Source organism: Sphingomonas sp. (assembly GCF_036731925.1).
Taxonomy (GTDB): Bacteria; Pseudomonadota; Alphaproteobacteria; order Sphingomonadales; family Sphingomonadaceae; genus Sphingomonas.
Genome location: NZ_DAINDJ010000001.1, coordinates 1,105,728 through 1,219,326 on the forward strand (window position 1 = coordinate 1,105,728; position 113,599 = coordinate 1,219,326).

The following is a 113,599-nucleotide window of genomic DNA, read 5'->3' on the forward strand; positions in this document are numbered from 1 at the left end:
GCTCGTTCTGGACGCGGAGCATCATCACCACGTCGGCGCCTTCCAGCGCGGCATCGAAATCGGTGAAGGGGGTGACGAACATCCGGTCCATCGCCGGCGGCATCAGCGTCGACGGCGCGACCACGCGCACTTCGGCAGCCAGCGCGGTGAGCGCGAGGATATTCGAGCGGGCGACGCGGCTGTGGAGGATGTCGCCGCAGATCACCACCCGTTGACCTGCTACCGATCCGCGACGTCTCCGAATGGTGAGCGCGTCCAGCAGGGCCTGGGTGGGGTGTTCATGCCAGCCGTCGCCGGCGTTGAGCACCGGGCAATCGACCTTGTCGGCGATCAGCCGCACCGCGCCCGAGCTGGCGTGGCGGATCACGATCACGTCCGCGCGCATCGCGTTGAGCGTGACGGCCGTGTCGATCAGCGTCTCGCCCTTCTTCACGCTGCTCTGGGCTGCGTGCATGTTGACGACGTCCGCGCCCAGCCGCTTGCCCGCGATCTCGAACGACAGCAGCGTGCGCGTAGAGTTCTCGAAGAAGGCGTTGATCTGGGTGAGCCCTTCGAGGCGCTTGTCGCTCTTGGCGCGGGTGCGATTGGCCTCGACCCATTGTTCCGCTTCGTCGAGCAGGAACATGATCTCGTGTGGCTGGAGTCCCGAAATGCCGGTGAGGTGCCGGTGCGGGAAAACGGCGCTGCCCTGTATCTGGGCACCGGGTCGATGATCGGAGGTGTGCATTAAAGCCGCCGCCTAGAGCGGGGGCGGGTCCGGCGCAAGGCCGCGACTCCGGATCAGGCGACCTTGTCGAACAGCGACAGGATGATCTTGGGTTGCTCATTCGCTATCGCGAGCGCCTTCACGGCGAGCTGCTGCTTGATCTGCGCGGCCTGGAGCTGGGCGGCTTCCTTCGCCAGATCGGCGTCGACCAGCTCGCCGATTGCACCATCAAGCACGTCGCCGAGCTTGGAATTGAACGACGCTGCGCCGTCCAGCGCGCGGGCCTTGCTGCCGAAATGGCTGAGCGCTTCCCGGATCTGGCCCTGCGCGCGGGTGACTGCATCGACGATCGTGCCCGCGTCGGCACCGTCGAGCCCGGCAAGTCCCAAGCCCCGGGCCGTCACGTCGCGCGAGCGGATCGTGTTCCTGTCGCCAGTCAGGCTGGTCGTGACGTCATAATCGAACGTGTCGTAGCGAATGTCCGAGCCGTTGAGCACGGTTGTGACGGTCGGCTGGACGATCGGGCTGCCGACAGGGCTGAGCGCCATGCCGGTCACCGCCCAGGCGGAGCCCGCCGGAGCACCGCCCGCATTGAACTTGAAGGTCAAATCACCCTTGGCAGGATCATAGTCGAAGCTGACGACCTGCTTGCCACTGACCGCGCTCGCCGCGCCCACCGCACCGCCGCCGGGGGTGTAGGACTGTCCGGTCGCGGCGATACGAACACCGTTCTGCATCACTTCCATCGTGTCGCCGACGCCGAATGCATCGAACGCAACGTCGATCCGGCCAGCCTGCGCTCCCGGGTTGTAGGTATAGGTCGCGCTGGGCTGTTGCACGGAGGCGGGCTGAAGCTGCATCGCCGTCTCGGGATCCAGCGACGCGGGAGCGGGCGTCGCGACGTCGGCGGGGAGCGAGGTGTCCAGCTCGAAGCGCGTGTGCGTGGTGCCGACGGAATTGGAATGTTGCGCCAGCCAGGTGTTGTTCGGCAGGCCATGCATCGGCGGATAGATCGGGAGAACGTAGCTGCCGGCCATGGTGGTCTCGGTCCGGGTGCTGAAATGCGGCGTCTTGCGGCCTGCAAGCATGTTCGTGCCGTTGAAATCTGCCGATCTGGCAATGGTGTCGATCTGCGAGACCAGTCCGTTGATGTCCTCGTAGATCGCCCGGCGGGCGCCCGCGTCGTTGGTCCCGGTCAGCCCATAGGCTTTGGCTTTGATCTGATTGACCAGATCGCTGATCCGCTCCGCACCGCTGGCGGCAACGTCCATCACCGAGCTTGCTCTCGCCATGTTCTGGCTGATCGCGCTCCGCACACCGACATCGCCGCGCAGCGACTGGGCGATGATGTAGGTGGCGCTGTCGTCCTTCGTGCCGTTGACCTTGCGACCAGTGGCGATGCGCTGTTGATGCAGCGCGACCTCGGCGGTCGCATCATTCAGTGCCCGTACCGCCTGTGCGGCAGCCGCATTGGTGTTGACCGAAAGCATTTCCGAGTCCCCCTCTTCGCCCCGTAATGAGTAGCGAATCCGGGTAAACGGAACGTCACGTCCGCTTCATTTTTTAGCTATTCACAAGTGCATCAACGGCGCCTTGCAGAATATAGGCGGCGGCCATCTTGTCGATCAGTTCGGCGCGCTTGGCGCGGCTGGCATCCTGTTCGATCAGCGTGCGCTCCACCGCGACGGTGGACCAGCGTTCGTCCCACATCAGGATCGGAAGCCCCATGTCCTCGCAGTTGCGGGCGAAGGCGCGCGTGGACTGGGTGCGGGGGCTGTCGGTGCCGTCCAGGTTGAGCGGCAGGCCGATCACCATGCCACGCACCTGCTGGGCGGCGATCAGCGCGACCAGTTGCGCCTTGTCCTTGCTGAACTTGGTGCGGCGGATCAGTTCGGCAGGGCTGGCAAAGCTCCAGCCGGCATCGCAAAGCGCGGTGCCGATGGTCTTGGTGCCGACATCGAGACCGATCAGGCGCCCGCCTTCGGGCAGGACGGCGCGAAATTCGCTGGGAACGGTGGTAATCACGCGCGGGCTATACGCGGGTCCTGCGCGGTGCGCGAGGGTCAGATCGGCAATTCGGTGGTCGACTTGATCTCGGACAGCGCCACGATCGAATTGATTTCCTGGACCCCGGGCAATTTGCTGAGCTTGTCGAAGAAGAAGCGCTCATAGGCATCGATGTCCTCGGCGACGATCCGCAGCATGAAATCCATGGTGCCCATCAGCACATAGGCGTCGAGCACCTCGGGAAAGCCGCGGATGGCGGCGCTGAACTCGTCGAGATTGGCGCGGCCATGCGCGTTCAGCTTCACCTGGGCAAAGACATGGGCGTTGAGCCCCACCTTGCGCCGGTCGATCAATGCCACGCGCTTGCGGATCACACCCTCGCGCTCCAGCCGGTCCACCCGGCGCCAGCAGGGCGAAGGCGACAGGCCGATCCGCTCCGCGAGTTCGGCGGTGGTCAGGCTGGCGTCGCGCTGCAGTTCGTGGAGAATCTTGCGCTCATATGGGTCGAGATCGGTCATCTTGACCGCGCATATGTCAAAGCCGGGATGAATTCACCTGCAATCGCATGTGCGGCTCCCGATTCAGGCAAGCATCACCCGTGCGCCCCTGTCAGATTGATCCCCATCAAAATCAGGGAGTGTTCGAGATGGTGCTGCAAGTGGAGGGCAATAGCCTGGTCGACGAAGTCGTCGTGCTGAAGGACGCGGCAGCGGGGCTGGACGGCGTGATCGCGATCCATTCCACGGTGCTCGGGCCCGGCGCCGGCGGTTGCCGCTTCTGGCAATATGCCGATGGCGAGGCCGCCTTCGCCGACGCGGTGCGGCTGGCCGAGGGCATGAGCTACAAGAACGCGATGGCCGGGCTGCCGCTGGGCGGCGCCAAGGCGGTGCTGCGGCGGCCGCAGGGCGATTTCGACCGGACGGCGCTGTTCCGCGCCTTCGGCCGGGCGGTCGCGCGGCTGGACGGGCGCTATGTGACCGCCGAGGATGTCGGCACCAGTGTCGCCGACATGGAAGTCGTGGCGGGCGAGACGCGCCACGTCGCCGGCCTCACCCAGCGCGCCGGGCGGCCGGGCGGGGACCCGTCGCCGCACACCGCGCTCGGCGTGTTCGTGGCGATGGAGCATGCCGCCCGCCGTCGGCTGGGGCGCACGCTCGGCGAATGCACCGTCGCCATCCAGGGTGTCGGCCATGTCGGCGAGGCATTGGCGCATCTGCTGCACGGGGCGGGGGCGCGGCTGATCGTCGCCGATGTCGATTCGAGCCGGGTCGCGCGGGTGGCGGTGGAGACCGGCGCGGAAGTCGCGTCGACGGCGCACATCCTGTCGGCACCGGCAGACATCTTCGCCCCCTGCGCGCTGGGCGGCGTGTTCCATGCCGACACGGTGGAGGTGCTGCGCGCCGCGCTCGTCTGCGGTGCGGCCAACAACCAGCTGGCGACTCCGGCCGATGGCGAGCGGCTGGCGCGGCGCGGCATCCTCTATGCGCCGGACTATGTCGTGAACGCCGGCGGGATCATCAATGTCGCGGGCGAGTATCTCGGCTGGGCGCCGGAAGACGTGGCGCTTCGGGTGGAAGCAACGGGCAAGCGCCTCGCCGCCGTGCTCGACCATGCCGAAGCGCAGGGCGTGCCGCCGCATGTCGCCGCCGACAGCCTGGCGCGGGCGGCGATCGCCGCGGGCCGGGTGCGCGCGCCGGTTCCCGCCTGAGGTTCAGCCCGGGCGCCGCTCGAACGTTGCGAGGCGGCGCCCCGCATCCGCACGGACATTGGCCCAGAACAGGCTGTAGTCGAACACGTGGTAATTGTTCCCCGGCAGCACATATTGGCCGAACTCCGGCGGGGCGGAGCCGATCGTGAGAATGCCGCGTCCGGTGCAGCGTGCCGGCACGCGGCCGGGCGCGAGATGGGCGGACTGCAGATTCGCGTCCGGGATCAGCGCGCCAAGGTTGGCGCTCGCCGGGGCCGAATCGTTCGGCTTGCCGGTGATCGGGTTGGTGCAGAGCATTTTCGTGCCGGCGCGCGGCTGCCCGGTGAAGCCGGTGGTCGCATCGAAGGTGTCGAGGATCAGCGCCGGATCGGCAGGCTCGGCGAAGCTCTGCCAGGACAGGATGCAGCCGGCCTCGTCCGGCCCCGTGCAGCCGGGCAGCCCCATCCTGGGCAGGTCCGCGGTGAGGGATACCGGCCAGCCGACCACATAAGCCGCGACCACGCGGGCGGCCACGGGCGTGCCCGCGACTCGCTCGGCCAGCAGCCGGGAGAGATGCAGCGCGCCCTGGCTGTGCCCGGCGAGGATGATCGGCCGGTCACCTGCCTCCTGCAGGAACGCCTCGAAGGCGGCTGCGACGTCGCGATAGGCGAGATCCAGTGCCTTCTGCGCCTGCGCCTTGCTGGTCAGGAACGCGCCGAAGGTCGCCTGGCGGTAGCGCGGCGCCCAGATCGCGGCGCTGGCGTTGAACGCGCTGGCCTGGCCGCGCAGGAACAGCTCCGCCCGGGCATTGGCGTCGGGGTTGTCCAGCGGCGCGTTCCACTGCTTGGTGTCGAGGAACGAGGTGGGATGGATGAAGAAGAGCGCGGCGCGGGGTGCGGCCGCTGCCGTCTGCCCGGCCGGTGTCCACAGCGCCGGATTGCCCGGCTTGTCCGGTCGCGCGAGCCACATTTCCGCCCTGGCGTAATCGCGCGGTGAGACGGGCGGCAGATCGGTGGCCTCCCCAGCGGGCACCATGAACTGGCGCATCAGCTGGATGCCGTAGAGCCGATAGGCGAACAGGGATGCAACGCCCAGCATGATCAGGATCGCAACCGCATAAAGAAACTTTCGGGCCAATCGGCCTCTCCATTGTGCAATGCAGCATGAACGGGCGGCGACGCAATCGCGTTCCGGCCAGTGTTGCGTGCGAAGGATGCAACCGCAAGTGCCGATGCACGATGCGGGCGCTTGAAGGGGCGGGGCTCCGCTGTTAGGCGCAGAACCATGTCCGTAGACACCGCAACCGTGAAGAAAGTGGCGAACCTGGCGCGCATCGCGATCAGTGACGCCGACGCCGAGCGCCTCGCGCCCGAACTCAACAACATCCTGGGCTGGATCGAACAGCTCGGCGAAGTCGACACGCACGATGTCGCGCCGATGACTGCCGTGATGCCCAACGCGCTGCGCCTGCGGCCAGACGTGATCACGGATGGCAACCAGCGCGACGCGGTGCTGGCGAATGCGCCGCAGGGCGAACATGGCTTCTTTACGGTTCCGAAGGTGGTGGAATGAGCACGCTGACCGATCTGGGCGTCGCCGCCATCCGCAACGGCGTGCGCGACGGCGAATTTTCCGCCCGCGAAGTGGCAGAGGCGTTCAACACCGCCGTGGCCGGTGCCGACGCGCTCAATGCCTTCATCGTCAAGACCCCCGAGCATGCCCTCGCCGCCGCCGACGCTGCCGACAAGGCACGCGCCGCGGGCGAGACGCTCAAGCCGCTGGCCGGCGTGCCGATCGGCATGAAGGACCTGTTCGCCACCAAGGGCGTGCAGACCACGGCTGCCAGCCATATGCTGGAAGGCTTCAAGCCGGAGTATGAGTCCACCGTCTCGCACAAGCTGTGGGAAGCCGGCGCGGGCATGCTCGGCAAGCTCAATCTCGACCAGTTCGCGATGGGCTCGTCGAACGAGACCAGCTATTTCGGCAACGTGATCTCGCCCTGGCGGCGCGGGGAGAGCGACACCACGCCGCTCGCGCCGGGCGGCTCCTCGGGCGGCAGTTCGGCAGCGATCGCCGCGCGGCTCTGCCCGGCGGCGACCGGCACCGACACCGGCGGCTCGATCCGCCAGCCGGCGGCGTTCACCGGCATTTCCGGTATCAAGCCGACCTATGGCCGCTGCTCGCGCTGGGGCGTGGTGGCGTTCGCCTCGTCGCTCGATCAGGCGGGGCCGATGGCGCGCGACGTGCGCGACTGTGCAATCCTGCTCGAGGCGATGACGGGTTTCGACCCGAAGGATTCGACCTCGCTCGACATGCCGGTCCCGCAGTGGGAGGCGGGCCTTTCCGCCGATCTGCGCGGCAAGCGCGTCGGCATTCCTGCCGAGTACCGGATGGACGGCACGCCCGCCGCGATCGAGGCGCTGTGGCAGCAGGGCATCGCGTGGCTGAAGGATGCGGGGGCCGAGATCGTCGAGGTGAGCCTGCCGCACACCAAATATGCGCTGCCGGCCTATTACATCATCGCGCCGGCCGAAGCCTCCTCGAACCTCGCCCGCTATGACGGCGTGCGCTACGGCCTGCGCGAGCTGGCCGAGGGCCAGAACCTGCAGGACATGTACGCCGCCACCCGCGCTGCCGGTTTCGGCGACGAGGTGAAGCGCCGCATCCTGATCGGCACCTATGTGCTCTCGGCAGGCTTTTACGACGCCTATTACACCCAGGCGCAGAAGGTGCGCGCGCTCATCGCCCGCGACTTCGACAATGCCTGGAGCCAGTGCGACCTGCTGCTCACGCCCACCGCGCCGAGCGCGGCGTTCGGGCTGGGCGAGAAGGTCGATCCGCTGGCGATGTACCTGAACGACGTGTTCACCGTGCCGGCGAGCCTTGCCGGCGTGCCGGCGATGAGCGTGCCGGGCGGGCTGGATTCCGCGGGGCTGCCGCTGGGCCTGCAGATCATCGGCAAGCCGTTCGACGAGCAGGGCGTGCTCAACGCCGGCCTTGCGATCGAGCAGCGCGCCGGGTTCACGGCGCGCCCCAAGGCCTGGTGGTAAGCAGAGGATCGAGGGGCGGTGGTTCGGCCACCGCCCCTTGGCTGGCTTTCAGCTCAGCGCAGAACGATCGGGGCGCAGCCTGCGGAGCAGGCGATAGGCGAAATCCGCGCCGAGGAAGAGCAGCGGCAGCAGCACGATATAGCGATAGCGTGGAACTGGCTGGGTGATGATGTACGGAAGTACCGGCACCACCGCCAGGGTGGCCAGATAGAGCATCCGCGTCCGCCATGCGAACAGCGCTGCAAAGGCGCCGATCAACCCGAGGGCGCTTATCGTCCATAGCAAGGGCTGGCGCACCAGGACGCTCTTGCTGATCTGGCCAGTGTAGATGTTCCACTGCCAGCGCGGCGGGAAGTAATATTGCGCGGCATGGCGAACGCACAATTGTGCAAAATCGCCGGGATGCGCGTGGATCCAGGCTTTTGCCTCTTCGCCCATCGCCTGCGCGTACGGGATCTCGCCGCCCATTGCCTGCATCCGATCGAACGCCGCCTGGTTTTCGAGCGGGTGAATGGTTTGCAGGCGCTCGACGAACGCTTCCCGCTGACCAGGGTGCATGGCCGCTGGATGGTTGCCGACTGCCAGCTCCAGCCCGAAATTCCCGCGTAGCGGCATGATGCGACCAAAGACTTCGTAGTTGCGGATCGTCCAAGGTGTGAGCACCGCCGCCAGGACGGCAACCACGATGGCGCCGTGTCCGATCCAGGTGCGCGGATGCGCTCTGCGCAACAGCAACAGGCCAACGACGCCATAGGCTGCCAGGCCCAGCGCCGGATTGATGAAGAAGAGGAAGGCTGCGGTCAGCGACAGGACGAGGATGTGGCTGTAGCGAAGCGCTGCAGCCTTATCCGCGCGCAAGGCCAGCAGGAGAACGGTTGCGCCGAGCAGACTGGCCAAGCCGCCTTCCCAAACCCTGAACGAGATTGTCTCCAGATCGGGCGATATGGGCAGCAGCGCGAAGATGGCCAGCGCTCCCAATCGTGCGGGGCGAGGGATGCCGGCAACGCCGGCCGCGCGGCAAAACACCGCGCCCGCGGCCAGCACGGTCGAAATGGAGAGCAGCGCCAGAATCCATTCGGACAACGCGCTCTGAACGCCGAACACGCGATAAACAGAGCCGGCGAGCGATGGGAGTACCGGGTTCACGTGCGCGGTCAGGCCGCTACCGCGCGCGAAAACATCTGCGATGCTTCCGTCGCGCGCTACGGACAGGGCAACGTTCTCGGCCTCTCCCAGCGCGTGTTGCACGCCCTGCAGCGCCAGGAAAATGACGCGCTCGACAAATCCTATCAGCAGGATCACTGCCGGGAGAACGCGCGGGGATCGAAAATCGACCAGCGATGGCAGTTTCAAGCTGTTCTTCCCCTTTGCCGGCGCTCCTTGTCCGAAGTGCCACTTCACCTATTTGCGAGGACGTCGCTTGTCGTGACCCGGATTTGCGGCGGACGAAGTGCGGCCGTGCCGCGGCGCCCTCTCAGGCGCGCGGTGCAGGCACCCCGAGATAGGCCAGGCGGCGCACCTCGCGCCGGCCCCGGACCACCGTGTCGAGGATCAGCCCCGTGAAGATGTTCAGGAGGCCCACGATCGCCAGGCCGGTGACCAGAACCGCCGTGGGCAGGCGTGGCACCAGCCCGGTCTGGGCGTAGGTGATGGCAAGGGGGATCGCCAGCACCAGCGCCAGCAGCATCGCGATGCCGCCAAGGATGCCGAAAAACAGCACCGGCCGCTCGATGCGGAACAGGTTGACGATCGTCCGCAGGATCCGCCAGCCGTCGCGGTAGGTGGAGAGCTTCGAGGTCGAGCCCTCCGGCCGGGCGGCATAATGGGTCATGATTTCGGATACCGGCATGCGCAGTTCGAGCGCGTGGATGCTGATCTCCGTCTCGATCTCGAAACCGGCCGACAGCACCGGGAAGCTCTTCACGAAGCGTCGCGAGAAGACCCGGTAGCCCGAGAGGATGTCGGTGAAGCTGCGGCCGAACAGCTGCGCCAGCATGCCGGTGAGCATCGCGTTGCCGAACCGGTGTCCGCGGCGATAGGCAAGCTCGACTTCGGACTTGCGCGCGCCGACCACCATGTCCAGCTGCTCTTCGATCAGGCGTTCCACCAGCTGCGGCGCCGCGTCCGCATCATAGGTCAGGTCGCCGTCGGACAGGACATAAACATCCGCCTCGACGTCCGCGAACATGCGGCGGACGACATTGCCCTTGCCTTGCATGCGTTCGGTGCGCACCACGGCCCCGGCTTCGGCCGCGACTTCGCAGGTCCGGTCGCGGCTGTTGTTGTCGTATACGTAAACCGTCGCTTCGGGCAGTGCCGCGCGGAACGCGGCGACAGTCCTGCCAATCGCGACTTCTTCATTGTAACAAGGAAGCAACACGGCGATCTTCAGCCCAGCGAAACGTCCGGCGCCGATGGTGTCTTGCGGCGACATGTTGCTACCCCCGATATTCAGTATGCCAGAATCTGTATATTCTCGGTCGGGGTAGTGGATCGTGCTTCGTTGTGCAATGCCGAACAAACTCCCGCGCGGCACTGTTCGTCCCGCCCTTGCACCGTCGCCGAATGCCACCTTGGCCGCGGCGTAATTGCCCGCTGGACCTGAACGCCGCGACGCGCGATAGGCGGGACCACGCATATTCCCATTACCTTGTGAAGAGCACATGGCGACCAAGACTGCATCGAGCTACCGAATCCAGGGCGACACCGGCGAATGGGAGGTCGTGATCGGCCTCGAAGTCCATGCGCAGATCACGTCGCAGGCCAAGCTGTTCTCCGGCGCGGCCACGGCATTCGGGGCCGAGCCGAACAGCCAGGTCAGCCTTGTCGACGCCGCGATGCCCGGCATGCTGCCGGTGCTCAATGGCGAGTGCATCCGCCAGGCGGTGCGCAGCGGCATGGCGATCGGCGCCGTGATCAACAAATGGTCGCGCTTCGACCGCAAGAACTATTTCTACGCCGACAACCCCCAGGGCTATCAGATCAGCCAGCTCTACCACCCGCTGGTGGGCGAGGGGCAGATCACGATCAGCCTGGACGAGAAGGATCCCGAGGCCGAGGTGAAGGCGATCGGCGTCGAGCGCATCCATGTCGAGCAGGACGCCGGCAAGCTGATGCACGACCAGCACCCGACCCGTTCCTATGTCGACCTCAACCGCGCGGGCGTCGCGCTGATGGAGATCGTGTCGAAGCCCGACATGACCTCGCCGGCCGAGGCCGGGGCCTATCTCGCCAAGCTGCGGTCGATCCTGCGCTATGTCGGCAGCTGCGACGGCAACATGGACCAGGGCTCGATGCGCGCCGACGTGAACGTCAGCGTCCGCAAGCCGGGCGACCCGCTGGGCACGCGGACGGAGACCAAGAACGTCAACTCGGTTCGCTTCGTGATGCAGGCGATCGAATATGAGGCGCGCCGCCAGGTCGAGGTGCTGGAGAGCGGTGGCCGTGTCGTCCAGGAAACGCGCCTGTTCGATCCGGACAAGGGCGAGACCCGGTCGATGCGCTCGAAGGAAGATGCGCAGGATTACCGCTATTTCCCCGATCCCGACCTGCTGCCGCTGGAGCTGGATGACGCCTTTCTCGAGGAATGCCGCGCCAGCCTGCCCGAGCTGCCTGACGCCAAGCGCCGCCGCTACGAGGAATCGCTGGGCCTGACCGCCTATAACGCCGCGGTGCTCACGGCCGAGGCGGAGACGGCGCGCTGGTTCGAGGCGCTGCTCGCCGAGAGCGCGCGGATCCAGAAGAAGGGCGAGCAGGAAGTCGCGCGCGCGGCGGCCAACTGGCTGCTGTCGGACCTGTACGGCGCGCTCAACCGCCTCGGCAAGGGAATCGACGAGAGCCCGGTCAGCCCCGAACAGGGTGCCGAGCTGCTCGCGCTGGTGGCCGACGGGACGATCTCCAACACGCTGGGCAAGCAGGTGTTCGAGATCATGCTCGAGACTGGCGATGCGCCGGGCAAGATCGTCGAAGAGCGCGGCATGAAGCAGACCAGCGACACCGGCGCGATCGAAGCCGTGATCGCCGAGATCCTGGCCAAGAACCCGAATCAGCTGGAACAGTATCGCGCCGGCAAGGAGGCGCTGTTCGGCTTCTTCGTCGGCCAGACGATGAAGGCGATGGCCGGCAAGGCCAACCCCGCCGTCGTCAACGAGCTGCTGAAGAAGGCGCTGGCCTGAGGGGAGGGGGCCCGGCGGCTTCGGCCGCCGGGACCCGCCCGACTTACTTCGCGGCGACCTTGCCGCGAGCGGCTACCGCCTTGCGCTCGTTGTTGGCGAATTCCTCGAAGTTCTTCTTGAATACGACGCCCAGCTCGTCGAGCGCGGCGATCGCATCCTCGCCTTCCTTGGGCGGGAACAGCTTGAGGCCGTTGCCGCCCCACGCCTTGTATTCGAAATCGATCTTGTCGTCGTTGCCGAAGTCGCGGACCATGAACAGCGTCCGGAGCGAGCGGCCGTAGATCGCCGCCTTCTGATAGAACACGTCCGCGACGATCAGCTCCGCATAGCAAGCAGCCTTCGAATCGGAGCGGCGCGTCTTCACCTTGTTCATGCTGTGGCGCTCGAGCGGCTGCTCATGGCGTATGATCTGCGTGTCGGCGGGCAGCGACAGCAGCGTCTTCAGATCCAGCGCCTGCAGCGAATCCAGCTGGGTGGGGCTGTCCAGCGCGCTTGCCAGCTGGGCCTTGTTGCGGGCGTCCTTCGCGCCGTGAAGCGCCGCATCGAGGAGGCCGCCGCCCAGAAGCCCGCTGGTCATCGAAACCATGCGCTCCGCGGGCCACACGTGCAGTTCGCACGGTGCCGTCTGTGCCGCGGCGGTGCCCGTGCCGATCCACAGGCTGGCTGCCACCGCGGCGGCCAGCATTCCCTTCTTCGACATGTTTGTCTTCCCCTGTTGGTACGCGTTCAAATGCGGATTCCGCCGGCGCTCAGAACCTGGTGTTCAGCGTTTGGTGCGCGGCGGCTTGTTCACCGCCTCGGCGAACTGGATGAGGCTGGTTCGAAAGGCCTGGACGACCTCGGCAATGCCCTTGCCGGGGTCTTCCGCCGGCTTGGGGGGGAACGCCGTCAGCTTGACCAATGTCCAGCTGCCGAAGGCGCGGGTCGGCGCCGGATCGGTGCCGAACGTGCGGAAACGGAACGATCCGCGCAGGCCGTTGCCGCCGCTGATCGTGTTCTGGTTCAGGATCAGATCGTCAACGATCAGTTCGGCATAGCAGGGTGCGGTGCTTTCCGCGATGCGGCCGCGCGTCGTGCGGATCGTGCGGCTGTCGAGCGGCTGAGGGTGCAGCGTTACGCGATAGCCCGGCAGTTTCAGCAGCTCGGGCAACCCGGCTTCGGACAGCAGCTCGGCCTGGCGCTCGGCAGACAGCGGATTGTCCGGTGCTGCAGGATACCCGTCGCGCCCCTTGGTGCTGCCGTCGATGATGCCGCCGTGCCCGAAGCCGAGATACAGGTTCATCGGTGCCGTCGCCGGCCACACATGGAGTTCGCATGCCCCGTCGGCCTGCGCGTGCGCCTGTGCCGAAAACACCAGCGCTCCGGCAGCCGCCAGACGCAGGAAACGCGGTCCGATCACGTGAATTTCCCCTCCCGCGCGGTCCCCCGACCGCTGTCCTGACCCTAGGCTGATTTCCGAGGCGAAACAATAGCACCGCAAGCCTGCTGCCAATGGTTGCTTGCCAAGAGGATCGCGGCTTCGCATCTTCCGCCGGAAGAAGCGGAGACAGGCGATGGTGGCGAGAATGTTGGCTTGGGTGATGATGCTGGCGCTGTCACTGCCCGCTGCGGCGCAGACCGCATCCGCGCCCGCTTCACCCGCCGCCAATCCGCGCGTTGCGATCGAGACGAGTGTCGGCCGGATGGTGGTGGAGGTGTATCTCGACAAGGCGCCGGTCTCCGCGCGCAATTTCCTGCGCTATGTCGATGCACGGCGGCTGGACCAGGTGGTGTTCTACCGCACGGTGAAGCCGGCGGACCATTTCGGCTTTGTCCAGTTCGGCGTGCAGAACGCGCCGGCCAGGATGTTCCCGCCGATCAAGCATGAGGCGACGAGCGAGACCGGCATCAAGCATCTGGACGGCACGCTCTCGCTCCCGCGACTTGCGCCGGGGACTGCGCGCGGCGAATTCACCATCATGGTGGGCGATCAGCCGTCCTTCGATGCCGATCCGAGCAAGCCCGGGGACAATCTGGGCTATGCCGCGTTCGGCCGCGTGGTCGAGGGGGAGGAGGTGCTGCTCAAGATCTTCGATGCGCCGACGTCGCCGACCAAGACGCTGATGGGAAGCTTCAAGGGCGAAGTGCCCGAGGTGCCGGTGAAGATTGTCTCCGCCCGCCGGATCGCCGGCTAGGCGGGCTCAGAGCGGGCGCGGCTCGAGGTAGAGATACCCCGGATCGAACTCGGCGAGGCGCTTGAGGCCGCTCAGATCCTGGAAAGACACCCTGCCGTTCCGGAACTCCACCAGCCCACGTTCGCGCAACTCGCGCAGGACGCGGTTCACATGCACCGGCGTCAGCCCCAGGCACTCGGCAAGCTCGGCCTGGCTGATCGCCAGCTTGTAGCCCTGTTCATCCGCCAGCCCCACGGCGCCAAGCCGGACATGCAGTTCGCAGAACACGTGCGCGGCGCGCTGGATCGCAGAGCGCCGGCCGAGCGACACTTCCCATTCGCGGTGGATCGCCGCGTCGACATTGGTGGAGAACCACATCACCCGGGTGAGATGGGCATGCTTCTCGGTGATCTCGCGCAGCCGCACATGCGCGGCGCGCGCAACGGTGCAGGGCGTCAGCGCCAGGAGTGAGTGGTCGAGCCGTTTGAGGGTGAAGCCGTGCAGATCCGCGAAGTCGCCCGCGACATGGACATGAGTGATCTGGCGCTGGCCGTTCTTGAGATCCTTGTAGCGGCCGATCAGCCCGTCGAGCAGCAAGGTGGAATAGTTGAGCTCCTCGCCGGCGCGGACGATCGTCCGGCCGGCCGGGTGGCTTACCGTGTCCACGATCGTCTCCCGCAGCGCAGCCTCTTCCGCTGGGTCGATCGTGTCGCGAAGCCGTAGTTTCAGCAGGTGGCGTTCGATCATTGCGGGTTATGGCTCCAGCCAAAGGCAGCGGCTCTACCACCATCGGGGGAAGCCGCTGCCATCGCAGGTTAGGGGTGGGGACTATTGCTGGTTGAGGTCCTGATTCTTGACGACGCCGTCGGCACCATTCTCGCCGCCGGCGCCCAGCGGCACCGCGCGCTTGAGCGGCGTGCCTTCCTCGGCGGCAGCATCGGCTGCGTCGGAGCGGGCCTCCACTGCCTGCTGGATGTCAGGGCGGGGATCGTCACGGTCGTTGGTCAGATCGGGCATGGTATGTCCTTCAGGTTCAGGCGACCGGCTGGCCGGGGGTGATGCCTGGATCGATGCTCGGCGTCGTCTCAGGCGCGGGTACGTCGATGTCTGGGCCGGGAGGATTGATCTCCGGCGGCGGCCCGCCCGGCTGGCCGGGATCGGGCGCGGGCAGTTCGGACGGCGGCGTGGCAGGCTGGATAGGCGGCTCTACCGGCATGGGGCATCTCCTGTTCGTTTCAGCCCCAACGCGTCGCGATGGCCAATCGTTGCTTCGTACTTGCCCCCAACCCCATGACTGCTATAGAGCCCGCCGACCGGCGGTGTCCCCTGCGGGCGTGGCGGAACTGGTAGACGCGCTGGATTTAGGTTCCAGTATCGAAAGATGTGGGGGTTCGACTCCCTTCGCCCGCACCAGTCCTCGCGGCTGATGTGTGGTACACCGCAATTCCGATTCTTTTAGAAAGCGTGAGAATGCAGACTGTCGAGACGTTGAACGAGGGCCTGAAGCGCGCCTTCACGCTGAAGATCACCGCCCAGGACATCGACTCGAAGGTCGATGCCGAGGTCAAGCGGGTCGCTCCGCAGATTCGCATGCCTGGCTTCCGCCCCGGCAAGGTGCCGATCAACCTGGTCCGCAAGATGCACGGCGAGGCGCTGACCCAGGATGCGCTCAACAGCTCGATCCAGGAAGGCATCCAGCAGCTGATCGCCGATCACAAGCTGCGCCCGGCGATGCAGCCTTCGGTCAGCCTCGAGGGCGAATATGCGCCCGGCGGCGACGCGGAAGTGAAGGTCGAGCTGGAAGTGCTCCCCGACGTTCCGACGCCGTCGATCGAGGGCCTGAAGCTCGAGCGCCTGACCGTGCCGGTGCAGGATTCGGAAGTGCAGGAGCAGCTCCAGCAGCTCGCCAACCAGCAGAAGCGCTTCGACGACGCGGCCGAGGGCCACGCGGCGACCACGGGTGACCAGGTCGTCATGGACTTCGTCGGCAAGGTCGACGGCGTCGCTTTTGACGGCGGCACCGGCGAAGGCATGGCCGTCGAGCTCGGCTCGGGCCGCCTGATCCCGGGCTTCGAGGAGCAGCTCGAAGGCGTGAAGGTCGGCGACGAGAAGCAGCTCAACGTCACCTTCCCGGACGATTACGGCGCCAAGGATCTGGCCGGCAAGGCCGCGACCTTCGACGTCAAGATCACCGCAGTGCAGACCGCCGGCGAGACCAAGATCGACGACGACATGGCGAAGGCGTTCGGCCTCCAAGACCTGGAGCAGCTGACCGGCCTGCTGAAGGGCCAGATCGAGCAGCAGCTCAACGGCCTGACCCGCACCCACATGAAGCGCAAGCTGCTCGACCAGCTCGCCGCCGGCCACGACTTCCCGGTCCCGCCGTCGATGGTGGAAGCCGAGTTCGACCAGATCTGGCACCAGCTCGTCCACGAGACCGAGCATGAGGAAGATCCGGCCGCGGCCCTGGCCGAGCTCGAAGGCGAGCGCGACGAATATCGTGCGATCGCCGAGCGCCGCGTGCGCCTGGGCCTGCTGCTCAGCGAGATCGGCACCGCCAACGGCGTCGAAGTCACCGCGCAGGAAATGAACCGCCTGATCGCGCAGGCTGCGCAGCAGTATGGCCCGCAGGATCGCCAGCGCTTCATCCAGTATGTCCAGCAGGAGCCGATGGCGGCTGCCCAGCTGCGCGCGCCGCTGTTCGAGGACAAGGTTGTCGACTTCCTGTTCGACAAGGCCGAGATCACCGACCGCGAAGTGACCAAGGAAGAGCTGGAAGCCGCGATCGAGAGCGAAGACGGCTTCTCGTCGGGCACCCACGTCCACGATCATGACAACCACAAGCCGAAGAAGAAGGCCGCCAAGAAGGCCGACGCTTCGGACGAGGCCGGTGAGGAAAAGGCTGCCAAGAAGCCGGCTGCGAAGAAGGCCAAGGCCGAGGAGGCTCCGGCCGCCGAGGGCGACGCCGAGCCGGTGAAGAAGGCGGCCAAGAAGGCTGCGAAGGCCGAAGGCGAGGGCGAGGAAGCCGCGCCGAAGCCGAAGAAGGCAGCGGCCAAGAAGAAGGCCGACGCCGAGTGATCCCAAAGGGGCCGGAACGAAAGTTCCGGCCCTTTTTCTTTCTACCCAAATCCTCCCCTGAAAGGGGGGGGCGAAGCGCGGCGGAAGGGGGTAGACGGCGGTGTGTCGGATGCCTGCCCAGGGGGACACCCCTCCACCACCGCCTTCGGCGGCGGTTCCCCTCCTTCTCCGGGGGAGGATCTCTTGGTTCAGCGCAGCGCCACTACCAGCGTGGTGATCGATCTGGGCTCGGCGAGCGGCACGGCCGACACACTGGTTGCCGCATGCGTGGCGTCGGTGACGATCCGCTCGACCAGCCGCGCGCCCGGCACTCCGATGCCCAGCCGCCGCGGCACCACGCCCCCATTGACGTGCACCAGCACCAGCCGCCGGCCGTCCGGCGATATCGCGCCGACCGTATCGGCATCGCCCACCGGCACCAATCGATAGCCCGGCCGGACATAGCGGCTGAACTGCGCCATCGCCCAATATTTGCGGGTGACGTGGATCGGATGTTCGGCGGCGGCGGCAGGCGTGTAGGCCATCTTGATCAGGCCCCAGTTGCTGCCGCCGCCGGTGCTGTCCCCCTTGCCGTCGCCCCGGCGCTCCACTGCCTGCCAGAACACCCACGCGACGGGCTCCAGCCGCTTGAGATCGTAGACGACATGCTCGGCGAAGGCGAGCGGCGTGGCGATGCCGTCGAAATGCTCCGGGTCCTTGTCGAGCGGCGTGTCGTCTTCGCTCATCCACAGGCGGATGCCGTGGGCGCGGGCGATGTCGCGCACCGCCGTCTGGTGGACGGTGCCATAGCTATGGACGTTCAGCTGGCCGATCCGCGCCCGCGTGGCGGCCGGGTAGCCCTGCCAGTCGCGCACGAAGAGGTGCGCAGCGGTTTCGTCCGGCGCGGCGATCACCGTTTGCAGGCCATGCGCCTTGAGCGCGCGATCGGCCGCATCGATCATCATCGCCTGGCGCGCCGGGCTCCAGTGCGCACCTTCCTGCGTATTGGCGGCGAACCAATAGGGGGTGTTCGGTTCGTTGACCGGGGAGAGCGTGCGGAAGGTAATGCCGTGCGCCTTCTGCAGCCGCTCCACCACCGTCGCCAGATATTCGGCGAAGCGTGCTTCCTGGTCGGGGCGGAGATTGTCGTCGGTGCCCTTCTCGGCGCCGGAGACGCGGCCGCTGACGGTCATGAACCAGGGCGGCGAGTTGGAGAAGGCCTCGAAGATCGGCGCCTGCACCCGGCGCTTGATCGCATCCAGCCACCAGCGCTGGTTGGCGTCGGCGGACCAGTCCCACATCGCCGGATCGGCCGGGTTCCACCAATCGGCGCCGGCAGCACCCGTCGGGCGGCGCCAGAAGCCGGGCACGTCGGCGCCGGGGCGGAGATAGGGTTTGGTCTCGGGCGCGTCGCCGCCGCCGATATTGTAGCGCGCGATCGTCCAGCCGAGCCCGTCCGGCCCGTAGAACAGGTCGGCGAGCTTCTCGCGCACCGGATCGGGGTAGCCGCCGGTCACGTGCGCGAACCAGGCGAGCGCCGTGCCCCAGCCCTCGAAGGGCGGGCCGGCATGGTGCAGGTCCGGGCGCAGCGTTAGCGTGACCGCCGGCTCGGCTGCGCGGGGTGCGGCGCTGGTCTGGGCAAGCGCGGCGGGGGAGGCTGCCAGCAGCAGCGACACAGCGAGCGCGCGGATCATGCCGCCGTCACCCGGTAGAGGCCAGCGCCGTGGCGCGGCAGCGTGCGGGCGAGGCGGAGCGGGCTCGTACCTTCGGCCTTGGCCTCCCACAGGTTGCGCACCTGCACCGTTCCCGACAGGCCTAGCAGCCGCAGGTCGAACGCCGCTTCGCCCGGCTTCTCGCCGGTGTTGAACAGCGCGACATAGTGGCCGCCTTGCCCCGCGCGCGCCGTCCAGACCCGGCGATCGTCGGCAACGAACCAGGGCCGGTTGTCGCTGCTCGCCTGGTTGACCGCCAGCACCTCGCGATTGGTGAGCAGTGCCCGGGTGGGGGCATCCAGGTGGCGCAGGTCGCCGCCCATGATCAGCGGCGAGCGGGCGATCGACCACAGGGTCATCAGCGTGCGCTGCTCGTCGGGGGTGAACCTGGTGTCGCGCTGGCCGAGCGCGAGGCGGCCGAGCGGCAGCATGTCGGCATCGGGCCAGGCACCGGGTCGCACGTGCGGGCTCCAATTCTCCAGCCGGGTGAACTGCGCCTCCAGCATCTTCCAGTCGTCCCAGAAGTCGTCGGAGATGCGCCACATCTGGGCATGGCGCGCTACGTGTTCGGCCCGCGGGACCGGGGTCTCGCCCGGCGACAGGCTGAGCAGGATCGGTCGACCGCTCGCCTGGATCGCCTTCGCGGCGGCCTCGATCTCCGGCGCATGCGCGTCATAGGGGCGGCTCATGTCGTCCATCTTGACGAAGTCGACGCCCCACGACGCGAGCAGCGCGAAGACGCTGTCATAATAGGCCTGGGCGCCCGGCTTGCGCATGTCGACGCCGAACATGTCCGGGTTCCACGGGCAGATGCTCGACGTGTCGGCGATATCGGCGGCGCGGATGCCGCTGGTGCCGAGCACCGGCAGGTTGCGCGCCACCGCCAGCCGGGGAATGCCGCGCATCAGATGCACGCCGAACCGCAAGCCGAGCGCATGCACCTTGGCGGCGATCGGCGCGAAACCCTTGCCGTTCGCGGCGGAGGGAAAACGGTTCGGCGCGGGAAGCAGGCGGCCATGGCCGTCCAGCATGGGCACCGGCTTGGCGTTATAGGTGTAGCTGCTGGCTTCCGGCTCATACCATTGGATATCGATGGTGAAGATGTCGTAGCCGAACGGCAGCAGCTCGCGCGCCTGGATGGCCGCGGTCTCCAGCGCCTGCGTTTCGGTGATGGTGGTGGCAAAGCTGTTCCAGCTGTTCCACCCCATTGGCGGCGTGGGAGCGAGGGGCGCCGCTCGCGCCGGCCGCGCCGTGGCGGTCCGGGTGGTTGCTGCAACGCCGCCGAGCGCGGCGGCTCCCTGCAGCACTGCGCGGCGGCCGATTCCCGCGCCGTCGTTCCGGAAATCAGGCATCTCTCTCTCCCCTGGAATATTGTCAGACTAGAAACGGCAAGGAGAGGGGTCAATGATGCGCGTGTCTGCCGTATATCGCTCGGGACTGATCCGAAGATCCTCCTTTTCTGGCGCGACGCGAATACACGTTGTTCGTGCGAACATACCGAGCAGTCACAAAAAATTACGATCGCTCAAGCGCGGAAGCGGCTTGCCTCCACGCCGCCGGCCGGTATGTTTGTCTGACAAAACTACAGCGCCCGGAGGGGGAGGGGAAATGCTGGCGACGCGCGTTCCGCAACCGTTGTGCGATCGTGGCTTTTCAAGCCGCAAGTTGCAAGCCGCTGCCCCGCGGTGCTGCTAGTGAGCAAGATCGGCTTGCTGGCCGCTGTAGCGACCATCGCGCTCGCTTCCGGCATGGCCCTGGCACAGGATGGGCCGAAGATCGGCGATGCGCCGCAGGTCCAGCCGGTGCAGGTCGATCCGCGCCGCCCCGATTGGGAGAACCCGGCGGTGTTCGCGCGCGGCAAGATGCCCGCCAGTGCAACCCATTTCGCCTATGAAAGCCGCGCCGCCGCGCTCGCCGGCGATCCCGCCAGGTCCAATCGCTACCTGTTGCTTGACGGCCAGTGGCTGTTCCACTTCTCCCCCTCTTCGGACTCGGTGCCGGACGGTTTCGAGAAGCCGGACTATGACGTCGCCACATGGAAGCGCATCAAGGTTCCCGCCGACTGGCAGGCGGAAGGCTTCGATCAGGCGCGCTACAACAACATCACCTATCCGTTTCCGGCCAACCGCCCGCTGATCCCCCACGCCACCAACCCGGTAGGATCCTACCGGCGCGACGTGCAGTTGCCGGCGACCTGGTCCGGGCAGGACGTGATCCTGCACATCGGCGCCGCCGGCTCGGCGGTTCGCGTATGGGTGAACGGTGTCGAAGCCGGTTATTCAGAGGATTCCAAGCTGCCCTCCGCGTTCGACGTGACCAGGCTGGTCCATGCCGGGCGCAACACGATCGCCATCCAGATCCATCGCTGGTCGGACGGTTCCTATCTCGAGGACCAGGACTTCTGGCGCGTCTCCGGGATCGAGCGCTCGATCTACCTGGCGGCCGTGCCGAAGGCCCGCGTGGCAGACCTGTTCGTCCATGCAGGGCTTGATGCTGCCTACAGGGACGGCAAGCTCGCGACCGAGCTGACGCTGACCGATCGCAGCGCGCCGCTCACCGCGCGGATGACGCTGCTCGACGGCGACAAGCCGGTGCTGGTGCGCGAGACGGCGGTTGCCGCCGGTCCGGCGCAGAAGGTGACGCTCGCCGCCGACGTACCGGGCGTGCGGCCCTGGACCGCGGAGACGCCCCAACTCTACACGCTGCTGGTCGAGCTGATCGATGCCGAGGGAAAGCTGGTCCAGGCGACGCCGCAGCGGATCGGCTTCCGCACCGTCGAGATCAGGAACGGCCTCGTCAGCGTCAACGGCAAGCCGATCACGATCCGCGGCGTCAATCGCCACGAGCATGATCCCGAGACCTTTCATGTCGTCAGCCGCGCGTCGATGGAGCACGACATCCAGCTGATGAAGCGGGCGAACATCAACGCGATCCGTACCTCGCACTATCCGAACGACCCCTATCTGTACGAACTCGCCGATCGCTACGGCCTCTATGTGATGGACGAGGCGAACATCGAGAGCCATGCGTACATGGACTATGCCAACAAGCATGGCGAACGGCGCGCCGAGCTGCAGATCGGCTTCGATCCGGCGTGGAAGGACGCGCATGTCAGCCGCGTCGTCAACATGGTCCAGCGGGACAAGAATCACCCCTCGGTGATCTTCTGGTCGCTGGGCAACGAGGCGGGGATCGGCCCGAACTTCGAGGCGGCGGCGGCGGCGGCCAAGGCGGTCGATCCGGGCCGGCTCGTCTCCTATCTCGGCTGGGGCACCTGGGACGGGATCCAGGACCACCGGCCGAACTATTATGCCGACATCTACGCGCCGATGTACGATCCGGCGGTGAAGCTGGAGGATTACGCCACCAACTGGAACTTCAAGCAGCCGGTGATCCAGTGCGAATATGCCCATATGATGGGCAATTCGGGCGGCAACCTGAAGGAATATTGGGACACGATCTACGCCCATCCGGACAAGCTGCAGGGCGGCTTCGCCTGGGACTGGGTCGACCAGTCGATGTATCGCTACACCAAGGACGGCAAGCGCTATTGGGGCGACGGCGGCGAATACGGCCCGAACCCGGGCGGCGACATCGAGTTCGGCGACGGTCTGCTCCAGTCGGACCGCACCCCAAATCCGCAGCTCTACGAGCTCCGCAAGGTCTATGCGCCGATCCAGTTCGACGGCTTCGATGCCGCGGGCGGCACGGTGACGGTGCGCAACCGCCACGACTTCCGCGACCTGTCCGGCTTCACCTTCGAGTGGGAAGTGCAGGAGAATGGCGTCGCGGTGGCGAACGGCACGCTGCCGACGCCGGACGTGACGGCGCACGGCGCAGGCACGATCGCGCTGACGCTGGCGGGCATCGCTCGCAAGCCGGGTGCCGAGTATTTCGTGACGATCCGCGCCCGCGCCAAGGCCGATGCGGTGCCGCTGGTGCCCGGCGGAACGGTGATCGGCTGGGAGCAGTTCGCGCTCGATCCGGCTTATCGTGCGGTCGAGGTCGCGGCGCCCAAGGGCCGGGTGGCGACGCAGGATGGGCAGGGGGCAGTCACGCTCTCGGCCGGCGGCGCGACGCTGGTAGTGAACCGCTCGACCGGCCTGGTCGATCGCTATGCCTCCCGGGGGAAGACGCTGCTCAGCGGCGGCGCCCCGCATTTCTGGCGCGCGGTGACCGACAACGACATCGGCATCGGTACCAACAAGCAGCTCGCCGCCTGGAAGCAGATGAGCGAGACTCGTACGGTCGACGCGGTGCAGGTGCAGGATCTGGGTGCGGACGGCGCCGAGGTGCGCGTCGCCTACACCATGGGTGCGGGCGCGGTGCGCTTCACGAGCGTGTACCGCATGGCGGCGGACGGATCGGTCACCGTCGACGGCCGGTTCGAGCCGGTCTCGGGTCCGCTGCCGCCGCCGTTCCGCATCGGCCTGGCCTTCACCACGCCGGGCAGCTTCAAGACGGTCGAGTGGTATGGTCGCGGCCCGCACGAAAGCTATGTCGACCGCAAGACCTCGGCGCCGATCGGCCTGTGGCGCGGCGCCCTTGCCGAGCAGAACCACGATTACATCCGCCCGCAGGAGACCGGCAACAAGGTCGATGTCCGCTGGATGGAACTCGGCGGCGCCGGCGCCGGCTTGCGGGTGCAGGGCGACGCGCCGCTGATGATGAACGCGCTCGCCTTCCCCTATGCCGACCTGGATCGGCACGCGCCCGGCAGCTGGAAGAGCAGCGACGTGGTGCCCAAGGCTCAGGGCACGCTGCTGATCGATGCCGCGCAATGGGGCGTCGGCGGCGACACCCAGTGGAGCGAGTTCGGCAAGCCGCTCAAGAAGTATCGCACCCAGCTGGTGCCTACCGCGATCCATTTCCGCCTCACGCCCTTCACGGGGCAGGGCACTACCCCAGCAAAGGCGCGCCCGGCGCGCGCGACGGAGAAAGAATGATGCGAAGCCTCATCAGTGCAATTGCGCTCATCGCGGCCATGCCGGCGGTGCCGGCCCTGGCGCAGAACGCGGGCGATGCCGTGACGGTGCACGGCGACAAGCCAGGCCCCAAATATGATCGCCGCCTGTTCGGCCAGTTCGCCGAGCATCTCGGCACCGGCATCTATGGCGGCCTGTATGTCGGCGCCGACAGCAAGATCCCGAACGTGAAGGGCTTTCGCCGCGACGTGATCGATGCGCTGAAGGCCATCAAGGTGCCGGTGATCCGCTGGCCGGGCGGCTGCTTCGCCGACGAATATCACTGGCGGGAAGGCATCGGGCCGAAGTCCAAGCGGCTGGTGAAGGTCAATACCAATTGGGGCGGCGTGACCGAGGACAATGCGGTCGGCACCAACGAGTTCATGGACTTCACCGAAGTGGTCGGCGCAGAAGCCTATGTCTCGGGCAATGTCGGCTCCGCCGCGCCGAGCGAGATGGCCGAGTGGGTCGAGTACATGACCTCGCCCACCAACTCGACCATCGCGAACCAGCGCCGCGCGAACGGCCGCGACAAGCCATGGAAGCTGCCGATGTTCGGCATCGGCAACGAGCTGTGGGGCTGCGGCGGCAACATGCATCCGGAATATGCCGCCGACGTGACGCGCCGCTACGCCACCTTCGTCAAGGTGCCGGAGGGGCAGAACCTGATGAAGGTCGCCAGCGGCGCCAACTCGTTCGACTATACCTGGACGGACGTGATGATGCGCAAGGCCGGCAACGTGATCGACGGCATCGGCGTCCACTACTACACGGTGCCCGGGCCCTGGGAAAAGAAGGGGCCGGCCCTCGGTTTCAACGAGGAAAGCTGGGCGCGCACGCTCTCCAAGACGCTCAAGATGGAAGAGCTGCTGACCGAGCACGGGAAGATCATGGACAAATATGATCCCAAGAAGCGCGTCGCGCTGCTCGTCGATGAATGGGGCACCTGGTATGATGTCGAGCCGGGCACCAACCCGGGCTTCCTCTACCAGCAGAACAGCCTGCGCGACGCGATGGTCGCCGCGCTGAACTTCAACATCTTCGCGCGCCACGCCGATCGCGTGCGCGGCGCCAACATCGCCCAGATGGTCAACGTGCTGCAGGCGATGCTGCTGACCGACGGCGCCAAGATGGTGAAGACGCCGACCTATTGGGTGTTCGACCTGTACAAGGACTATATGGACGGCACCGTTCTGCCGGTCGACGTGCAGTCCCGCTGGTACAACAAGGACCAGTGGACCATGCAGGCGGTGAGCGCCAGCGCGGTGCGGGGTACGGACGGCGTGGTCCATGTCGGCCTCGTCAATGTCGATCCGAACCAGCCGGCAAGCGTGAGCGTGAAGCTGGACGGCGTGACCGGCACGCAGGTTACCGGCCGTCTCCTCACCGGCGCGGCGATGGACACGCACAACGACTTCCAGGCACCGGACGCGGTTCGTCCGGCGGCGTTCACCGGCGCCACCCTTTCGGGCGGCACGCTGACCGTGCAGGTGCCGGCGAAGGCGATCGTGATGCTGGACATCAAGGGCTGAGGGGCGCGGGGCGGGGGCGGGCATGCTCGCCGCCGCCCGGCCTGTCGGCCCGCCCTCGCTGCCGCATCGCTGCATTGGCCGAGGTGCGCGACAGAGTGCGTCCGCGCCCGGCTGATCGCCCGTGTCGATCAGGGGTGAAACAAAAAATGTTGCGGCGCGAGCCTGTCCCGTGCGTTAGGCGAGCGCACAAGCTTTCCAATGCCAGAGGAGCATGACATGGCCTTCGAACTTCCCGAACTGCCGTACGCCAAGGACGCGCTCGCGCCGCACATGTCGGCGGAGACCTTCGACTTTCACCATGGCAAGCACCACAAGGCCTATGTCGACAACTGCAACAAGCTGGTCGCCGACATCCCCGAGCTCCAGGGCGCGAAGCTGACCGAGGTCATCGCCTACGCCAAGGAGAAGGGCAACAAGGGCCTGTTCAACAACAGCTCGCAGATCTGGAACCACAGCTTCTTCTGGCAGTGCCTGACGCCGAACTACGCGGCGCCCACGGGCAAGCTGGCCGAGATGATCACCCGCGATTTCGGCAGCCACGAGGCCCTGCTCGAGAAGCTGAAGGCGGAGTCGGTCGGCCACTTCGCCAGCGGCTGGGGCTGGCTGGTGCTCGACGGCGACACGCTGAAGGTCACCTCGTTCCACGACGGCGACTCGCCCGTCGCACACGGCGTGACCCCGCTGTTCACGATCGACGTGTGGGAACACGCCTATTACATCGACTATCGCAATGCGCGCCCGTCGTTCGTCGACACCATCCTGTCCAAGCTGGTGAACTGGGATTTCGTTGCCCAGAACCTCGACGGCCAGGGCGCGTCGCGCGCCGACCAGCAGGGCTGAAGCCCTTCGGGTCCCTCCGCCCGATGGTCGGGCGGGGGGATCCCCTTCAACTTTCCCCGTACAGGTCGCGCTGGGCCTTCTCCAGCTCTTCGGCATAGCGCCGGCGCGCATGGCTCTCGGTGATGAGCCCCAGCACTGCGCCGTCGGGCGCCAGCACCGCCAGATCGTCCGCCACGCTCGCGTCGAAGGCTTCCAGCACTTCCGCGATCGTCATGTCCGGCGAGAGCGCGGTGTCGATGAACTTCGCCAGGCCGTCCACCCGATCCGCCGGATTTGCGGCCGGACCCCACACCGCCGCGGTTTCGGCAATCCCTGCATAATGGCGGTTCCCGTCGAGCAGCACCGCCCGCTTGGTCGAGCCGAGCGGGAAGCGGGCGCGAAACGTCGCGACGTCGGTGTCGGCTGCGATGGTGGCCACGTCGCGCCGCATCATCCGCGCCGCGGTGAGCGCGCGAACCCAGCCGACGTCGCGGCCGCTGCGCAGCGTCTCGCCGCGCAGGTGCAGCCGCCAGGTGGAGAAGCTGTAGCCGAACGCCTCGCGCATGATGGTGCTGGCGATCAGCGTCGCGGCGATGGTCACGCCGGTGATGCTGAAGTCATGGGTCACCTCCAGCACCAGCAGCGACATCGTCATCGGGCCGCCGACCACCGCGACGGCGAGCGCCGCCATGCCGACGACTGCCGCGTCATCGGGGTTCAGGGCATGAAGGCCCGGCACGTCGGCGAGCACCAGCTGGTAGAAGCGGCCGATCAGCGATCCCAGGAACAGCGAGGCGAAGAACAGGCCGCCGCGAAAGCCGAAGCCGAGCGACACGGCCGAACCGAGCAGCTTGAGCAGGATCACCAGTCCCAGCGAGGCGATCGTCGCGGTGGCGGCCAGGTTGATGTCCAGCGCGCCGTGCCCGCTCGACAGCACCTGCGGCGAGAGCAGCGCGAGCGGGATCATCAGCACGCCGCCGACCAGCGGGGCCCAGGCCGGCCGGATCGGGCTGCGGCGCACCCCCGCCTCGACCAGTGCCACCAGTCGCATCAGCGCAATGCCGAAGCCGGCGCAGAGCACGCCAAGCAGCGCATAGAGGAGATAGTCGGCCGTCCCGATCGGATGGGCGGCGCCCGCGCTGATCACATAGGGATGGATGCCGAGCGTCCGCGCGATCAGCGCCGCGGTGAGCGAGGCGAGCACCACCGGTGCGACGATCGCGGGGGTGTAGGCCCCCAGCACGATCTCAAAGGCGTAGAAGGCACCGGTGAGCGGTGCGCCGAACGCCGCGCCAAGCCCCGCGCCGGCACCGGCGGCCATCAGCGTGCGCAGGTCCGCGCGCCGCAGTTTCAGCCGCTGGCCGAGCAGCGAGGCGAGGCCGCCGCCGGCCTGCGCATAGGCGGCCTCCAGCCCCACGGATGCGCCGAAGCCGTTCGAAAGCAGCGTCTGGCCCACCACGGTCGCGGTGTCCCGCGCCGGGATGCGGCCGCCGTGCAGGGCGTTGGCCTCGACCACGTCGACCGTCTTGCGGCGGCGAAGCAGCCATAGCGTGAGGCCGAGCAGCGCGCCGCCGGCCGGGAGCGCCAGCAGCCGCAGCGGGTCGAGGTGGCTGGCCGCACTCAGATGCTCGCCCACGCCCAGGCCGAACAACAGGCGCTGCATGCCGCGCGCGGTCTGGCCGATGGCGATCGCGGCAAGGCTGGCCGCCGCGCCGACGCCGATCGCCAGCAGCAGGAACAGCAGAGAGTTCGACCGGATCTGCCGCCGCAATCCGTTCGCGGCGCGCACCGCGTGGAAGGTCGCGGGATGGCGCGGCAGCCCCATGGCGGAATCAGCCTTCCGGCGGGACGGGCGCGTCCTCGGGCTTTTCCAGCTGCAGGCCATGGCGCAGCAGCATGGGCACGTTGGCGATGGCGAAGACGAGGGTCAGCGGGATCACCACCCAGGTCTTGAACGTCACCCAGCGATCCCAGTCGAGCATGTGGCGCATCACTTCGTTCAGCACCGCCATCGCCACGAAGAACAGCGACCAGTTGATCGTCAGCAGCCGCCACCCCCTGGCGCTGAGCCCGGGATAGGCCGAGCCTAGCATCGTCTCCAGCAGTGGCTTGTCCGCGACCAGCCCATAGCCGAGGATCACCGCGAACATCGCATAGACGATGGTCGGCTTGATCTGGATGAAGGTCTGGTCGTGAAAATAAAGGGTGAGGCCGCCGAACACGAGCACCAGCACGCCGGTGATCCACAGCATCGGCGAGACGTGGCGCGTCTTCCACCAGGATATCGCGATCGCAAGCGCCATCGCGATCATGAAGGCGAGCGTCGCGGTCATGATTCGCTGGAGCTGGATGCCGGGCGCGAAGCTGTTGACCGCGAAGAACACGATCAGCGGCCCGTAGTCGAGCGCCATGCGCAGGCCAGCGGGTGCCTGGGGGCGGGGAGCTGCCTCAGCCATTGGCCACCTCCTCCACGCCGGCGATGATGCGGGCGACTTCATTCGCGTCGAAGCCGCGCAGGTCGTCCACCTTCTCGCCCACCCCGATCGCATGGATCGGCAGGCCGTATTTCTCGGCCGCGGCGACCAGCACGCCGCCGCGCGCGGTGCCGTCGAGCTTGGTCATGACGAGGCCGGTCACGCCCGCCACTTCCTTGAACACCTCGATCTGGTTGAGCGCGTTCTGGCCGGTGGTGGCGTCGAGCACCAGCACCACGTCGTGCGGGGCTGCCGGATTGAGGCGGCCGAGCACGCGGCGGACCTTGGCCAGCTCGTCCATCAGCTCGCGCTTGTTCTGCAGGCGGCCGGCGGTGTCGACGATCAGCACGTCGGTGCCGATCTCGGTCGCGCGCTTGACCGCCTCGAACACGATGCCTGCGGCATCGCCGCCCTCGGCGCCGGAGACGATCGGCACGCCGATCCGTTCGGCCCAGGTGCGCAGCTGACCGATCGCGGCGGCCCGGAAGGTGTCGCCGGCGGCAACCATCACGCTGTAATCCTGATCCACCAGCTGCTTGGCGAGCTTGGCGATCGTCGTCGTCTTGCCCGATCCGTTGACGCCGATGACGAGGATTACCTGCGGGCGCGGAAACGCCTCGATCTCGAGCGGCTTGGCGACCGGCTCGAGCACCTTGGCGACTTCCTCGGCGACGATCACGCGGATGCCGAGTTCTTCCAGGTTGCGCTCGAACTGCCCCTCGGCAAGCCGCGCGCGCACCTTGGCGGCGGTGGCGGGGCCGAGGTCCGAGGCGATCAGCGCCTCTTCGATTTCGTCCAGCGTCGCCTCGTCCAGCCGCGCGAGCGACAGGCCGGCCAGGTTGCCGAGCAGCCGATCCGACGTCTTGCGGAAGCCGCCGAGCAGCTTTTCATGCCAGCTGGGTCCGCTCATGCGACCAGCTTTCCGTCTTCGACGCGTGCAATCGTCACGTTCACCATTTCTCCAGTCTGCCCGGGCGCGGTCAGGCGCACCTCGGCGAAATTCTCTGCGTGGCCGCGGTCGCCCGGGCGCTCGACCAGCACCCGCTGGCGGCTGCCGACCAGGCGCTCCAGCCAGAGCGTCCGCTGCTCCGCCGCCGCGGCCCGCAGCCGGGCGGCGCGGTCGCGGACGGTGGCGGGGGCCACCTGCGGCATGCGCGCGGCGGGCGTGCCGGCGCGCGGGCTATAGGGGAAGATGTGCGCATGCACCACGCCGCAATCGGCGATCAGGGCAAGGGTGTTGGCGGCCATCGTCTCGTCTTCGGTCGGAAAGCCGGCGATCAGGTCCGCCCCGATCGCGATCTCGGGCCGTGCGGCGCGCAGCCGCTCGGCCAGCGCTACCGATTGCGCACGGCTGTGGCGGCGCTTCATGCGCTTGAGGATCAGGTCGTCGCCGGCCTGCAGCGACAGATGGACATGCGGCATCACGCGCGGCTCCTGGGTGAGGAGCGCGAACAGCCGGTCGTCGACTTCGATCCCGTCGAGCGAGGAAAGTCGCAGGCGCTGGAGCGCTGGCACATGGCGAAGGATGCGTTCCACCAGCGATCCCAGCGTGGGACTGCCGGGTAGATCGTGGCCATAGCTGGTGAGATCGACGCCGGTCAGCACCACCTCGCCATGCGCTTCCGCCAGCATCGCGATCCGATCGATCACCGCGCCGGCGGGCACCGATCGGCTGTTCCCCCGGCCATAGGGGATGGCGCAGAAGGTGCAGCGATGGTCGCAGCCATTCTGCACTTCCACGAACGCGCGGGCGTGGGTGGAGAAGCTTGCGGCGAGGTGCGGCGCGGTTTCGCGCACGGCGAGGATGTCCTGCACCTGCACCCTCGCCTCCGACGCCCAGGCCTCGGGCAGCAGCTTCTCGGCATTGCCGATCACCCGGTCCACTTCCGGCATCGCGGCGAAGGCGTCCGGATCGATCTGCGCCGCGCAGCCGGTGACGACCAGCTCCGCCTCGGGCCGTTCGCGGCGGGCGCGGCGGATCGCCTGGCGGGTCTGCTTCACCGCTTCGTTGGTCACGGCGCAGCTGTTCACCACGATCGCGTCCCGGCCGGCCAGCAACGCGCGGATCGACTCGCCTTCGGCTAGGTTCAGCCGGCAACCCATGTTAAGGATAAGGGGCGAGGAGAGGGACATTGGCCAGCGATCTAAGGACGCCGACCGCAGAAGTCCAACACCGGGCGGGCCAGGTGCTGGCCTTCTGGTTCGATGCGCTGCTGCCCGAACAATGGTTCCTTAAGTCCGAAGGGGTCGATCGCGAGATCGCCGACCTGTTCGGGGATCTGCGGGATCGGGTGCTGGCGAGTGGCGCCGAAGGGTGGGACGAAGATCCCGACACGCTGCTCGCCGCGGTGATCCTGCTCGACCAGTTTTCCCGCAACATCCATCGCGGGCGGGCAGACGCCTTTGCCGGCGATCCGCTTGCGCAGCGGCTCGCGCAGCATGCGATCGGGCGCGGCTGGGACCGGCACATGCCCAAGGAGCATCGCCAGTTCCTGTACATGCCCCTTGAGCATGCCGAGGATGCGGCGCTGCAGGCGATGAGCCTCCGCTGCTTCGAAGCGCTGCAGGACGAGACCCTGCTCGCCTATGCGCGCGATCATGCTGAGGTGTTCCGGCGCTTCGGCCGCTTCCCCGCGCGCAATCAGGCGCTGGGACGGATCTCCACGCCGGAGGAGCTCGACTATCTCAGCCAGCCTGGAGCTGGCTGGTAGCGTCGCCGCCGTCCAGCCGCGGGCCGGGCTGCAGGATCAGCCGGCGCTCGGCCAGCAGCCGCCGTGCGCCTGCGATCGACAGCGGCTTGCCATAGAGCCAGCCCTGCGCCTTGGCGCAACCGATCGCGCGCAGCCGTTCCTCGATCGCTGCATCTTCCACCCCTTCCGCGGTGATCGGCAGGTTCAGGCTTTCGCCCAGCCGCAGGATCGTGTTGACGATCGCGGCAGAGTCCGCGCTCTGGTTGAGCGAAAGGACAAAGCTCTTGTCGATCTTGATCCGGTCGAAGGGCAGGGCACGGAGATGGGCGAGGGACGAATAGCCCGTGCCGAAATCGTCGAGCGCCAGCCGCACGCCCTGGTTCTTGAGGCTGCCGACGATCGACTGGGCAAGCGCCAGATTGTCGAACAGGGCGCTCTCGGTGATCTCCACTTCCAGCCGGCTTGCCGGAAATCCGGTCTCGGTGAGCACCTTGATGATCTTCTGCGCCAGCCAGGCATCGCGCAGCTGCACCGGCGAGATGTTGACCGACAGGCTGAGGCCCGGATCCCAGTCGCGCGCGGCGTGGAAGGCCTGGCGCATGATCGACAGCGACAGGTCCGCGATCAGCCCGGTTTCCTCTGCCACGGGGATGAAACGGTCGGGCGGGATCATGCCGTGGCTGGGGTGATCCCACCGGGCCAGCACCTCGAACCCGTGCAGGCGGCCGGTCGCCAGATCCACCTGCTGCTCGAAATAGGGTATGATCTCTTGCCGGGGGACGGCCGCGCGCAGCCCGCTTTCCAGCGCGCTGCGTACCTGCAGTGCGCGCTCCATCGCGGGATCGAACCAGGCAAAGCGGTTCTTCCCCGCCTTTTGTGCCTGATGCATCGCGATGTCGGCCGTGCGCAGCAGTGCATCGATGTTTGGGCAATCGAAGTCCGACCGGGCGACCCCCAGCGAGCAGCTGATGTGCAGCGAAAGCCCCTCGACCTCGAAGGGCTGCGCGAGTCGGCTGACGATGCGCTCCGCGATCCGCTCCACCGGCGCCGCATCCCGCGAGTCGAAGGGAAAGGCGCACGCGAATTCGTCGACGCCGAGTCGTCCCGCGAGCGCCATCTGCGGCAGCGCCTGGGCCACTTCCCGGGCGACCTGCGCGATCAGGGCATCGCCTACCGCATGGCCATGCAGGTCGTTGATGCCCTTGAAGCGATCGAGGTCGAACACCAGCATGGCGACGGCCTGGCCGCGCCGGTGCGCCCGCGTGAACATCGCGGCGCCTTCCTCTGTCAGGCTGTTGCGGTTGAGGAAGCCGGTGAGCGAATCGCGGCTGGCGAGGCTTTGCGCGCGGTCGACCGTGGGCCGCGCGGCGCGGGCCGCGAGGCGGCGCCAGCAGAGCAAGGTGAGGGCGACGTGAACGCCTTGCGCACCCAGCAGCCAGCCGTCGAGAGTGGCGCCTTCCAGATAATCGAACGCCAGTACGCTGCCGATCGCGACGGCAAGCAGCACAGAGGCTAGACCCAGCGCGCTGTAGATCGCAGCGCTGCGATCTGCGCCGCGCCCCTCCCGATCCTGTTGCTGTTGCCGCGTCATCGACGCACTACGCCCCTCTACCGTACAAAGCGGCGTTTTCCCATGCGAGGCGTGTAGATCGGGTTAAATCCCCGGAGGTTGCTTTCCGCCGCCACTGCCGCTAAGGGGACCCACCGTTCCTCCGTGGACGCGAGACATATGCCACCCCGAGGGGTGACGCCGGCCGACGAGGTTTCGTCCGCCGGCGTGTTTTGCGTTTGGCGGGACAACGACTGATTGTGGAGTGATCTGGGCATCATGTTCGAGAGTTTGAGCGATCGGCTGGGCGGCGTCTTCGAGCGCCTGCGCGGACGTGGCGCGCTCGCCGAGGCCGATGTCCGGACCGCGATGCGCGAAGTACGCGTGGCGCTGCTGGAAGCGGATGTCGCGCTGCCCGTCGCCCGCGAGTTCGTCGACAAGGTAACCGAGCAGGCCGTCGGCCAGCAGGTGTTGCGGTCGGTCACGCCGGGCCAGCAGGTCGTCAAGATCGTCCATGACGCGCTGGTCGACATGCTCGGCGCCGATACCGCCGAACTGCACATCGACGTCACGCCGCCGGCCGTCGTCATGCTGGTCGGCCTGCAGGGCTCGGGCAAGACCACGACCACCGCCAAGCTTGCCAAGCTGCTGAAGAAGCAGGGCAAGAAGGTGATGATGGCGTCGCTGGACGTCAATCGTCCGGCCGCGCAGGAACAGCTCGCGGTGCTCGGCACCCAGACCGAAGTAGCGACGCTGCCGATCGTCACCGGCCAGCAGCCGGTCGAGATCGCGCGCCGTGCGCTCCAGTCGGCGAAGCTTCAGGGCTTCGACGTGGTGATGCTCGACACCGCCGGCCGTCTCCACGTCGACCAGGCGCTGATGGACGAGATGAAGGCCGTGGCCGACATCTCCAAGCCGCAGGAAATTCTGCTCGTCGTCGACTCGCTCACCGGCCAGGACGCGGTCAACGTCGCCAGCAACTTCTCCGCGCAGGTGCCGCTGACCGGCGTGATCCTGACGCGTATGGACGGCGATGCACGCGGCGGTGCGGCGCTGTCGATGCGCGCGGTTACCGGCCAGCCGATCAAGTTCGCCGGCATGGGCGAGAAGCTCGACCAGATCGAGCCGTTCCACCCGAAGCGCGTTGCCGGCCGTATTCTCGGCATGGGCGACGTCGTCAGCCTGGTCGAACGCGCCGCGGCGTCGATCGAGCAGGAAGACGCCGAGCGCATGGCGAACCGGCTCGCCAAGGGCCAGTTCGACATGAACGACCTGCGCGCGCAGCTGGCGCAAATGCGCAAGATGGGCGGCCTGGGTGCGCTGGCGGGGATGATCCCCGGCATGAAGAAGGCACAGGCCGCGGTCGACCAGGTCGGCGGCGACAAGGTGCTGATCCGCATGGACGCGATCATCAGCTCGATGACGCCCAAGGAACGCGCCAAGCCCGAGCTGCTCAACGCCAAGCGCAAGATCCGCATTGCCAAGGGCTGCGGCCTGACGGTGCAGGACGTCAACAAGCTCATCAAGATGCATCAGGAGATGCAGACCGCGATGAAGCGCCTGAAGAAGATGGGCGGCCTGAAGGGCATGATGGGCATGCTCGCCAAGGGCGGCCCGGGCGGCGGCATGGGCGGCATCGGTGCGGCCCTGGGCGGCGCCGAGATGGGCGACATGATGGACAAGGTGGGCGCCGGCCTGCCGGGTCTGCCGGGTGGCGCCAAGCTGCCGCCGGGCTTCGAGAATTTGCTGAAGAAGAAGTAATTTAGTTCAACCTGTTTCAATCGTATCTCTAGAAGGAAGTGAAGTAGAATGGCTCTCTCCATGCGTCTGTCGCGCGGCGGCTCCAAGAAGCGCCCGTACTACCGGATCGTCGTTGCTGACGCCCGCGCGCCCCGCGACGGCAAGTTCATCGAGAAGATCGGCACCTACAACCCGCTGCTCGCCAAGGATTCGCCCGAGCGCGTGAAGCTGGACCACGAGCGCGCGACCTACTGGCTGAGCGTCGGCGCGCAGCCGACCGACCGCGTCCTCCGCTTCCTCGACGCCGCTGGCGTCAAGGAGCGTGCGGCCCGCAACAACCCGAACAAGGCGGTTCCGGGCGAGAAGGCCAAGGAGCGCGCCGAGGAGCGTGCCGAGAAGGCCAAGGCAGCCGCCGAAGCCGCTGCCGCCCCGGCCGAAGAGACCGCCGAAGCCTGAGCTTGAACATCCCTCCCGCGCGCTGGTGCGGGAGGGATGGCTCGTGCGTCGCTGCATCCCATCATGGCAGAACCTTCCGCTCCCTCGAACCGCGGCGATCGCCCGGTGACGCTTGCCGCCGTGATCGGCGCGCACGGCATCGCCGGCGAGGTGCGGCTGAAGGTGTTCGCCGAGGATCTGGCGGCGCACAAGAGCTTCAACGGCGGCACGCTGACGCTCAAGTCGGTGCGCGGGGGATCCAATGGCGTGATCGCCCGCTTCGCCGAAGTGGCCGACCGCAACGCCGCCGAGGCGCTGCGCGGCACCGAACTGACGGTGCCGCGTTCCGCCCTCCCGCCGCTGGGCGAGGGCGAATATTACCATATCGACCTGCTCGACCTGCCCGTGGCGGGCGAGGATGGCACGCCGATCGGCCGCGTGGTGGCGATCGACGATTACGGCGCGGGCGACGTGATCGAGATCGAGCGCCCCGACGGCAAGCGCTTCATGGTGCCGATGCGGCCCGAGGCGGTGCCGAGCTGGGATGACGAAAAGCTCGTCGTGGCGAGCGCGTTCCTGGAAGCATAATCCCGCGATTTCTGCTATCACCCGGGCATGACGATCCTTGCCTGGTGCATAGCGCTGTCGTTGATTGCCTTTGCCGCCTGGCTGACAGCCGGCGCCATTCTGAGGCTGTCCCACCTTGGGCGACTGATCGCAACCTTGTCAGTGCCGTCGCTGGCGAGCGCCGCGGTGGCGTGGCTCGCCTATCTCGACATCCGGCACGCCGACGGCGAGTGGGACGTCGTATTTTTCCTGCTGAGCGTGGGGGCCGGCGGCGCAACCATGATCATGGTCCTGCCCGTCTGGTTTCTGGCGGAGGAGCGGCTGGGCGGGCGCATGCGCCGCTAGCGCCAGAGGGGCGTCTCGGCATTCAGCATGTTCCGGATCGTCGTGGCGGCGACGCCGGCTTCTCCCATTGCGTGGCTGATCTGGTCCAGGCCCTTGGCGACGTCCCCCGCGGCGAACAGGCCGGGGAGCGAGGTGCGCTGGTGGTCATCCACTTCCAGGCAGCCGCTCTCGTCGGCGCTGGCACCCGCCTCGACGGCCAGCTCCGAGCGGATGTGCGAACCGAGCGCGGGGTAGAGGCTGTCGAACGCCAGGTGACCGGCAGCCGTAGATAGCGCAATCTGCTCGCCCTCAATTGCCCAGTCGCGCGCCGGGCCGTCGACCAGCGCAATATCGGCTGCGGTGAGCTGGGCGAGCTGGTCCGCCGGCAGGTCGTGGCGATCGGGAGCGATCAGCGTCACGTCCTTGGTGAAGCTGCGGATGAACAGCGCCTCGCGCGCGCCATGCTCGCCGGTACCGTACACGCCGACACGCCTGTCGGTCACCTCATAGCCGTCGCATACCGGGCAGTAGCGGATCTGCCCCCGCGCCAGTGCGACGTCGTGCAGGTCGTCCGGCATCGGCGGGCGGTGATTGACGACGCCGGTGGCGAGGAGGACCGAGCGGGCGCGCACCTCGCGTTCGCCGATCCACGCCGCGAACCCGCCATCGATCGGCCGCAGGCTCGTGACCTTCGCCGCCTCGCGCACCGTGCCGTATTTCTCCGCCTGCGCGCGCATCGCCGCGAGCAGGTCGATGCCGGAGATGCCCTCCGGATATCCCGCATGGTTGTGCGTGCAGGGGATCAGCGCGGCCCTGCTCGATCCGCAATCGAACAGGCGGATCTTCAGATGATAGCGGCTGAGATAGATCGCCGCGGTCAGCCCCGCCGGCCCGCCGCCGATGATGATGCAATCGTCCATCGCGCGCCAGCGCGTCAGGGCGCGACAGGTTCCGCCGCCCATTGTAGGGCAGGGCATGGCCACGCCCGACTATCTGCTCGATACCTGTGTCTGCATCCGTCTGTTGCGGGGCGGCGGGGTGCCGGTCGCGCGGCGGATCGCGGCAGCCGAGCCGGGGGCGATTGCGATTTCCGCGATCAGCCTTGCCGAGCTGATGGACGGGGCAGGGGGCGGGCTCGAGGTGTTGATCGCCCGATTGCCGGTACAGGCCTTCGATGCGGCCGCGGCGCGCGTCTTTCCGGCAGCACATGCGGCGCGTGGGCGGCACGATCGGTTGATCGCCGCGCATGCGCTGGCGCTCGGTGCCACGCTGGTCACCCATAATGTCCGCGATTTCCGGTCGGTGCCGGGGCTGGTTATCGAAAACTGGTTCTGACCTGCGTTGCGCGGTGCGGCGAATGTATATACATGTCGTATATACGGAGGCGGCATATGGGCGAGGAATATCGCGCCAGGATCTTCAAGTCGGGCAATTCGCTGGCGCTGCGCCTGCCCAAGGCGCTGGGCCTGAAGGAAGGCACCGAAGTCGTGCTGCGCGAGGAACGGCGCGGCTTCTCGGTGGAGCCCGTAGACGGCGAGGGCACCATCGACTTGACCGGCATCGCCGGTGCGCTTCCCTGGCTCAAGCCGGTGCCGCCCGAAGATCGCGAGATCGAGGAGCGTGCGCTCGACTGGGAAGGACACAGGCTGCGGCGCGATGGCTGATCCTCGCTTTCTTCTCGACACCAACATCTGCATCTACATCCTTAATGACGCCCATGCGCCGGCCGCTCGTGCCGTGGCTACCCAGGCGAGGGGAAGCGTGGTGAGTTCCACGATCGTGCTGGCGGAGGTGTTGCGCGGCGTGCCCGAAGGCAACGCGCTCGGACGGCTGGTGGTCGAGCGGTTTTTCCGACTGGTGGAACCGCTTCCCTTTGATACCGCGGCCGCCGACGCCTATGCCCGGCTGCCGTTCCGCCGCGCCCGGCTCGACCGGCTCATTGCGGCGCAGGCACTGGCGGCAGGCCTTACGCTGATCACCAACAACGAACGGGATTTCGCCGACATCCCCGACCTCAAGCTCGAGAACTGGACGCTGTGACCTTCGCTGCTACCGTTTTGACGCTCTACCCAGAGATGTTCCCCGGACCGCTCGGCATCTCTCTGGCGGGCCGGGGACTGCGCGAAGGCCTTTGGACGCTCGATACGGTGCAGATCCGCGACTTCGCCACCGACAAGCATCGCTCGGTCGACGATACGCCCGCCGGCGGCGGGGCGGGGATGGTGCTGCGCGCCGATGTCGTCGCGTCCGCGATCGACAGCGTTGCGCAGGAAGGGCGCCCGCTGCTTGCGATGACGCCGCGCGGTCGTCCCCTCACGCAGGACCGCGTGCGCGAGCTCGCGGCAGGCCCGGGCGCCATCGTGCTGTGCGGCCGGTTCGAGGGTTTCGACGAACGCATCTTCGCGGCGCGCGACATCGAGGAAGTATCGATCGGCGATTACATCCTCTCCGGCGGCGAAATGGCGGCGCTGACGCTGCTCGATGCTTGCATTCGGCTCGTTCCCGGCGTAATGGGCGCGGCTTCCAGCGGCATGGACGAGAGCTTCGAAACGGGGCTGCTCGAATATCCGCAATATACCCGACCTGTTGAATGGGAAGGGCGCACGATCCCCGAAGTGCTGCGATCGGGGGATCATGCGAGGATCGAAGCCTGGCGCAGAGCCATGGCGGAGACCGATACACGGCTAAGGAGGCCGGATCTGTGGGAGCGCCATGAGGGCGCTCGGGTCCAGTCTCCCTCTGGCGCGCGGCGAAAACATGGGACTGACTGAGATGAACCTCATCCAGACGCTCGAAGCAGAGCAGATTGCCAAGTTCAACGAAGCCAAGAAGATTCCGGAATTCCGCCCGGGCGACACCGTCCGCATCGGTGTGAAGGTCGTCGAAGGCGAGCGTACCCGCGTGCAGAACTTCGAAGGCGTGTGCATCGCGCGCGCCAACAAGGGCATGGGTTCGAACTTCACTGTCCGCAAGATCTCGTTCGGTGAAGGCGTGGAGCGCGTATTCCCGCTCTATTCGCCGAACATCGATTCGATCGAGGTCGTGCGTCGCGGTGTCGTGCGTCGTGCGAAGCTCTACTATCTGCGTGGTCGTACCGGCAAGTCGGCGCGTATCGCCGAGCGCCGCGATACCCGCACCGAGGCGCAGGCCGCCGAATAAGGCTGGCCTTCCCAGGACGCGAAGGGCGTGCGGACCTTATGGTCCGCGCGCCCTTTTCGTATGGGGTTTGTTCAAGGCGCGCTGTCGCTCACCCGCCGTACGCCTCGCATCGGCTGGTGGCGTTCCTCCTGGGCAACATCCTGGGCTCGCTGCGACTGCGCGGGATTCAGCGCCGGCGAGGCAACGCGGCTGCGGAAAGGCTGCACCCGTTGCGCGGGCAGCATCGCTCGCGGGAAGTCATCGCCCGCAAGGCGTTCCGAACCTCCCGCATGCAAAAATGCGCCGCAGACGGTTCTCGTCCCGGCGCATTGCTGTGTAGCGGGGGGGGGGCCAGGGGTCAGGCGGCTGCGCGGAAGCTCTGGCTTTGCAGGACTGCCCGGCCACGCGCGGTGAGGGCGGCATCCCGAACCTCGGGGCCGCCAATGCCGATCAGCAGCGCCTCATAGGCCAGGAGGCCGCGGTCGCAGAGTCCCTGAACGGCGGCGATGAACGCATGGTGATGATCCAGCGACGCGCCGAGGTTGAGGGCTGTCGGCGTCAGGGTTGCGCTACCCGGCCAGCTGCGCTGCAGCACGCCGGCGATAGCAGCGATGCAGCGCGAATCGAGTGCGCCAAGCGCCTCGCCGCCTTCCCCGCTCATCGACATCAGGTCCTCCTCAACACCATGGTCCGCATGCCGTTCAGCTGCTCGGAAGCGCCGAAATGGCTCTATCCGAAGACTTGCTTGAAACTGCATGTATCAGAACCACGCCATCGACCCTTGGCCGGTTCCGCAACATTCCTACCCGCCCGCGCTGCGAATCGGATTTTCCGTATCCGCGCACTTGCTGTGGCGCATCATTTACGATGCTAGGCAAAATCTGCCTAGATGTGGTTTGGATCCGAAACGAATTTACCGGTTGATAACTTCTTCGTACCGTCTCGTTCTGGAACAGGGCAGGGGCGAGACCCCCGGGCATGTGCCGCTGGTACAATCCCGTACTGCATCGAGGCCCGCGAGTCGCATAGTGTGCAACCGTTTTCACAGGGTGTGTCTATGTCGAGTTGGAGTGTGGCCGGTTCAGCGCCGGTGAGTCGGTTGGCGCAGAATGTCGAGGCGGAGCAGGGAGCAGAAGAGAGCCGTATTGTCCGTGCAGCGGTGGCGCTGCTGCGCGGGGACGTTGCCGTGCTTCAAACCGGGGGGCGCACGGTGCTTGCGGCAGCCGAAGGTATCGAGACCGACGAATCCGCGCGGCGACTGGCGGACCCGCTGGAGGCGCTCGCCCTCGGCTATCGCAGCCAGCTGTCGGTGCCCCTGCGCCGCGATGGTCGCCGTATCGGTGCGCTGGCCGTGCTCGATCGCGACCTGCGCGCTTTCGACGATGCGGACATCGCGCTGCTCCGCGCGCTTGCCGGGTGCCTCGACCGCGCAATGTGCAGCGTTCACTGATCGGCAGGAGGCGGCGCCGTTCAGTTTGCGCGATCTGCCTCGCGCGCGAGCATGGCGCGCCCGCGCGCGGTGAGCGTCGCATCGACCAGCATCGGCCCGTCGCTGTTGAAGACCAGCGCCTCGTAGCTCAAGAATCCGGCGTCGCTAAGCCATTCCACCAGACCCAGAAAGTCGGCGGTGGCCGTTTCCTCGCTGCCCAGGCCGATATCGGCGGGCGTCAGCAGGGTAGAACGGGGCCAATGCTCCTGCAGCAATCGTGTGGCGCATTCGACTGGAGCACCCGTACGCATCCTGGAAAGACGATCCACCGACATGCGGTACTTCTCCTGATCGGTTGAGCGCACCCCACTTCGCGGCTCCACCGTCGGCCGCGGTCTTTCCTTCAACTTACGTGAACCGCATATTAACATGAATTTCTCTGCCGTCGAGGTTGTTCTTTCGATTAGGTGAAGATGTTCCACTCCATTATCCTTTTCCAAGCGGTGCAAAGGATTTGCAGGGCTATTTGCTGATGTTTGCGTTCCCGTCCCTCGAGTGGGGCGCGGGTGCGGTGGCGGTCGGCGGCTATGCCGTTGCAGGGCCTTTACGCGCCCGCCGCCGACGATAAACCATCGCCACCGGCCGACAGGTGCCGGCTTGGCGGAGTATTGGATGCGCAAATGGATGCTGGGCGTTGCCGGGGCGGCGATTGCAATCGGGGCGAGCATGACTGAGGCTGCGGCGCAAGCACAGACCGCGCAGCCGCTGACGCTGCAGCGGATCTTCGGCAGCCCCGCGCTGGACGGGCCCGCCCCGCGGGCCGTGCAGCTGTCGCCCGACGGCAAGTATCTGACGCTGTTGCGCAACCGCGACGACGATCGCGAACGCTATGATCTGTGGGCGCTGGATACCGCGAGCGGCCAGTGGCGCATGCTGGTCGATTCGAAGAAGCTCGGGTCGGGCGCCGAATTGTCGGAAGCGGAGAAGATGCAGCGCGAGCGGGCCCGCATCGGCGGTACCAAGGGCATTGTCCGCTATGACTGGGCGCCGGACGGGCACTCCATCCTGGTGCCGCTGGACGGCGAGCTCTTCCGTGCGCGGCTGACCGGCGAGGTCGACAAGCTGCCGGCCGGAGCAGGCCCGAAGCTCAACGCCGCGCTCAGCCCGGCCGGCAAGTTCGCCAGCTATCTGCAGGACCAGAATCTCGTGATCATGGACCTGACCAGCGGCAAGGCGGCGCGGGTCACGCCCGATGGGGCGGGCACCGTGCACTGGGGCGAGGCGGAGTTCGTCGCCCAGGAGGAAATGGCGCGCAGCGACGGCTATTGGTGGGCGCCGAACGACGCCTATGTCGCGGTCGAGCGGTTCGACGAAGCCCCGGTCGGCATCGTCACGCGGGCCGCGATCGGCGCCGAGGGCACCAGCATCGTCCAGCAGCGCTATCCCAAGGCCGGTACGCCCAACGCACTGGTCGAGCTCTACGTGCTCGACCCCGCGGGGCAGAAGCGGGTGAAGGTGGACCTGGGCCCGGATCCCGACATCTATCTGGCGCGCGTCGACTGGGCGGCGGACGGCAAGACGCTGTATGTCCAGCGCCAGAACCGGGCGCAGACCCAGCTCGACCTGCTCGCGGTCGACCCCGCCACCGGCGCGGCGCGCGTGCTGTTCAGCGAGAAGGCTGCCCCGAAGAGCTGGATCAACCTCAGCTACGGCCTAAAGCCGCTCGACGACGGCAGCCTCATCTGGTGGTCTGAACGCGACGGGCACGGCCATCTTTATCGCTGGCAGGCGGGCACGTTCACCCAGCTGACCAAGGGCGCATGGGAAGTTGCGCCCGACGGCATCAGTGTCGACCAGAAGCGCGGCCGCCTCTATTTCCAGGGCAACAAGGACGATGTGCTCGAGCGGCATCTCTACTGGATCGACTATCGCAAGCCCGCCGCGATCACCCGGCTGACCGAGCGCGGCTGGTGGAACGCTGCCAGTATGGACGCCAGCGGCACCCGCGCGATCGTCAGCCGGTCCAGCCCGAACCAGCCGCGCCAGGTGTATCTGGCCGATGCCGACGGCAAGCGGATCGCCTGGGTGCAGGAGAATGCGGTCAGCGATCCGAAGCACCCGTACCAGCCGTATCTGGCGGCGCATCGCGAGCGGACCTTCGGCACGATCAAGGGGCCGGACGGCACCGATCTGCACTGGGAGATGATCACCCCCAGGCTGGAGCCGGGCAAGCGCTACCCGGTGTTCTTCCAGCATTATGGCGGCCCGCATGTCCAGACGGTCAGCCGGGCCTGGGGTGGCTCGCTCCAGCAATATCTGGTGCAGCACGGCTATATCTGGTTCCAGATCGACAATCGCGGCTCGGCCAATCGCGGCGTCGCGTTCGAAAGCGCGATCCGGCAGGCGATGGGCAGCGTGGAAGTGCAGGACCAGCTGGCGGGCGCGGCCTATCTCAAGACGTTGCCCTTCGTCGATCCGAAGCGCATTGCCACCTATGGCTGGTCCTATGGCGGCTACATGACGCTGAAGATGCTGGAAGCGGCGCCGGGCACCTTCGCGGCCGGCATCTCGGGGGCGCCGGTGGCGAAGTGGGAGCTGTACGACACCCACTATACCGAGCGCTACATGGGTGATCCGCGCCAGGTGCCGGAAGCGTACAAGGCGTCCAGCACCTTGGGGGATGCTGCCAAGATCGCCGACCCGCTGCTGATGATCCACGGCATGTCGGACGACAATGTCGTGCTCGAGAACGGCACCGCCATGTACGCGGCGCTGCAGCAGCAGAAGGTGCCGTTCGAAATGATGCTCTACCCCGGCCAGACCCACCGCGTGGGTGGGCCGGGCATCAGCGAGCATCTGTGGAATACGATTCTCGGCTTCCTGGACCGGTCGTTGACCAAGTAGATCCTTAAAGCACGGGCAAGGATACGTAGAAAACCCGGGGCGCGTCGCGACAGTGCGGCGCGCCTTTCTTCTATAATGCGCAGGTGGGAGATCTGCGCCCCTCCTGGGGTGCCTAGGAGGAACTGAGCGTGCAATTCCTGGCCAATCTCAAAATTCAGTTCAAGATCATGATGATGCTGGGAGTTCTTGGCATCGTTACTCTTGGCGTCTCCTGGTATGGCGGGAGCGTGATGCGCGACATAGACGCGCGCTATTCACAGCTGACCGACCTGAAGATGCCGAACACCGCCAAGCTGATTCGTGTGAACCGGCTCACCAACTTCATGATGTACACTGCCTACAAGACGCTGGTCTACGACGGCAACTCCGCCCAGGCGAAGAAGTCCGCCGCGGATGAGGCTGACGCGTATAAGCAGGCGCAGGATTATCTGAACGAGGTTTCCGCCGCCGAAAAGGACAGCGCCGCAGAGATTGCGCGGATCGACAATGCTGTCGACGAGCTGCAGAACGTGGTCGCCCCGGCTATTCAATTGGGTCTGTCGAACCGGAACGATGAGGCGAAGGCCGAGCTCGCGAAGGCCGACGAGCTTGCCGATTCGCTGACCAAGGCCATCAAAGCCTACAACGACAGTCGCACCGATTCCGCCAAAAAGCAGTCCGCCGGCATGAGCGTCAGCATCAGTGCGGCAGCGATGACTTTGCTCGGCATCGCGCTGGTAGCCGTGGCCGGCAGCATGGGACTGGCAATTTTTGTAACACGGTCGCAGATCGCCGGTCCGCTTGGTCGCTTGCAGGATTCGATGCGCGCGCTGGCCGGCGGCGACAACCATGTCGACGTGCCGGGTACGGAGCGCGCCGACGAGGTTGGCGCCATGGCGAAGTCCGTGCTGGTCTTCAAGGAAGCCGCGTTGCGCCAGGAAGAGCTCACCGAGGCGAAGAAGCGTGCGGATGCGGCACAGGCGCTCGTCGTCGAGACGCTCGAAGACCGCCTTGGCAAGCTTGCCAGCGGCGATCTGACGGCCAGCATCGAAACGCGCTTCGAAAGCGAATATGAAGGTCTGAAGCAGAACTTCAACGCTGCCGTCTCGTCGCTCCGCGAACTGATCACCGCTGTGATCGAGAGCGCCGAGACCATCTCCACCGGCTCGGCGGAAATCGCGCAGGCGAGCGAGGATCTTGCTCGCCGCACCGAAGGTGCCGCCGCCAGCCTGGAGGAAACCTCGGCCGCCGTCCACGAGATGGACCAGCGCATCAAGGCGACTGCCTCCGCCGCGACCAAGACCGTGGAACGCGCCACCGGCGCGATCGGCGTGGTCGACTCCGGCCGCAGCGTGGCGGACGAGGCGATGCAGGCGATGAGCCGGGTCTCCGAAAGCGCCAAGGGCATCGACAACGTGATCGAGGGCCTGGACAAGATCGCCTTCCAGACCCGCGTTCTTGCGATGAACGCGGCGGTGGAGGCCGGTCGTGCGGGCGAAGCGGGCCGCGGTTTCGCGGTCGTGGCGGACCTGGTCTCCGCGCTCGCGATGCGCGCCGAAGAGGAAGCGGGCCGTGCGCGCGACCAGCTGACCGCGACCCAGACGGACATCAATGCGGCCGTCGACATGGTGCGCCGCGTCGACAGCGCGCTCGGTGCCATTGTCGGCGACGTCAACGAGGTCCACTCGCTGCTGGAAGTGATGGCCAAGGACAACCAGGTCCAGGCCACGGCGGTGACCCAGGTTGCCACTGCCGTGAACAGCATCGACCAGACCACCCAGCAGAACGCGGCGATGGTGGAGGAGACCTCGGCGGCGGCGCGTAACCTGAGCTCGGAAGTCACTGCGCTGACCGAGCAGGCTTCGCGCTTCAACGCCGGCGACCGCAGCCACCGCAAGCCGGTCCGCTCGAAGGTCCATGCGCTGCCGGTCGCGTCGAACGCGCCGCATGCCGCCACCGTCACGGCGGTTCGACAGACCAGCGCCGAAGTGGAGGAATGGGCCAGCTTCTAAGGCCTGATCTTCGGACTCGACTCCCAATTAACCAAACTATAGGCTCGCCCTCGTCTATATGACGGGGGCGAGCCATGGCTTTGGAGGCGGGGGCGCAACTTGCGCCGGTGCAGGGAAAGGCGAGGATCGACATCCTCGATATCTTGCGGGGACTCGCCATCCTCGGCATATTTTTCATGAACATCCCGTTCGAGGGTCAGACGGCGCTGGTGATGTTCAACCGCCCGCAGATCATCGGGTGGACTCCGCTCGATCAGTGGAGCTGGGCCTTCGTGCAGGTCGCGCTCGAAGGCACGCAGCGCGGGTTGCTGGAGATATTGTTCGGCTGTGGGCTGATGGTGCTGGCGGCGCGGGCGATGCGGCCCGATGGCCCGGTCGCCGTTGCGGACCTCTACTGGCGCCGCAACCTGTGGCTGCTCGGCTTCGGGCTGCTCGACATCTTCGTGTTCCTGTGGACCGGAGACATCCTGCACGTCTACGCGCTTGCCGCCCTGTTCCTCTTCCCGTTCCGGCTGCTGGGACCGCGCGTGCTGCTGGCGCTGGGATCGGTGTTCGCCCTCGGCATGGCGATCTCGGCAGTGCCGATCTATGTCGAGCGGGGCACGTTCCAGGCGGCTGCACACAAGGTCGAGCAGAAGGTCGCTGCACACCAGCCGCTGACCCGGCAGGAGCAGGACACGCACAAGCGGTGGCAGGCGCTGCTCGAGCGGCGCGCGACCGGGGGCGAGGAAGGCAAGAAGATTGCGGAGATGGAGAAGAAGGGCCACGCCGGCGGCTTCCTTGCCTATGCCACGATGTATATCGGCTTCTATTTCGAGTTCATGCTGCCGCAACTTGCCATGGGCGTGGCCGAGGCGTTCTGCATGATGCTGGTGGGGATCGCGCTGTGGAAGTGGCAGATCGTGCAAGGCGGGCGCAGCACCCGCTTCTATGCGGTGCTGCTGGTCTGCTGCTATGTGCCGGGCATGATCGCTCGGGCGGTGGGCGCGCATGAGGCACTTTCACCCGTGCCGACCCTGCACAGCTATTGGATCACCCAGGAGCCGGCCCGGATGCTCGTTTCGATCGGCCATGTCGCGCTGATCAACCTGGCGGCGCGCAGCGCGGCGGGGCAGGTGATCCTCGCGCCGTTCAAGGCGGCGGGGCGCACGGCCTTCTCGCTCTATTTCCTCCAGCAGTTCCTCGCCATCTTCATCCTGTTCGCGCCCTGGGGCGCCGGGCTCTGGGGCAAGCTGGGCTGGGGCGGGCTGTACGGGGTCGCGCTGGCCGTGCTGGTGTTCGAGGTGGTGCTCGCCAATCTCTGGCTGCGGGCATTTGCGATGGGGCCGATGGAATGGGCGTGGCGCTCGCTCGCCTATGTGCAGCGCCAGCCGTTCCGGCGGCCGCGTGCGGCCAAGCCGGAGGTGGTGCTGGCCGCGGCATGAAGTTGCGCAAAAAGACGCTCGCCACGCAGCATTGTTTCTGCTAGCGCCAATTTCGATGCTTCGAAAACGCGCCAAATCCACGCGAATTACGCCGCGCCCGTAAGCCGGGCGCGATAGCTGCGCTTTATGCAGCGAAGCAGCGGAATGCTGGTGCATTCCACCTTCCATCCCCACTAAAGAGCCTCCACGCCGCAGGTGCCGGCGCGGGCAAGGAAAGAGGTACAAATGGGTTACCGTGTCGTCGTCGCAGGCGCCACCGGCAATGTCGGTCGCGAAATGCTCAACATCCTGGCCGAGCGGGAATTCCCGATCGACGATCTCGCCGTGCTGGCGTCGTCGCGCTCGACTGGCGACATGGTCGATTTCGGCGAGACCGGGAAACAGTACAAGGTCCAGAACATCGAGCATTTCGATCCCACCGGCTGGGACATGGCGCTGTTCGCGATCGGCTCCGAAGGCAGCGCGATCTACGCGCCCAAGTTTGCCGCTGCGGGCTGCACGGTGATCGACAATGCCTCGCTTTACCGCATGGACCCCGATGTGCCGCTGATCGTGCCGGAGGTGAACCCGGAGGCGATCGACGGGTACAAGGCACGCAACATCATCGCCAACCCGAACTGCTCGACCGCGCAGATGGTGGTGGCGCTCAAGCCGCTGCACGACAAGGCGAAGATCAAGCGCGTGGTGGTCGCGACCTATCAGTCGGTCTCCGGCGCGGGCAAGGCGGGGATGGACGAACTGTTCAACCAGAGCCGCGCGATCTTCGTCGGCGACCAGGTGGAACCGTCCAAGTTCACCAAGCAGATCGCGTTCAACGTGATCCCGCACATCGACAGCTTCCTCGACGACGGCTCGACCAAGGAAGAGTTCAAGATGGTCGCCGAGACCAAGAAGATCCTCGATCCCAAGGTGAAGGTCACCGCCACCTGCGTCCGCGTGCCGGTGTTCGTCGGCCATTCCGAAGCGATCAACATCGAGTTCGAGGACGAAATCTCGGCGGAGGAAGCGCAGAACATCCTGCGCGAGGCGCCGGGCATCATGCTGGTCGATAAGCGCGAGAATGGCGGCTATGTGACGCCGATCGAGTGCGTCGGCGAATATGCCACCTATGTCAGCCGCGTGCGCGAGGATTCGACCGTCGAGAACGGCCTGTCGCTGTGGTGCGTGTCGGACAATCTTCGGAAAGGTGCCGCGCTGAACGCGGTGCAGATCGCCGAGCTGCTCGGCCGCCGGCACCTGCAGAAGGCCTGATCGTTAGCGTCTCCTCCCTCGGTGATGCCGGGGGAGGAAACGCTCTGTTCAAAGCCGCGGCAGGGTCACCCCGCGCTGGCCCATATATTTGCCTGCACGGTCGGCATAGCTCGTCTCGCAGGGCTGCTCGCCCTTGAGGAACAGGAACTGGCAGGCGCCCTCATTGGCGTAGATCTTGGCCGGCAGCGGCGTGGTGTTGGAGAACTCCAGCGTCACATGGCCTTCCCACTCGGGCTCCAGCGGCGTGACGTTCACGATGATCCCGCAGCGCGCATAGGTCGACTTGCCGAGGCAGATCACCAGCACGTCGCGCGGCACCCGGAAATATTCCACGGTGCGGGCCAGGGCGAAGCTGTTCGGCGGGATCACGCACACATCGGTCTTGCGGTCGACAAAGCTGTTCGCGTCGAAGTTCTTCGGATCCACCACGGCACTGTCGACATTGGTGAAGATCTTGAATTCGTCAGCCACGCGCGCGTCGTAGCCATAGGAGGAGAGGCCGTAGCTGATGCAGCCCTCGCGCCGCTGGCTCTCGACGAAGGGCTCGATCATGGCGTGGTTGAGCGCCTGCTCGCGAATCCAGCGGTCGGAAAGAATGGACATGGCGGCGGGTAGTGCGGGGCAGGCGGCGCGGCGTCAAGTTTGGGGGTGCCTGGTTAAGCTGCTCCCGAGCTTGCCACGCTCCGATCGTCATTCCCGCGAAGGCGGAAAGCCATTGGCGCTGACGCTGCGGCTCTGGCCCCCAACGTCCTGGCAAATGGATTCCCGCCTGCGCGGGAATGACGGCGGGCGGATGGATGACCGTTGGGAGGAGCGGTCGCGTTCCCCTCAGCTGATCCCCAGATCCCCCGGCCCGAACGCCTGGGGCAGCAGCTCGGAAAGCCGGTAGCTCGCCACCGCTTCGCCCTCGGCCGCGCCGCAGTGGACCGGCAGGTCGCGCTTGCCCAGCTGGGCCGCCTCGTTGATCACCTGGCGGCACCGCCCGCACGGGCTCACCGGCGTCAGCCCCGTGGGCACCCCGTCCGGCCCGATCGGCCCGCCGATCACCGCGATCTCCGCCACGTCGCGCAGCCGCCCCTGCGCCGACACCGTCGCCAGCGCCACCGTCTCCGCGCAGAGCGACAGGCCGTAGCTGGCATTCTCGAAATTGGCGCCGGTGACCACCGTGCCGTCGGTCAGCAGCACCGCGGCGCCCACGCCGAAGTTGGAATAGGGCGCGTGCGCGTTTCGCGCGGCGGTGCGGGCGGCTGCGATCAGCGCGCGGGTGTCGAAGTCCATGAAATTCATCCCTTGATGTGGAGCACGCAGATCAGCGTGAACAGCCGCCGTGCCGTATCGAAATCGACGTCGATCTTGCCCTCGAGCGCCGTCCGCAACAGCTCGGCGCTGTCGTTGTGGATGCCCCGCCTGGCCATGTCGACCGTCTCGATCTGCGCGGGCGTCGCGGCGCGGATCGCCTGGTAATAGCTGTCGCAGATCGCGAAATAATCGCGGATCGGCCGGCGGAAGCGGGCGAGGCCGAGCACGATCGTCTCCAGCGGCGTATCGTCCGCCCGCCGGATCGCCAGCGCCAGCCGGCCTTCCTCCACGCTCAGGTGGAGCTTGTAGGGCCCGGCATAGCCGTCGGGTTGTTCGCGCTGGGGGGCGAAGTGGTTGTCCTCGAGCAGATCGTAGATCGCGATCCGGCGTTCCTGCTCGATATCCGCCGAGCGCCACAGGATGGTGCGCTCGTCGAGGGTCACGTCGATGATCCGCGGATCGGCCATAGGTCCCAGCTTTGGAAGCATTCCCCGTTTTCCACAAGCCATGCCAGTTGCCGAGCCCCCGACATAGGCCGATGAGGAGGGCATGGCACAGCCGATTCCCTTTCCTGCACCCGAGCCCCAAGAGGGCCTGAGTCTCCCGCAAAATGTCGAAGCCGAAGCCGCCCTGCTCGGCGCGATGATGATCGACAACCGAGTCGCCGAGGACGTGCTCCAGAAGCTGCGACCCGAGCATTTCTTCGAGCCGCTCCACGGCCGCATCTATGAGCAGATCGCGCATCTGGTGGGCGACAATCGCCTCGCAACCCCGGTGACGCTGCGCCCGCTGTTCGCCAATGATTCCGCCATGAAGGAGCTGGGCGGCCCGGCCTATCTGGCCCAGCTGACCGGCAATCCGGCCAGCCTGATCGGCGCGCGCTCCTTCGCTGACCAGATCTACGATCTCGCCCAGCTGCGTGCACTGGTGGACGTGGGCCGCGGCATGGTGGAGGGCGCGCTCGACACCAGCGAGGACATCAACCCCTCCAAGCAGATCGAGCAGGCCGAACTCCGCCTCTACCAGGTCGCCGAGCAGGGCGATTCGGAAGCCGGCGTGAAGTCCTTCACCCGCGCCGCCACCCTCGCCGTGAAGCAGGCCGAAAAGGCGATGAACTCGGGCGGCGGCATCTCGGGCATCACCACGGGGCTCAGCGACCTCAACGCCTCGACCGGCGGTTTCAACCGATCGGACCTGCTGATCCTCGCCGGCCGCCCGGGCATGGGCAAGACCTCGCTCGCCACCAACATCGCGTTCAATGCGGCCAAACGCTACATGGACGATCTCGACGCGGGCATTGCCGAGGAGAAGTCGATCGGCGCGCCGGTGGCGTTCTTCAGCCTCGAAATGTCGGCCGACCAGCTGGCGATGCGTATCTTGTCCGAGCAGGCCGAGGTCGTCTCGGAAAAGCTGCGTACCGGCCAGCTGAGCAATGCCGAGTTCCAGAAGTTCGCGCGCGCCGCGGGCGATCTGGAGCGGCTGCCGCTCTATATCGATGACACGCCGGGCCTCACCATCGCGGCGCTGCGCACCCGCGCGCGGCGGCTCAAGCGCCAGCACAAGATCGGCATGGTGATCGTCGACTATCTCCAGCTGCTCACCGGCTCGGCCAAGGCGTCGGGCGACGGGCGCGTGCAGGAAATCTCGGAGATTTCGCGCGGCCTCAAGACGCTGGCCAAGGAACTCCATGTCCCGGTGCTGGCGCTCTCCCAGCTGAGCCGTGCGGTGGAAAGCCGCGAGGACAAGCGCCCGCAGCTCTCCGATCTTCGCGAATCCGGCTCGATCGAGCAGGACGCCGATATCGTGCTGTTCGTGTATCGCGACGAATATTACCACGACTTCAAGGCGCCGACCAAGGTGCCCGACGGCACCGAGACCGCCGAGGAGCGCATGGCCTATGAGGAATGGCAGGCCAAGCAGCTGGAAGTGGCGAACAAGGCGACGGTAATCATCGCCAAGCAGCGCCATGGTGCCACGGGCTCGGTGCACATGCGGTTCGACCGGCAGTTCACCAAGTTCAGCGATCTGGCCCCGGAGGGGTATTGAGGCTTTCCGGCGGCTAAGCCTGCTCAGCCCCTCCCCTTCAGGGGAGGGGTTGGGGTGGGGAACATCGCTTCGGCTGTGGGATGCGCTTCCCGGTCATGCCCCCCCAACCCGTCCGCTGAAGGAAGGGGGGCTAAATTTTAGATATTTTGCGCAAGCGAGATGCGATCGCTACCGTTTCAGAGCGGCACAATCATGATTCGACATTAGGACGTGGCTTTGCTGGAGAAATGCAGCTCCTCATAACTGTAGCTGAGACCTGCTGCTAACGCTTCCCTAGTCGTATGGACGATGTCGCGGCCACCGAAATTGGCCGGGATCGTAACCGTGGCTTTTGCTCGACCTTCGCCGAGCGGGGTAATCGCCGATGCGATCAACGGGATTGGGGCGGACCCTTGCAGTTTTACAAAGCGCTCAACGCCTGCGCTGGTGCCGGTAACAGTGATCTTTTTGATCGCAGTGGCTGTAGCATCCTCGCTTCTGCCACAGCTGCTCAGTGTAGTGGAGAGCGCAAGGAGCATAACTGAAACGCACGTGTGGCGCATAAATCAATTCCCCAACTATATACACTATACGTCCCATAGAATCACAGCATCGGCAATATTCATTTCTTCGTCAAAGCGGCGTGAGGTGTTGCTCCTTTGCGCCTGCTCAAACACTCGTCCCCACAACCCGCCCGATCCCCGCCGTCAGCGCCATCGCCAGCGCTCCCCAGAACACCACCCGCACCACCGGCTTCATCGGTCTGGCCCCGCCGGTGATCGCGCCCAGCGCGCCGAGCAGGGCGAGGAACAGGATCGATCCCGCCGCTTCGCCTGCCGCCATCCAGCGCATCGGCAGCAGCGCGGCGAGCAGCAGCGGCGGCGCCGCGCCCGCCGTGAAGGTCGCAGCGGAAGTGAGCGCGGCGACAACTGGCCGCGCGGTCGTCATTTCGGTGATGTGCAGCTCGTCGCGGGCATGGGCCTCCAGCGCGTCATGCGCCATCATCTGCTCGGCCGCCGCTTTGGCCGTGGCGGGATCGACGCCGCGGCCGACATAGATGGCGGTCAGTTCGGCCAGCTCGGCCTCGGGCGTGGTGGCGAGTTCCTGCCGCTCGCGGGCGAGGTCGGCGCGTTCGGTATCGGATTGCGAGCTGACCGAGACATATTCGCCCGCCGCCATCGACATCGCACCCGCCACCAGCCCCGCCACGCCCGCGACGAGCAGCGCCGGCCGCGCCGCGCCCGAGGCGGCGACGCCCAGGATCAGGCTGGCGGTGGAGACGATGCCGTCATTCGCCCCCAGCACGGCGGCGCGCAGCCAGCCGATCCGGGCGACGAGATGCTGTTCGCGGTGCGGGCGCATGGGGTTCCTCCGGCGATGGTCTCGCGGGGAGGATGGGGCGGGGCTCCGGCACGGGCAATGGGGGACATCCCGTGGGTGTAGCGGGAGGGGCGGTTGATGGCCTTTCCTCTCCACCGTCATCCCGGCGGAAGCCGGGATCCATTTGCCACTCCGCCGCAGCAGGAGCTGGTACGGAGACCCCAATGGATCCCGGCTTTCGCCGGGATGACCGCTAGAGGGGAGCGGCGGCTCAGTCCTTCAGCGTGAGGAACGCCGTCACGCCTGCCGCGACCGCCAGCGCTGCGCACACCAGCGCCGCCACCTGAAACCCGCCGACCAGCGCCGCGCCGGTCTGCGAGAGCACCGCGCCGGCCAGCGCGGTCGCGACCAGCCCGCCGGTCCGCGCGATGGCGCTGTTGAACCCCGAGGCGGTGCCCGTGAAGCGGTCGTCGACCGAGGCGAGCACTGCCGTGGTCAGCGGCGCCACCGCGCCGGCCATGCCCAGCGACAGCACCAGCATGCCCGGCAGAATGCTCGTCCAGTAGTTCGCCTGCGGGTCCGCGCCCGAGAGCAGCCAGAAGCCGATGCCGGTGACGATCGGGCCGATCGACAGCGGCCAGCGCCCGCCGATCCGCGCCGCCAGCCGCCCGGCGAAGCGCGAGGAGACGCCGATCACGATCGAGAAGGGGAGGAGCGCCAGCCCCGCCTGCGCGGGCGGATAGCCGCCGCCGACGATCAGCAGATAGGGCAGCAGCAGGATCAGCCCGCCCAGCGCCCCGTAGAGCAGCAGGGTCAGCACGCTGAGGCCGACGAAGGGCAGTGAGCCGAACAGGGCCAGCGGCATCATCGCGCGCTCGCCCAGCCGGTGCTGGTGGAGGACGAAGCCGGCCAGCAGCGCAACGCCGCCGACCAGACCGATGCTGGACTCGGCGGAGACGGCATGGCTGCTCGACCAGAGGGTGAGCGCCCAGGTGAGGCTGCCGAGCCCCGCGGTGGCGAGCGCCGCGCCCAGCCAGTCGAGCCCGCCCTTGCCGCGCGGGCTCTCCGGCACGAACCGCCAGGCGATGGCGATGGCGGCGGCCGCGACCGGCAGGTTGAGATAGAAGATCGCGCGCCAGCCGACCGCGTCGACCAGCCAGCCGCCGAGCGGCGGGCCCACGGCGGAGGCGATCGCCCCGGCCGAGGCCCAGGTGCCGATCGCGCGGCCCCGCGACTCGCCGTGGAAGCTGCTGCCGAGCAGGCCGAGGCTGTTCGGCATCAGGATCGCCGCACCGATCCCCTGCAGCGCGCGCGAGGCGAGCAGCAGGTCCGTGCCGCGGGACAGGGCGCAGCCGAGCGATGCCAGCGCGAAGATCCCCACGCCCAGGATCAGCATCCGGCGGCGGCCGAAATAGTCGCCGGTCGCCCCGCCGAACAGGAGGAGCGCGGAGAGGGGGAGGAGGTAGGCGTTGATGATCCAGGGCAGCGTCGCGGGATCGGCGGCGAGGCTGCGCCCGATCGTCGGCAGCGCGACGTTGGTCACCGATCCGTCGAGAAAGGCGAGGCTGGAGGCGCACATGCACGCCGCGATGATCCAGCCGCCATGGCGCGGCGCGGGCGGGGCGGTGTCGCTCATCGGCGGGGGAGGCTCTGCATTGCGCTGCCGTAGCCGCGGCGCAGGTGCAGAGCCAGCCGAGTCAGAAGCGCGTACGCACCGTCAGGCCATAGGTCCGCGGCTCGGCAAGGAACGAGCCGAACATCGCGTTCCCGGCCGCGAAGCTCGGGGCGCCGAATGCCTGCACCTGCGAGCGGCTGCCCGCGCCCTGGAAGGGCAGGTTGAACGCGACCTGCTGATAGTTGGTGTCGAGCAGGTTCTGCGCCCACAGTTCCACCGCCCATTTCTCGTCCGGTCCGCGCACGCCGATGCGGGCATTCATCGTGACGAAGCCGTCCTGCAGCTTCTCGATGAACAGGTCCGATCCGGTGTTGTAGTCGCTGGTCATGCGGCCATCGACATAGAGCAGCCCGGTCATGCCGCTGCTGCCGATCGACGGCGTCCAGGTCACCGCGCTGGTGACGGTGTTGCGCGGCGCGTTCGACATCTGGCTGCCGGGGAGCAGGAACAGCGCCGCATTGAGCGGCTCGCCCGTCTTGGAGCCGACCAGGTCGTGCTGGTACTTGGCGTCGGCCAGCGTGTAGCCGAGGTTCACGGTGAAGTTGGAGGTGGGGTAGAAGCCGAACTCCAGTTCCACGCCCTGGGTTACCACGCCCTTGCCGACGCTGCCGGTGCAGGCGCCCGTTGCCGAGCTGTTGTCGCGGTCGGCACCGTTCAGCGCGGTGCTGCAGCCGCCGATATTCTGGACGATGTAGCTGGTGCCGTTGAAGGTGTTGAGCTGGAAGTTGGTGAACTCGGAGCGGTACAGCGCCATGTTGGCGGTGATGTGCCGCGCGCTGTACTTGGCGCCGATCTCGAAGGCGTTCACCGTCTCGGGATCGAAGCGCAGGTTGGTGACGGCGGACTGGCGCGGGGTGGCGAACACCGTCGCCGACAGGTCCGAACGATCGAGATTGTAGCCGCCCGCCTTGTAGCCGCGCGCATAGGAGGCATAGAAGAGCGTGCTCTCCGCCGGCTTCCACGAGAGCACCGCGGTGCCGGTGAGCTGGCCTTCCTTGAACTTGTCCGCGAAGGGCACCCCGGTCAGCGCCGAGGTGGAGTTGCCGGTGCAGGTCAGCGTGACGATGCCGCCGGCCAGCGACTGGAGCGTCGCGTTGGTGCTGGCGAGCAGCGGCGCCAGCGCGGCCTGCTGCGCCGGGCAGACGGTGTTGTTGTTGGCGAACGCCGCCTGCAGCGACTTGCTCTCGTGCGTGTAGCGCGCGCCGAGCGTGAAGCTGAGCTGCTTGGTGAGCTTGTAGATGTTGTGGGTGAAGAAGGCCCAGTTCTCGCTGGTCTGGTCGTACAGGTCGAGCGTCGAGCCGAGGTCGTTGAGCGTGCTCAGGCGGTCGATGCCCCCGATGATCTGCGGCCCCACGGCGGGCGTGAGCGCCGCGCGGCCCGTGGCGCTGAGGCAGCCGGGGCGGGTGGGGTCGCGCAGCGCCGACGCCGCGTTGATCGTCGCCACCATGCGGCAGGCGGCGAAGGCACCATATTGGGTGCCGAAGCGGAGATTGTCTGCCACGCGCAACTTCTCGTGCGCGTAATAGCCGCCGACCAGCCAATCGAGCTTGTCGCCCAGGATCGTGCCCGAGAAACGGCTCTCATGGCTGAAGGTATGGAACTGGCGATAGGCGTTGCCGTCATCCGGGCGATAGGCGATGTCCACATTGCCATAGTCGATGTCGCCGGCACCCGCCGACTTGTACTCGCGATAGGCGGTGAGCGAGGTCAGCTGCGTGGCGCCGAGGTTCCAGCGGACGCGGGCGGACAGGCCGTAATCGGTGGTGAGATTGGCATAGGCGCGGCCGCGCGTCAGCGCGATCTGGCGGTTATAGGGTGCGTTCTCGCTCGGCAGCACGCCGCCCATGCTGCGCAGGATCGCGGTGATGCGGTTGCCCGCCGGGTTGACCGCGAAGTCGCCGGGCACGCCGGGGGTGGGGTCCAGCTTCTCGCGCGTGTCCATGTAGACGGCGCCGCAGCACTTCTCGTTGCGATGGGTATAGTCGGCGATCAGGCGGATGCCGAGATCGGGGTTGACCGTGAAGAGCAGCTGGCCGCGGACGAAATAGCGGTTGCGATCGTTATAGTCGGTATTGTTGACGACATCGTGCAGATAGCCGTCGCGCTTCGAATAGACTCCGTCGATGCGGAAGGCGACCAGGTCCTTCACTACCGGCCCGGTCAGCGCGCCAGAGAGGCGCACGGCGTTGAAATTGCCATAGGTTGCCTCGGTGAACCCGCCGAACTTGAATTCGGGCAGCTTGGTGTAGATGCTGATCGCGCCCGCCGAGGAGTTGCGGCCCGACAGCGTGCCCTGCGGCCCGCGCAGCACTTCGATCCGCTCGATCTCGCCCATGTCGTTGAGGCCCGAGCCGGTGCGGCTGCGATAGATGCCGTCGATGAACACCGCGACCGAGCTTTCGAGGCCGGGATTGTCGCCGACCGTGCCGATGCCGCGCACGCGCGCCGAGGCATTGGCCTCAGAGCCGGTGGAGGAGACGAGCAGCGACGGCGCGATCTGGGTCATCTGCCGGATGTCGGTTGCGCCCGAATTCTGCAGCGCCGCCTGGCCGAACGCCGACACCGCGATCGGCACGTTCGACAATCGTTCGGAACGGCGCGTGGCAGTGATGACGATGTCGGCCGTATTGGGCGATTCTTCGGCTTCGGCCGGCGTGTTGGCGGCCGACCCGCGCAGGTCCTGCGCCGCGGCCGGTGCGGCAAGTGCAAGAACCCCGGCGGACAGCAAGAATGCACATTTCGACATATCGGCTCCTCTCTTTTCCAAGCTTTTGCTTTGGTTTGACTGCCTGGTTTGCCGAAAGAGCCATAAATTTCGGTGAACGTCTCCTCGGGTTTTCGACGGGGGCGCCGGCGATGCGGACGTTTACGGTCGGCGGCGCGGGCCCGGTTCCAGCGCTTCGCTGGCCTTCAGCGCGAACAGCGCCGTGACGGCCGGGCTCCCGCCATCGGCGCCCATGGCTGTTCTGCGGGTGGCCGGGCTGCTGCGCGGGAAGAGGCTCGCCGGCCAACCGGTCGGGCCGGGGGCAAGGAGCGGGCGGACCTGGCCGGGCAGCGCCGAGGGGAGCGCGGTGCGGGTCGTCGCCAGTGCGAGCACCGCCAGCGCGGTGGTCAGTGGTTCACGGCCGCGCGCGCCCCACCCGCCGCCGCCGTGCCGCTGTTCGTGCAGAAATCCGGCGGCTCGGCCCACGGCAGGATGATTGGGCATCACGGCCCCGAGCAGCCGCAGCGCCTGCCAGCTGCAGTACAGGCCGTCGCCCTCGGTTGCGGGGCACCAGCTGCCGTCCGGCTGCTGCCGCTCCGCAACCCAGCGGGCACCAGCGACGATCATGCCGAGGAAGCGCCGCGCGTCCCAGCGTGCAAGCCCATAGACGAGGCCTGCGATCGCCGCGACCGCATCCGGCGAGGCGCGCTCGGGCAGGGCCCATGCGGGGATCGCACCATCCGCCTCGGCATAGGCGAGCAGTATCGCAATCGGCGGTGCGCAATGCGCGGCGATCAGGTCCCGCCGGCCGACCCGTGCGAGCAGGAGCATCGCCTGCGCGATCTGCGCGACCTCGTCCGCCATGTCGTCGGGCGCGGTGACGCGGCGAGGGGACGTGCCCCCCTCTGCCGGGTAGCGCCGCATGATGCCGCGGACCGATGCTTCGATCCGCGGATGTCGCGGCGGCACGCCGGCATCGAGCAGGGCGTCGGCGATCAACATGTCCACGAGCGGGTCGGAGGCAGCGGGGCCCGCCGACGCCTCCGTGGCGGCAGTGCCTTTCGGATCGACCGGCAGCGTGCGCTGGGCTGGCCCTGGCGCCCCTTCCAGCAATTCGGCGACGGCGCGCCGTGCGATCGCGTCGCGGAGGGCGGGACGGACCGGCGCTGCAGGCGGCGCGCGAAGGTTCGACCGGTCATCGGGGAGCGTCTCCGCCTGATGCGCGCTTCCCTCGAAGGCCGGGGTCGATACGGGCGCGGCCGCGAGCCCTTCGGGTGCATTCGGTTCGCAGATGTGCATGGCGCCCTCCTACAGCCACCATTCGGTATCCCCGGCGGCGCGGCGGCCCGTCACCGGTACGACGACGAGCGGACTGGCTCTCTATCCGCGGATCGCGCTCGCCGTTCCCGCAATGTTCGGGCGATTGATCGCGCAGGCGGCGAGGGTTGGAAATGGCAAGCTGGTCCGGAACGGATCGATGCCGCGTTCCGTGGCGCAGCCCGGCGCGCGGGGTGCCGCGCGAATTCTGGCCATGGTGTGCGGAACCGCCGCTCCAATCCGGATTTGAACGCGTTCGTTGCGGAGCACCCTTGCCGGCTTCGGCAAGGGCCTCGCACTGTGGTGCAAGGGGAAGGATCGGCGGCCTTCCCTAGAGGGCGCTTGCTCTGCCTCGGCAGCGCGGTATGCGGAGCGCGGGGCTATTTTCGGGATCAAGTGCATGAAGCGTCGGAATTTGTTGCAGGACTCCGGCGGCAGGTCTGCCTGGATGACGGTCGGGCTCGTCATCGGGCTCGCCTTCTTCCTCGTCAGCGGCGCACTGGCCTATCGCAACGTGCTCGCGCTGCGGCAAAGCGACGCCGCCATCCGGCACAGCCACACGGTGCTGATCGCGCTCGACGAGCTTCTCTCGACCGTCCAGGATGCGGAAACCGGGCAGCGCGGCTATCTGCTCACGGGCGCGCAGAACTATCTCGAGCCCTATACCAGGGCTACCGACACGCTCGACATGCGCCTGGTGCGACTGCAGAAGCTGGTCAGCGACAACGACGTGCAGCAAAGCAATATCGTGCAGCTGCGCCGCCAGCTCGATGCCAAGCTCGGCGAGCTGCGCGAAACGATCGAGACGCGGCGGAAGCAGGGCCTCGCCGAGGCGCTGGCAATTGTGGGCACCGATCGCGGCAAGAACAGCATGGACGCCATTCGCGCCCAGCTCACGGTAATGGCCCAGGAAGAAGGGCGGCTCCGCCAGATGCGTCTGGAGGAGATGGCCACTGCCTCGCGCGCGGCCATTGCCAGCGGCGTGGTGTCGAGCCTGATCGGGGCCGCGCTGACGCTGATCATCTTCGTGCTGCTGCGTCGCAACCTGCGCGCGCGGGCGCGCGAGGAATGGCTGCAGAACGGGCTGCTGGGCATCTCGGCCGCGGTGCGCGGTGATCGCTCGGTGGAAGAGATCGCAGAGTCGGTGCTGGGATACCTGGCCGGCAAGCTCGGGTTCCAGGCCGGCGCGCTGTTCAAGGGCGAGGCGGGGCACTTCCAGCGTGTCGCGACGCTTGGCGTGCCGGGCGATGCCGATGTGCCCCAGGCGTTCGGCCTGCGCGAGGGGCTGCTGGGCCGGGTTGCGGCGGAAGGCGCGCCGATCCTGCTCGACGACGTTCCCGACCATTATCTGGAAATCGGCTCCGCCTTCGGCAGCGACAAGCCGCGCCATCTGCTGATCGTACCGGCCAAGGCCGATGAAACGGTCAACGCCGTGCTCGAGATGGGCTTCTTCTACCCGACCGATCCGCTGATGCTGGACCTGCTGGAGCGCGCATCGCCGGTGATCGGCGTGGCGCTACGTTCCGCGCGCTTCCGCGCTCACCTCCAGGACGCGCTGGAGGAAACCCAGCGCCAGGCGGCCGAGCTGCAGACCCAGAGCGAGGAACTGCAGGTCAACAACGAGGAACTGGAGGAGCAGGGCAGGGCACTGCGCGAATCCCAGGCGATGCTGGAGCAGCAGCAGGTCGAGCTGGAGCAGACCAACAGCCAGCTGGAGGAACAGGCCCAGGCGCTCGAGAGCCAGCGCGACGCGCTGGAACGCGGCAGCGCCGCGCTGCTCGCCAAGACGCGCGAGCTGGAGCAGGCGAGCCAGTACAAGAGCGACTTCCTCGCCAATATGAGCCACGAGCTGCGCACGCCGCTCAATTCGCTGCTGATCCTGGCCAAGCTGCTTGGCGACAACGCTCCCGCCACGTTGACGGCCGAACAGGTGAAGTTCGCCCGCACCATCGAGTCTTCGGGCAACGATCTCCTCACGCTGATCAACGACATTCTCGACCTTTCGAAGATCGAGGCCGGCCATGTCGACATCCGGCCCGAGCCGGTGAGCCTGGCGCGGCTGGGCACCGATCTGCGCCAGGTCTTCCAGCCGGTGGCGGCGCAGCGCGGGCTCGAGCTCGAGATCGTGCTCGACGAAACCGCGCCCAAGGGCCTGGAGACCGATCGACTGCGGCTGGAGCAGATTCTCAAGAACCTGCTGTCGAACGCGCTCAAGTTCACCGAAAAAGGTTCGGTGCGGCTGCAGGTGCGGGCGGCGGGCGACCAGATCGCCTTCGCGGTCCGCGATACCGGCATCGGCATCTCGCCGGAGCAGCAGCGAATGATCTTCGAGGCTTTCCACCAGGCGGACGGCACGATCAACCGCCGCTATGGCGGCACCGGCCTGGGCCTTTCGATCTCGCGCGAGCTGGCGCGACTGCTCGGCGGCGGCATCACGCTGGAAAGCCGGGCGGGGGAGGGCAGCACCTTCACGCTCACGCTGCCGGCCAGCTACGATCCCGCGGCGGTGGCCCCGCGCCAGGCGCCGGCCGCGCCCGCCCAAATGGCCAAGCCGGTGTCCGCTCCCGCGTCGAGCGCCCCCGTTGCTGCCCCCCGGCGCTCCGCCGCGCCTGCCGACTGGGCGCTGGAGGACGATCGCGGCGCGCTCGCGCCGGGCGGTCGTCACCTGCTGGTGATCGAGGATGATCCGGTGTTCGCATCGATCGTCTGCGACCTTTCGCGCGAACTGGGCTTCCAGTGCCTGATCGCCAACACCGCGGACGAGGCACTGCATCTCGCGCGGACCTACCGGCCGAGCGCAGTGGTGCTCGATCTCGGCCTGCCGGACCAGTCCGGGCTGATCGTGCTCGATCGGCTCAAGCAGGAGGAGGCGACGCGGCACATCCCGATCCACGTCATCTCCGCCGCGGACCAGAGCCAGACGGCGCTGTCGCTCGGAGCGGTGGGCTATCACATCAAACCGATCAAGCGCGAGCTGCTCGCCGAGGTGCTGCAGAACCTGCAGGAACGCACTGCCAGCCGCGTCCGCCGCGTGCTGATCGTGGAGGACGATCCCGTCCAGCGCGATGCGGTCGCCCGGCTGCTCCAGACCGACGATGTCGAGACGGTGGGCGTCGCCACCGCCGCCGAATGCCTGGAGATGCTGCGCGGCCAGACCTTCGACTGCATGGTGCTCGATCTGTCGCTCCCCGACGCCTCGGGCTATTCGCTGCTCGAGACGCTGAGCCAGGAGGAGGGCGCCCACAGCTTCCCGCCCGTGATCGTCTATACCGGGCACGACCTCAGCCCCGACGACGAGCAGAAACTGCGTCGCTATTCGAGTTCGATCATCATCAAGGGAGCGAAGTCGCCGGAGCGGCTGCTCGACGAGGTCTCGCTGTTCCTCCACCAGGTTGTCTCCGAACTGCCGAGCGCGCAGCAGGAGATGATCCAGGCGGCCCGTCGCCGCGATGCGGTGCTCGAAGGGCGCCGGGTGCTGATCGTCGAGGACGACGTGCGGAACGTCTATTCGCTGACCAGCGTGCTGGAGCCGCGCGGCGTGGTCGTTCGCATTGCCCGCAACGGCCAGGAAGCGCTGCGTGCGCTCGCCGAAGCCGCGGCGGATCCGGCGCAGGGTGTCGACCTGGCGTTGATGGACGTGATGATGCCCGTCATGGACGGCCTCACCGCCACCCGCGAAATCCGCAAGGACCCGCGCTGGGCCAAGCTGCCCATCATCATGCTCACCGCGAAGGCGATGCCGGACGACCAGGAGCGCTGCATCGAGGCGGGCGCCAGCGACTACATGGCCAAGCCGATCGACGTCGACAAACTGCTGTCGCTCGTGCGGGTGTGGATGCCGCGATGAGCGAGGATGTTGCCGAGCCGGATATCGATGATATCGAGATCGAGCTGCTGCTCGAGGCGCTGTTCCGGCGCTATCACTATGATTTCCGGCATTATGCCCGCGCCTCCATCAAGCGGCGGCTGATCCAGGCGCGTGGCCGGCTGGGGATGACCAGCTTCTCGGCCCTGCAGGAGCGGCTGCTGCGCGATCCGGACATGCTGGCCAAGCTGCTCAACTACCTCACCGTGCAGGTGAGCGAGATGTTCCGCGACCCCAGCTATTTCCGGGCGCTGCGCGAGAAGGTGATCCCGCACCTGCGCACCTATCCCTCGCTGAAGGTCTGGGTAGCGGGGTGCAGCAACGGCGAGGAAGTCTATTCGCTCGCCATCCTCTTCCGCGAGGAGGGGCTGGAGCAGCGCACGCTGTTCTACGCCACCGACATCAACCCCAAGGCGCTCAGGGCGGCGGAGGCGGGCGTCTATCCGCTCGACCAGATCCGCAAGTTCACCGAGAACCACCAGAAATCGGGCGCACGCACGTCGCTCTCCGACTATTATGTCGCGGACTATGACCGGGCGATCTTCGACAGCAGCCTGCGCGACAATGTCGTCTTCTCCGATCACAGCCTGGCGACGGACTCGGTGTTCGCGGAGATGCACTTGATCTCCTGCCGCAACGTGCTGATCTATTTCGATCGCGGGCTGCAGGAACGCGCGGTGGGGCTGTTCGAGGAGTCGCTCGTGCGCCGCGGCTTCCTCGGCCTGGGCCGCAAGGAGAGCCTGCGCTTTTCGGACCGTGCCACCGGCTTCAGCGACTTCGTCCGCGAGGAGAAGATCTACCAGCGGCGCGATCGATGAGCGGCGCGGTGGTGATCGGGGGATCGGCGGGGGCGGTGCAGGCACTCCTGACGCTGCTGCCCGCCTTGCCGGCGAACTTTGCGCGGCCGGTGCTGATCGTCGTCCATGTGCCGCCCGACCATGATCACGGGCTGGTGACATTGTTTCAGGCGCGATGTGCGATGCGGGTCTGCGAAGCGGAGGACAAGCAGGTGCCGGAGCCCGGCACCATCTATTTCGCGCCCGCCAACTACCATCTGCTGGTCGAGCCCGATGGCAGCATGGCGCTGTCGGCCGACGATCCGGTGAACCACAGCCGGCCTGCGATCGACCTGTTGCTTGAAAGCGCGGCCGACGCATTGCGCAGTCGCCTGATCGCGGTACTGCTCACCGGCGCCAATCAGGACGGGGCGGAGGGCCTCCGCGCCGTTGCGCGCGCCGGCGGCACCGCGATCGTCGAGGATCCGGAGACCGCCAAGGTGCCCACCATGCCTGCCGCCGGCCTGGCGCTGTGCCCGGAAGCTATCCGCCTGGCGATCGATGCCATCGCCCCATACCTCCTTCGATTGGCCTGAGCCCGCATGTCCGCTGCCGACCTCGTGAAGTTCCTGCTTGTCGACGATCTCGACGAAAACCTGCTGGCGCTGGAGGCGCTGTTGCGGCGGGAGGGCCTGGAGTGCCTGAAGGCGCGCTCGGGCGAGGAGGCGCTGGAGCTGCTGCTCGTCCACGACGTCGCGCTGGCGCTGCTCGACGTGCAGATGCCGGGCATGGACGGGTTCGAGCTGGCCGAGTTCCTGCGCGCCAACGAGCGCACCCGACATATTCCGATCATCTTCCTCACCGCCGGCAGTGCCGACGCCCAGCGGCGCTTCCGCGGCTACGAAACCGGCGCGGTGGACTTCCTGCAAAAGCCGCTCGATGCGGGGATCCTTCGCTCGAAGAGCAACGTGTTCTTCGATCTCTACGAGCAGCGCCGCCAGATCATCGCCCAGCGCGACGCGCTGGAGCGGATGACTCACAGCCTGCAGCTCGCCGACCGGCGCAAGAACGCCTTCCTGGGCATGGTCGGGCACGAGCTGCGCAACCCGATCATGGCGCTGGGGGCGGGGCTGCACCTGCTCTCCCGCGGCAGATCGGCGGATGCGGCCGAGCAGCTACGCGGCCAGATGGCGCGCCAGGTCGATCACATGACCCGGCTGATCGAGGACCTGCTCGACGTCGCCCGGATCGATCAGGGCAAGATCGTGCTGCGCGCCGACAGGATGGACCTGGCCGATGCCGTCGCGCTGGCAGTGGAGATCAGCCGCCCGCAGATCGATGCGCGCGAGCATCGGCTGACGATCGAGCTGCCGGAGGCGCCGGTCTGGCTGCATGCGGACGCGGCGCGCATTGCGCAGGTGGTGAGCAACCTGCTCGCCAACGCGGCCAAGTACACGCTGCCGGGCGGCGCAATCCACCTCGTCGCACGGCGTGAGGGGGCGCAGGTGGCGATCGAGGTCAGGGATACCGGGGTCGGCATCCCGCCGGAAATGCAGGCGCAGGTGTTCGACCTGTTTGCGCAGGTGGAGCGGGGCGGCGAGCAGAGTGACGGGCTCGGCATCGGCCTTGCCCTGGTGCGCCAGCTCGTGACGCTGCACGGCGGCACGATCGCGCTGAAGGAAAGCGTGGTGGGGCAGGGCTCCACGTTCCTGGTGCGCTTGCCGTGCGAGAATGGCGTCTCTGATGACCTTGTGCTGGACGCTATTGCGAGAAGTTAGCAAAGAACCGAGCGCAGGATCACCGGGGCGATACTCGATGTTGCGATTGGTTCGCATATCAGGCGTGGCCGTGTCGCGTTCGAAAGCAGCGTCGGCGGCCCCTGGCTGCGCCGGACTCCGCGCTTCTGCGGCAGCATTGTCGGCCCGGCGTCTAAGCGTTCCGTTGAGTTACGGGACGCAGGGCACATGGCATTTTGCCCCCTTCAGAGCGCGAACGCGCAGCAGGAGGTTGAGCAATGCCCGAGATCAGTCGCGTGGGTGCGATCCCCGGTCACCGCAGTTCGCCGCCGGAAGGCGGCAACGAACATGTGGTGCGGCGCGGCGACAGCCTGTGGAGCATTGCACGACACTATGGCGTGTCGCTGGCCCAGCTCGAGCGTGCAAATCCTCAGCTCGCCAGCCATGACTTCATTCTGCCAGGTGACCGGGTGCGCATCCCGAACCAGGGCGGCGCCAGCCATGTGGTTCGCGCCGGCGAGACGATCAGCGAGATCGCGAGCGAGCACGGCATCTCACCCCAGGCGATCGTCGACGCGAACGGCCTCAAGCGGCCGGACCTGATCCATCCAGGCGACCGGCTGACCCTTCCTGCGCCTCGGCCAGTCCCCCATGCCACGCGGGCCCCGGCCGCGCCGGCGCCGAGCGCGACGCGCACCGCACCCGCCACGCCGCAGCAGCCCGCCAGCGACGTGCGCACGATGTTCGACCCCGCACTGGGCAGCCGGGCGCGCGGCGCGGTCATCATCGGTCAGGCCGAGGGAACACGCACACCGAGCGGCGGCTTCCGGGACGCCTATCACGGGCATATCGATCCGGGTAACGGCGTGGGCAATCGCGGCTCCTTCTCGCTTCAGCACGCCGGCAATCTGACGCCCGAGCAGGCGGATGCGCAGCAGCTCGCAAGATTGAGCCGGCAGATCCCCGCCTTTGAAACGGCAGCGCGTGCCGCCGGACTGGACCCCAACAACGCGACGCTCGCGACCGGCTATCTCGACCTGTACAATCAGTCGCCGACCGCCGCCGCCCGCTTCCTCGACCAGATCGGTACGCTCCGCGAGACCGGCGTGACGCGCCAGAGCGTCACCGATCTTCGCATCCATGCCTATATCGATCGAACAACCGGCGAGCGCTTCCCGCTGCCGGGCGGAGGTCGCGCGGGATCGGGCTTCGTCAACATCGCCCAGAAGGCGCTCGGCCGGATACCGACGGAGGCCGAGGTCCAGCGGACGCTCCGGGCCGACCAGTCGCGGCGGATGCAAGCCATGGACGCGGCAATCACGGCCGGCGGGGCGACGACGGCTGCCACGCCGCGCCCTGCGACGCCGGGCGGTCCCGCCCGCTTCACCAGCAGCCCGGGGATCGATCTGACGCCGGCGGCAACGCGAAGTGCGAACGCGCTCCATGACTCGGTGCAGGCAGCGACCGGCTTCTCGATCCACGTGACCAGCGGACGGCGGGGTCCCGATCGCCAGGCATCGGCGATGTACAACAATTTCGCCGACAACAGCTCGCCCCGCTACGCCAACCAGGCCGCCTTCAACGAGGTCCGCGATGCCTATCTTTCCGGCAAGCGTGCGGGTCTTGGGCGGGCGGCGATTGTCGATCGCATGGCGAACGTGCTTCAGCGTCAGGCCGATCGGGGGGTGCTGATCTCTCGCCACATGTCCGATCGCGCGCTCGATATCCGGATGCCGCCTGCGGCGAACCGTCAGGCCGTGGTGGCCGCCATGCGTGACAATCCCGCCGTCCAGTCTGTAGGGATCGAGGATGACCATCTCCACGTCCAGCTTCGCTAGCTTTCTCCGGTTCGCCTCCGTGCCTTGCGCGCTGCTGCTCGCCGGCGCGTGCGATCGGGCAAGCAGCGCACCCAACGCATCGGCTGGCGCCGAACCCCAGGCGCAGGCGCAGGTGCAGGGTACCGCTGAGATCCATGCCGCGGCGAGCCCGAGCGCCAGCCCGGTTGCGCTCTACAGCGCCGATCTGGCGCAGGCGGTGGCGGGGGCGAAGAAGGTGCGCTTTCCGGCGGCAGTGGCCGGCATCGGCGGCATGGACTGCTCGCCCGCGACGCTCCGCGGCACCGATCCGACTTCCCGCGCCTTCACGCTGACGCTGCCGGCCGATGCGGCCGCGCGCCGGCATGTACTGGCGGTGGTGACCCCGGAACGCGGGCTGCTGGAGATCTACTCTCCCTATGATGGCGACGCTGCGGAGGCGGGCGACCTGCTCCTCCCGTCGCAGGCGATCTCCTGGGCGAAGGCCCGCACGCAGAACCGGTTCGCGGTCAGCACGGACGATCTGGACGGCCTGCGGCCCGGCGCGACCACGCCGGAAGTGCTGTTTCTGGAGCCCGGACGCTATCGATTCGCGCTGATCAACGGCATGGATGCCGCGCTGCTGAAGGCCAATGGCACGGCGGTGAAGGTGACGGCGGCCTGCTCCGTTGATTGGGCACCGCAAGACGCTGGATCAGGCGGTACCTAGCGACAGGCCGTAGCCGGGGGCAGCTCGGCTGCAGCAGCCCGCAAACGAAAGCGAACCGTGATAGCCGTCAAGTTTTGGAGGGTTTGCACCAACGTGCGGCCATTCAGCAATTGCGCCTAAAAAGGCTGGTGACCCCTACGAGAATCGAACTCGTGTTTTCGCCGTGAGAGGGCGACGTCCTAACCGCTAGACGAAGGGGCCATTGCTTGGCGGAGGCGGCCGAATACGTTTCGTGGCCGGCCCCGTCAAGCGGTGTTTTCAGACTTTTTTCAGCCTGCCACCGGAAGGCGCAGATTGCCGTCCTGTTCGTAGTGCACTTCGCTGTACGCCGTCACCGCGTCCAGCGGCAGCGGACCGTAGATGTGCGGGAAGAGCTGGCCGCCACGGGACGGCTCCCAGCGCACCGTGTCGCCCAGTGCGGCGAGATCCACCGCGGCGAGCCACAGGCCGCTCTGGCCGGCGAAATGCTTCTCCAGCGTCTCCTGTGCCTGCTCGGCGGTGGAGAGATGGATATAGCCGTCAGCCAAGTCGATCGGCGCACCCAGGAAGACACGCTCGTGTTCGAGCGTGTCCATCTGGTCCTGGGTCAGGATCTTGTAGGCGGTGAGGGGCGTGTCGGCCATGCTCAGGCCTCGCCGCCATCGGCAAGGTCTTCGCCCGGGGTCGCGTCCGGGGTTGCTTCGCCTGCCACCGCGCCGTCGCCCAGGTTCATCTCGGCCTCGTCCTCGCTCTCTTCGATGCGTGCCGCCGAGACGACATGCTCGTTCTGCGCAACGTTGAACAGCCGCACGCCCGCCGAGTTCCGGCCGATGACGCGCAGGTCGCCCAGCGACATGCGGATCATCTTGGCCTGGTCGGTCACCAGCATCAGCTGGTGGCCCTTCGTTGCCGGGAAGCTCGCCACCACCGGCCCGTTGCGGGCGATATTGTCGATGTTGGTGATGCCCTGACCACCACGACCCGTGCGGCGATATTCATAGGCCGAGCTGAGCTTGCCATAGCCGTTGGCGCAGACCGTGAGGATGAACTGCTCGCGGTCCTTCATCTCCTCGTACCGCTCGGCCGGCAGGTCGTGCTCGCCTTCGCGTTCTCCCTTCCAGGGGGCGAAGCGCAGATAGGTGTCGCGCTCTTCCTGGCTGGCGCCCGAGCGATGCAGGATCGACAGCGACATCACCTGGTCGCCGTCCGCGAGGCGCATGCCGCGCACGCCGGTGGAGGCACGGCTCTGGAACGCCCGGACGTCCTCGCCCGGGAAGCGGATCGCCTTGCCGGCGCGCGTCGCCAGCAGCACGTCGTCACCCTCGTTGAGCAGGGCGACGCCGATCAGGCGATCGTCCTCGTCCTCGCCTTCGAACTTCATCGCGATCTTGCCGTTCGAGGGCACGTTCGTGAACAGATCCATGCTGTTACGGCGGACATTGCCCTTGCACGTCGCGAACATCACATGGAGGTTCGCCCATTCATCCTCGTCCTCCGGCAGCGGAAGCACGGTGGAGATGGTCTCGCCATTGGCGAGCGGCAGCAGGTTGATCATCGGCCGGCCGCGGGTGGCGGGGCCGCCCTCGGGCAGGCGCCACACCTTCATGCGATAGACCCGGCCGAGCGTGGAGAAGAACAGCACCGGGGTGTGCGTCGAAGTGACGAACAGCTCGGTGATCGCATCCTCGTCCTTGGTCGCCATGCCGGCGCGGCCCTTGCCGCCGCGCGCCTGGGCGCGAAAGGCATCGAGCGGGGTGCGCTTGATATAGCCCTGGACCGTGACCGTCACGACCATGTCCTCGCGCTCGATCAGGTCCTCGTCGTCGATGCCGTCGGCGGCAGCGGCGATTTCGGTCTTGCGCGGGGTGGCATAGGTGTCGCGGATCAGCACCAGTTCGCCGCGCAGCACTTCGTAGAGCTTGGCGCGGTTGCCGAGGATCTCGAGCAGCTCGGCGATCGAATCGGCGAGTTCCTTGAGCTCGTCGCCGATCTCGTCGCGGCCGAGGGCGGTAAGGCGGTGCAGGCGCAGGTCGAGGATCGCGCGGACCTGGGTGTCGGACAGGCGGTAGCTGTCGCCGGTCACCTCGGTGTCCACCGCCTCGACGAGGCGGATGTACGGCGCGATTTCGGCAATCGGCCAGTCGCGCGCCAGCAGCGCTTCGCGCGCGGCGGCCGGGCTCGACGAGCTGCGGATGATCTTCACCATCTCGTCGAGATTGGTGACCGCGATCACCAGGCCGAGCAAGATGTGCGCACGGTCGCGTGCCTTGGCCAGCTCGAACTTCGAGCGGCGGGTGATGACCTCCTCGCGGAACTTGACGAAGGCCTCGATGATGTCGCGCAGGTTGAGCAGTTCCGGGCGACCGCCGCGGATGGCGAGCATGTTCGCCGGGAAGCTCGACTGGGCGGGGGTGTTCCGCCAGATCTGGTTGAGCACCACCTCGGGCGTCGCGTCGCGGCGCAGGTCGATGACGATGCGCACGCCCTCGCGCGAGCTTTCGTCGCGGATGTCCGAGACGCCTTCGATCCGCTTTTCCTTGGCGGCCTCGGCGATCTTCTCGACCAGCGCGTTCTTGCCCTGCTGGTAAGGGATTTCGGTGAGCACGATCGAGCGGCGCTCGCCGCGCTGCTCGAACTCGTGGCGCGAGCGGACGAGGATCGAGCCGCGGCCGGTCTGATAGGCCGAACGGCAGCCCGAACGGCCGAGGATCACCGCGCCGGTCGGGAAGTCCGGACCGGGCACCAGCTCCATCAGTTCCTCGAGCGTGACCGCGCCGTTGTCGATATACGCAAGGCAGGCGTTGATCACTTCGCCGAGATTGTGCGGCGGGATGTTGGTCGCCATGCCCACCGCGATGCCGCCCGCGCCGTTGACCAGCAGGTTCGGGAAGCGGGCAGGGAGAACCGACGGCTCGCTTTCCGAACCGTCATAGTTCGGCACGAAGTCTACCGTGTCCTTCTCGATATCGTCGAGCAGCGCCGTCGCCACGCGGGCGAGGCGCGCTTCGGTGTAGCGCATCGCGGCGGGCGGATCCGGGTCCATCGAGCCGAAATTGCCCTGACCGTCGATCAAGGGCACGCGCATCGCCCAGTCCTGCGCCATGCGGGCCATTGCGTCGTAGATCGAGCTGTCGCCGTGCGGGTGGTACTTACCCATCACGTCACCGACGAGGCGGGCGGACTTGCGGTAGGGCCGTCCGGCGACATAGCCGCCTTCCTGGGCGGCATAGAGGATGCGGCGGTGTACGGGCTTCAGGCCGTCACGAACGTCGGGCAGGGCGCGCGCCACGATCACGCTCATCGCGTAATCGAGGTACGAGGTCTTCATCTCGTCGACGATCGAGATCGGGGTAATGTCGGAAGGGTCGGCGAGCATGGTCTCGTCGGTCAATGCAACAGACTTTCGGGTTTTTGTTACGCTGATATGGCTCTAGCCGCCCGCATGCCTCCTGCCAACCCCGCGCCCGCGCGTACGTGCGCGCGTGGGGAGCATGGGAGCCAAGTCTGGACCCAAACGTTTCCGCTCCGCAATGGCGCTTGTTCAAAGCCGGTTCAGCGTGCTTCGCGCACGGCAACCGCGCTTGAATGGTGTACAGGGCGCCTTTAGAGGAACGTGCGACGCCGCCTGGCCGACGAGGAGAGTTTCACATGAAGTTTGTTTCGAAGCTTGCGCTGACTGCAATGCTTGCGCTGGGTTCCACCGCGCTGGTGTCGACGCCGGCGCTGGCCCAGAAGGACAAGAAGGGTGCCGCAAAGGAGGATCCCAACGCGCTGAAGGTGGGTGACGCCTTCCGCAAGGCGGCGGCACCTGCGGTGGAGGCCGTGCAGGCGAAGAACTGGGCGGTCGCAACGCCCGCGCTCGACGCGCTCGACCAGGTCGCGCAGAACGACGACGAGAAATACTACGCCGCCTATCTCCGCACGCGCGTCCAGATCGGCCAGAACGACATGGCGGGCCTCACCAAGACGCTGCCGGTGCTGATCGCCAGCCCGCGCACCCCGGCGAACGAGCTGCCGATCTACAAGCGTCAATATTACACGATCATCGGCAACCAGGCGCTGACCGACAAGAAATATGCCGAGGCGATCGATGGCCTGACCAAGGCGCGCGAAGCCGGCAACAATGACTTCGACGTCTCGATCGCCCTTGCCAATGCCTATGCGCAGTCCGGCAAGCCCAGCGAGTCCGTCGCCGAGGTCGATCGCGCGATCCAGACGGTGAAGGCCACGGGCCAGAAGCCGCCGGTCGCCTGGTACCAGTTCGCCATCCCGCGCGTCTACGCCACCGGCAACCGCGCCGCGACGGCGGAGTGGATGAAGAAGATGATCGCCGATTATCCCACCAAGCAGAACTGGCGCTGGGGCGTGCTGGTGATGCGCGGCAGCGCGGATCAGGCGGGCGGTCGCCTCACCGCGGCGCAGCGCATCGACCTGTACCGCCTGTTGCGTACGACCAAGGTGCTGGCCGATCAGAACGACTATCTCGACTATGCCGAGTCGGTGAACGCTGCCGGCCTTCCGTGGGAAGCCGTGGCCGTGATCGAAGAGGGCCGCGCGGCGGGCAAGCTGCCGGCCGGCAACGCCGACGCGAACCGCATCTACGCCTCGGCGCAGACCAAATCGAAGGCGGAAGGTTCGCTGGCGCCGCTCGTCAAGCAGTCGCAGGCGGCCGCCAACGGCAAGATGGCCGGGCAGACCGGCGACGCGTTCTTCGCGTCGGGCGATTATGCCAAGGCCGTCGAATTGTATGACGTCGCGCTGCAGAAGGGCGGCGTGGCGGCCGACGAGGTCAACCTGCACCGCGCGATCGCGCTGTACAATCTCGGCCGCAAGGACGAGGCGCGCACCGCTTTCGGCCAGGTCAAGGCTGCTCCGGCAGTGGACCTCGCCGCACTCTGGACCGTGGCGCTGGACCTGCCGGCGCTTTCCTGATCCGGCGCAACTGGCGCAAAAAGGAAGGGGCGGTCCCGCGGGGCCGCCCCTTTTTCATGTCTCTGGCCGCGCGGGACATGCCGATGCGGTCAGTCCTTGAATTCCGGCACCGGAACGCCCGGCAGGGCCTTGGCCGTACGGATGGTGAGCGACGTCTTGACGTGCTCCACATTGGGCGCGGTGGTCAGCCGAGTCGTAAGGATGGTCTGGAAGCTCTGCAGGTCCGGCGCGACGATCTTCAGGATGAAGTCGATCTCGCCGTTCAGCATGTGGCATTCCCGAACCTCGGGGATTTCCGCGACCAGCTGCTCGAAGGCGCGCAGGTCGCTTTCAGCTTGACTTTTCAGGCTTACCATCGCGAAGACGGTGAGGTTATATCCCAGTGCGCCGGGATCCAGCGCAGCGTGATATCCCTTGATCGCACCTTCCTGTTCCAGCGCGCGAACGCGGCGGAGGCAGGGCGGGGCTGTCAGCCCGACCCTTTCGGCAAGCTCGACATTGGTCATGCGGCCATTTTCCTGGAGTAATCCTAGGATCCGGACGTCGATCTCGTCGAATCGCATTTTTTTCTGGGGCTCCTGCGTGGGTTCGTTTCTTCTGGCTGCTTGTTAGCATAATAAAATTACGCTTCAACGCAATTGTCCCACATTGCGACGTGCCGAAATGGACTGTTCCCTCCGTGTGTTGCGGGACGGTATGAGGTACGCGTACGAACAATTGAACGAACTTCGGGGGACGACGGCTTTGCCGCTGCGCTTTGACGATACGCTGGAAACCGTGCTGGCTGGCGACCTGCGCTCGCCCACGGGGGCGCCCCTTGTCTGGCGGCAGCTCGTCGATCTGCTGGGCCGGCGCCGTGTGCCTGTCGAAGCGCGTGCGCTCGACCTGCTGGAGTCGCTTCGTCCAATGGTGGCGCTGGAGGTTCGCGCCGCAAGTGCCCGGGCACTGGACGGCGCAACGCCGCCCGCCGCGCTGGTGCGCCTGCTCGCGACCGACGACTTGATGGTCGCGCTGCCGATGCTGCGTAGCGCCGATCTCGCGGAACAGGAGTGGATGGACCTGCTGCCCGTGCTGGCGCCCGGTGGGCGCCATGTGCTGCGCAACCGCCGGGACCTGCCGCCCGCCGTCCGCCGCGCGCTCGAGAGCTTCGGGCCGGCGGACTTCGTGCTCGCGGACCACCGCACGGCCGATGCGATCGCCGAGGATATCGGCAGCCAGCCCCTGGCCGCGCCCCAGCCGGTCGAAAGCGATGCCGGGGAGGGGCTGTTCGCAGTCGCCGATCTGGTCGCGCGGATCGAAGCCTATCACCGCGATCGCGACGCTGCCGAAGCGGCAGAGCGCGTCGGCGAGCGTGCGCGGAACTTTCGGTTCGAAACCGACGCTGCGGGTGTCGTTCGCTGGGTCGAGGGGGTGAGCAGGGCGCCGCTCATCGGGCTTTCGCTCGACCTGCAGGGGCTCGCGCGCGGCAGCAGGCTGGACGGGGTGGCGGCGGGTGCGTTCCGTCGGCGCGCCGGTTTCACGAACGCCCGGCTGACCATCGAAGGCGAATCGGACGCGGCCGGGGACTGGCTGGTTTCCGCGCTTCCGGCGTTCGAGCAGGTGACCGGGCGGTTCACCGGCTATCGCGGTACCGCCCGCCGCCCCCGCGCGGACGAGCGTGCCGAGCCCGCGCGTGCGCCGATCGAAGCGGATGCGCTCCGCCAGATCGTGCATGAACTGCGGACGCCGACCAACGCGATCGCAGGTTTCGCGGAAATGATCGAAACGCAGATGCTCGGGCCGGTTCCCGAACCCTATCGGGATCGGGCTGCAGCGATTCGGGCGCAGGCACGTGACCTGCTCGGTGCGATCGATGATCTCGACCTTGCCGCACGAATCGAAAGTGCGGCGCTGTCGCTGGGGGAGGGACGGGTGGCGCTGCGGCCGCTGTTCGCTGGCATCGTCGCGGATCTGGACGAGTTGCTTGCGCTGCGCGGCTCGGCGATCCTGCTCCCGCCCGAAGACATGGCGGTATCCGGGGATCGGCGCGCCGTGGAGCGGCTGCTCGCGCGGCTGCTGGCAACGCTGGTCTCGGCCACGGCGCGTGAGGAGCGGCTGCACATCCGGTTCGCGCAGGACGGCGAGCAGCGGGTGGTCATTGCCATCGATCGGCCGCGGGCACTGGGGCATTATCCCGGCGAAGCGGTTCTCGGCATCGACGACGAGCAGGACGAGGATGGGACGCTGCTCGGCACCGGGTTCGCGCTGCGACTGGCGCGCAACCTGGCGCGGGAACTGGGCGGCAGCCTGATCATCGCGCCCGACATCGTGACGTTGCGCCTGCCGGCTGCAACGCCGGGCACGCGCGAGCAGGCGAACCGGAGCTGATTTGCCAGGCCTGATGGCGAGAGGGCGATCAGCTTGGGCTTGCAGCGAAGGCTGGGGGTCCGCTAGGGGCTAGCCTGTGCTGGGGGGCCTGTAGCTCAATGGTTAGAGCTGGCCGCTCATAACGGCTAGGTTGCGGGTTCGAGTCCTGCCGGGCCCACCAGCGCAAGCGTGCGATGTGTTCGACAAATGCTCGCGGCGCCCCGGGTGAGCGCTGCCAGAGGCTCTCATGTTTACTAGATGTCCTCCCACATGGCGCGAGCCCGCAAAAGGCACCTTCTCGGCTGTGCGCAACCGGATCGCGCGGGCCGCAAGATCGTAAGCTGAGGCAGCCGCCTGGGTATTGCACCTCTATGCGAGAAGAGTCGAACCTATCAGCTTTCAATGCAAGCGGCCGTCATGCTCGCACGGCGGCATACTGCTGCATACAGAGAACGCCGCCAGTCGGCAGGGCGACACTGTGTCGCCTCTTCGGGGACAACCCTTCGACGATCCTATCGCCCTGCTTGCGCTGAGCAGGCGAGATCAAGCATCGTGTCTCGAGCGCATCCGATGCGTTTGAGGTCAGCCAGAAGGGGAGGGCCGAACGGTCCAGCGAAGAACGCTCTACTATCCCTGACATCAACCCGCAAACCAGCCGCCCGGAGATCGTGGATTGGTTGTTCATCGAAGCGTTGAATGGTGTACAGGTTCATCGCCGAGGAGAGCGCGAGCCGCCCGTCCGGCGTGGCCGGGATCTTCTGCGCATATCCCTTCGCCCAGGCGTTGTTGGCCTGCCCCGACAACGCAATGATCGGAACGCGGCAGTGATCGCGCCGGTCCGTGAATTTGCAAGCCTCATCGGCGGCAACCGCGGCGCCTTCACCGCTAACCACGAGGACCCCTTTCGGATCCTTCAATACGCGGGCGATCGCGCCATCCCAGTTTTCAGCCGAGAAGCTCTCGCGCACCGCAGCAAGGTTCACAAGCCCGGCAGCCATCAGGGTGATCGTGAGAATGAAGAAGGCGCGTGACCCGCGCAGGGTGGTTGCGCCGGCCGCAGCAAGCGTGGCGGGAAATATACCCATCCAGACCAGTGTCCGCTCGACCATTACGGGCTGCTTTAGGCTGACTACGAAAAATAAACCGGCTGCGCCAACCCAGCACAGTGTAGCCAACTGCGTTTCTTTACGTCGATACGTTCTCACGATCCCGAAGATCGCTGCGGCAAGAACCGCTCCAGCGCAGATCGCCTGAAGTCCCCGAGGATTCCGGGCCAGCAACGTGCTCGACCAATACAGCTTGGCTGATCCCAGGATGCCCAGATAATGCAACCAGGAGATGTTCGCGTTTGCTGTCTTTGTCTGCTGGTAGATGATGTAGACTGCCCATGCCGCTCCGATCGCTATCGCCAGATCGGCTGCTGCCAGCCATAGCCAGTCGCGCCCGACGAACGGAATGAAGCGGCGATCTACCATCATCAGCGCCAGCGTGGCGACGGGCACCCATAGAACAGCCGTATCATGAAGATAGATGGCTGCCAGCGCACCGGCAACATAGCCGAGCCAGGCCAACACTGGCTCTCGTTCGCCTCGCTCGCCTGCCGCGGCGATCCGCATCAGGCTGAAAAACGAAATCGATAGGGCCAAGATGAGAAAGCTGTAGCCACGAACCTGATGCGCATAGGCGATTTGCTGCGCAGAAACCGTCAGCAGCAACGCACCCAGCAGCGCGGCGCGCGCCCCATAGAGGCGGGCCAAACCGAAATAGGCGACCGCTATCGTCAGCATGCTCGCCAGGATCGTCGGGACGCGCAGAAGTATCCGATCTCCCGGCCCGACCAATTCTATCCAACCCCTCAGGATCGAATAGAACAGGGGTGGATTGGTTTCCCGAACCATCCACCCGCTCCAGAGGCGCGCATATGGCTGGTTGGCGAAGAACAGCGACGCATATTCGTCGAACCACAAGGAATAGTCCGCCAGGGCGAACCGGAGGCCTGCTGCAAGAAGCATGATGCCGGCGAATACTGCCAGCGTACGATGCGAGCGCTCCCCCCATAGGGGGGCAGGCAGGCGGTTGCCGCTGGCGGAGGCGGCGTTCACCGGCGCTTCCGCCAGGTGAAGATCGACGACATCGAGTAATTCCACACCGTCGTGACTGCAATTCCCGCCAGCGCGGAGACCACGAGGTAGTTGTGCCGCTGGTACAGCCACCTTGCGATGCCGACATTGGCGAACAGGCCGATCCCGCAGACGATGTTGAACGTCAGCCAGCCCCACCACAGGCGACCGCCCTTCAGTCGCTGGTCGCTATAGGTCAGCACGTTGTTGAGGAAGAAGTTGCTCGATGTCGCCACCAAGGTGGCTACGCCTTGCGCAATCGCGAACCACTTCGTTTCTTGCGTGGCGCCGAAGGTCATGAGCAAGCTCTGCAAGACGATCGTCAATACCAGAAAGTGAACGAAGACACCCGACCCGCCCACGAGCGCGAAACTGATAAAGCGGACCGGAACGATGTGGCCAAATGCCTTGTCGAGCAGTAGCTCGAGATATTCCCAGAGCACCAAACCATCAAGCTTGCTCTCACCGTGCTGGCGCGTACGAAAGGTGAAAGGCACCTCAACCACGCGCAACGGGGTGGGCGACGATGCTGCGATGTCGAGCAAGATCTTGAAACCCACGGACGAAAGCCCGGGCAGCGAGCCCATGAACGCTTCGCGCGTGAGCATGAAGAACCCGCTCATCGGGTCGCCGATGGTCGTTCTGGTCAGCTTGTTTGCCAAGGCAGTGGCAAGCTGGCTCATCGCAATTCGCCGCTTGCTCCACTCCCCCATGCCGCCCCCTTCGACGTAGCGGCTGCCGACGACGAGGTCGACGTCGCCGCGGCGAATGACCGCGAGCATGTCGAGCAGGATGGCCTCATCATGCTGCATGTCGCCGTCCATCACCGCAACGTAGGGCGCGGACGTTGCGAGGATGCCCTCGACGCAAGCCGATGCGAGCCCGCGGCGATCAAATCGATGAACGACGCGGACGCGAGGATCCTGCAGTGCGAGCGCACGCGCGATGTTGGCGGTGCCATCAGGTGAATCGTCGTCGACGAAGACGACTTCCCAGCGTGTGTCACCCAGCGCGTTGCGCAATGCTTCCACCAGCAAGGGCACGTTACGCGATTCATTGAAGGTCGGAACGACAATCGCCAGTTCGGCTGGCAACAGTTGCTTCCGACTGACATCGTTGACGTGCTCGCTCGGTGACTGGTCGAGCGAATTGCCTAGCCTATGCATTTTATAGTCCCCCGTGGCCGGTGCGAATCGCCACCCGCAATCTCCCGTTAACTAACTCAAAATCGAAAGCCAATATACCCGCTGCGACTCTCGGTCCCGACCCGCCAGGATCCCGGAATGGAGCTCTGCGGGGTAATCTGAATCATGCTTGCGTTAACTTTTACATGTTGGCTGCTGGCTGGAGCGCGGACAGCAGGCCGACAGTCCGGGCCCATGCGTGTTATCCTTGGGGGCGGGTATTTCACTGATGGGTCGGCGCTAAGCTGTCGGAATGAATAGTTGCGTCGATGGGGTTTAACCCAATTTTCCCGTTTCCGATTGAGGATGAGTATATGTCGGAATTGCGTGGTGTCACCGGGCGGTTGCCCTGGTGGCTGTCTTCGGAGTGAAAGAGTCGGTCGGTAGGTACGACGAAGAAATGGGATGATGGCGTTGTAACAGCTGATATAGATATTCGTAACGCGGCTGCGGCATGTCTAAGTTTTTTATCCAAATTGTTGATATCGATGTTTTATGTTTGAATTCGACTGGCTACAAAAAGATGTTGTTTGAGGTGGGTTGGAGAAATTTGCAATTTACCTTTTACCGATAGTGCTATTTCGATTTCTGATGCATCGGAGATGAAAAGCCTTGTTGATCTTCCCGGACTCATCCGCAACGGATGAGACGCGGGATCGCGTTGCTGCCGGCGCTATGCCGCCGTTGGACGAAGATGGGCGGGTAGGTGTCGCGCTAACGGGCGCATATGTCGCTTTGCCTTGTGTCCGCCGCGCGGACGTTCTAAGCGCGGCGGCTCGTCGGGGAGTAGCGCAGTCTGGTAGCGCATCTGGTTTGGGACCAGAGGGTCGCAGGTTCGAATCCTGTCTCCCCGACCACTTTATCGTGAAAACGACGGAAATCCGCCACTTTGCGCGGTCCGATATTCTGGTTTGTGCACATCGCAGGTACACACATGCGGTACACAAAAGAGTGTCGGTCCGCGCCGGAAAGGCGATGCCGTCATGTGTTCCATCCCCCACGTCCGCCGCATCTCGGGCCGATACGTCTATCGGCGCAGGCTCCATTTCCGGAAAATTATCTCCAAGCCGCTTAGCGTCGCGCTGCGGACTGCCGACCCGTCGGTTGCCCGCACGCGTGCCGCCTTGCTGTCGGTGCGCTTCCTGGCGGCGAAGGCGAAGGTGGAGCGAATGTTGGAGAGTGGCCCGGCCCTTACGGGCGAGCAGATCGAGGCCTTGTTCAGGCATGCGCTGGAGAAGGAACTCCAGGGGCTGCTGAACGATGCCTACGCAAATGCGCCGTGGTCCGACTCGGTGCCCGACGTCGCAGCATCGATTGCGTCGGCCTGCCGCGAGTTGCGGCGCCCGAACCGCCCGATCAGCCCGATCACGTCGGACAGGAGCGCCGATCCAGACCTCGATGAATTCGTACAGCTCGACGGGACTGCCTTCTACGCGGCACAGATCGTGGCGAACCTCGGCAGCGAGCAGGTGGCAGCCCTGCTCAAGACGATGCAGATGCCGGTTACCGGCGCGAACCTCGAAGTCGCCCGGACGCATCTCATTCGTGGCATGGGAGCTGGCGCCAAGCTCGCCCAGCGCGCCTTCGACGATGACGTGCTGGATGCCGCGAACCCGATCCGAACCCTCACTGCTGACCTGGGACTAGCCCCGCTCCCAGCGGCTTCTCAGCCCGAGCCCGCCGGCGCCTCGATGAACACGGCGACTTCGTCTAGCATCCCACCGAACTGTCCCTTCACCGACTACGATCCGCGTCCGTTCAGCGAGGTGATCGATGACGTCGTGGAGAACCTGAAGCTGTTGAGGACTTGGAAGGGTGCTGCTTCACAGCAGCGGCGCATCATGCAGACGTTCGCGTGGATCACCGGGAACAAGCCGCTCGGGGCGTACAGCCATCTTGACGTGGCGAAATTCAGAAGCGGCCTGCTGAAGCTTCCCAAGAACTTCAGGTTCGGCAGCCCAACCACTGGTGCCATGTCTCGTCCGTTCGAAGAAGTGCTAGCGGAGCTGGAACGGGTGAAGGATACGGAGAAGCGGCACATCAAGACGCTCAACCGAGACCTCAGCACGATGCAGACCGTGTCTCGATATCTCGAGCAGGGGGCCTGGAAGGCGCGCGTCCCGGACGCTCTCGTCCTCAACTTCGGGAAGTCACGGGGTAAGGTGGAGAAGACGAAGGAAAAGCCGCGTCCGCCGTGGACCAAGGAGCATCTGGCGTGCCTGTTCAACGCGCCACTGTACACCGGATGCGACGGAGCGCTGCATCGCCTGAAGGATGATGGTCCGCGTCTCGCCATCTGGCACGACGCGGCGTATTGGGCGCCGCTGATCTGGTTCTACACGGCGGCTTGCCGCGAGGAGATATGCGGCCTGGAGATTCAGGATGTGATCCTCGATCATCCTACGCCGCACTTCCACATCCGGGATAACCTCACCCGGGGCCGCGATGGGGAAAAGGCGGGCGAAAAGACCGTTGCCCGCAACCGGCTTCTGCCTATCCCGTCCGAGGTTCTTCGTCTCGGCTTCGCCGATTACGTGCGGGCCATCGCGGCAGAAGGGCATGTCGCGCTGTTCCCCGAGCTGTACTACAACGAGGAGAAGCGCGGTGGAGGGTTCTTCTACGACCGCGCATGGCGACACATGGTGGCCTATATCGGCGATCGCATGCCGCTACCCAAGCCGGTGAACGGTAAGGGGGCCGACATCCACTCCATCCGCTCTTTGGGCAGCGGCTTCTACGAGGTGGATGGCGTCAACGATATCCTGCGCGCCGACGTGATGGGGCATTCCCGGCAGGGTACCAATGCGGTCAGTTACTCGCAGCGCGAGAAGACCGAAGGCGAGGAAGTGATCCTGGCCGAGCGGCTCGCATTCATGAATCGGTATGTGCCGGTGATCACAGGGCATCTTCGCGCAGCGCCGATCAACCTGCTGCCTCTCGCTCAGCGATCCCGCACTGGATCGCCTCGCGAACGAAAGCAAAGGTCGGACATCGGCAGCGCTAAGCACTAACAAGTTATACCCATATATGGGCATTTGATTGACATTTCGCCGTCAAATGCTCATATATGATCTATGATGCGCACACCTGCAGAGTTGATGGAGAGCCTAGGGCGCCAGGTTCAGGCTCGACGGGCAGCATTGGGCGTGACGCAGGCCGAGGCAGCGGAGAGATCCGGCGTATCCTATAGCACATGGCGTCGTCTCGAGACGCAGGGGAAGGCGTCGGTCGAGGACCTCGTCCGGGCGGCCATCCTGCTGCGCTGCGAACACCGGCTGACCGACCTGTTCCCGCCGCCCGTTGCCGCGAGCATGGACGATCTGTTGAAGCAGCAGAAGCAGGAACAGCCTGCTCCAGCGCGACGTCGCGCACGTAGCCGGGCATCGATGTGACGCGGTTGGCGCCGGGGACGCCGATTGCGATCGGCTTGCGGTTTGGCGATCCCGTCAACGACCGTTCCGTCGGCCGGGCCGTCATGGCGAACGGGCTGGCGATGCTCGAGTGGAGCAGGGAGATCATGAGCTCCCGCATCGCCGTCTCGCCGCTGCTCTACCCCCAAGAGCAAGGGCTGATCGAAGCGCGAGGTCGTGCATTCGATGGGCTGCATGGGTTCCTGGCGGACAGTCTGCCCGATGGGTGGGGCGCGCTGCTGATGAAGCGCCGGGTGGAGCGCCTCGGCACGCGTTGGGAAACGCTGGATCCGGTCGACCAGCTTGCCCTTGTCGGCGAGGAGGGGCGCGGTGCGCTGGTGTTCGCACCGGCGACCACGCCGCCCGCCGAGGTGGTTGCGCTGGACCTCGACGCGCTTGCCGCGCAGTCGCAGTCTATCCTTCTTGGCGACGACGCAGCGCTCGCGGACGTCCTCGCTCGCCTTGGTGGTGCGTCCGGCGGCGCCAGGCCCAAGGTTCATATCGGTTTCGACGCAACGGGTCAGATCAGTATCGACGAGGGCAATAGCGCGCCCGGCTTCGAAAGCTGGATCGTGAAATTCCCGGCATTGCTGGATCCGGTGGACATCGGACCGATCGAGCAGGCCTATGCTGCGATGGCGCGGGCTGCCGGCATCACCATGGCCGATAGCCGCGTATTGCCGGCTCGAAACGGCCCCGGACATTTCGCCACGCGCCGCTTTGATCGTCCGGCCGGCGGGAAGCGGCTGCACATGCTCAGTCTGGCCGGCGCCGTCGAGGCGCCGCCGCATCTGCCCAGCCTCGACTATGACGGCTTCCTGCGCGCAACTTCGGCGATCACCCGCGATGTGCGCGATGTGGAGGAGGCGTTCCGCCGCATGGTCTTCAATGTGCTGGCCTTGAACCGCGACGACCATACCCGCCAGCACGCCTATCTGATGGACCCGGACGGACGCTGGCGACTGGCCCCGGCTTACGACCTGACCTATTCGCCCGGCCCCGGCGGCGAACACTATCTGGCGATTGCCGGTGAAGGTCGTCGACCGACGCGCCGGCATGTCGAGCAGGTTGGCAGGCTTCACGGCATCTCGAACCGCCAGATCGCGGACATCATCGACGCGGTCGACGGTGTGGTGTCGGATTGGCTGCGTTTCGCCGCCGAAGCTGGTGTCGGTCTCTCGCTAGAGGAGATCACCGGACGGCTGCAGGGAATGCGGAGAATGTTCTTCGATCACTGAGGTGGGTCTTGGATGGCGGCCCGCTTTGTCGCCCTGGTCACGCGATGGTAAGGCTCGGTGATGTGCAATCTTTATACCCTGCGCCGCTCGATGTCCGAAGTGGCTGCGCATTTCGATGCTACGCCTGTCGCTGCCTCTAATGCCAGGGAAGAGGTATATCCGGGATACCCGGGGATGGTGGTTCGTGCCGCCGAGGGGCAGCGCCTCGTCCAGTCGATGGTCTGGGGCTTTCCCTTGCGGCTGAAGACGATGAGCCCCACGGCGAAGCCGTAGCCCGTGAACAACATCGCCGATCTGCGCAAGCCGATGTGGGCGGGCTTGGCGCGCAAGCCGGAGTGGCGCTGCCTGATCCCGCTGACCGGTTTCGCCGAGGCCGAAGGCGCCAAGGGTGCCAAGACCCGTACCTGGTTCAGCGTGAAGGACGAGCCGATCTTCGCCTGGGCCGGCTTGTGGCGTGACAGCGCGGAATGGGGACCGGTCTATTCCGGCGTGATGACCGACTGCAACGAGGCGATCCGCCCGGTGCATGGCCGCATGCCGGTGCTGCTCCACCGCGACGAGCATGATCGCTGGCTTCATGGCAGCTTCGACGACATCATCGCCCTGCAGGAGCGATGCTTCTTGGATGCGCTGATCGTTACCGAGCGTACGAGCGAGCCTTGGGTGAAGCGCAAGGGCGCGGAGGCGACGCCTTGGCTCTTCTAGGCGCGAAAGCGGCTAACAGCGAGGCGCCAGGCTACGTCGTTGGGCAGCGGCAGATCGACGATCGTCGGTGGGTCGCGGGTGAGCTCAAGCTGCGTTCCCCGTCGTCCGCATCGCGAGCAGCGCAGGCGAGCGCCGGCGTCGACCAGACGGTCCGGCCATTGTCGCCGCTGGAACAGCCACCACAGGGCGGCCGCATGGAACACGGCCTCGTTGCCGCACGCTGGGCAGCGTGCACGAAGGGTGCGATGGAAGGCGGCGGCCTCGAACAGCGTGCGCGGGATTTGGCCGCCATCCGCGTCGTACCGGGCCATGTCAGCCGACCAGTCGCAGCCTGGGGCCCGCGGCCTCCGGCGCGCGCTGCAGGTCCAGCAACGGGAGCTGCGCCTGCGGCACGACCCGCAACAGCGCGCCCGGCCAAGCCGGAAACATCGCGCGGACCTTGGCGGACAGCAGCGTTGCGGCCGGCATGTCGATCAGCAACGTCGCGTCATAGCCGCACCACAGCTCCGGCGGCACACGGCCCAGCCGGTAGTTGCCTGCGACCACCAGCACTACCGCGGGATGCAGTTCCCGGCGCGCGGCAATGAAGCGTGCGAGGCATAGCGGCCGCTGCTCGGCTACCCAAGCCTCGTATTGCGTCTGCGAGTGGGTCTGCACCACGCGGTGACCTTCCACCTTGCCAACATGGATGGTCCATTCGCCATAAGGGAAGGTTTCCAGCTCGACCGGCCAGCGATGCGCCAGCCAGTTGATTCGCTCGATCGCATCCACGGCGCAGCAGTTCAGGCGCGCGCCTGCTCCGGAAACAAGCCCGGCTGTACCGCTTGGTCCAGCAGCGCCAAGCGCGCCTGCTGCGCAGCGCCGACGGCCTGGCGATATTGGACGGTGGCATAGCGTTCGGCCTCGTTGAAGCCGAGCGGTGCCCATTCCTCGCTCGGATAGCAGGCATCGTAGATCGCGCGCGCAGCCGCGCGCAGCTGGAGGTCGTGGTCCATGCTGAAGCTCCCATTGCTGTCGAATCGCCGGCAGGTCGGCGGGAGCACAAGATAGAACAAAAAAAGAACGTCCTGCAACGGGCTACGGCGCCGGTGCAGGACGTAGAAAATGCCGCCGCGGTGCACGCCAGAGTGGATGGGACGACATCAGCGCTAGCTTCGCTCCCGTTTCCGTAGGGCCTGCGATTGGCAACTGCAGGCTGGTGACGTATATTACGGCTGCTGAGCGGTAGCGAGGGGCGTGCGGGCCGATCGGCCATATGACCGGCCCGCTTGGCAACTCAGGAAGACGCGTCGTCAGGCAGGTCGAACTCCATCGTCTGTTGTTGCTCGGAGCCCTCCGCATCGGCCTTGGAAGGCTGTGCCTCCGAAGGCGCGACGACCTCGACAGGGTTCGCTGCTTCCGCATGAACCCTGTCGCTTGCTTTGGTGGCCTCTATCTGGAGCTGCTCCAGCCTGCCCTGCAACCGCCATGACTGTTTCTCGGCCTCTGCCAGCTGCTCCCGTAGCGTCTCGATCTCGGCGTGTGCGGCTTCAAGGTCCGCTTCCGCCTTCTTGCAGATCTGCAGCGCTGTCTCTGCGCGACCCTCTGCCGCCTCCGCCCGTCGGTTGGCTGCCATGACGGGAATATGCGCGGATTGATGCATGGTCGCTCCGATCAGCCGAGCCATGCGAACGAACGCCTGCATGTTTTTCTCGAGCCCTTCGGTCAGGACCTTTCGATACTCCTCCTCCGCGCCAGCCGGAAGCTCGATATGTGCCAGTTCGCTCTCGCGTTCGCGTCGGCGGCACCAATCCGTCGTCTTTTCGTGGATCGAGCTGTTCGCCGAACAGCCTAGTTCGACAGCAATCTGATACGCCGTGACCTCGCTCGGCGCGCAGTTTTGGTCAGCCATGATCTTGTCGCCCGCCGCGTCCACAGCCGGTTGGCGGTTCCAGTCTTTCTTGTGCTTCATTCCAACTCTCTCGTTCCCGGGAGCGGCTCCGTGGACCTGCGACAGCTGCAGTATCGCAGGTCTCGCAGCTATCGCAGGTGGAGCAGTCATCGCTTCCGCAATGTCATCAACATGCGCACGTCGTCAGGCAGTGCGCGGCGTCGTTGACGGCGAGGGACTATGGAGCGGCCCAGCAGCCTGGGGGACTACGGAGGAACCGCAGTTCCACGTCAGCAGCACGCACCAACTGTTGCCGAATGGTCGAGGTCAACCGGCGCACCGATGCCACCAGCGCCATCGCGGCGAGCGTCAGGACGATCGATGCGCAGTATCGCTCCACTCCAGGCCCGCCGCGTCGCCGCGCTGCTTTAGCTGCAAGCATTCTGGCTACGACTGCCAGCAACTCCCCAATCATCGCAGCACTACCAGCAGTAAGCGATGGTCGCTCATGCAAAGCGAGGGATGGCTTCTCTGGAGGTGTCTGGCTCATATCTGCTTTATATGTTCGTCGAAAGCAGGAGAGAAGCGATATTTATACACGCGAATGGCAAAAATGTCCTCGCTTGATTTACCAAGTCGCCGAGGATGCTGAGGTTCGATCGCTTCGAGCCAGGTAGAGGCGCGGATGCAGAAATCGTCCGCTCCGCGCCTTTGCCCTGCGGGCTGGCGCATCAATCCAGCCGCCAGCCGACTTTCATGGCGTCAACCGCGAGCGCGCAGTGCCTCCGCCAGCTCAGCTCTAGCCTTCGGTGTGCCTGCCATGACGGGAGCCACCCAGGATGGCGCTTCCCATGCCTCTCGCCGCGCCGCCAATATCTGGCCGTCACGACGAGGTGGACGTGCGGCGCGATGATCCAGTCGTCCGCATCGCCTTCCATGGCATGGATCGCCCACGCCGCGATCGCCCCCTTGGCTACAAGCTCCCGCTCGACGAAGCTGGTCGCTAGCCGCTTCCAATCCTTCGACGGCAGCGCTCTGGGGATCTCCATCACCACGTGCCAGGCCGATACCTCGGTGAAGTCGTCCGTCGCCGCTGCCGCGGCGTCGGCGGCCTCCCAGATGGTGTAGCCCTCGGTCGCCCAGACGGGGGCCTTGGCGGGCAGCAACAGGCCCGAGCCCCGCAGCTCGCAGCGCCGTTCGCTGAACGCGCGCGGCATGGGCCCGAACTGGTCGACGGGTCCGCTGTCCCGCCAGATATAGGCGACGTTGGCGACTGCCGTTCGGTAGGCCGGGGAGCGGCCGGCGATGCGCCACGCCTCGCTGATCGGCCGGATGTTGAACTGCAGGCCGGAGGCTGGGCGGCGTTCCCGGCGGTAGCTGGTCCAGGCGCGGCGGGCGGTGTCCACGTCCTCCTGACGGAGGAACGGTGCGGTAATGTCGGTCATGATGGTCTCCGGAAACGGCAACGCCGCCCGAAGCAGGGGCGGCGTTGCAGGGGGGGGCGATTTGGGGGAAGCGGATCAGCAGGCGATCTTCAGATCGTCCAAAGGGCAGCTGTCGGCGATGCCGCGACCTGCAGGCACAAGCAGATTGCCCTCGAGCCGCAGCGACTGCTGCCTTTCGAAGACTTGACGCCAGCGCCGCAGGGCGATCTGCTCGCCGGCATCACGCCGGTGGTTTGGCGGCAGCTTGGCGCTGGTCAGGACATGGCGCGGGCCAATGAACCAGCGTCGATCGCTGGCCAGCAATTCCACCCGGGCATTGTCGCTGGCGGCATAGAGCCGCAATCCGCCCCGGAAGCAGATGTTCATGCCGTCGCGGACCGCAAGCGCGAGCTCGCGCGGCGCTTCGTCATTCGCCGGCATCACGATCTGCACCATGTCGCGCTGCAGTTCGGCGGCAACGCGCGTCAGCTGGGGCTCCTGCAGCGAACCGGTGCATCCCGTCGCGCACCACCCGATGGTGTGGAACGGCGGCGCCTGCCGCGGATATCCCATCAGCACGCGCAGCGCGAAGGTCCAGTTCTGTGCGATCGCCAGATACGGGGGTAGGTCAGTCATTCACTTCTCCAATGTTGATAAGGCCCTGCGGGCCGACAGGCGTTTTTCCACCCCACGGCGGACGCCGTTCTTCCGATGCTATGTCCCTGCTCATCTGGCTGCGCAGACGAAGCCCGCGGTCTTGCCGCGGCGCAGCCAGTCCTCTGTCGCTGCCTCGGCCGACAGGCCCGCCATTCCGGCGTCGCGGGTGAACACCCGCCACAGCGCCAGAGCCTGTGCCTTGAGGTCGGCCTGGTGCTGCTCGCAGCGGCCCGTTGCCCAGGCCGAGAAGATGGACGGCAGATCCATGCGTGGCGCGGAAATCGCCATCTCCGCCGCGACATCGGCAAAGGGCGACGCAGCCGCCCCGCCGCGAGGCACGGCCAGATCGACCACCCCGCCGGACAGGAGCCGGTGCAGCCGTACGAGGAAGTGCTGGGCGATCTCCGGCTTCGCCGTCGCTGCGGCATCCAGCAGCATCGGCATCATGCCGTGATCCACCTGCCAGCCAATGAAGGTGGCGTTGCCGGGAAGCCGGTCGGCTGCCCATTCGAGCAGCGCCTCCTCCGGCGTGCCGGCGGATAGCGCGTGGCCGTGCAGTTCGAAGCGCCAACCTCGCCTCAAGTCGCGCTGCGCAACGAGGATGCCGAGACCGACGAGGTGGCGTCCCTCCGGATGCGCTCCGTCTGCGGACGCGGGAACGGGTACGTGGGACAGGGTGAGCGAAACACAGGTGGTAACGGTAGGCGTGGTCATGAAAAATCTTTCGTAGGCGTGCGCGCACGCGCCGCCGCGGGCGGCAACGTGCGGACGATGGGATGGAAGGGTGGAAGCGCGGCCGATCAGAACGGATTGGTGTCGCTGCTCGCAAAGGCGGCTTCGTCGCGAAGCTGGTTCAGGCGAAGCTCGGCATCTTCGAGCGCGGCGGAGGCTCGCAAAGCGGGGGCCCATTGGCGCGCCAGTTTCACCGGCCGGCAGTCGACGAACGGCAGGAGGTGCGCGAGGTCCGGATCGGCTTCGATCCATGCCGCTAGATCCGCCATCGGCAGATACCACAGGCGGTCGTCGCTCTTCTCGAAGGCTATGTAGTGGTACCAAGCGAGCAGCGTGCAGACGCAGTCCTGCATGACGTACTCCAGCACCTTGCGACGCTGGCCTGCACGCCAGAGCGTGCCGACCTGCGATCCGTCCGTATCCAGCTTCGCCGGAATGCCGAGTGCGGCGCAGATCTCGGCCATGGCGACGGGCCTCGTCGCGCCCATGCCGGCAAAGGCATCGGCCAGGTCGCAGTGTGCGCCGTCATAGCGTCCGGCGCGCACTTGCCGGGACAGGCCCTGCAGCGGCGCGCCCGGCAGGTGACGCATGGCGCCCAGCGCCAGCACGCGATTGTCGAAGCCGCGGCCATTGTACGTGATGCCGGTGGCATCGACCGGCAGCAGCCTGTCGATCTGCTCGTAGAAGTCGGCTTCCTCGCCGGGCTGGCAGACCAGCGCGTCGATGGTGAACCGGTAACCTGCCGGTGTCCAGCAGGCCGACAGGAAGGAAGCCGCCACGGGCTTGTGGCGTGGCCAGGGCGGGAAGGAGCCGTCTGCCGGCTCGTTCTCGACGATGGTCTCGATGTCGTAGGCGACGACATGATGCGGGTTGTATTCGGTGCGTTGCGGATAGGGCGCTTTGCGCATGGTCTTCTCTCACATGGGGACGCGCCGCCGGCTGGCGGACGCGGACCGATCGCGAGCTGCAGCGAGCGCTGCCTTTTTCCACTCACTTCAATCGATCGAAGATCCCTGCGATTTTCAAATCTAGTAGGAGTAAAGCGGCGCCATAAAGGCTGCCGCAACCGAAGGCACGCTGCGCGGGCCGCCCAGAGCCCTGCCAAGGGCGACGCGTTCCGCTCTCGGGACGCGACGCCAATGCGGCTTGATAGCCGTCACGGAAGGAATTGGGTCGATTGCCTGCGTAGCAGGCCTTCATCTAATGTTACGCGAAGCCGCGTAACATTAGAGGTATTGCGCCTGATTCCGGCGCTAAAATATGATGGTGTCGCATTTTAGCAAGGCTGTGGCTCGCCACAGCTTAGCGGTTTTGCGCCTATTCCCGAGGCTAAAATTTGATCTGGTCAATTTTAGCTATTTGGTGGCTTTGGAGATGTTCAGGAAGGCAGCTAGATTTGCAGTTGCAGGTGCCGAATGCATGGTACCGGTGGTGCATCAGGCAGATTCCTGAATTTTCGTGATGTCGAAATTTCCGCTTGGAAATTTCGTTCGACTATCCCTTATACCCGGGATGACAAACCACGTTCTTATCGACAGCTTGGCCGAGCAGGCTAGCACAGTCACGTATGAAATCGAGCAGCGGGTCAATCGCGAGTTCGAAGAGCTCGAGGAGGATGCTCGCGAGTGCGACGAAGCGGGGAAGCTTACCGGGAAAGCGAAGCTCGCGCGCCAACGCCTCGCCAACCCAGGATATGCTTCCACTAGTCTGTCTGAGGCGGTGGAGGCGCAGGCACGGATGCGCATGGCACTCATCAAGAAATGTGTACGGTCCGCTGCGGCCGTCGAGAAGGCATTGGCCGACCATGCTGCCAACTACGTGGCGCTTCGGTGGCACGAGAAGAAACAGCAGCTGTACGAGGCGGCCAAGGCGGCTCACCCGTCCCGCAAACACAGCCCTGCCGAGGGTGAGGTCACGGCGGACGAGATGAAGTTTCTGAAGGAGATGCGCGACCGTGACGTTCCACTGCACGCGCTGGGCGAAGGTAACGAATATGACCGTGACCATATCGCCTTCCTTCTGAAGGATCTGGCGAAGCCGATCGGCGAGCGCAAGCGCACGGGCGCCTGGGGTCGCGCGTTCAGCGCCGGAGCGCTCAACATCGCGGTCAGCGAGATGTCCGCTGACGAAGCAGAGGTATTACGGCTTGTCTGGGGCGAGGGCTATCCCGAGGGAGAGGAAGCGAAGAAGGTACTGGAGGAGGAGGCTGGGCGTCCGCTCGACATCTCGCCGAGCTTCGCGCACATGGTCTTGGGAGTAGCCGAGCATCATGACGTCGAGTTCCTCAAGGGGCTGCAGCGCAACATTGCAACGGCTGAGCGGCTTGGCGCCGAAAGTCGAGGCTCAGACGCGGTCCGTAGGCATCCGGACACAGCTATCGTCCAGCTTGAAGATCAGGCAGCAGAGACTGACGACGGCCAAACCACGCCAAGCGGCACAATGCGTGACCTGTCGCAGGCAGGCGATGCCTCTTGTGACGGCGTCCGCGAAAGTGAACCTGACCTCCCACTGGCAGGCAGCGAACCTGTTACTTCGGCCATGGACGATCAGTCCGCATGTCTGAGAGGCGCTCCGTACCATGCGGACGCTTACCGCCAGACTGCGAGCAGCATCATATCAGAGACTGTCGAGAAAATAGCCTTGAACTACAGGCTCCCTTTCGACCAGTTCGACGCTGCGCTATCGGTCAAGCTGCTAGAAATATTGACTAAAATCGGAGTTGAGGAGGTCCGCGTCAGGTCTATCGCGTGGCTACCTCCGACAGAGCGGGCCGCCGCCATCCAGGATCTGACTGGCTCGGAGCAGGAGAGGGTCGCCGAGATGCTGCTCTCGGATGTTCGCCTCAGGGATAGCCTCCGCGTAGCCGGTTACGAGGTGCCATAGTCGGCCGGCGCATACCGGACGTCCGCCTAGCCTTGGAAACTTCACGTTGCTGGTAATGCGACCTTCGCCGTCAGGATCTGATCGCCGCCCGTTGCTGCGACTATGCGCTGGCGGCACGAGCCTTGTTCGCGGCGCCCATGAAGCGCTACAGCGGCTGCGAAGTTACTGGATGCGTGGGGGCTAGGTGCCGATACTGAATTGGATGACGCGCGAGGCGGACGTGCGCGCGGCGGCGGAGGTGCCGTATCGGTTGCTGGAAGGCGTGCCCGCGTTGGACGGCGGTGATGCCGCTGGCCGCAACATGCTTATCCAGGGCGACAATCTCGACGCGCTAAAGGCGCTGCTGCCCTACTACAAGGGCGCGGTGAAGTGCATCTACATCGATCCGCCGTACAACACACGGTCGGCCTTCGAGCATTATGACGACAACCTGGAGCACAGCCAGTGGCTGGCGATGATCTACCCTCGGCTGGTGCTGCTGCGCGATCTCCTTGCCGAGGATGGCAGCATCTGGGTGTCGATCGACGATCATGAGGGACACTATCTCAAGGTTCTCATGGATGAGGTGTTCGGCCGAAGAAACTTCGTGGCGCACGTTGTCTGGCAGCGGACCCACACTCGTGAAAACCGGACTGATGTGTCCGACGTGCACGACACCATTCTTGTCTACGCCACTGATCGTCCGCTGTGGGGGGAAAGGCGAAATCCTCTGCCGGCTAGTGAAGATCAGTTGGCGAGATATCAGAATCCTGACAATGATCCACGCGGTCCATGGGCCTCTCTGCCAGCGCATGCGAAGGCTGAAAGAGGGCGGCGTCAATCGCAGTTCTTTACGATAACTACGCCTAGCGGGCGCCTGATCGATCCACCCGCCGGTAGATGTTGGCTGTACACTGAAGAGCGATTTCAGGCTATGGTTGATGATAATCGCATTTGGTTCGGTGATAGTGGAAACAACGCACCGCGTGTTAAGAAATTCCTATCAGAGGTTCAGTCCGGGCTCGTCCCGTCAACTTGGTGGCCACACCAAGAGGTGGGCACAACGGGTAAAGCTAAATCGGAGATCACCCGGCTGTTCCCGGGCGACGTGCCGTTCTCAACGCCTAAGCCAGAGGCATTGCTCGAGCGCATCCTCCACATCGCCTCCAACCCCGGCGACCTTGTGCTGGACAGCTTTCTCGGCTCTGGGACGACGGCGGCGGTCGCGCACAAGATGGGTCGGCGCTGGATCGGTATCGAGATGGGAGACCATGCCGAGACCCACTGCAAGCCGCGCCTCGACAAGGTGATCGCCGGTGAGCAGGGCGGCATTTCCGAGGCCATCGGCTGGACGGGCGGGGGCGGCTATCGCTTCTATCGCCTCGGCGCGCCGGTGTTCGATGCCGATGGTAATATCACCGACGGCATTCGCTTCGCGACGCTCGCCGCGCATGTCTGGTTCAGCGAAACCGGTGCGCCGTTCACTGGTGCCGCCGATACCCCGATCCTTGGGGTGCATGACGCCATGGCCTATTGCCTTCTGTACAACGGCATTCTCGGCGATCGGTCTGTCAGCGGCGGCAATGTGCTGACGGCGGCATTGCTGGCGAAGCTGCGCGCCGACAGCGACTGGACCGGGCCGATGACCATCTATGGTGAGTGGTGCAAGCTGGGCGCGGCGCGGCTAGCCGAGGCGGGCGTGACGTTCAAGCAGACGCCCTATGATGTGAGGGCGCGCTGATGGAACTGAAGGCATATCAGCGGCGCGCGCTCGATGCGCTGCGGACGTTCCTCGATCAGGCGTCGATCCGGGATCACGCTCAGGCCTATGCGGCCGCCTGTGCGGTGGGCGAGCCTGGTGCCTATGGCGCGGCCTATCGGCCACTCGCCGGTTTGCCGGACGTGCCATATTGCTGCCTGCGCCTGCCAACAGGCGGCGGCAAGACGCTGCTCGCGTCCCACGCCGTCGGTGTCGCGCGCGACACCTATCTCGGCCGGCGCTATCCGGTGGTGCTCTGGCTGGTGACCTCGACGACGATCGCCGAGCAGACGCTGGGTGCGCTGAAGAAGGTCGGCCACCCGTATCGGCAGGCGCTGGAGGCGACGTTCGGCGGCGCGGTGCGTGTCTATGGCATCGACGAGCGCCGGCAATTGCGTCCGCAGGACATGGCGGATGCCGCGACGGTGATCGTCTCGACGGTGCAGGCATTCCGCGTTCGCAATGCGGAGGACCGCAACGTCTACCTCGACGACGAGGAGCTCGAGCCGCACTTCGCCGCGCTGCCGGCCGGCGCCGATGTGGCGCGGCATGCCGAGGGGCCGCGTCGTGGCAAACCGATCGCCAGCTTCGCCAACCTGATGAAACTGCACCGGCCGCTCGTCATCGTCGACGAGGCGCACAACTTCACCTCGACCCTGTCCGGCGAGACCTTCGGCCGCCTTGCGCCGGCGGCTGTCGTGGAGTTCACCGCCACGCCCGTGCGCTCGAACGTGATCGTCTCGGCCACGGCCGCCGAGCTGAAGGCGGCGGACATGATCAAGCTGCCGATCCACCTGTCGCATCATGGCAGCTGGCAGGCGGCGATCGCCCATGCGGTCGACAATCGCGCCTGGCTGGAAGGCATCGCCGCCAAGGATGGTGGCGGTATTCGGCCGATCGCCTTGTATCAGGCGCAGCCCGCACGCGAGGGCGCCGAGGCCACGGTCGATGTGGTCAAGCAGCACCTGATCGAGGATTGCCGCATCCCCGAGAACAGGATCGCCGTGGCGACGGGCGATCAGCGCGAGCTGGACGGTATCGACCTGTTCGACCCGGCGTGCACGATCGAGCACGTCATCACGGTCGACGCGCTTAAGGAAGGCTGGGACTGCTCCTTCGCCTATGTGTTCTGTTCGCTCACCAGCATCCGCAGTCGCGGTGCCGTGGAGCAGCTGCTGGGGCGCGTGCTGCGGATGCCGTTCGCCACGCGGCGCTCGTCGGAAGAGCTGAACCGCGCCTATGCCCATGTGTCCGAGCGCGACTTCTTCCTTGCGGCCGAAGGGCTGAAGGACCGCCTCGTCGACATGGGCTTCGACGAGCGCACGGCGTTGGAAGCAATCGTCGAACAGCCCGAGTCGTTCGAGTGGAACGAGAACCAGCCGCTGTTCACGCCGGTGGAGCTGCCCGTGCTGCGGGTGCAGGACCGGCCCGACCAGAGCAGCTGGACGCCGGAAATGCTCTCCGCGACTCGCATCGCCGACGATGGTGCGGGCGGCGTCGCCATTACGTTCGACCGCGATGCGCCAGACCAGGTGCTACGCGATGTGGCGACAGCGATCACGACGCCGGAGGCGGCGCCGATGACGGCCGTCGAGGCGTTCATCGCGCGCCGGGCCGAGACGCTTTCGCCCGCCGAGCAGGGCGAGGTGCTGACGCTGCCGCAGCTGGCGATCGAGCGAGATGGCCAGCTGGAGATCGTGTTCCCGGAGACGTTGGTCGATGTGGGCGGCTGGGATCTTCGGCAGGTCGACACCAGCCTTCCGGGCTTTGCGCTGACCGATCGTCCCGATACGTTCGAGATGGACATCGAAGGCGACCATGTTGTCTATTCACGGATCGACGCGGCCGCCGAATTGGCGCTGGACGACGCCACGGACTGGGACGCAGCGGCGCTGTCCCGCTGGCTAGATCGGACGACGCGGCAGCGGGACGTCGCCCAACCGATCTTCCTCGAATATTGCCGTCGCGTCGTGGAAGGCGTGGTGGAGGGCATCCCGCTGCCGCAGCTGGTGCGCGGAAAATATGCGCTGCGCCGGGCGATCATCGCGCGGGTGGCGCAGCTTCGTCGCGAGGCCGGCGTAAGGGGCGTGCAGCTGCTGATGACCGACATTGCGCCGGTTCTGGCGCTTGGGGAGAACGGCTTTAGCTTCTCCAAGGCGGGCTACGATCCGCGCACGCCCTATGCGGGGCCTTGGCGCCCGCGGAAGCACCTGTTCGCGCAGGTCGGTGACCTGAAGCATGGCGGCGAGGAGTGGATGGCAGCGGTGCAGATCGATGATCATGCCGCTGTGCACCGCTGGGTCCGCAACGTGGATCGCACCCCTTGGTCCTATGCGCTGCCGACCTCGACCGACATGTTCTACCCGGACTTTGTGGCCGAGCTGACTGATGGGCGGAAGCTGATCGTCGAGTACAAGGGTGCCGATCGCACCGACAATGCCGACAGCCGCGAGAAGAAGAACATCGGTGCGCGGCTGCAGGAGGTCAGCGGGGGCAGCGTGGTGTTCCTGTGGGCGGAGTTGGATCGCGACGGCAACGTGGCGCGGCAGATCGATGCGGCGGCGGCCGCCTAAATCTGGGCGACCCTTCGTTCTAGGGTGCGATCTGGAAGGGGATCTCCTTCACGAGTTCTCGTTGAAGTTCCGCCTGCGCGCTTCCATCACGGCCAACGCCCAGTCATCCCCAAGCTGTATAAGCACCTCGACGACAGGCACGCCCTGAAAGTTGGCCGGCAACCAGCCTAGGCGACTATCGACCAGTGCGCTGCGATTCGCTCGGCGGTGTCGAATCCGCCATCACCACTGTTCGCGGCCGTCTTGTCCGCGATGCGTCTGATGTCCCTGACGGCAGACTCGCTCATCCACGGGTTACGCTATATTTGGCATCTATTGGGTGTCTGGTTTCCTGTGAGCGCACTTTGCCGGTGTGGGGTTAACCAAATCCTGCACGCGGCATGAGCGATTTATGAAGCCTTGCCCATCTTGACATCCATCTCGCCAATCTGCTCCATCGCGTCATGGGGAACGCGATCTCCCCACGAGGCGTCAGGCTGAAGTATCGTGTCCCCAACTGCCAGAGGACGCGTCATGCCTTCTACGAACGCCATTACGGCCGACAAGCTCGCCCGTCTCATCGCCACGCCCCGCAGCCCCGCCGTCATCGACATTCGGGCGCCTGCTGATTTCGACGCTCTCCCAAGGTTGATCCCGGGTGCAGTCCGCCATGGCATTGGGGAGCTGGAGCACTGGGCAGGGTCGCCCGTGCTGCTCGTCTGCAGCGATGGCCGCGCAGCAAGCCAGGGCGCGGCCGCCTGGTTGCGCCAGGCCGGCACGCCGGCGGAGGTACTCGAAGGCGGCATGTCCACCTGGATCGCCGCAGGCCAGCCGACCATCGACACCGCCGCGCTGCCGCCGCGCGACGCGGCCGGCCGCACGCTTTGGGTCACGCGTGCTCGGCCCAAAGTGGACCGGATCGCGTGCCCCTGGCTGATCCGCCGATTCGTCGACCCGCAGGCACAATTCCTGTTCGTTCCGGCGCCGGACGTGCTCGGCGTCGCCGAGCGCATGGCCGCCACGCCCTTCGACATCCAGGCGGGCGGCCTGCAGTGGACGCATCACGGCGAGCGCTGCACGTTCGACGCGATGGTCGAAGGCTTCGGGCTCGCCGGTTTCGCGCCGCTGGAACGGCTGGCGACGATCGTGCGGGGTGCCGATACCGATCGCCTCGATTTCGCGCCCGAGGCGGCAGGCCTGTTGGCGATCTCGCTGGGGCTGTCGCGCGCTTATACCGACGATCTCGAGCAGCTCGAAGCAGGACTGCTGGTCTATGATGCGCTGTACCGCTGGTGTCGCGACGCCACGGGCGAAACGCATGACTGGGCGTCGCATACGCCCACCACCAAGCGGGTGCTGGCGTGACGGCGGCGGTGATGTCGGACGCCTCGGCTCGCGGCAGGCCGGAACCCGTGTCGCTGGGACAGGCCTTCTGGGTCTGGCTGCGGATCGCAGCACTCTCGTTCGGCGGTCCCGCCGGCCAGATCGCGGTGATGCACCGCATCCTGGTGGAGGAGAAGCGCTGGATCGGCGAGCACCGGTTCCTCCACGCGCTCAACTACTGCATGCTGCTGCCCGGCCCGGAGGCGCAGCAGCTGGCGACCTATATCGGTTGGCTGCTCCACCGCACACGCGGGGGCATCGTCGCGGGCGTGCTGTTCATCCTGCCGGGCGTGATCGCCATCATGGCGCTCTCCTGGATCTACGCACTCTATGGCCGCCTCGGCATCGTCTCCGCACTGTTCTTCGGCCTGAAGGCGGCAGTGCTGGCGATCGTGCTGCAGGCGGTGACGCGGATCAGCGCGCGGGCGCTCAAGAACGGCGTGATGCGGGCGCTCGCCGCGATCGCCTTCGTGCTGATCTTCTTCCTCGGCGTGCCGTTCCCGCTGATCGTGCTGGCGGCGGGGCTGATCGGGTTTCTCGGCGGCCGCGCCGGCATGGCGGTGTTCCGCGTCGGTGGCGGGCATGGTGCGGCCAAGGGCGCCATCGTCGAAGACGCGGACACGCTGCTGGGGGAGGAACTGCCGCTGCATGCGCAAGTCTCTTGGCGGCAGGCGCTGCGGACGGCCCTGGTTTGGCTGGCCTTGTGGCTGGCGCCGGTCGCGGCCTTGCTGATCGGCCTAGGCCCCGACCATGTGTTCAGCCAGATCGCGACCTTCTTCTCGAAACTCGCGATGGTGACGTTCGGCGGCGCCTATGCCGTGCTGGCCTATGTCGCGCAGGCGGCGGTGCAATCCTATCACTGGCTGCAGCCCGGCGAGATGCTGGACGGACTGGGCATGGCGGAGACGACGCCCGGCCCGCTGATCATGGTGCTGCAGTTCGTCGGCTTCATGGGCGCCTATCGGGCCCCCGGCATGCTGCATCCCCTGCTTGCCGCCACCTTGGGCGGGCTGATCGCCACCTGGGTGACCTTCGTGCCGTGCTTCCTGTGGATCTTCCTCGGCGCGCCGTTCATCGAGCGGCTGCGGGGGAACGCCGCGGTGGCCGGCGCACTCTCTGCGATTACCGCCGCCGTGGTGGGCGTGGTGCTTAACCTCGCCTTGTGGTTCGCCATCCATACACTCTTCCGCGAGGTTCGGCCCATCGTGGCCGGGCCGCTCCATCTCGACGTGCCCGTGCCCGCGAGCATCGATCCCTGGGCATTGCTGCTGTCGGCGGCGGCGGTCCTGGCGATGCTGCGCTTCAAGGTGGGCGCCATCCCCACGCTCGTCGTCGCTGCGGCGGCGGGCATCCTCCTGCACTTCGCCGGTTTCACCCGATAGTCACGTTGCCCAAGGAGTTTCATCATGACGGAAGCTAGCCTCGATCGCCGCCGCCTTCTCGCTGCCGGTGCTACCCTCGGCGTAGGGGCGGTCGCCGGCATTGGCAGCGAAGCAATAGCGGCGACGGCCCCCGCAGCCGCAGGACGCAGCTTCACGCCGCAGCCGCTGCCGTTCAACCCCGCGACCATCCCCGGGCTGTCCGAGAAGCTGCTCGTGAGCCACCATGACAACAACTATGTCGGCGCGGTGAAGCGGCTGGGCGCGATCACGGCGCAATTCGCCGGCCTGGACCCCGCCACCGCCCCCGGCTTCACCCTCAATGGGCTGAAGCGCGAGGAACTGATCGCCTGGAACTCGATGATCCTGCACGAGCTGTATTTTGCTGGCTTCGGCACGGCGACGGCGCCCGCAGTGCCGCTGGCGCAGGCGATCGAGCGTGACTTCGGCAGCTTCGGTCGCTGGGCGGCCGAGTTCGCCGGGGTCGGCAAGGCGCTGGCCGGCGGTTCCGGATGGGTACTACTCACCTGGAGCCACCGCGACAACTGCCTGGTCAACCAATGGGCCGCGGATCACACGATGACGCTTGCCGGCGCGACACCGATCCTTGCGCTCGACATGTACGAGCATGCTTATGCGATCGACTATGGCGCAAAGGCCGGCGCCTATGTGGACGCCTATATGAAGGTGATCGACTGGCGGGAGGCTGGGCGGCGGTTCAAGGCCTTCGCCTAAGGACTGAGCCGGGCGGCAGGTCGCCGCCCGGCTCGCCGGCTACGATCGGACCGCGACCGTTGCCGCTCGGCCCGGCCGCCAGCGTGCGGCGAGAGCGGTTATCGCCGGAAGGACAAGCAACGTCAGCGCCGTGGAGGTGATGAGACCGCCGATGACCACCGTAGCCAGCGGGCGCTGGACCTCGGCACCGGTCCCGGTAGCGAGCGCCATCGGCACGAACCCAAGGCTGGCGACCAGTGCGGTCATCAGCACGGGACGAACCCGCTCCATTGCCCCGCCAAGGATGGCATCGGGCTCGTCGGCGCCATCCTCCCGACGCTTCCGAATCGCACTCATCATCACCAGCCCGTTGAGCACCGCGACCCCGGACAGCGCAATGAAGCCGACGGCCGCGGTGATCGAGAAGGGGATGCCGCGCAGCAGGAGGGCGAATACGCCGCCAGCCAGCGCCATCGGAACTGCGCTGAAGACGATCGCAGCGGGCACCAACCCGCCGAGCGCCAGGTAGAGCAGGCCATAGATGGCGAGGAAGCAGAGCGGCACGACGATCATCAGCCGCAGCCGCGCGGACTGCAGACTCTCGAAGGTGCCGCCCCATTCGGTGTACATGCCCGGCGGCAGCGTCAACGCGCCGATCTTCGCCTGCGCCTCCTGCACGAAGCCACCCAGGTCGCGCCCGCGGACATTGACCTGCACGACGACCATGCGCTTGCCATTCTCCCGGCTGATCTGGTTCAGGCCTTGGGTGTAGCTGAACCTGGCCACCTCTCGCAGCGGAATAGAGCGTGCCGTTTGTCCCTCCTCAGTCGGCAGCATGATGGGGATGGCCCCGAGCGTCTCCAGATCGTCGCGCTGCGCATCGGGCAAACGGACGACGACCGCGAAGCGGCGATCGCCTTCGAACAGCAATCCTGCCTCACGCCCACCGAGCGCAGCCGCCACCGTGTTGGCGACCTCCTCGACAGACAGTCCAAAGCGGGCTGCTGCCTGTCGATCGATCTTGACGTCGAAGGTCGGCGCGCCGTCGGTCTGTTCGGCGCTGACATCGCCCGCGCCGGGGATCGTGCGCAGCACGCCCGCGATGCGCTGTGCCTGCCGGGTCATGGCCTCCAGATCGTCGCCATAGAGCTTGACCGCGACGTCGGCCCGCACGCCGGCGATCAGCTCGTTGAAGCGCATCTGGATCGGCTGCTGGATCTCGGTGCGGTTGCCGATCAGCGGCTTCATCTTCGCCTCGATCCGGCGAAGGATGTCCGCCTTCGACTTCACCTCTGCCGGCCACTCCTTCTCGGGCTTCGGGATGAAATAGGTGTCGGAGGCGTTGGGCGGCATCGGATCCGTGCCAAGGTCGGCGTTGCCGTTCTTGGAGAAGACCAGCGCCGCTTCGGGGAGCGACTTCAACGCGTTCTCGATCTGGAGCTGCATCTGCGTCGACTGGTCGATCGACGCCGAAGGGACGCGGAAGTTGGTGACGGTGATGTCCTTCTCGTCCAGCTGCGGCATGAATTCCTCCCCGAGCAGGCCGAAGCAGAACACCGCGCCGACGAACACGCCCAGACCGCCCAGGACGAACGGCAGCGGATGTGCCACGGCCCGCGCGAGCAGCGGGGCGTAGCGCGTCTTGAACCAGCGGATCGGCCTGACCTCGGTCTCGCTGACTTTGCCGGTGATCAGCACCCCGATCATCGCGGGGACGAAGGTCAGTGACAGCAAGAAGGCGCTGGCCAGCGCGACCATCAGGGTGATGGCCATCGGCGAGAAGGTCTTGCCCTCGACGCCCTGAAAAGTGAGCAGGGGCACGAAAACCAGGAAGATGATCAGCTGTCCGTAGACGGTGGGGCGCACCATCTCCTGCGCGGCAAGCGTGGTCTCCTCCAGGCGTTCGAGCCGGGTGAGCAGCCGGCCTTCCTGCTCCTGTCGCTCCGCGAGGCGACGCAGCGCATGCTCGACGATGATCACCGCGCCGTCGACGATCAGGCCGAAATCGAGTGCGCCGAGGCTCATCAGGTTGCCCGATACCCCGAGCCCATTCATGCCCGCGGCGGTCATCAGCATGGTGATCGGGATCACCGCCGCCGTGATCAGTGCGGCGCGAATGTTGCCGAGCAGCAGGAACAGCACGACGATCACCAGAAGCGCACCCTCGACGAGGTTCTTCTCGACGGTCTCGATCGTAGCGTTCACCAGCTTCGAGCGATTGTAGACCGGCTCGGCGAAGATGTCGGGTGGCAGCGAGCGGTTGACCTCGGTAAGCTTCTCCGCCGCGCTATTGGCGACGATGCGGCTGTTCTGGCCGACGAGCATCAGCACGGTGGAGATCACCGCCTCCGATCCCATCCGGCTGCCGGAACCGGTGCGGACGGCGCCGCCGATCACCACTTGGCCGACATCCTTGACCCGCACCGGCACGCCCTTGCGGGTGGCGACCACGGCATCCTCTATGTCCGCGATGGACTTCAGCCGGGCGTCGGCCCGCACCAGGAAACTCTCTCCGGCGCGACGGACATAGTTGGAGCCTGCGGAAAGGTTCGCCCGCTCGAGGGCATCGGCAAGCGCGGTGATCGACAGGCCGTAGCTGGCCAAGGCCGTCAGGTTCGGCTCGACCAGATACTGCTTCACATAGCCGCCGTTCGAATCGACGCCAGCCACGCCCTTCACGTTGCGCATCTGCGGACGGATGACCCAGTCCTGCACGGTGCGGAGATAGGCGGCCTTGGCGAGCTCGGTCGTCAGCCGCTCGCCTTCCGGCGTCAGATAGCTGCCGTCCGACTGCCAGCCGGGCTTCCCGTCGACGACCTGCACGCCCTTGCCGTCCGGATGGCGGAAGGCGACCGAGTAGAAGAAGATCTCGCCCAGGCCCGTGCTGAGCGGCGCCAGATTGGGCTGGATGCCGGCGGGCAGACTGTCCTTGGCCTGGGCGAGCCGCTCGGTCACCTGCGCCCGCGCGAAATAGATGTTGGTGTCGTCGGTGAAGACCGCTGTCACCTGGCTGAAGCCGTTTCGAGAGAAGGACCGGGTCATCTCCAGGCCAGGAATACCGGCGAGCGCCGTTTCCACCGGGAAGGTCACCTGCTTCTCGATGTCTACCGGCCCCAGCGTCGGCGCGAAGGTGCTGATCTGGACCTGCCGGTTGGTGACGTCGGGCACCGCGTCGATCGGTAGCTTCGAAATCTGCCATGCGCCGAACGCGACGACGAGCAACGTCAGGAAGACGACGAGCCACCGCATTCTCACGGAGCGGGCGAGGATACGGGCGATCATCCTTCACCGCCTTCGTTTTTCTCGATCTCGGCCTTGAGCAGGAAGGCATTGGTGGTAGCGATGGGCGTTCCGGCGGCGAGGCCGGATACGATCGCTACCAGGTCTCCCGATCGACTGCCGACCACCACCGGCTGTGCCTTGAAGCCGGTTGTAGTGCGGACGAAGACGACGCTGCGCTCGCCCAGCGTCTGGACCGCATCCTGCGGCACCATCACGCCGCCCTTGGTAGCTCCACCGCTCGCGAACACCCTTGCCTGGATCAATTGGCCCGGCACCAGCGTGGTTGCGCCCGCGCCCGGCGTAATCACGATGGTCGCGGCACGCGTGGTGGGATCGACGACGCCCGTGGAAGAGCGAACCCGACCTTCGCTGCTCCGTCCGTCGCTGGTTGCAAGCGCGACACGGTCGCCCGGACGTACCCTCGCGGCATCGGCAGGCGGCAGGCTGGCGCTGATCTGAAGACGCGCCGGATCCGCAACCCTGAACAACTCGGTCTCGGCGGACACGAAGGTACCGAGGGTTCCGCTTGCGGAGGTCACGCGGCCGCTGATCGGGCTGACCACAGCCACCGAGCGCCCGTCTCCAGCGACCCGTGCCGCCCCTGCGGCAGCGGCGGCGCGGCTCACTTCGGCACGCGCCAGCGCCAGGTTCGCCTGTGCTGTCTCATAGTCCGCACGCGGACTGACGCCCTGCTTCAGAAGACTTCCCTCCCGTGTGAGCTGCTGCTCGGCGAGCCGGAGGCGCGCGGCGGCGGTGCTGCGATCGGCAGCGATGGCGGATGCATCTCGGCTCTCCACAAGCGCGATCGTCTCGCCGGCACGGACGGGATCGCCGATGCGCTTCAAGATGCGCGTCACCGTGCCTGCGGCCCGGGCGGTCAGCACCGCCTCGGCATCCGGGGCTGAATCGACCGTGGCGCTGGCGGCGATCGCCGCATCGAGTTCTCCCGCCGTGGCCGGCGCGATTACGATCTGAGAGGCCCGGATCGCATCGGCCGAAAGCGCGATGCTGTCGCCGGGTTCGGCGGGCTTCTCGATGGGCGCCTGCGGTGCCGGGGCCGAGGGCTGGGTCAGTCGGGCGAGCCCGAAGCCTGCGGCCGCCGCAAGCGCCAGCGCGATCGCCGCGCCCGCATAAAGCCTGTTCCGATTGTCGGTCATTGGATGCGGTCCCCCGTTACGGTGCGACCCTGCAGACGGGCCAAGGTGGCATAGGCGGTGAATTGCGCTGCGCGGGCGTCGAGCACGACGCCCCGGGCGGCACCGAGATTGTGGCGCGCCGACAGCAGTTCGATCAGCGGCGCCTTACCGGCCTCGTAGGCGATGCGCGCGAGGCGGTAGGCTTCCTGCGCCGTGGCGAGAGAGGCTCGCGCTGCCTTCACCCGCAGCGCGGTGGCTTCGATCTGGGCAAGGGCACCCCGCCGCTCGGCTTCGCTTTCCAGCCGGACCGCTTCTGCGCGAGCGGTGGCCGCGCGAGCATCTGCTTCGGCTGCAGCGATGTTGCCGCGATTGCGGTCGAAGATTGGCAGGGGCAGGGCGACGCCCACGACGAGCGCGGTTGCACCGTCACGCTCCAGTCGCCGGACGCCGAGGGAGCCGGTGACGTCGGGCACGGCCCGCTTGCGTTCCGCCCGTATCCGCAGGGCAGCGGCATCCCGCTCGGCAAGGGCGGTCTGATAGACAGCGGATGCCGCAGGAGCCGATGGCCCGATGGCCGGGCCGGCATCAACCAGGCTGAGAACCGAGCCCGTTATGCCGGTGAAGCTCTGCGGCGAACCCACGAGTGCCGACAGCCGCGCGAGTGCCGAAAGCTGTCCGGCCTTCGCAAGCTCGAGCTCCGCCCGCTGCGCGTTCAGCGCGGTCTCCGCCTGCAGGCGCCGGAGGGACGCTTCCTTGCCGGCTTCGACAAGGGCACCCGCCAGGCGCGCATCTGCCTCGGCCTCCTCGACCTCGTCTTCGGCTAGTTCTATCCGCCCCTGTGCGACTTCGACCGCGGCATATGCCGAGGCGAGATCATGGGCGAAGGCGATGCGCCCTTCCAGACCTCGCGCACGCGCCGCCGTCACCGCGGCATCCGCGGCGGTGACGCGTGCACTGCGCTTGCCGCCCAGTTCGAAGGGCTGGTTGAGCTGTACCGTGTTCTCGGCGCCCCCGAGCCCCGAATAGGGGCCGCCGCCGGCTATGTTTTCGGCCAGCAGGCTCACCGTAGGATTTGGGCGGGCACGAGCCTGCTCGGCCAGTCCCTCGGCGCGCGCGATCTCGGCGGACAGGATAGTCGCACGGGGTGCGCTTGCCGCTTCCCGCAGCAACGTCTGATAGGGTGGGGCGTCCTGCGCTTTCGCGACGCCACCTAGCGCCGTGCCCAGAAGCACGGCAATAAGCCTGACAGCCGCATGGCGCGGCAGCCGGCATGAAAAGCCAGTCATGTTCATTTCCTTCGCACGGACAGGGAAGGGCAGCCAAGGCTGCCTGGGCTTAGGCTCGCGGCGGTCGAAGGATGCTGGCAGACGTGGCGAAGGGGTGCGCCGCATGCGCCGGACGCAGCCAGCGGAGGCGCTCTGCCGGTATTTCCGCGACGATGACCAACGCACCGGGCAGGGCCACGCCCTGCAGCACCGTATGCGCAGCGACATGGATGGGATCGGCTGGATCTGGCAGGTCGCCCGGGTGATGGTCTCCCAGGTGCACCGAATATTCGGTCCCGACGGCAACATCGAAATGCGGCTGCGCATCGTGCCAGCCAGTGAGCATGATGGTAGTCAGCAGCGCGCATAACGCAAGCAGGAGCGCGGCACCTCGGCTCCTGGCACGGTCTGGGCGAAGGGGCGCGTGCGCTCTCACAGCTCGCACCCTATCGTAGGGGCTGCGGTGCGGCAATCCGGTCAACTGCGGGGCCAGCGAGGATGCAGGTCGTCGATGACGAATGCATGCGATGTTGCCTCGCTATGCCCTTCCCGGAGATGTGGATGGCCCGCTGGAAGGTCGTCGTGTCGGTGCGGCATCGCCTCTGGATCTTGAGCGGGCCACAGCCAAAGCGAGGCGACGAAGCCGATCGCTGCGAGAACTGCCATGGTAGCGAACGCAGCCTGCATGCCGATGCGTGCACCCACTTGGCCCGCAAGCGGATAAGCGATCAGCCAGCAGACGTGGCTGAGGGCAAACTGGGCCGCGAACAGCGCCGGGCGGTCCTCCGCTTGGGCCGATCGACGGAGCAGTCGCCCGCCCGGGGTGACGCTCATCGAATATGCGATGCCCAGCAAGAGCCAGCCTGCTAGGAGCATGTGCCAATAGCCGGTGTTCCCGGCGGTGCCGGTGCCTATCGTTGCAAGGATGGTAAGGCAGGCCACTAGGGCAGCAGACGCGGCGAGCATGATGGGCCGATCCGCTACCCGGTCCAGCAGGCGCGGAAGCGCGAACGCGGCAGCCATGGAGCCAGCGCCGAAGGCAGCGAGCGTAAGCGCAACCTCCCGCTGGCCGAATCCGAGGCCGCCAACCAGTACCACCGTGTTTACAATCACCATCGCACTGGCCGAAGCCGCAGCCAGCGTCACCGCGAGAAGACCACGAAGCCGAGGGGTTCGCAGATAGATGCGAATGCCGAGCGTCGTCTTCCGATATATGCCGCGCTCGCTCCCGACTTTGGCGATGGGACGAGGAAGCACCGCCGTCACCACAAGGGCGGCAGATGCGAGAAAGCCAATAGCGGTGCCGGAAAACAACCAGTGAAAGTTGACGACCGTCAGCAGGGCGGCGGCGAGGATGGGACTGGTCAAGCTCTCCATGTCGTATGCCAGGCGCGAAAGCGAGAGCGCGCGCGTATACTCGGCTTCTTCGGGCAGCACGTCCGGGATGGTCGCCTGGAATGTCGGCGTGAACGCCGCCGAGGCCGACTGCAGGACGAAGATCAGGAGATAGACCTGCCAGACTTGTGTGACGAACGGCAGGAAAATCGCGACACCTGCCCGTACCAGGTCCAGCGCAACCAGCAGCGCCTTGCGCGGCAGCCGGTCCGCGAACGCTCCTGCGATCGGCGCAACGCCGACATAGGCGATCATCTTGATGGCCAGTGCAGTCCCCAGCACTGCACCTGCATCGCCCCCGGCAATGTCGTAGGCGAGCAAACCGAGGGCCACCGTCGCGAGGCCCGTGCCGATCAACGCGAGGACCTGCGCGACGAATAGATGCCGATAGGTGCGGTTGGAGAGAACGTGCAGCATAGTAGCGCGTATATCCCCCTGGGGGGGATACACGCAACATCCTCCCCGGGGGATATATGGACGAGGTTGCTTCCGCGGCCTACATTGCCCGCATGAGCCATTATGCCCATTCCTCGCACCCGGAGATCGTCAAGCGGCTCAACCGCGCGGCAGGACATCTTCGCAGCATCGTGACAATGATCGAAGATGAGCGCCCCTGTGTGGATATCGCGCAGCAACTGCACGCGGTCGAGAATGCGATCGCCAGCGCCAAGCGAGCGCTGGTCAATGATCACATTGACCATTGCCTCCTCCACGCGGAGGAAGGCGAAGGGCCAAAACATGCGATCGACGAATTTCGAGCGATATCGAAATATCTCTAGGGAGACCTGCGTGCGCCGCGATCTGTCCCTGGGCATCCGAGACACCAGCTGAGTTTATCGAATCGGGGGCAGTGCACCGTAGTCGCGCTGGCTCTAGATCGATTAGCCGCTGCCCTCTCGAACTCCTTCCGTTCGATGGCACTGGACACGTACACAAAGCCCCTGCACAAGGCACAGGCGATCCCGCAAAAACCGCGGATTTCCGTGGGTCTGGGCGGCAGCTATTCTGGTCTAGAATCCTGTCTCCCCGACCACTTTATCGGTACATCGGCGGAAATCCGGTAATCAACGCAGTGTCTACTCGGTACTGGTGCGCCACAAGTGCATGTATCGGCGTCAATCTTCCGCCTGTATGTCGCGCCTGCGCCTTGTGCCAGCCTCGCTCGAGCCTGTTGCCAAATCTCCCGGAGCGACTGAGGACCTGCCGCGTAGCGTGTATCGGCTTACCGGCTCGCAGACCGCGGGGCGCAGTGCATTGTCACGCGCTTTCACGCGGCTCGACCGCTGAGACCTGGCGACTATCGGGTGTGTGCGGCTCGCGAAGGCGTCGCAGCTGCGGGAATGGCAGAGACAAAGGTTAAGTAATTGTCGACGCTTGTTGGCTAACGAGGCGCGATGTGCAGCTGGCCGCTCCTTCGCGCACCGTGTCCACGGCTTTCGCTGGCCGCAGATGTGCGGGGCGCGGTGGCGGTGATCGGTGCGCTTGCCCTGTCGATGCTGCTGGGAATGGCGGCAATCTCGGTCGACCTGGCGCGGGGCTATAGCCAGTTGATCAGCAACCAACGCGCCGCGGATGCCGCCGCGCTGGCCGCTGCAATCGCCTATCAGCGCGCGAACGCCAGCGCGGCGATCCTGTTGCCGACGGCGCAGGATCTCGCCGTGGCCAACGGCCTGACGAACGCCACGGTGACCGCGACGGTGGTGAACGATGTGCCAACGAGCGGGGCGCAGGCCGTAAAGGTCACCATCTCCACGCCGGTTGCCTATGCGATGGCGACGGCGCTCGGCTATCGTGGCAGCTATGCGGTGGGCGCGACGGCCTATGCCTCGCTGAGCGCGCCCAGCGCCATCGCGCCGCCGTGCATCCTCGCGCTCGCTCCCACCGGCACCGGCATCAGCACCAGCGGCGGCGCGACGATCGACACTCCGGATTGTTCGGTGGCGGCGGTGGCGGACATCGCCAATCGCGGCACGCGCATCGCAGCGAAGAACATCGTGTCAGGCGTGGGCAGCGTGGTCAACGACTGGGGGACGCTGACCACGTCGCTGCTGCGCTATGCGGGCAGCTTCACCAATCCATCGTGGAATGCCAACGTGCCGCCTGCCGACAAGCGCGTGAACGCGGCCACCACGATTACCGATCCGTTGGCGGACAATGCCGATCTTTCGGCGGCACGCCAGGCGATCGGCACCAGCGTTGCCCCGCAGACGATCGGCAACCCCGTCACTCCTGCCGGGGCGGACTGGGTGATCGGCTGGTCCCCCTCCAGCAATGTCGCAGGGTTCCAGAAGGGCAATTCGGGCAACTTCGTGATTCCGACCGGCAACTACACGATCGGTCGGCTGACGATCGACGGCGGCGTGACCGTGCAGTTCCAGCGCGGGTCCACCATCACGGTTGCCAACGGCCTCGTGATCGGCGGCGGATCGTCGGTAACGTTCGGCGACGTTACCCTTTCGGTCAACGGCGGCTTCGACAGCGGCTCGGCGGGCGTGACGATGGGCAATGGCAGCCTGGCGATCGGCAGCGGCAGCATCAATTTTCAAGGCACCAGCAGCTTCGGCAACGGCCCGGTGACGATCAACGGCACGCTGGCGCTGGGTGGCGGCTCGAAGCTGACGCTCGGGTCGGGCAATCACGGCTTCGGCGCGATCAACCTTTCGGGCGGCGGCTCGATGCTCCTGGGGGCGGGCGACCTCGACGTGCGGGCCGGGATCGCCGTTGGCGGCGGATCGACGCTGGCGGCGGGGGCAGGGAGCTACCGGATCGGCCCGGACGCGAGCGGCACCGCCATCAACTTGTCCGGCAGTGCCGTCTTCCTCATGGGCGACGGGGCGTTCAGCGCAGGCGGCGATATCATCACGTCCGGCGGCAGCAGGATCGTCTTCGGTCGCACGGCCAACCACCTGATCAAGGGAAACCTGACGGTCGCCGGATCGGTGTTGTTCGCCACCAGCCGCTACACGATCGCCGGCAATCTCACCAACGGCACCGGCGGCACCCGATGGCCCTATCAGGACACGGCACTCACCGACAAAACCTATGGCAATACCCTGGAGGGCGTGGACGTGACGGGGTACGACATGGCCGGGATCAACGTCTCCTTCGTGCTGTCGGGAACAGTCAATCTTGCGGGGGGCGCGTACACCAAGCTCATGGCAAGCGGCACCAGCGTGACGGGCGGCGCGATCGCCGACCTGCTGATCGACAGCCTTACCGGCAGCGCAACCGACTGGGCGGCAGGCGCCCAGAACCTCTTCGTGGGCGCGGTCCATCTCCCCAATTCGGACCTGACCATGTCCGGCGGCAGCAGCACCTTGTCGAACGGCCAATGCTTCATGCTGATCGCCCGCACGATCACCGCCACCGGCGGCGCGGCGGCGGGTTCGGCCTGTACCGGCATCGTCGGCAGCGGCAGCGGCAGCGGCGGCAATACCACGATCGGGCTGGTGCGATGAGCGCGCCGACCTGCTCACGGCCGCAGGAGGAGGGGGCGGCGACGATCGAGTTCGCACTGCTCACCCTGTTCTTTTTCCTGTCGGCGCTGCTCACGCTGGACGTCGCGAGCTTTTACATCCAGCGCAGCCAGCTTGCCCAGGCGGTGTCGGCCGCCTCGATGTCGGCCTTCTCCAATCGTACCGCAGTGCCGTACCAGAGCTTGCCCGGCTACATCCAGAACGCCGCCCGGCTGCCCACTGCGCCGCAAGTCGGCATTGCCTGCAACGGCGTAGCTAACGGCTGCGTCAACACGGGGCGCAGCTGCGCCTGCCTCACCAAGGTGGGTAGCTACAGCAGCGCAGCTTGCGGCAGCAGCTGTCCGGCGGGAACCACGCCCAACTCCACGGCAGGCTATTATCTGCAGATCACGGCTTCGTCGCGGTATCGGGCAATGGTGCTGCCGAACGGCATGTTGAACGGCATGCCGATCACGCAATCGGTGACGGTGCGGCTGGAATGATCTGCACGAAGATCCTTGCCGATCGCCGCGGCGCAACCGCGATCGAATTCGGGCTTCTCGCGCCCGTGTTCTTGTTGCTGCTTTGCGGCTTGGTCGAAATGGGCCGGCTTCTGTGGGTCAAGCAGGTGCTGACGGAGACCGCGTATAGCGCCGCGCGATGCGGCGCACTTCAGGCGCCCTGCAAGACTCAGGGCGATATCCGCGGCTTTGCCACGGCGCGTGGAGTGCGCTGGGGCCTCCGGATCGACTCGGGCCTGATCGACTATGCCGCAGTTGCCACCTGCGACGGCAATGCCGGAAGTGTGCAGGTCACGATCCGCTACAATTTCGTGTCGCCTTTTTCGAGGCTTATCGCTGCACTCCCGCAGGAGGTGCAGGCACGTGGGTGTTTTCCCAAGCTGTCCTGACCTGGCTGCCGGCAGGACGACTTTTTTGCGTTGCTGACGCTCGATATGTGCCAATTCGATACAGATTGGCGGCTGGCGGTATGGGATGCCGGCCGGTGTAGGAGTTCCTCGCGACGTCGCCGGAAGACTGCACCCGCCTGTGTCAGCGGCGTGCCTGCGGGACAAAACCAGCAATGTACTGCGTCTTAATGAGCGCTCGAAGAAGGGAGTGTTCAATAGAGGCCGCCGATCGAACGCAGCAGTGTGCGGAGCCCACGGCAGAAAAATCGCAGCATTGCTAGTATCTTACCTTCATCAAGCATCCAAAAACGCGTTGTTTTCTACCGCTGCCTAAAACATATCGAGTCTCCGTAATAACGCAGACGCCGGTACGTTTATGTGATCAGAAGCGAGTAAATTAATGCGTAAACAACCTCGAAATAAACTTGCGGTTTCATCGAATAACCTGATGTATCTCGTTTCAGGTGAGTTCGTGTGGGTATTCGGATGTCCGACGTGAAGATGTGCATATCAACCGAACTATAGCTAAATCGGATTGATTGTCGAAGTTGTTGAGAGATTTCCTGCAGGTAAACGGTAGTGTGATTGGATTGTGTCTGGTCTGTAGTTGCGATTGGACTTTTGCTGCACTGCGGGAACCAAATCGTTAAGATCGGGTTAACAGCAAATGTTAGCCATTTTGGCTACCGCGCTTGCGCTTGGCTCCGGCTATACTAGATGTTTTTGAGCGCCTGGAATAAGTATAATGCTCGTACGGCCAGGCGGTACGAAAGCACGTGTGAGTATAAATAACCTTCATGAATGTGAAGGAATACTATTTCGGTCTATTCTGCAGTCGCAACATGTTGTGATTTCGAGGGTGAATTGGCTGATCGAGCAGGTGTGTCCTGCAAATTGAGGCGGCTCGGAGTTCCCTTGTTTCACTGTGCTTGCCGGAAGCTATATTATCATTGACGAGGGCGGCATTTCCGTGGAGGAGGACGCGGCCGGCATTCCGTCGGTCTGTTAACCATTTAGGGGGTTTTATGCGCACTCGTGTTCTCACCCTGCTGGCTGCTGCGACCGTCGCGGTTGCAGCCCCGGCTACCGCTTCGGCGGCGACCGTGATCGGCGGTTTCTCGGCCGGCCTCGTCAACGTTACGAGCAGCACTGCGGCGATCGGCGCCGACAGCACCTTCTCCAACAGCGGCAGCGCCGTTCTCGGTTCGAGCGGCGACCTGTCGACGGTTGGCGTCTTCACTCCGTTCACCACGTCGTCGGTCACCGCGACCAAGGGCGCGGACGTGACGTTCAGCGCGCTGTTCGGCTCGTTCAGCGGCAAGGTCGCGTCGATCGCCACCGGCCTCAACTACGTCACCGTCTACACCCTGGGCGATTTCATCCCGGCGGCGTCTTCGGGCTACGACGCGGGCAAGGCGTCGATCGCCTTCACCTTCAACCAGGCCGGTGGCGCTGGTTCGGACATCTCGGGCAGCTTCAGCTTCGCGTCGCCGCCGAGCGGCGTTCCTGAGCCGGCTACCTGGGGCATGATGATTGCGGGCGCAGCCATGGCCGGCGCTGCCGTGCGTCGTCGTCGCGCCAGCACGAAGGTTGCCGCCGCCTAACCGCGACGGAAATGCTTTCCAGAACGGGCGGCGCCGGCAACGGCGCCGCCCTTTTTGTTTCGAGCGAGGCGCGCCCGGAGGCGCTGAGAAAGATGGCGTCGATCGACGGGTTGTTGCCCCCGCCGGCGGACGTGCCGAGGCGGCTGCTGCGAGCTTGCATCGACCGCGGATCGTCCATCCTGTTGGCAGGGGGGGGGGGGGGGGGGGGGGGGGGGGGGACCGGTGGCCATCGGTCGGGTACAACGCGCACCGGCGTGCATGACCGCGCCCGCGGTCCAGGGCGTTATCCGCTTTCACTCGCCAAGGTCAGCAGCCGTTGACGGTGGGCCAGTCCAGCCCGAAACGCGCCAGATATTTCCGCAGGCGGTCCGCGTCGTTGGCGGAAGTCCGCCGCGCAAGCGAAGCGGCGAACAGCATGCGGCCCGCCTCGGACAGGGTGCGGCTGCGGCGGCACGCTTCGACAACGGCGGCAAGCTGCACGCGGTCGAACCGGTCCATGTCAGCCAGTGCTTCCGCCGGCAGCACGCCGGCCAGAATGTCCTCTTGGTCCTGCCGTTGTCCCGTCCACAAGCGCTGCAGCCGGCGAACTTCCGCATCCACGCAGTCCGTATCGATTCGCCCCTTCGGGCTGAGTGTCGCCATGCGGGTGACGCTGGCGGCGAGGTCGCGGAAATTGCCCGGCCAGCGCGCGTCGGGGCTGGTGGCGAACGACAGATAGCGCTGGCGGGCCTCCTTGTTGAAGCTCACCCGGTCCCCCTCGCGCTCGGCATGGCGATCGAGCTCATAATCGAGATTGGGTTCGATATCTTCGCGGCGCTGGGCGAGGCCCGGCAACTGGAAGGTCCATAGGTTGAGTCGCGCATAGAGATCGTCGCGGAAGCCGCCGGCGGCCACCGCATCGCCCAGGTCGCGATTGGTGCCCGCGATCAACTGGAAGTCGGACACGGCTTCCTTGTCCGAGCCGACGGGCAAGAAGCGTTTGTCCTCAATCGCTCGCAGGATCATCGCCTGCTCGTCGGGCCCGAGTTCGCCGATCTCGTCGAGGAACAACATGCCCTTGTCGGCAGCGCGAAGCAGCCCCGGCCGGTCGGCGACTGCGCCGGTAAACGCGCCCTTGCGGTGCCCGAACAGTGCCGACATGGCGCCATCGCCCTTCAGGGTCGCGCAGTTCACCTCGACGAAGGGGCCGGCGATCTGATGCTTCAACCGCTTCAGTTCGTAGATGCGCCGTGCGAGTTGGCTCTTGCCGGCGCCGGTGGGGCCGGTGAGCAGGATCGGCGCCTTGGAGCGGAGTGCCACGCGCTCGATCTCGTCGATCATCCGGTTGAAGGCCGGGTTGCGCGTCTCGATGCCCGACTTGAGGAACGACGTCCCCTCCTGCGCGGCGACGGCGAAGCGCGTGGCGATGCTGTCGTAGCGCGACAGGTCGAGATCGATCGTGTTCCAGCGCCCCAGGGCGCCGCCGTCCTCGCCGCGCTTCGCGGGCTGGGTCTGGAGCAGCCGGGCAGGGAGGTAGCGCGCCTCGGTGAGCAGGAAGAGGCAGATCTGCGCGACATGGGTGCCGGTGGTGATGTGCACCAGATAATCCTCGGCCTCGGGATCGAACGGCTCGGCACGCGCGAAATCGAGCAGCTTGCCGTACACCTCCTCGAAATCCCAGGCGTCGCGGAAGTCTAGCACGCGCAGGTCCACGCGGGTTTCGGGGGAAACCGCAATCACGTCATGGGCGACATATTCCGCCAGCCGTTGGTGCTGCGAGCCGTGGATCAGGATCAGACGATCGACGCGCAGATCCTCGTGCATGGCGAGCGCGACGGTGGGCCGCCACTTCGTCCAGCGCGACGGACCGAACTTGCTCGCATCGAGCGTGGAGCCGAGGAAGCCGATAACGGTGATTGGTCGCATGATCGATACCCTAGGATAAAAACCGATAGGGTACGATCGGAAAGCTGAAAGCCTGCGAAATTCCGGCAATAGGGCTATCGTGGCGATCGGTGGAAAAATAGTGCGCGGTTGCAATGCTTTCCGGCAGGATTGGATCGCGCCGCCTAGACTTGGCACGCCTTCTGCAAAGCTGTGGGCATCGGATCGGGCACTTCCTGGATCCGATGGAGCGGAAAGGTGGGGCGGCTGGAATGGGCCGGTCGCCCCCGGGATCCGCAGAAGGATAGGAGGCAATGGCGAACAGGGGGCTTTTCGCTTCGGCGATCGCGAAGCTGCTTCCGGCCGATACGCGCGCTCACGAAGCCGCCCCGGAGTCTTTCCCAATCCTTGTCGGCGCGACGAGC

The 113,599-nt window shown here is 66.2% G+C and carries 98 protein-coding genes and 4 tRNA genes (1 of these 102 running past the window's edge); 53 read left to right on the forward strand and 49 right to left on the reverse strand.

The window, feature by feature from the left end; genetic code table 11:
• The 4 genes from V7E00_RS05485 to V7E00_RS05500 form a co-directional block, all read right to left on the reverse strand.
• Nucleotides 1-727 carry the 5' portion of an aspartate carbamoyltransferase catalytic subunit gene (locus tag V7E00_RS05485; RefSeq protein ID WP_093292956.1) on the reverse strand. The gene continues 263 nt to the left of window position 1, outside the view, so only the first 727 of its 990 coding nucleotides appear in the window; its start codon is at nt 725-727; the stop codon falls past the left edge of the window.
• Nucleotides 728-780: 53 nt separating this feature from the next.
• Nucleotides 781-2,196 (reverse strand): flagellin, encoded by a 1,416-nt coding sequence (locus tag V7E00_RS05490; protein ID WP_333571655.1) that lies wholly within the window; start codon nt 2,194-2,196, stop codon nt 781-783.
• Nucleotides 2,197-2,269: 73 nt separating this feature from the next.
• Nucleotides 2,270-2,731, reverse strand: a complete 462-nt coding sequence (ruvX, locus tag V7E00_RS05495) for a Holliday junction resolvase RuvX (protein ID WP_333571656.1) — start codon at nt 2,729-2,731, stop codon at nt 2,270-2,272.
• A 38-nt stretch (nt 2,732-2,769) separates the two neighbouring features.
• Nucleotides 2,770-3,231 (reverse strand): Lrp/AsnC family transcriptional regulator, encoded by a 462-nt coding sequence (locus V7E00_RS05500; RefSeq protein ID WP_333571657.1) that lies wholly within the window; start codon nt 3,229-3,231, stop codon nt 2,770-2,772.
• Nucleotides 3,232-3,359: 128 nt separating this feature from the next.
• Here V7E00_RS05500 and V7E00_RS05505 point away from each other — a divergent pair, with 128 nt between their 5' ends.
• A complete protein-coding gene (locus V7E00_RS05505; RefSeq protein WP_333571658.1) occupies nt 3,360-4,421 on the forward strand; it encodes a Glu/Leu/Phe/Val family dehydrogenase in 1,062 nt (353 codons plus the stop codon).
• Between the two features lie 3 nt (nt 4,422-4,424).
• Here V7E00_RS05505 and V7E00_RS05510 read toward each other — a convergent pair whose 3' ends face one another.
• Complete coding sequence (locus V7E00_RS05510; RefSeq protein WP_333571659.1) at nt 4,425-5,537, reverse strand: DUF3089 domain-containing protein; 1,113 nt, start codon at nt 5,535-5,537, stop codon at nt 4,425-4,427.
• A gap of 147 nt (nt 5,538-5,684) precedes the next feature.
• Between V7E00_RS05510 and gatC the strand changes: the two genes are divergently transcribed.
• Both gatC and gatA read left to right on the forward strand, forming a co-directional pair.
• Nucleotides 5,685-5,972, forward strand: coding sequence for an Asp-tRNA(Asn)/Glu-tRNA(Gln) amidotransferase subunit GatC (gene gatC, locus V7E00_RS05515; RefSeq protein ID WP_333571660.1), 288 nt, complete (start codon nt 5,685-5,687; stop codon nt 5,970-5,972).
• Nucleotides 5,969-7,450, forward strand: coding sequence for an Asp-tRNA(Asn)/Glu-tRNA(Gln) amidotransferase subunit GatA (gatA, locus tag V7E00_RS05520; protein WP_333571661.1), 1,482 nt, complete (start codon nt 5,969-5,971; stop codon nt 7,448-7,450). The genes gatC and gatA overlap by 4 nt, the downstream gene beginning before the upstream one ends.
• A gap of 48 nt (nt 7,451-7,498) precedes the next feature.
• On the opposite strand, the gene V7E00_RS05525 is transcribed toward gatA, so the two are convergent.
• Complete coding sequence (locus V7E00_RS05525; protein WP_333571662.1) at nt 7,499-8,803, reverse strand: hypothetical protein; 1,305 nt, start codon at nt 8,801-8,803, stop codon at nt 7,499-7,501.
• Between the two features lie 121 nt (nt 8,804-8,924).
• Nucleotides 8,925-9,884, reverse strand: coding sequence for a glycosyltransferase family 2 protein (locus V7E00_RS05530; protein WP_333571663.1), 960 nt, complete (start codon nt 9,882-9,884; stop codon nt 8,925-8,927).
• A 229-nt stretch (nt 9,885-10,113) separates the two neighbouring features.
• Between V7E00_RS05530 and gatB the strand changes: the two genes are divergently transcribed.
• Nucleotides 10,114-11,625 (forward strand): Asp-tRNA(Asn)/Glu-tRNA(Gln) amidotransferase subunit GatB, encoded by a 1,512-nt coding sequence (gene gatB / locus V7E00_RS05535; RefSeq protein ID WP_333571664.1) that lies wholly within the window; start codon nt 10,114-10,116, stop codon nt 11,623-11,625.
• Nucleotides 11,626-11,668: 43 nt separating this feature from the next.
• Here the strand turns inward: gatB and V7E00_RS05540 are convergent, their stop codons facing one another.
• Both V7E00_RS05540 and V7E00_RS05545 read right to left on the reverse strand, forming a co-directional pair.
• Nucleotides 11,669-12,325, reverse strand: coding sequence for a hypothetical protein (locus V7E00_RS05540; RefSeq protein WP_333571665.1), 657 nt, complete (start codon nt 12,323-12,325; stop codon nt 11,669-11,671).
• A gap of 63 nt (nt 12,326-12,388) precedes the next feature.
• A complete protein-coding gene (locus V7E00_RS05545; protein WP_333571666.1) occupies nt 12,389-13,024 on the reverse strand; it encodes a hypothetical protein in 636 nt (211 codons plus the stop codon).
• 166 nt (nt 13,025-13,190) lie between these two features.
• Here V7E00_RS05545 and V7E00_RS05550 point away from each other — a divergent pair, with 166 nt between their 5' ends.
• Complete coding sequence (locus V7E00_RS05550; protein WP_333571667.1) at nt 13,191-13,799, forward strand: peptidylprolyl isomerase; 609 nt, start codon at nt 13,191-13,193, stop codon at nt 13,797-13,799.
• 6 nt (nt 13,800-13,805) lie between these two features.
• On the opposite strand, the gene V7E00_RS05555 is transcribed toward V7E00_RS05550, so the two are convergent.
• From V7E00_RS05555 to V7E00_RS05565, 3 genes are all read right to left on the reverse strand, one after another.
• Nucleotides 13,806-14,525 (reverse strand): Crp/Fnr family transcriptional regulator, encoded by a 720-nt coding sequence (locus V7E00_RS05555; RefSeq protein ID WP_333571668.1) that lies wholly within the window; start codon nt 14,523-14,525, stop codon nt 13,806-13,808.
• Between the two features lie 81 nt (nt 14,526-14,606).
• A complete protein-coding gene (locus tag V7E00_RS05560) occupies nt 14,607-14,795 on the reverse strand; it encodes a hypothetical protein (RefSeq protein ID WP_333571669.1) in 189 nt (62 codons plus the stop codon).
• Nucleotides 14,796-14,811: 16 nt separating this feature from the next.
• Entirely contained in the window at nt 14,812-14,994 is a 183-nt protein-coding gene (locus tag V7E00_RS05565) for a hypothetical protein (protein WP_333571670.1), read from the reverse strand.
• Nucleotides 14,995-15,106: 112 nt separating this feature from the next.
• On the opposite strand from V7E00_RS05565, the gene V7E00_RS05570 reads away from it, so the two are divergent.
• Together V7E00_RS05570 and tig are read left to right on the forward strand one after the other, a co-directional pair.
• Nucleotides 15,107-15,191, forward strand: a tRNA-Leu gene (locus V7E00_RS05570).
• 57 nt (nt 15,192-15,248) lie between these two features.
• Nucleotides 15,249-16,856, forward strand: a complete 1,608-nt coding sequence (tig, locus tag V7E00_RS05575) for a trigger factor (RefSeq protein ID WP_333571671.1) — start codon at nt 15,249-15,251, stop codon at nt 16,854-16,856.
• 188 nt (nt 16,857-17,044) lie between these two features.
• Here the strand turns inward: tig and V7E00_RS05580 are convergent, their stop codons facing one another.
• The gene (locus V7E00_RS05580) at nt 17,045-18,529 is read right to left on the reverse strand and encodes a glycoside hydrolase (protein WP_333571672.1); all 1,485 of its coding nucleotides are present in this window, start codon (nt 18,527-18,529) and stop codon (nt 17,045-17,047) included.
• Entirely contained in the window at nt 18,526-19,899 is a 1,374-nt protein-coding gene (locus tag V7E00_RS05585) for a glycoside hydrolase family 27 protein (RefSeq protein WP_443019140.1), read from the reverse strand. Before V7E00_RS05585 ends, V7E00_RS05580 begins: the two co-directional genes overlap by 4 nt.
• Nucleotides 19,900-20,241: 342 nt before the next feature.
• Between V7E00_RS05585 and V7E00_RS05590 the strand changes: the two genes are divergently transcribed.
• From V7E00_RS05590 to V7E00_RS05600, 3 genes are all read left to right on the forward strand, one after another.
• Complete coding sequence (locus V7E00_RS05590) at nt 20,242-23,493, forward strand: glycoside hydrolase family 2 TIM barrel-domain containing protein (protein ID WP_333571673.1); 3,252 nt, start codon at nt 20,242-20,244, stop codon at nt 23,491-23,493.
• Nucleotides 23,493-25,043, forward strand: coding sequence for an alpha-N-arabinofuranosidase (locus V7E00_RS05595; protein ID WP_333572381.1), 1,551 nt, complete (start codon nt 23,493-23,495; stop codon nt 25,041-25,043). The genes V7E00_RS05590 and V7E00_RS05595 overlap by 1 nt, the downstream gene beginning before the upstream one ends.
• A 216-nt stretch (nt 25,044-25,259) precedes the next feature.
• On the forward strand, nt 25,260-25,883 hold the full coding sequence (locus tag V7E00_RS05600) for a superoxide dismutase (protein ID WP_333571674.1): 624 nt from the start codon (nt 25,260-25,262) through the stop codon (nt 25,881-25,883).
• Between the two features lie 46 nt (nt 25,884-25,929).
• Here V7E00_RS05600 and V7E00_RS05605 read toward each other — a convergent pair whose 3' ends face one another.
• Genes V7E00_RS05605 through mtaB form a run of 4 tightly spaced genes read right to left on the reverse strand, consistent with a single transcriptional unit; the run spans nt 25,930 to nt 30,469 of the window.
• A complete protein-coding gene (locus tag V7E00_RS05605; protein WP_333571675.1) occupies nt 25,930-27,687 on the reverse strand; it encodes a chloride channel protein in 1,758 nt (585 codons plus the stop codon).
• 7 nt (nt 27,688-27,694) lie between these two features.
• Nucleotides 27,695-28,273, reverse strand: a complete 579-nt coding sequence (gene ispZ / locus V7E00_RS05610; protein ID WP_333572382.1) for a septation protein IspZ — start codon at nt 28,271-28,273, stop codon at nt 27,695-27,697.
• Between the two features lie 37 nt (nt 28,274-28,310).
• Nucleotides 28,311-29,246 carry a signal recognition particle-docking protein FtsY gene (ftsY, locus tag V7E00_RS05615; protein ID WP_333571676.1) on the reverse strand — a complete coding sequence of 312 codons (936 nt, stop codon included), beginning with the start codon at nt 29,244-29,246 and terminating at the stop codon, nt 28,311-28,313.
• Nucleotides 29,243-30,469, reverse strand: coding sequence for a tRNA (N(6)-L-threonylcarbamoyladenosine(37)-C(2))-methylthiotransferase MtaB (gene mtaB, locus V7E00_RS05620; RefSeq protein ID WP_333571677.1), 1,227 nt, complete (start codon nt 30,467-30,469; stop codon nt 29,243-29,245). The genes ftsY and mtaB overlap by 4 nt, the downstream gene beginning before the upstream one ends.
• On the opposite strand from mtaB, the gene V7E00_RS05625 reads away from it, so the two are divergent.
• Nucleotides 30,469-31,047 carry a DUF924 family protein gene (locus V7E00_RS05625; protein WP_333571678.1) on the forward strand — a complete coding sequence of 193 codons (579 nt, stop codon included), beginning with the start codon at nt 30,469-30,471 and terminating at the stop codon, nt 31,045-31,047. The genes mtaB and V7E00_RS05625 overlap by 1 nt on opposite strands.
• On the opposite strand, the gene V7E00_RS05630 is transcribed toward V7E00_RS05625, so the two are convergent.
• A complete protein-coding gene (locus tag V7E00_RS05630; protein ID WP_333571679.1) occupies nt 31,022-32,617 on the reverse strand; it encodes a putative bifunctional diguanylate cyclase/phosphodiesterase in 1,596 nt (531 codons plus the stop codon). The two genes, V7E00_RS05625 and V7E00_RS05630, sit on opposite strands and share 26 nt — an antisense overlap.
• A gap of 237 nt (nt 32,618-32,854) precedes the next feature.
• On the opposite strand from V7E00_RS05630, the gene ffh reads away from it, so the two are divergent.
• The 4 genes from ffh to V7E00_RS05650 all read left to right on the forward strand — a co-directional run bounded on the left by ffh (nt 32,855) and on the right by V7E00_RS05650 (nt 35,662).
• Nucleotides 32,855-34,336: a signal recognition particle protein gene (ffh, locus tag V7E00_RS05635; protein WP_333571680.1), complete on the forward strand. Its 1,482-nt coding sequence runs from the start codon at nt 32,855-32,857 to the stop codon at nt 34,334-34,336.
• 48 nt (nt 34,337-34,384) lie between these two features.
• Complete coding sequence (gene rpsP, locus V7E00_RS05640) at nt 34,385-34,771, forward strand: 30S ribosomal protein S16 (RefSeq protein WP_333571681.1); 387 nt, start codon at nt 34,385-34,387, stop codon at nt 34,769-34,771.
• A 63-nt stretch (nt 34,772-34,834) separates the two neighbouring features.
• Nucleotides 34,835-35,338: a ribosome maturation factor RimM gene (rimM, locus tag V7E00_RS05645; RefSeq protein ID WP_333571682.1), complete on the forward strand. Its 504-nt coding sequence runs from the start codon at nt 34,835-34,837 to the stop codon at nt 35,336-35,338.
• A 27-nt stretch (nt 35,339-35,365) separates the two neighbouring features.
• Nucleotides 35,366-35,662: a hypothetical protein gene (locus tag V7E00_RS05650; protein WP_333571683.1), complete on the forward strand. Its 297-nt coding sequence runs from the start codon at nt 35,366-35,368 to the stop codon at nt 35,660-35,662.
• On the opposite strand, the gene V7E00_RS05655 is transcribed toward V7E00_RS05650, so the two are convergent.
• Entirely contained in the window at nt 35,659-36,561 is a 903-nt protein-coding gene (locus V7E00_RS05655) for an NAD(P)/FAD-dependent oxidoreductase (protein ID WP_333571684.1), read from the reverse strand. The two genes, V7E00_RS05650 and V7E00_RS05655, sit on opposite strands and share 4 nt — an antisense overlap.
• Before the next feature lie 55 nt (nt 36,562-36,616).
• Between V7E00_RS05655 and V7E00_RS05660 the strand changes: the two genes are divergently transcribed.
• From V7E00_RS05660 to rplS, 5 genes are read left to right on the forward strand one after another with little or no spacing between them, the layout of a single operon-like run.
• Entirely contained in the window at nt 36,617-36,976 is a 360-nt protein-coding gene (locus tag V7E00_RS05660; protein ID WP_333571685.1) for a type II toxin-antitoxin system VapC family toxin, read from the forward strand.
• A 56-nt stretch (nt 36,977-37,032) separates the two neighbouring features.
• On the forward strand, nt 37,033-37,305 hold the full coding sequence (locus V7E00_RS05665; RefSeq protein ID WP_333571686.1) for an AbrB/MazE/SpoVT family DNA-binding domain-containing protein: 273 nt from the start codon (nt 37,033-37,035) through the stop codon (nt 37,303-37,305).
• Complete coding sequence (locus tag V7E00_RS05670) at nt 37,298-37,681, forward strand: type II toxin-antitoxin system VapC family toxin (RefSeq protein ID WP_333571687.1); 384 nt, start codon at nt 37,298-37,300, stop codon at nt 37,679-37,681. Before V7E00_RS05665 ends, V7E00_RS05670 begins: the two co-directional genes overlap by 8 nt.
• Complete coding sequence (trmD, locus tag V7E00_RS05675) at nt 37,678-38,412, forward strand: tRNA (guanosine(37)-N1)-methyltransferase TrmD (RefSeq protein ID WP_333571688.1); 735 nt, start codon at nt 37,678-37,680, stop codon at nt 38,410-38,412. Before V7E00_RS05670 ends, trmD begins: the two co-directional genes overlap by 4 nt.
• 1 nt (nt 38,413) lies before the next feature.
• Nucleotides 38,414-38,800: a 50S ribosomal protein L19 gene (gene rplS / locus V7E00_RS05680; RefSeq protein WP_064309669.1), complete on the forward strand. Its 387-nt coding sequence runs from the start codon at nt 38,414-38,416 to the stop codon at nt 38,798-38,800.
• A 337-nt stretch (nt 38,801-39,137) separates the two neighbouring features.
• Here rplS and V7E00_RS05685 read toward each other — a convergent pair whose 3' ends face one another.
• Nucleotides 39,138-39,446 carry a hypothetical protein gene (locus tag V7E00_RS05685; RefSeq protein ID WP_333571689.1) on the reverse strand — a complete coding sequence of 103 codons (309 nt, stop codon included), beginning with the start codon at nt 39,444-39,446 and terminating at the stop codon, nt 39,138-39,140.
• Nucleotides 39,447-39,836: 390 nt separating this feature from the next.
• Here V7E00_RS05685 and V7E00_RS05690 point away from each other — a divergent pair, with 390 nt between their 5' ends.
• On the forward strand, nt 39,837-40,229 hold the full coding sequence (locus V7E00_RS05690) for a GAF domain-containing protein (RefSeq protein WP_333571690.1): 393 nt from the start codon (nt 39,837-39,839) through the stop codon (nt 40,227-40,229).
• 20 nt (nt 40,230-40,249) lie between these two features.
• Here V7E00_RS05690 and V7E00_RS05695 read toward each other — a convergent pair whose 3' ends face one another.
• Nucleotides 40,250-40,543, reverse strand: coding sequence for a hypothetical protein (locus tag V7E00_RS05695; protein WP_333571691.1), 294 nt, complete (start codon nt 40,541-40,543; stop codon nt 40,250-40,252).
• A 337-nt stretch (nt 40,544-40,880) separates the two neighbouring features.
• Here V7E00_RS05695 and V7E00_RS05700 point away from each other — a divergent pair, with 337 nt between their 5' ends.
• The 4 genes from V7E00_RS05700 to V7E00_RS05715 all read left to right on the forward strand — a co-directional run bounded on the left by V7E00_RS05700 (nt 40,881) and on the right by V7E00_RS05715 (nt 47,778).
• Nucleotides 40,881-43,112, forward strand: coding sequence for a DPP IV N-terminal domain-containing protein (locus V7E00_RS05700; protein WP_443019141.1), 2,232 nt, complete (start codon nt 40,881-40,883; stop codon nt 43,110-43,112).
• A gap of 128 nt (nt 43,113-43,240) precedes the next feature.
• The gene (locus V7E00_RS05705; RefSeq protein WP_443019142.1) at nt 43,241-45,103 is read left to right on the forward strand and encodes a methyl-accepting chemotaxis protein; all 1,863 of its coding nucleotides are present in this window, start codon (nt 43,241-43,243) and stop codon (nt 45,101-45,103) included.
• A gap of 74 nt (nt 45,104-45,177) precedes the next feature.
• Complete coding sequence (locus V7E00_RS05710) at nt 45,178-46,527, forward strand: DUF418 domain-containing protein (protein ID WP_333571692.1); 1,350 nt, start codon at nt 45,178-45,180, stop codon at nt 46,525-46,527.
• 225 nt (nt 46,528-46,752) lie between these two features.
• The gene (locus tag V7E00_RS05715) at nt 46,753-47,778 is read left to right on the forward strand and encodes an aspartate-semialdehyde dehydrogenase (RefSeq protein ID WP_333571693.1); all 1,026 of its coding nucleotides are present in this window, start codon (nt 46,753-46,755) and stop codon (nt 47,776-47,778) included.
• 48 nt (nt 47,779-47,826) lie between these two features.
• On the opposite strand, the gene dcd is transcribed toward V7E00_RS05715, so the two are convergent.
• The 3 genes from dcd to V7E00_RS05730 all read right to left on the reverse strand — a co-directional run bounded on the left by dcd (nt 47,827) and on the right by V7E00_RS05730 (nt 49,544).
• A complete protein-coding gene (gene dcd / locus V7E00_RS05720) occupies nt 47,827-48,381 on the reverse strand; it encodes a dCTP deaminase (RefSeq protein ID WP_333571694.1) in 555 nt (184 codons plus the stop codon).
• Nucleotides 48,382-48,606: 225 nt separating this feature from the next.
• Entirely contained in the window at nt 48,607-49,056 is a 450-nt protein-coding gene (locus tag V7E00_RS05725; protein WP_333571695.1) for a cytidine deaminase, read from the reverse strand.
• Between the two features lie 5 nt (nt 49,057-49,061).
• Complete coding sequence (locus tag V7E00_RS05730; protein WP_333571696.1) at nt 49,062-49,544, reverse strand: UPF0262 family protein; 483 nt, start codon at nt 49,542-49,544, stop codon at nt 49,062-49,064.
• An 82-nt stretch (nt 49,545-49,626) separates the two neighbouring features.
• On the opposite strand from V7E00_RS05730, the gene V7E00_RS05735 reads away from it, so the two are divergent.
• Nucleotides 49,627-51,123: a replicative DNA helicase gene (locus tag V7E00_RS05735; protein WP_333571697.1), complete on the forward strand. Its 1,497-nt coding sequence runs from the start codon at nt 49,627-49,629 to the stop codon at nt 51,121-51,123.
• A gap of 203 nt (nt 51,124-51,326) precedes the next feature.
• On the opposite strand, the gene V7E00_RS05740 is transcribed toward V7E00_RS05735, so the two are convergent.
• From V7E00_RS05740 to V7E00_RS05760, 5 genes are all read right to left on the reverse strand, one after another.
• The gene (locus V7E00_RS05740; RefSeq protein ID WP_333571698.1) at nt 51,327-51,641 is read right to left on the reverse strand and encodes a hypothetical protein; all 315 of its coding nucleotides are present in this window, start codon (nt 51,639-51,641) and stop codon (nt 51,327-51,329) included.
• A 130-nt stretch (nt 51,642-51,771) separates the two neighbouring features.
• Entirely contained in the window at nt 51,772-52,464 is a 693-nt protein-coding gene (locus tag V7E00_RS05745) for a VIT1/CCC1 transporter family protein (protein WP_333571699.1), read from the reverse strand.
• 229 nt (nt 52,465-52,693) lie between these two features.
• Nucleotides 52,694-54,058 (reverse strand): MFS transporter, encoded by a 1,365-nt coding sequence (locus V7E00_RS05750; RefSeq protein WP_333571700.1) that lies wholly within the window; start codon nt 54,056-54,058, stop codon nt 52,694-52,696.
• A gap of 61 nt (nt 54,059-54,119) precedes the next feature.
• Complete coding sequence (locus V7E00_RS05755; RefSeq protein ID WP_333571701.1) at nt 54,120-56,843, reverse strand: TonB-dependent receptor; 2,724 nt, start codon at nt 56,841-56,843, stop codon at nt 54,120-54,122.
• Nucleotides 56,844-56,963: 120 nt separating this feature from the next.
• Nucleotides 56,964-58,100, reverse strand: coding sequence for a hypothetical protein (locus V7E00_RS05760; protein ID WP_333571702.1), 1,137 nt, complete (start codon nt 58,098-58,100; stop codon nt 56,964-56,966).
• Between the two features lie 418 nt (nt 58,101-58,518).
• Between V7E00_RS05760 and V7E00_RS05765 the strand changes: the two genes are divergently transcribed.
• The 6 genes from V7E00_RS05765 to V7E00_RS05790 all read left to right on the forward strand — a co-directional run bounded on the left by V7E00_RS05765 (nt 58,519) and on the right by V7E00_RS05790 (nt 67,018).
• Nucleotides 58,519-61,965, forward strand: coding sequence for a response regulator (locus tag V7E00_RS05765; protein ID WP_333571703.1), 3,447 nt, complete (start codon nt 58,519-58,521; stop codon nt 61,963-61,965).
• On the forward strand, nt 61,962-62,801 hold the full coding sequence (locus V7E00_RS05770; protein WP_333571704.1) for a CheR family methyltransferase: 840 nt from the start codon (nt 61,962-61,964) through the stop codon (nt 62,799-62,801). The genes V7E00_RS05765 and V7E00_RS05770 overlap by 4 nt, the downstream gene beginning before the upstream one ends.
• Nucleotides 62,798-63,355: a chemotaxis protein CheB gene (locus V7E00_RS05775; RefSeq protein ID WP_333571705.1), complete on the forward strand. Its 558-nt coding sequence runs from the start codon at nt 62,798-62,800 to the stop codon at nt 63,353-63,355. The genes V7E00_RS05770 and V7E00_RS05775 overlap by 4 nt, the downstream gene beginning before the upstream one ends.
• 6 nt (nt 63,356-63,361) lie before the next feature.
• Entirely contained in the window at nt 63,362-64,537 is a 1,176-nt protein-coding gene (locus V7E00_RS05780) for a hybrid sensor histidine kinase/response regulator (protein WP_333571706.1), read from the forward strand.
• Between the two features lie 236 nt (nt 64,538-64,773).
• Nucleotides 64,774-66,333 carry a LysM peptidoglycan-binding domain-containing protein gene (locus tag V7E00_RS05785; protein WP_333571707.1) on the forward strand — a complete coding sequence of 520 codons (1,560 nt, stop codon included), beginning with the start codon at nt 64,774-64,776 and terminating at the stop codon, nt 66,331-66,333.
• Nucleotides 66,305-67,018: a hypothetical protein gene (locus tag V7E00_RS05790; RefSeq protein ID WP_333571708.1), complete on the forward strand. Its 714-nt coding sequence runs from the start codon at nt 66,305-66,307 to the stop codon at nt 67,016-67,018. The genes V7E00_RS05785 and V7E00_RS05790 overlap by 29 nt, the downstream gene beginning before the upstream one ends.
• 126 nt (nt 67,019-67,144) lie before the next feature.
• Here V7E00_RS05790 and V7E00_RS05795 read toward each other — a convergent pair.
• The 3 genes from V7E00_RS05795 to gyrA all read right to left on the reverse strand — a co-directional run bounded on the left by V7E00_RS05795 (nt 67,145) and on the right by gyrA (nt 70,388).
• Nucleotides 67,145-67,219 (reverse strand) — tRNA-Glu (locus V7E00_RS05795).
• Nucleotides 67,220-67,287: 68 nt separating this feature from the next.
• Nucleotides 67,288-67,641 carry a DUF952 domain-containing protein gene (locus tag V7E00_RS05800; protein ID WP_333571709.1) on the reverse strand — a complete coding sequence of 118 codons (354 nt, stop codon included), beginning with the start codon at nt 67,639-67,641 and terminating at the stop codon, nt 67,288-67,290.
• A gap of 2 nt (nt 67,642-67,643) precedes the next feature.
• The gene (gene gyrA / locus V7E00_RS05805; protein WP_333571710.1) at nt 67,644-70,388 is read right to left on the reverse strand and encodes a DNA gyrase subunit A; all 2,745 of its coding nucleotides are present in this window, start codon (nt 70,386-70,388) and stop codon (nt 67,644-67,646) included.
• Nucleotides 70,389-70,645: 257 nt separating this feature from the next.
• Between gyrA and V7E00_RS05810 the strand changes: the two genes are divergently transcribed.
• A complete protein-coding gene (locus V7E00_RS05810; RefSeq protein ID WP_333571711.1) occupies nt 70,646-71,929 on the forward strand; it encodes a tetratricopeptide repeat protein in 1,284 nt (427 codons plus the stop codon).
• An 89-nt stretch (nt 71,930-72,018) separates the two neighbouring features.
• Here V7E00_RS05810 and V7E00_RS05815 read toward each other — a convergent pair whose 3' ends face one another.
• A complete protein-coding gene (locus V7E00_RS05815; RefSeq protein WP_066717028.1) occupies nt 72,019-72,492 on the reverse strand; it encodes an Lrp/AsnC family transcriptional regulator in 474 nt (157 codons plus the stop codon).
• A 154-nt stretch (nt 72,493-72,646) separates the two neighbouring features.
• On the opposite strand from V7E00_RS05815, the gene V7E00_RS05820 reads away from it, so the two are divergent.
• Together V7E00_RS05820 and V7E00_RS05825 are read left to right on the forward strand one after the other, a co-directional pair.
• The gene (locus V7E00_RS05820; RefSeq protein WP_333571712.1) at nt 72,647-74,296 is read left to right on the forward strand and encodes a histidine kinase dimerization/phospho-acceptor domain-containing protein; all 1,650 of its coding nucleotides are present in this window, start codon (nt 72,647-72,649) and stop codon (nt 74,294-74,296) included.
• Nucleotides 74,297-74,380: 84 nt separating this feature from the next.
• Nucleotides 74,381-74,456: transfer RNA gene (locus tag V7E00_RS05825), tRNA-Ile, on the forward strand.
• A gap of 331 nt (nt 74,457-74,787) precedes the next feature.
• Here V7E00_RS05825 and V7E00_RS05830 read toward each other — a convergent pair.
• The gene (locus tag V7E00_RS05830; RefSeq protein WP_333571713.1) at nt 74,788-76,422 is read right to left on the reverse strand and encodes a glycosyltransferase family 39 protein; all 1,635 of its coding nucleotides are present in this window, start codon (nt 76,420-76,422) and stop codon (nt 74,788-74,790) included.
• Entirely contained in the window at nt 76,374-77,489 is a 1,116-nt protein-coding gene (locus tag V7E00_RS05835; protein ID WP_443019143.1) for a glycosyltransferase, read from the reverse strand. The genes V7E00_RS05830 and V7E00_RS05835 overlap by 49 nt, the downstream gene beginning before the upstream one ends.
• Before the next feature lie 870 nt (nt 77,490-78,359).
• Between V7E00_RS05835 and V7E00_RS05840 the strand changes: the two genes are divergently transcribed.
• From V7E00_RS05840 to V7E00_RS05865, 6 genes are all read left to right on the forward strand, one after another.
• A tRNA-Pro gene (locus V7E00_RS05840) sits at nt 78,360-78,436 on the forward strand.
• A 126-nt stretch (nt 78,437-78,562) separates the two neighbouring features.
• Entirely contained in the window at nt 78,563-80,590 is a 2,028-nt protein-coding gene (locus V7E00_RS05845) for a hypothetical protein (protein ID WP_333571714.1), read from the forward strand.
• A 63-nt stretch (nt 80,591-80,653) separates the two neighbouring features.
• Entirely contained in the window at nt 80,654-80,971 is a 318-nt protein-coding gene (locus tag V7E00_RS05850) for a helix-turn-helix domain-containing protein (protein WP_333571715.1), read from the forward strand.
• Nucleotides 80,968-82,227, forward strand: coding sequence for a type II toxin-antitoxin system HipA family toxin (locus V7E00_RS05855; RefSeq protein ID WP_333571716.1), 1,260 nt, complete (start codon nt 80,968-80,970; stop codon nt 82,225-82,227). The genes V7E00_RS05850 and V7E00_RS05855 overlap by 4 nt, the downstream gene beginning before the upstream one ends.
• 60 nt (nt 82,228-82,287) lie before the next feature.
• Nucleotides 82,288-82,500 (forward strand): hypothetical protein, encoded by a 213-nt coding sequence (locus V7E00_RS05860; protein ID WP_333571717.1) that lies wholly within the window; start codon nt 82,288-82,290, stop codon nt 82,498-82,500.
• A gap of 3 nt (nt 82,501-82,503) precedes the next feature.
• Nucleotides 82,504-82,932: an SOS response-associated peptidase family protein gene (locus V7E00_RS05865; RefSeq protein WP_333571718.1), complete on the forward strand. Its 429-nt coding sequence runs from the start codon at nt 82,504-82,506 to the stop codon at nt 82,930-82,932.
• On the opposite strand, the gene V7E00_RS05870 is transcribed toward V7E00_RS05865, so the two are convergent.
• From V7E00_RS05870 to V7E00_RS05905, 8 genes are all read right to left on the reverse strand, one after another.
• Complete coding sequence (locus V7E00_RS05870; protein ID WP_333571719.1) at nt 82,929-83,243, reverse strand: hypothetical protein; 315 nt, start codon at nt 83,241-83,243, stop codon at nt 82,929-82,931. The genes V7E00_RS05865 and V7E00_RS05870 overlap by 4 nt on opposite strands.
• A gap of 1 nt (nt 83,244) precedes the next feature.
• The gene (locus V7E00_RS05875; RefSeq protein ID WP_333571720.1) at nt 83,245-83,703 is read right to left on the reverse strand and encodes a hypothetical protein; all 459 of its coding nucleotides are present in this window, start codon (nt 83,701-83,703) and stop codon (nt 83,245-83,247) included.
• 11 nt (nt 83,704-83,714) lie between these two features.
• Nucleotides 83,715-83,927, reverse strand: coding sequence for a hypothetical protein (locus V7E00_RS05880; protein WP_333571721.1), 213 nt, complete (start codon nt 83,925-83,927; stop codon nt 83,715-83,717).
• Between the two features lie 281 nt (nt 83,928-84,208).
• Nucleotides 84,209-84,883, reverse strand: a complete 675-nt coding sequence (locus V7E00_RS05885; protein WP_333571722.1) for a hypothetical protein — start codon at nt 84,881-84,883, stop codon at nt 84,209-84,211.
• Between the two features lie 650 nt (nt 84,884-85,533).
• Nucleotides 85,534-86,247 (reverse strand): MobA/MobL family protein, encoded by a 714-nt coding sequence (locus V7E00_RS05890; protein ID WP_333571723.1) that lies wholly within the window; start codon nt 86,245-86,247, stop codon nt 85,534-85,536.
• 75 nt (nt 86,248-86,322) lie between these two features.
• Nucleotides 86,323-86,862 carry a hypothetical protein gene (locus V7E00_RS05895; protein WP_333571724.1) on the reverse strand — a complete coding sequence of 180 codons (540 nt, stop codon included), beginning with the start codon at nt 86,860-86,862 and terminating at the stop codon, nt 86,323-86,325.
• Nucleotides 86,863-86,952: 90 nt separating this feature from the next.
• On the reverse strand, nt 86,953-87,597 hold the full coding sequence (locus tag V7E00_RS05900) for a hypothetical protein (protein ID WP_333571725.1): 645 nt from the start codon (nt 87,595-87,597) through the stop codon (nt 86,953-86,955).
• An 86-nt stretch (nt 87,598-87,683) separates the two neighbouring features.
• Nucleotides 87,684-88,523: a hypothetical protein gene (locus V7E00_RS05905; protein WP_333571726.1), complete on the reverse strand. Its 840-nt coding sequence runs from the start codon at nt 88,521-88,523 to the stop codon at nt 87,684-87,686.
• Between the two features lie 553 nt (nt 88,524-89,076).
• Between V7E00_RS05905 and V7E00_RS05910 the strand changes: the two genes are divergently transcribed.
• The 6 genes from V7E00_RS05910 (at nt 89,077) to V7E00_RS05935 (ending at nt 98,285) form a co-directional block, all read left to right on the forward strand.
• Nucleotides 89,077-90,498: a hypothetical protein gene (locus tag V7E00_RS05910; RefSeq protein WP_333571727.1), complete on the forward strand. Its 1,422-nt coding sequence runs from the start codon at nt 89,077-89,079 to the stop codon at nt 90,496-90,498.
• Between the two features lie 202 nt (nt 90,499-90,700).
• A complete protein-coding gene (locus V7E00_RS05915; protein ID WP_333571728.1) occupies nt 90,701-92,218 on the forward strand; it encodes a site-specific DNA-methyltransferase in 1,518 nt (505 codons plus the stop codon).
• Nucleotides 92,218-94,809, forward strand: a complete 2,592-nt coding sequence (locus V7E00_RS05920; protein ID WP_333571729.1) for a DEAD/DEAH box helicase — start codon at nt 92,218-92,220, stop codon at nt 94,807-94,809. The genes V7E00_RS05915 and V7E00_RS05920 overlap by 1 nt, the downstream gene beginning before the upstream one ends.
• A gap of 513 nt (nt 94,810-95,322) precedes the next feature.
• A complete protein-coding gene (locus tag V7E00_RS05925) occupies nt 95,323-96,153 on the forward strand; it encodes a sulfurtransferase/chromate resistance protein (protein WP_333571730.1) in 831 nt (276 codons plus the stop codon).
• Nucleotides 96,154-96,164: 11 nt separating this feature from the next.
• On the forward strand, nt 96,165-97,553 hold the full coding sequence (chrA, locus tag V7E00_RS05930; protein WP_333571731.1) for a chromate efflux transporter: 1,389 nt from the start codon (nt 96,165-96,167) through the stop codon (nt 97,551-97,553).
• Nucleotides 97,554-97,577: 24 nt separating this feature from the next.
• Nucleotides 97,578-98,285, forward strand: coding sequence for a superoxide dismutase (locus tag V7E00_RS05935; RefSeq protein ID WP_333571732.1), 708 nt, complete (start codon nt 97,578-97,580; stop codon nt 98,283-98,285).
• A 39-nt stretch (nt 98,286-98,324) separates the two neighbouring features.
• Here V7E00_RS05935 and V7E00_RS05940 read toward each other — a convergent pair whose 3' ends face one another.
• The 3 genes from V7E00_RS05940 to V7E00_RS05950 are packed head-to-tail and all read right to left on the reverse strand — an operon-like array spanning nt 98,325 to nt 103,968.
• A complete protein-coding gene (locus V7E00_RS05940; RefSeq protein ID WP_333571733.1) occupies nt 98,325-101,546 on the reverse strand; it encodes an efflux RND transporter permease subunit in 3,222 nt (1,073 codons plus the stop codon).
• Complete coding sequence (locus tag V7E00_RS05945) at nt 101,543-102,703, reverse strand: efflux RND transporter periplasmic adaptor subunit (RefSeq protein WP_333571734.1); 1,161 nt, start codon at nt 102,701-102,703, stop codon at nt 101,543-101,545. The genes V7E00_RS05940 and V7E00_RS05945 overlap by 4 nt, the downstream gene beginning before the upstream one ends.
• Nucleotides 102,700-103,968, reverse strand: coding sequence for a TolC family protein (locus V7E00_RS05950; protein WP_333571735.1), 1,269 nt, complete (start codon nt 103,966-103,968; stop codon nt 102,700-102,702). The genes V7E00_RS05945 and V7E00_RS05950 overlap by 4 nt, the downstream gene beginning before the upstream one ends.
• Nucleotides 103,969-104,071: 103 nt before the next feature.
• Between V7E00_RS05950 and V7E00_RS05955 the strand changes: the two genes are divergently transcribed.
• Complete coding sequence (locus V7E00_RS05955; protein WP_333571736.1) at nt 104,072-104,317, forward strand: hypothetical protein; 246 nt, start codon at nt 104,072-104,074, stop codon at nt 104,315-104,317.
• Nucleotides 104,318-104,424: 107 nt separating this feature from the next.
• Here the strand turns inward: V7E00_RS05955 and V7E00_RS05960 are convergent, their stop codons facing one another.
• A complete protein-coding gene (locus V7E00_RS05960; RefSeq protein ID WP_333571737.1) occupies nt 104,425-105,759 on the reverse strand; it encodes an MFS transporter in 1,335 nt (444 codons plus the stop codon).
• Nucleotides 105,760-105,815: 56 nt separating this feature from the next.
• On the opposite strand from V7E00_RS05960, the gene V7E00_RS05965 reads away from it, so the two are divergent.
• The 5 genes from V7E00_RS05965 to V7E00_RS05985 all read left to right on the forward strand — a co-directional run bounded on the left by V7E00_RS05965 (nt 105,816) and on the right by V7E00_RS05985 (nt 111,311).
• Nucleotides 105,816-106,121 (forward strand): metal-sensing transcriptional repressor, encoded by a 306-nt coding sequence (locus V7E00_RS05965; protein WP_443019144.1) that lies wholly within the window; start codon nt 105,816-105,818, stop codon nt 106,119-106,121.
• Nucleotides 106,122-106,793: 672 nt separating this feature from the next.
• On the forward strand, nt 106,794-108,800 hold the full coding sequence (locus V7E00_RS05970) for a hypothetical protein (protein ID WP_333571738.1): 2,007 nt from the start codon (nt 106,794-106,796) through the stop codon (nt 108,798-108,800).
• On the forward strand, nt 108,797-109,300 hold the full coding sequence (locus tag V7E00_RS05975) for a TadE/TadG family type IV pilus assembly protein (RefSeq protein ID WP_333571739.1): 504 nt from the start codon (nt 108,797-108,799) through the stop codon (nt 109,298-109,300). The genes V7E00_RS05970 and V7E00_RS05975 overlap by 4 nt, the downstream gene beginning before the upstream one ends.
• Nucleotides 109,297-109,707, forward strand: coding sequence for a TadE/TadG family type IV pilus assembly protein (locus V7E00_RS05980; RefSeq protein WP_333571740.1), 411 nt, complete (start codon nt 109,297-109,299; stop codon nt 109,705-109,707). Before V7E00_RS05975 ends, V7E00_RS05980 begins: the two co-directional genes overlap by 4 nt.
• 1,025 nt (nt 109,708-110,732) lie before the next feature.
• On the forward strand, nt 110,733-111,311 hold the full coding sequence (locus V7E00_RS05985; protein ID WP_333571741.1) for a PEPxxWA-CTERM sorting domain-containing protein: 579 nt from the start codon (nt 110,733-110,735) through the stop codon (nt 111,309-111,311).
• Between the two features lie 306 nt (nt 111,312-111,617).
• On the opposite strand, the gene rtcR is transcribed toward V7E00_RS05985, so the two are convergent.
• On the reverse strand, nt 111,618-113,216 hold the full coding sequence (rtcR, locus tag V7E00_RS05990) for an RNA repair transcriptional activator RtcR (RefSeq protein ID WP_333571742.1): 1,599 nt from the start codon (nt 113,214-113,216) through the stop codon (nt 111,618-111,620).
• Nucleotides 113,217-113,599: the final 383 nt, after the last annotated feature.

What these genes read in the sequence shown, in the direction of transcription:
- V7E00_RS05690 (WP_333571690.1), top strand. Translation starts at nt 39,837, where the DNA reads ATGTCGAGTTGGAGTGTGGCCGGTTCAGCGCCGGTGAGTCGGTTGGCG.
- V7E00_RS05740 (WP_333571698.1), bottom strand. Translation starts at nt 51,641, where the DNA reads ATGCTCCTTGCGCTCTCCACTACACTGAGCAGCTGTGGCAGAAGCGAG.
- V7E00_RS05550 (WP_333571667.1), top strand. Translation starts at nt 13,191, where the DNA reads ATGTTGGCTTGGGTGATGATGCTGGCGCTGTCACTGCCCGCTGCGGCG.
- V7E00_RS05665 (WP_333571686.1), top strand. Translation starts at nt 37,033, where the DNA reads ATGGGCGAGGAATATCGCGCCAGGATCTTCAAGTCGGGCAATTCGCTG.
- V7E00_RS05725 (WP_333571695.1), bottom strand. Translation starts at nt 49,056, where the DNA reads ATGGACTTCGACACCCGCGCGCTGATCGCAGCCGCCCGCACCGCCGCG.
- V7E00_RS05580 (WP_333571672.1), bottom strand. Translation starts at nt 18,529, where the DNA reads ATGATCCGCGCGCTCGCTGTGTCGCTGCTGCTGGCAGCCTCCCCCGCC.
- V7E00_RS05750 (WP_333571700.1), bottom strand. Translation starts at nt 54,058, where the DNA reads ATGAGCGACACCGCCCCGCCCGCGCCGCGCCATGGCGGCTGGATCATC.
- V7E00_RS05810 (WP_333571711.1), top strand. Translation starts at nt 70,646, where the DNA reads ATGAAGTTTGTTTCGAAGCTTGCGCTGACTGCAATGCTTGCGCTGGGT.
- gatC (WP_333571660.1), top strand. Translation starts at nt 5,685, where the DNA reads ATGTCCGTAGACACCGCAACCGTGAAGAAAGTGGCGAACCTGGCGCGC.
- V7E00_RS05960 (WP_333571737.1), bottom strand. Translation starts at nt 105,759, where the DNA reads ATGCTGCACGTTCTCTCCAACCGCACCTATCGGCATCTATTCGTCGCG.
- V7E00_RS05870 (WP_333571719.1), bottom strand. Translation starts at nt 83,243, where the DNA reads ATGGCCCGGTACGACGCGGATGGCGGCCAAATCCCGCGCACGCTGTTC.
- V7E00_RS05540 (WP_333571665.1), bottom strand. Translation starts at nt 12,325, where the DNA reads ATGTCGAAGAAGGGAATGCTGGCCGCCGCGGTGGCAGCCAGCCTGTGG.
- V7E00_RS05860 (WP_333571717.1), top strand. Translation starts at nt 82,288, where the DNA reads ATGTGCAATCTTTATACCCTGCGCCGCTCGATGTCCGAAGTGGCTGCG.
- rimM (WP_333571682.1), top strand. Translation starts at nt 34,835, where the DNA reads ATGGCAGAACCTTCCGCTCCCTCGAACCGCGGCGATCGCCCGGTGACG.
- V7E00_RS05935 (WP_333571732.1), top strand. Translation starts at nt 97,578, where the DNA reads ATGACGGAAGCTAGCCTCGATCGCCGCCGCCTTCTCGCTGCCGGTGCT.
- V7E00_RS05710 (WP_333571692.1), top strand. Translation starts at nt 45,178, where the DNA reads ATGGCTTTGGAGGCGGGGGCGCAACTTGCGCCGGTGCAGGGAAAGGCG.
- V7E00_RS05595 (WP_333572381.1), top strand. Translation starts at nt 23,493, where the DNA reads ATGCGAAGCCTCATCAGTGCAATTGCGCTCATCGCGGCCATGCCGGCG.
- V7E00_RS05760 (WP_333571702.1), bottom strand. Translation starts at nt 58,100, where the DNA reads ATGCACATCTGCGAACCGAATGCACCCGAAGGGCTCGCGGCCGCGCCC.
- V7E00_RS05585 (WP_443019140.1), bottom strand. Translation starts at nt 19,899, where the DNA reads ATGCCTGATTTCCGGAACGACGGCGCGGGAATCGGCCGCCGCGCAGTG.
- V7E00_RS05965 (WP_443019144.1), top strand. Translation starts at nt 105,816, where the DNA reads ATGGACGAGGTTGCTTCCGCGGCCTACATTGCCCGCATGAGCCATTAT.
- V7E00_RS05900 (WP_333571725.1), bottom strand. Translation starts at nt 87,597, where the DNA reads ATGACCACGCCTACCGTTACCACCTGTGTTTCGCTCACCCTGTCCCAC.
- V7E00_RS05770 (WP_333571704.1), top strand. Translation starts at nt 61,962, where the DNA reads ATGAGCGAGGATGTTGCCGAGCCGGATATCGATGATATCGAGATCGAG.
- V7E00_RS05945 (WP_333571734.1), bottom strand. Translation starts at nt 102,703, where the DNA reads ATGACCGACAATCGGAACAGGCTTTATGCGGGCGCGGCGATCGCGCTG.
- V7E00_RS05530 (WP_333571663.1), bottom strand. Translation starts at nt 9,884, where the DNA reads ATGTCGCCGCAAGACACCATCGGCGCCGGACGTTTCGCTGGGCTGAAG.
- V7E00_RS05655 (WP_333571684.1), bottom strand. Translation starts at nt 36,561, where the DNA reads ATGGACGATTGCATCATCATCGGCGGCGGGCCGGCGGGGCTGACCGCG.
- V7E00_RS05685 (WP_333571689.1), bottom strand. Translation starts at nt 39,446, where the DNA reads ATGTCGATGAGCGGGGAAGGCGGCGAGGCGCTTGGCGCACTCGATTCG.
- V7E00_RS05845 (WP_333571714.1), top strand. Translation starts at nt 78,563, where the DNA reads ATGTGTTCCATCCCCCACGTCCGCCGCATCTCGGGCCGATACGTCTAT.
- gatB (WP_333571664.1), top strand. Translation starts at nt 10,114, where the DNA reads ATGGCGACCAAGACTGCATCGAGCTACCGAATCCAGGGCGACACCGGC.
- V7E00_RS05980 (WP_333571740.1), top strand. Translation starts at nt 109,297, where the DNA reads ATGATCTGCACGAAGATCCTTGCCGATCGCCGCGGCGCAACCGCGATC.
- V7E00_RS05850 (WP_333571715.1), top strand. Translation starts at nt 80,654, where the DNA reads ATGATGCGCACACCTGCAGAGTTGATGGAGAGCCTAGGGCGCCAGGTT.
- tig (WP_333571671.1), top strand. Translation starts at nt 15,249, where the DNA reads ATGCAGACTGTCGAGACGTTGAACGAGGGCCTGAAGCGCGCCTTCACG.
- V7E00_RS05500 (WP_333571657.1), bottom strand. Translation starts at nt 3,231, where the DNA reads ATGACCGATCTCGACCCATATGAGCGCAAGATTCTCCACGAACTGCAG.
- V7E00_RS05800 (WP_333571709.1), bottom strand. Translation starts at nt 67,641, where the DNA reads ATGGCCGACACGCCCCTCACCGCCTACAAGATCCTGACCCAGGACCAG.
- V7E00_RS05600 (WP_333571674.1), top strand. Translation starts at nt 25,260, where the DNA reads ATGGCCTTCGAACTTCCCGAACTGCCGTACGCCAAGGACGCGCTCGCG.
- V7E00_RS05975 (WP_333571739.1), top strand. Translation starts at nt 108,797, where the DNA reads ATGAGCGCGCCGACCTGCTCACGGCCGCAGGAGGAGGGGGCGGCGACG.
- V7E00_RS05730 (WP_333571696.1), bottom strand. Translation starts at nt 49,544, where the DNA reads ATGGCCGATCCGCGGATCATCGACGTGACCCTCGACGAGCGCACCATC.
- gatA (WP_333571661.1), top strand. Translation starts at nt 5,969, where the DNA reads ATGAGCACGCTGACCGATCTGGGCGTCGCCGCCATCCGCAACGGCGTG.
- V7E00_RS05915 (WP_333571728.1), top strand. Translation starts at nt 90,701, where the DNA reads ATGACGCGCGAGGCGGACGTGCGCGCGGCGGCGGAGGTGCCGTATCGG.
- V7E00_RS05765 (WP_333571703.1), top strand. Translation starts at nt 58,519, where the DNA reads ATGAAGCGTCGGAATTTGTTGCAGGACTCCGGCGGCAGGTCTGCCTGG.
- V7E00_RS05815 (WP_066717028.1), bottom strand. Translation starts at nt 72,492, where the DNA reads ATGCGATTCGACGAGATCGACGTCCGGATCCTAGGATTACTCCAGGAA.
- ispZ (WP_333572382.1), bottom strand. Translation starts at nt 28,273, where the DNA reads ATGGCGCTCGACTACGGGCCGCTGATCGTGTTCTTCGCGGTCAACAGC.
- V7E00_RS05670 (WP_333571687.1), top strand. Translation starts at nt 37,298, where the DNA reads ATGGCTGATCCTCGCTTTCTTCTCGACACCAACATCTGCATCTACATC.
- ffh (WP_333571680.1), top strand. Translation starts at nt 32,855, where the DNA reads ATGTTCGAGAGTTTGAGCGATCGGCTGGGCGGCGTCTTCGAGCGCCTG.
- V7E00_RS05895 (WP_333571724.1), bottom strand. Translation starts at nt 86,862, where the DNA reads ATGACTGACCTACCCCCGTATCTGGCGATCGCACAGAACTGGACCTTC.
- V7E00_RS05940 (WP_333571733.1), bottom strand. Translation starts at nt 101,546, where the DNA reads ATGATCGCCCGTATCCTCGCCCGCTCCGTGAGAATGCGGTGGCTCGTC.
- V7E00_RS05920 (WP_333571729.1), top strand. Translation starts at nt 92,218, where the DNA reads ATGGAACTGAAGGCATATCAGCGGCGCGCGCTCGATGCGCTGCGGACG.
- V7E00_RS05565 (WP_333571670.1), bottom strand. Translation starts at nt 14,994, where the DNA reads ATGCCGGTAGAGCCGCCTATCCAGCCTGCCACGCCGCCGTCCGAACTG.
- V7E00_RS05885 (WP_333571722.1), bottom strand. Translation starts at nt 84,883, where the DNA reads ATGAAGCACAAGAAAGACTGGAACCGCCAACCGGCTGTGGACGCGGCG.
- chrA (WP_333571731.1), top strand. Translation starts at nt 96,165, where the DNA reads ATGTCGGACGCCTCGGCTCGCGGCAGGCCGGAACCCGTGTCGCTGGGA.
- V7E00_RS05905 (WP_333571726.1), bottom strand. Translation starts at nt 88,523, where the DNA reads ATGCGCAAAGCGCCCTATCCGCAACGCACCGAATACAACCCGCATCAT.
- V7E00_RS05555 (WP_333571668.1), bottom strand. Translation starts at nt 14,525, where the DNA reads ATGATCGAACGCCACCTGCTGAAACTACGGCTTCGCGACACGATCGAC.
- V7E00_RS05755 (WP_333571701.1), bottom strand. Translation starts at nt 56,843, where the DNA reads ATGTCGAAATGTGCATTCTTGCTGTCCGCCGGGGTTCTTGCACTTGCC.
- V7E00_RS05880 (WP_333571721.1), bottom strand. Translation starts at nt 83,927, where the DNA reads ATGGACCACGACCTCCAGCTGCGCGCGGCTGCGCGCGCGATCTACGAT.
- V7E00_RS05630 (WP_333571679.1), bottom strand. Translation starts at nt 32,617, where the DNA reads ATGACGCGGCAACAGCAACAGGATCGGGAGGGGCGCGGCGCAGATCGC.
- V7E00_RS05605 (WP_333571675.1), bottom strand. Translation starts at nt 27,687, where the DNA reads ATGGGGCTGCCGCGCCATCCCGCGACCTTCCACGCGGTGCGCGCCGCG.
- ftsY (WP_333571676.1), bottom strand. Translation starts at nt 29,246, where the DNA reads ATGAGCGGACCCAGCTGGCATGAAAAGCTGCTCGGCGGCTTCCGCAAG.
- V7E00_RS05780 (WP_333571706.1), top strand. Translation starts at nt 63,362, where the DNA reads ATGTCCGCTGCCGACCTCGTGAAGTTCCTGCTTGTCGACGATCTCGAC.
- rpsP (WP_333571681.1), top strand. Translation starts at nt 34,385, where the DNA reads ATGGCTCTCTCCATGCGTCTGTCGCGCGGCGGCTCCAAGAAGCGCCCG.
- V7E00_RS05890 (WP_333571723.1), bottom strand. Translation starts at nt 86,247, where the DNA reads ATGACCGACATTACCGCACCGTTCCTCCGTCAGGAGGACGTGGACACC.
- V7E00_RS05790 (WP_333571708.1), top strand. Translation starts at nt 66,305, where the DNA reads ATGACCATCTCCACGTCCAGCTTCGCTAGCTTTCTCCGGTTCGCCTCC.
- V7E00_RS05560 (WP_333571669.1), bottom strand. Translation starts at nt 14,795, where the DNA reads ATGCCCGATCTGACCAACGACCGTGACGATCCCCGCCCTGACATCCAG.
- V7E00_RS05650 (WP_333571683.1), top strand. Translation starts at nt 35,366, where the DNA reads ATGACGATCCTTGCCTGGTGCATAGCGCTGTCGTTGATTGCCTTTGCC.
- V7E00_RS05715 (WP_333571693.1), top strand. Translation starts at nt 46,753, where the DNA reads ATGGGTTACCGTGTCGTCGTCGCAGGCGCCACCGGCAATGTCGGTCGC.
- V7E00_RS05660 (WP_333571685.1), top strand. Translation starts at nt 36,617, where the DNA reads ATGGCCACGCCCGACTATCTGCTCGATACCTGTGTCTGCATCCGTCTG.
- V7E00_RS05735 (WP_333571697.1), top strand. Translation starts at nt 49,627, where the DNA reads ATGGCACAGCCGATTCCCTTTCCTGCACCCGAGCCCCAAGAGGGCCTG.
- V7E00_RS05745 (WP_333571699.1), bottom strand. Translation starts at nt 52,464, where the DNA reads ATGCGCCCGCACCGCGAACAGCATCTCGTCGCCCGGATCGGCTGGCTG.
- dcd (WP_333571694.1), bottom strand. Translation starts at nt 48,381, where the DNA reads ATGTCCATTCTTTCCGACCGCTGGATTCGCGAGCAGGCGCTCAACCAC.
- V7E00_RS05700 (WP_443019141.1), top strand. Translation starts at nt 40,881, where the DNA reads ATGCGCAAATGGATGCTGGGCGTTGCCGGGGCGGCGATTGCAATCGGG.
- V7E00_RS05775 (WP_333571705.1), top strand. Translation starts at nt 62,798, where the DNA reads ATGAGCGGCGCGGTGGTGATCGGGGGATCGGCGGGGGCGGTGCAGGCA.
- V7E00_RS05985 (WP_333571741.1), top strand. Translation starts at nt 110,733, where the DNA reads ATGCGCACTCGTGTTCTCACCCTGCTGGCTGCTGCGACCGTCGCGGTT.
- V7E00_RS05925 (WP_333571730.1), top strand. Translation starts at nt 95,323, where the DNA reads ATGCCTTCTACGAACGCCATTACGGCCGACAAGCTCGCCCGTCTCATC.
- rplS (WP_064309669.1), top strand. Translation starts at nt 38,414, where the DNA reads ATGAACCTCATCCAGACGCTCGAAGCAGAGCAGATTGCCAAGTTCAAC.
- V7E00_RS05910 (WP_333571727.1), top strand. Translation starts at nt 89,077, where the DNA reads ATGTCGAAATTTCCGCTTGGAAATTTCGTTCGACTATCCCTTATACCC.
- V7E00_RS05505 (WP_333571658.1), top strand. Translation starts at nt 3,360, where the DNA reads ATGGTGCTGCAAGTGGAGGGCAATAGCCTGGTCGACGAAGTCGTCGTG.
- V7E00_RS05950 (WP_333571735.1), bottom strand. Translation starts at nt 103,968, where the DNA reads ATGACTGGCTTTTCATGCCGGCTGCCGCGCCATGCGGCTGTCAGGCTT.
- rtcR (WP_333571742.1), bottom strand. Translation starts at nt 113,216, where the DNA reads ATGCGACCAATCACCGTTATCGGCTTCCTCGGCTCCACGCTCGATGCG.
- V7E00_RS05695 (WP_333571691.1), bottom strand. Translation starts at nt 40,543, where the DNA reads ATGTCGGTGGATCGTCTTTCCAGGATGCGTACGGGTGCTCCAGTCGAA.
- V7E00_RS05955 (WP_333571736.1), top strand. Translation starts at nt 104,072, where the DNA reads ATGCGCCGGACGCAGCCAGCGGAGGCGCTCTGCCGGTATTTCCGCGAC.
- V7E00_RS05785 (WP_333571707.1), top strand. Translation starts at nt 64,774, where the DNA reads ATGCCCGAGATCAGTCGCGTGGGTGCGATCCCCGGTCACCGCAGTTCG.
- mtaB (WP_333571677.1), bottom strand. Translation starts at nt 30,469, where the DNA reads ATGTCCCTCTCCTCGCCCCTTATCCTTAACATGGGTTGCCGGCTGAAC.
- V7E00_RS05490 (WP_333571655.1), bottom strand. Translation starts at nt 2,196, where the DNA reads ATGCTTTCGGTCAACACCAATGCGGCTGCCGCACAGGCGGTACGGGCA.